At 59.3% G+C, this 115,343-nt stretch carries 86 protein-coding genes and 18 tRNA genes (1 of these 104 running past the window's edge); 56 read left to right on the plus strand and 48 right to left on the minus strand.

Features of this window, described 5'->3' with window-relative positions:
* Positions 1–218: 218 nt before the first annotated feature.
* Positions 219–3,881: a PVC-type heme-binding CxxCH protein gene (locus DES53_RS29295; RefSeq protein WP_170157518.1), complete on the minus strand. Its 3,663-nt coding sequence runs from the start codon at positions 3,879–3,881 to the stop codon at positions 219–221.
* Between the two features lie 111 nt (positions 3,882–3,992).
* On the opposite strand from DES53_RS29295, the gene DES53_RS29300 reads away from it, so the two are divergent.
* Positions 3,993–4,487 carry a hypothetical protein gene (locus DES53_RS29300; RefSeq protein ID WP_147263703.1) on the plus strand — a complete coding sequence of 165 codons (495 nt, stop codon included), beginning with the start codon at positions 3,993–3,995 and terminating at the stop codon, positions 4,485–4,487.
* A 125-nt stretch (positions 4,488–4,612) separates the two neighbouring features.
* Here DES53_RS29300 and DES53_RS29305 read toward each other — a convergent pair whose 3' ends face one another.
* The 5 genes from DES53_RS29305 to DES53_RS29325 all read right to left on the minus strand — a co-directional run bounded on the left by DES53_RS29305 (position 4,613) and on the right by DES53_RS29325 (position 11,050).
* Positions 4,613–5,485, minus strand: a complete 873-nt coding sequence (locus DES53_RS29305) for a UDP-2,3-diacylglucosamine diphosphatase (RefSeq protein ID WP_113961912.1) — start codon at positions 5,483–5,485, stop codon at positions 4,613–4,615.
* Between the two features lie 42 nt (positions 5,486–5,527).
* Positions 5,528–6,661, minus strand: coding sequence for a glycosyltransferase family 4 protein (locus tag DES53_RS29310; protein WP_170157519.1), 1,134 nt, complete (start codon positions 6,659–6,661; stop codon positions 5,528–5,530).
* Positions 6,662–6,783: 122 nt separating this feature from the next.
* Positions 6,784–7,539, minus strand: a complete 756-nt coding sequence (locus DES53_RS29315) for a phosphodiester glycosidase family protein (RefSeq protein WP_113961914.1) — start codon at positions 7,537–7,539, stop codon at positions 6,784–6,786.
* Positions 7,540–7,632: 93 nt separating this feature from the next.
* The gene (locus DES53_RS29320; RefSeq protein ID WP_113961915.1) at positions 7,633–8,805 is read right to left on the minus strand and encodes a DUF4126 domain-containing protein; all 1,173 of its coding nucleotides are present in this window, start codon (positions 8,803–8,805) and stop codon (positions 7,633–7,635) included.
* 88 nt (positions 8,806–8,893) lie between these two features.
* Positions 8,894–11,050 (minus strand): transglycosylase domain-containing protein, encoded by a 2,157-nt coding sequence (locus tag DES53_RS29325; protein ID WP_113961916.1) that lies wholly within the window; start codon positions 11,048–11,050, stop codon positions 8,894–8,896.
* 135 nt (positions 11,051–11,185) lie between these two features.
* Between DES53_RS29325 and nadC the strand changes: the two genes are divergently transcribed.
* Positions 11,186–12,043: a carboxylating nicotinate-nucleotide diphosphorylase gene (gene nadC / locus DES53_RS29330; protein ID WP_113961917.1), complete on the plus strand. Its 858-nt coding sequence runs from the start codon at positions 11,186–11,188 to the stop codon at positions 12,041–12,043.
* An 84-nt stretch (positions 12,044–12,127) separates the two neighbouring features.
* Here the strand turns inward: nadC and DES53_RS29335 are convergent, their stop codons facing one another.
* Positions 12,128–17,305, minus strand: a complete 5,178-nt coding sequence (locus DES53_RS29335) for an autotransporter domain-containing protein (RefSeq protein WP_170157520.1) — start codon at positions 17,303–17,305, stop codon at positions 12,128–12,130.
* Between the two features lie 194 nt (positions 17,306–17,499).
* Here DES53_RS29335 and DES53_RS29340 point away from each other — a divergent pair, with 194 nt between their 5' ends.
* From DES53_RS29340 to DES53_RS29350, 3 genes are read left to right on the plus strand one after another with little or no spacing between them, the layout of a single operon-like run.
* Positions 17,500–18,447 (plus strand): LytTR family transcriptional regulator DNA-binding domain-containing protein, encoded by a 948-nt coding sequence (locus DES53_RS29340; protein ID WP_113961919.1) that lies wholly within the window; start codon positions 17,500–17,502, stop codon positions 18,445–18,447.
* A gap of 56 nt (positions 18,448–18,503) precedes the next feature.
* On the plus strand, positions 18,504–19,154 hold the full coding sequence (locus DES53_RS29345) for an ABC transporter ATP-binding protein (protein WP_113961920.1): 651 nt from the start codon (positions 18,504–18,506) through the stop codon (positions 19,152–19,154).
* Positions 19,151–20,341: an ABC transporter permease gene (locus DES53_RS29350; RefSeq protein ID WP_170157521.1), complete on the plus strand. Its 1,191-nt coding sequence runs from the start codon at positions 19,151–19,153 to the stop codon at positions 20,339–20,341. Before DES53_RS29345 ends, DES53_RS29350 begins: the two co-directional genes overlap by 4 nt.
* A 17-nt stretch (positions 20,342–20,358) precedes the next feature.
* Here the strand turns inward: DES53_RS29350 and DES53_RS29355 are convergent, their stop codons facing one another.
* The gene (locus tag DES53_RS29355) at positions 20,359–21,237 is read right to left on the minus strand and encodes a hypothetical protein (RefSeq protein ID WP_113961922.1); all 879 of its coding nucleotides are present in this window, start codon (positions 21,235–21,237) and stop codon (positions 20,359–20,361) included.
* Between the two features lie 239 nt (positions 21,238–21,476).
* On the opposite strand from DES53_RS29355, the gene DES53_RS29360 reads away from it, so the two are divergent.
* Positions 21,477–23,000 (plus strand): cellulose synthase family protein, encoded by a 1,524-nt coding sequence (locus DES53_RS29360; protein WP_113961923.1) that lies wholly within the window; start codon positions 21,477–21,479, stop codon positions 22,998–23,000.
* Positions 23,001–23,169: 169 nt separating this feature from the next.
* Positions 23,170–24,138 (plus strand): L,D-transpeptidase, encoded by a 969-nt coding sequence (locus DES53_RS29365; RefSeq protein WP_113961924.1) that lies wholly within the window; start codon positions 23,170–23,172, stop codon positions 24,136–24,138.
* A gap of 47 nt (positions 24,139–24,185) precedes the next feature.
* Here DES53_RS29365 and DES53_RS29370 read toward each other — a convergent pair whose 3' ends face one another.
* The 5 genes from DES53_RS29370 to DES53_RS29390 all read right to left on the minus strand — a co-directional run bounded on the left by DES53_RS29370 (position 24,186) and on the right by DES53_RS29390 (position 32,041).
* A complete protein-coding gene (locus DES53_RS29370; protein ID WP_147263704.1) occupies positions 24,186–26,957 on the minus strand; it encodes a tetratricopeptide repeat protein in 2,772 nt (923 codons plus the stop codon).
* 11 nt (positions 26,958–26,968) lie between these two features.
* Positions 26,969–29,413 carry a hypothetical protein gene (locus DES53_RS29375; RefSeq protein ID WP_147263705.1) on the minus strand — a complete coding sequence of 815 codons (2,445 nt, stop codon included), beginning with the start codon at positions 29,411–29,413 and terminating at the stop codon, positions 26,969–26,971.
* A gap of 80 nt (positions 29,414–29,493) precedes the next feature.
* Positions 29,494–30,216, minus strand: a complete 723-nt coding sequence (locus tag DES53_RS29380; protein ID WP_147263706.1) for a hypothetical protein — start codon at positions 30,214–30,216, stop codon at positions 29,494–29,496.
* 1 nt (position 30,217) lies between these two features.
* Positions 30,218–31,345, minus strand: a complete 1,128-nt coding sequence (locus tag DES53_RS29385; RefSeq protein ID WP_113961928.1) for an AAA family ATPase — start codon at positions 31,343–31,345, stop codon at positions 30,218–30,220.
* 45 nt (positions 31,346–31,390) lie between these two features.
* Positions 31,391–32,041: a hypothetical protein gene (locus DES53_RS29390; protein WP_113961929.1), complete on the minus strand. Its 651-nt coding sequence runs from the start codon at positions 32,039–32,041 to the stop codon at positions 31,391–31,393.
* Between DES53_RS29390 and DES53_RS32645 the strand changes: the two genes are divergently transcribed.
* On the plus strand, positions 32,040–32,642 hold the full coding sequence (locus tag DES53_RS32645; RefSeq protein ID WP_147263707.1) for a hypothetical protein: 603 nt from the start codon (positions 32,040–32,042) through the stop codon (positions 32,640–32,642). The genes DES53_RS29390 and DES53_RS32645 overlap by 2 nt on opposite strands.
* A 114-nt stretch (positions 32,643–32,756) precedes the next feature.
* On the opposite strand, the gene DES53_RS33635 is transcribed toward DES53_RS32645, so the two are convergent.
* Positions 32,757–32,996, minus strand: coding sequence for a hypothetical protein (locus tag DES53_RS33635; RefSeq protein WP_211325733.1), 240 nt, complete (start codon positions 32,994–32,996; stop codon positions 32,757–32,759).
* 224 nt (positions 32,997–33,220) lie between these two features.
* On the opposite strand from DES53_RS33635, the gene DES53_RS29405 reads away from it, so the two are divergent.
* Positions 33,221–33,697 (plus strand): hypothetical protein, encoded by a 477-nt coding sequence (locus tag DES53_RS29405; RefSeq protein ID WP_113961932.1) that lies wholly within the window; start codon positions 33,221–33,223, stop codon positions 33,695–33,697.
* Between the two features lie 239 nt (positions 33,698–33,936).
* Here DES53_RS29405 and DES53_RS29410 read toward each other — a convergent pair whose 3' ends face one another.
* Positions 33,937–34,164, minus strand: coding sequence for a hypothetical protein (locus DES53_RS29410; protein ID WP_211325734.1), 228 nt, complete (start codon positions 34,162–34,164; stop codon positions 33,937–33,939).
* A gap of 74 nt (positions 34,165–34,238) precedes the next feature.
* Between DES53_RS29410 and DES53_RS29415 the strand changes: the two genes are divergently transcribed.
* The 27 genes from DES53_RS29415 to DES53_RS29535 all read left to right on the plus strand — a co-directional run bounded on the left by DES53_RS29415 (position 34,239) and on the right by DES53_RS29535 (position 52,310).
* A complete protein-coding gene (locus DES53_RS29415) occupies positions 34,239–34,709 on the plus strand; it encodes a Dps family protein (protein ID WP_113961999.1) in 471 nt (156 codons plus the stop codon).
* A 236-nt stretch (positions 34,710–34,945) separates the two neighbouring features.
* Complete coding sequence (locus tag DES53_RS29420) at positions 34,946–36,322, plus strand: DUF1501 domain-containing protein (RefSeq protein ID WP_113961934.1); 1,377 nt, start codon at positions 34,946–34,948, stop codon at positions 36,320–36,322.
* A 9-nt stretch (positions 36,323–36,331) separates the two neighbouring features.
* Complete coding sequence (locus tag DES53_RS29425; RefSeq protein WP_113961935.1) at positions 36,332–36,589, plus strand: hypothetical protein; 258 nt, start codon at positions 36,332–36,334, stop codon at positions 36,587–36,589.
* 57 nt (positions 36,590–36,646) lie between these two features.
* Positions 36,647–38,869, plus strand: coding sequence for a DUF1553 domain-containing protein (locus DES53_RS29430; protein ID WP_245958288.1), 2,223 nt, complete (start codon positions 36,647–36,649; stop codon positions 38,867–38,869).
* Between the two features lie 78 nt (positions 38,870–38,947).
* Entirely contained in the window at positions 38,948–42,655 is a 3,708-nt protein-coding gene (locus DES53_RS29435) for a c-type cytochrome domain-containing protein (protein WP_245958289.1), read from the plus strand.
* Positions 42,656–43,578: 923 nt separating this feature from the next.
* A tRNA-Gly gene (locus DES53_RS29440) sits at positions 43,579–43,652 on the plus strand.
* Positions 43,653–43,743: 91 nt separating this feature from the next.
* Positions 43,744–43,953, plus strand: a complete 210-nt coding sequence (locus DES53_RS33320; RefSeq protein WP_170157522.1) for a hypothetical protein — start codon at positions 43,744–43,746, stop codon at positions 43,951–43,953.
* A gap of 341 nt (positions 43,954–44,294) precedes the next feature.
* Positions 44,295–44,370, plus strand: a tRNA-Ile gene (locus DES53_RS29450).
* Positions 44,371–44,393: 23 nt separating this feature from the next.
* Positions 44,394–44,468 (plus strand) — tRNA-Ala (locus tag DES53_RS33325).
* Between the two features lie 214 nt (positions 44,469–44,682).
* A tRNA-Asp gene (locus DES53_RS29455) sits at positions 44,683–44,759 on the plus strand.
* A gap of 107 nt (positions 44,760–44,866) precedes the next feature.
* A tRNA-Arg gene (locus DES53_RS33330) sits at positions 44,867–44,939 on the plus strand.
* Between the two features lie 399 nt (positions 44,940–45,338).
* Positions 45,339–45,412, plus strand: a tRNA-Ile gene (locus DES53_RS29460).
* An 11-nt stretch (positions 45,413–45,423) separates the two neighbouring features.
* A tRNA-Phe gene (locus DES53_RS29465) sits at positions 45,424–45,499 on the plus strand.
* A gap of 14 nt (positions 45,500–45,513) precedes the next feature.
* Positions 45,514–45,587 (plus strand) — tRNA-Gly (locus DES53_RS29470).
* Positions 45,588–46,115: 528 nt separating this feature from the next.
* A tRNA-His gene (locus DES53_RS33335) sits at positions 46,116–46,190 on the plus strand.
* Between the two features lie 412 nt (positions 46,191–46,602).
* Positions 46,603–46,675: transfer RNA gene (locus DES53_RS29480), tRNA-Gln, on the plus strand.
* 25 nt (positions 46,676–46,700) lie between these two features.
* Positions 46,701–46,775: transfer RNA gene (locus tag DES53_RS29485), tRNA-Val, on the plus strand.
* Between the two features lie 29 nt (positions 46,776–46,804).
* Positions 46,805–46,880: transfer RNA gene (locus DES53_RS29490), tRNA-Arg, on the plus strand.
* A 69-nt stretch (positions 46,881–46,949) separates the two neighbouring features.
* Positions 46,950–47,025, plus strand: a tRNA-Leu gene (locus DES53_RS29495).
* A gap of 15 nt (positions 47,026–47,040) precedes the next feature.
* Positions 47,041–47,113 (plus strand) — tRNA-Leu (locus DES53_RS29500).
* A 15-nt stretch (positions 47,114–47,128) separates the two neighbouring features.
* Positions 47,129–47,204 (plus strand) — tRNA-Leu (locus tag DES53_RS29505).
* A gap of 25 nt (positions 47,205–47,229) precedes the next feature.
* Positions 47,230–47,324: transfer RNA gene (locus DES53_RS33340), tRNA-Ser, on the plus strand.
* Positions 47,325–47,533: 209 nt separating this feature from the next.
* Positions 47,534–47,609, plus strand: a tRNA-Leu gene (locus tag DES53_RS29510).
* Between the two features lie 23 nt (positions 47,610–47,632).
* Positions 47,633–47,707 (plus strand) — tRNA-Lys (locus tag DES53_RS33345).
* A gap of 1,009 nt (positions 47,708–48,716) precedes the next feature.
* On the plus strand, positions 48,717–50,213 hold the full coding sequence (locus DES53_RS29525; protein WP_170157523.1) for a TROVE domain-containing protein: 1,497 nt from the start codon (positions 48,717–48,719) through the stop codon (positions 50,211–50,213).
* Positions 50,214–50,557: 344 nt separating this feature from the next.
* The gene (locus tag DES53_RS29530; protein ID WP_113961938.1) at positions 50,558–51,355 is read left to right on the plus strand and encodes a slipin family protein; all 798 of its coding nucleotides are present in this window, start codon (positions 50,558–50,560) and stop codon (positions 51,353–51,355) included.
* 172 nt (positions 51,356–51,527) lie between these two features.
* Positions 51,528–52,310: a nucleotidyltransferase domain-containing protein gene (locus DES53_RS29535; protein ID WP_113961939.1), complete on the plus strand. Its 783-nt coding sequence runs from the start codon at positions 51,528–51,530 to the stop codon at positions 52,308–52,310.
* Between the two features lie 290 nt (positions 52,311–52,600).
* Here the strand turns inward: DES53_RS29535 and DES53_RS29540 are convergent, their stop codons facing one another.
* On the minus strand, positions 52,601–53,641 hold the full coding sequence (locus tag DES53_RS29540; protein WP_113961940.1) for an aldo/keto reductase: 1,041 nt from the start codon (positions 53,639–53,641) through the stop codon (positions 52,601–52,603).
* 300 nt (positions 53,642–53,941) lie between these two features.
* Here DES53_RS29540 and DES53_RS29545 point away from each other — a divergent pair, with 300 nt between their 5' ends.
* Together DES53_RS29545 and DES53_RS29550 are read left to right on the plus strand one after the other, a co-directional pair.
* Entirely contained in the window at positions 53,942–55,363 is a 1,422-nt protein-coding gene (locus tag DES53_RS29545; RefSeq protein ID WP_113961941.1) for an RtcB family protein, read from the plus strand.
* 229 nt (positions 55,364–55,592) lie between these two features.
* Positions 55,593–56,168: an HNH endonuclease gene (locus DES53_RS29550; protein WP_113961942.1), complete on the plus strand. Its 576-nt coding sequence runs from the start codon at positions 55,593–55,595 to the stop codon at positions 56,166–56,168.
* Positions 56,169–56,360: 192 nt separating this feature from the next.
* Here DES53_RS29550 and DES53_RS29555 read toward each other — a convergent pair whose 3' ends face one another.
* Positions 56,361–56,957, minus strand: a complete 597-nt coding sequence (locus DES53_RS29555) for a hypothetical protein (RefSeq protein WP_113961943.1) — start codon at positions 56,955–56,957, stop codon at positions 56,361–56,363.
* Positions 56,958–56,984: 27 nt separating this feature from the next.
* Positions 56,985–57,800: a hypothetical protein gene (locus tag DES53_RS29560; RefSeq protein ID WP_113961944.1), complete on the minus strand. Its 816-nt coding sequence runs from the start codon at positions 57,798–57,800 to the stop codon at positions 56,985–56,987.
* Between the two features lie 155 nt (positions 57,801–57,955).
* Here DES53_RS29560 and DES53_RS29565 point away from each other — a divergent pair, with 155 nt between their 5' ends.
* Together DES53_RS29565 and DES53_RS29570 are read left to right on the plus strand one after the other, a co-directional pair.
* Complete coding sequence (locus DES53_RS29565; RefSeq protein ID WP_113961945.1) at positions 57,956–62,317, plus strand: protein kinase domain-containing protein; 4,362 nt, start codon at positions 57,956–57,958, stop codon at positions 62,315–62,317.
* 53 nt (positions 62,318–62,370) lie between these two features.
* A complete protein-coding gene (locus DES53_RS29570) occupies positions 62,371–63,570 on the plus strand; it encodes an FIST signal transduction protein (RefSeq protein WP_113961946.1) in 1,200 nt (399 codons plus the stop codon).
* A gap of 16 nt (positions 63,571–63,586) precedes the next feature.
* On the opposite strand, the gene DES53_RS29575 is transcribed toward DES53_RS29570, so the two are convergent.
* Positions 63,587–64,036: a universal stress protein gene (locus DES53_RS29575; protein WP_113961947.1), complete on the minus strand. Its 450-nt coding sequence runs from the start codon at positions 64,034–64,036 to the stop codon at positions 63,587–63,589.
* Positions 64,037–64,084: 48 nt separating this feature from the next.
* Positions 64,085–65,158, minus strand: a complete 1,074-nt coding sequence (locus tag DES53_RS29580) for a hypothetical protein (protein ID WP_113961948.1) — start codon at positions 65,156–65,158, stop codon at positions 64,085–64,087.
* A gap of 181 nt (positions 65,159–65,339) precedes the next feature.
* On the opposite strand from DES53_RS29580, the gene DES53_RS29585 reads away from it, so the two are divergent.
* Positions 65,340–65,918, plus strand: coding sequence for a SixA phosphatase family protein (locus DES53_RS29585; protein WP_170157524.1), 579 nt, complete (start codon positions 65,340–65,342; stop codon positions 65,916–65,918).
* Positions 65,919–65,982: 64 nt separating this feature from the next.
* Here the strand turns inward: DES53_RS29585 and DES53_RS29590 are convergent, their stop codons facing one another.
* The 15 genes from DES53_RS29590 to DES53_RS29660 all read right to left on the minus strand — a co-directional run bounded on the left by DES53_RS29590 (position 65,983) and on the right by DES53_RS29660 (position 87,214).
* The gene (locus DES53_RS29590) at positions 65,983–67,284 is read right to left on the minus strand and encodes a nucleotide sugar dehydrogenase (RefSeq protein WP_113961950.1); all 1,302 of its coding nucleotides are present in this window, start codon (positions 67,282–67,284) and stop codon (positions 65,983–65,985) included.
* A 94-nt stretch (positions 67,285–67,378) separates the two neighbouring features.
* Positions 67,379–69,334, minus strand: a complete 1,956-nt coding sequence (locus tag DES53_RS29595; RefSeq protein ID WP_113961951.1) for a heparinase II/III domain-containing protein — start codon at positions 69,332–69,334, stop codon at positions 67,379–67,381.
* 13 nt (positions 69,335–69,347) lie between these two features.
* The gene (locus DES53_RS29600) at positions 69,348–71,528 is read right to left on the minus strand and encodes a bi-domain-containing oxidoreductase (RefSeq protein WP_113961952.1); all 2,181 of its coding nucleotides are present in this window, start codon (positions 71,526–71,528) and stop codon (positions 69,348–69,350) included.
* Positions 71,529–71,563: 35 nt separating this feature from the next.
* Positions 71,564–73,477: an asparagine synthase (glutamine-hydrolyzing) gene (gene asnB, locus DES53_RS29605; protein ID WP_113961953.1), complete on the minus strand. Its 1,914-nt coding sequence runs from the start codon at positions 73,475–73,477 to the stop codon at positions 71,564–71,566.
* Between the two features lie 46 nt (positions 73,478–73,523).
* A complete protein-coding gene (locus DES53_RS29610; protein WP_113961954.1) occupies positions 73,524–74,669 on the minus strand; it encodes a glycosyltransferase family 4 protein in 1,146 nt (381 codons plus the stop codon).
* Entirely contained in the window at positions 74,666–75,838 is a 1,173-nt protein-coding gene (locus DES53_RS29615) for a glycosyltransferase family 4 protein (protein WP_170157525.1), read from the minus strand. The genes DES53_RS29610 and DES53_RS29615 overlap by 4 nt, the downstream gene beginning before the upstream one ends.
* A 23-nt stretch (positions 75,839–75,861) precedes the next feature.
* A complete protein-coding gene (locus tag DES53_RS29620; RefSeq protein WP_113961956.1) occupies positions 75,862–77,103 on the minus strand; it encodes a glycosyltransferase family 4 protein in 1,242 nt (413 codons plus the stop codon).
* Complete coding sequence (locus DES53_RS29625; RefSeq protein WP_113961957.1) at positions 77,100–77,795, minus strand: class I SAM-dependent methyltransferase; 696 nt, start codon at positions 77,793–77,795, stop codon at positions 77,100–77,102. Before DES53_RS29625 ends, DES53_RS29620 begins: the two co-directional genes overlap by 4 nt.
* Before the next feature lie 46 nt (positions 77,796–77,841).
* The gene (locus tag DES53_RS29630; protein WP_147263710.1) at positions 77,842–79,392 is read right to left on the minus strand and encodes a hypothetical protein; all 1,551 of its coding nucleotides are present in this window, start codon (positions 79,390–79,392) and stop codon (positions 77,842–77,844) included.
* Positions 79,393–79,412: 20 nt separating this feature from the next.
* A complete protein-coding gene (locus tag DES53_RS29635) occupies positions 79,413–80,759 on the minus strand; it encodes a flippase (protein ID WP_113961959.1) in 1,347 nt (448 codons plus the stop codon).
* A 75-nt stretch (positions 80,760–80,834) separates the two neighbouring features.
* A complete protein-coding gene (locus DES53_RS29640; protein ID WP_113961960.1) occupies positions 80,835–81,410 on the minus strand; it encodes a D-sedoheptulose 7-phosphate isomerase in 576 nt (191 codons plus the stop codon).
* A gap of 7 nt (positions 81,411–81,417) precedes the next feature.
* Entirely contained in the window at positions 81,418–82,404 is a 987-nt protein-coding gene (rfaE1, locus tag DES53_RS29645; protein ID WP_147263711.1) for a D-glycero-beta-D-manno-heptose-7-phosphate kinase, read from the minus strand.
* 36 nt (positions 82,405–82,440) lie between these two features.
* The gene (locus tag DES53_RS29650; RefSeq protein ID WP_113961962.1) at positions 82,441–83,517 is read right to left on the minus strand and encodes a 3-deoxy-7-phosphoheptulonate synthase; all 1,077 of its coding nucleotides are present in this window, start codon (positions 83,515–83,517) and stop codon (positions 82,441–82,443) included.
* 408 nt (positions 83,518–83,925) lie between these two features.
* Positions 83,926–84,468, minus strand: coding sequence for a transcription termination/antitermination protein NusG (gene nusG / locus DES53_RS29655; protein WP_113961963.1), 543 nt, complete (start codon positions 84,466–84,468; stop codon positions 83,926–83,928).
* A 79-nt stretch (positions 84,469–84,547) separates the two neighbouring features.
* A complete protein-coding gene (locus tag DES53_RS29660; RefSeq protein WP_170157526.1) occupies positions 84,548–87,214 on the minus strand; it encodes a hypothetical protein in 2,667 nt (888 codons plus the stop codon).
* Positions 87,215–87,319: 105 nt separating this feature from the next.
* Here DES53_RS29660 and DES53_RS29665 point away from each other — a divergent pair, with 105 nt between their 5' ends.
* The 15 genes from DES53_RS29665 (at position 87,320) to DES53_RS29735 (ending at position 101,690) form a co-directional block, all read left to right on the plus strand.
* Positions 87,320–88,342: an MBL fold metallo-hydrolase gene (locus DES53_RS29665; RefSeq protein WP_113961965.1), complete on the plus strand. Its 1,023-nt coding sequence runs from the start codon at positions 87,320–87,322 to the stop codon at positions 88,340–88,342.
* 15 nt (positions 88,343–88,357) lie between these two features.
* On the plus strand, positions 88,358–88,837 hold the full coding sequence (locus DES53_RS29670; RefSeq protein WP_113961966.1) for a hypothetical protein: 480 nt from the start codon (positions 88,358–88,360) through the stop codon (positions 88,835–88,837).
* A 325-nt stretch (positions 88,838–89,162) separates the two neighbouring features.
* On the plus strand, positions 89,163–89,564 hold the full coding sequence (locus DES53_RS29675) for a type II secretion system protein (RefSeq protein WP_147263712.1): 402 nt from the start codon (positions 89,163–89,165) through the stop codon (positions 89,562–89,564).
* Positions 89,565–89,617: 53 nt separating this feature from the next.
* Positions 89,618–91,495, plus strand: a complete 1,878-nt coding sequence (locus DES53_RS29680; RefSeq protein WP_113961968.1) for a hypothetical protein — start codon at positions 89,618–89,620, stop codon at positions 91,493–91,495.
* Between the two features lie 6 nt (positions 91,496–91,501).
* Positions 91,502–92,065, plus strand: a complete 564-nt coding sequence (locus tag DES53_RS29685) for a hypothetical protein (protein WP_113961969.1) — start codon at positions 91,502–91,504, stop codon at positions 92,063–92,065.
* Positions 92,062–92,673, plus strand: coding sequence for a hypothetical protein (locus tag DES53_RS29690; protein ID WP_170157527.1), 612 nt, complete (start codon positions 92,062–92,064; stop codon positions 92,671–92,673). Before DES53_RS29685 ends, DES53_RS29690 begins: the two co-directional genes overlap by 4 nt.
* Entirely contained in the window at positions 92,670–94,739 is a 2,070-nt protein-coding gene (locus DES53_RS29695; RefSeq protein ID WP_113961971.1) for a secretin N-terminal domain-containing protein, read from the plus strand. The genes DES53_RS29690 and DES53_RS29695 overlap by 4 nt, the downstream gene beginning before the upstream one ends.
* 14 nt (positions 94,740–94,753) lie before the next feature.
* Positions 94,754–95,371, plus strand: a complete 618-nt coding sequence (locus tag DES53_RS29700; RefSeq protein ID WP_113961972.1) for a hypothetical protein — start codon at positions 94,754–94,756, stop codon at positions 95,369–95,371.
* On the plus strand, positions 95,368–97,059 hold the full coding sequence (locus tag DES53_RS29705) for a GspE/PulE family protein (RefSeq protein WP_113961973.1): 1,692 nt from the start codon (positions 95,368–95,370) through the stop codon (positions 97,057–97,059). The genes DES53_RS29700 and DES53_RS29705 overlap by 4 nt, the downstream gene beginning before the upstream one ends.
* A 5-nt stretch (positions 97,060–97,064) precedes the next feature.
* Entirely contained in the window at positions 97,065–98,279 is a 1,215-nt protein-coding gene (locus DES53_RS29710) for a type II secretion system F family protein (protein WP_113961974.1), read from the plus strand.
* Positions 98,280–98,360: 81 nt separating this feature from the next.
* The gene (locus DES53_RS29715) at positions 98,361–98,819 is read left to right on the plus strand and encodes a hypothetical protein (protein WP_211325735.1); all 459 of its coding nucleotides are present in this window, start codon (positions 98,361–98,363) and stop codon (positions 98,817–98,819) included.
* On the plus strand, positions 98,816–99,232 hold the full coding sequence (locus DES53_RS29720) for a type II secretion system protein (RefSeq protein WP_113961976.1): 417 nt from the start codon (positions 98,816–98,818) through the stop codon (positions 99,230–99,232). The genes DES53_RS29715 and DES53_RS29720 overlap by 4 nt, the downstream gene beginning before the upstream one ends.
* Before the next feature lie 24 nt (positions 99,233–99,256).
* Complete coding sequence (locus tag DES53_RS29725) at positions 99,257–99,943, plus strand: ATP-binding cassette domain-containing protein (protein ID WP_113961977.1); 687 nt, start codon at positions 99,257–99,259, stop codon at positions 99,941–99,943.
* 251 nt (positions 99,944–100,194) lie between these two features.
* Complete coding sequence (locus tag DES53_RS29730) at positions 100,195–100,719, plus strand: ABC transporter permease (RefSeq protein WP_170157528.1); 525 nt, start codon at positions 100,195–100,197, stop codon at positions 100,717–100,719.
* Positions 100,695–101,690 carry a hypothetical protein gene (locus DES53_RS29735; RefSeq protein ID WP_113961979.1) on the plus strand — a complete coding sequence of 332 codons (996 nt, stop codon included), beginning with the start codon at positions 100,695–100,697 and terminating at the stop codon, positions 101,688–101,690. The genes DES53_RS29730 and DES53_RS29735 overlap by 25 nt, the downstream gene beginning before the upstream one ends.
* On the opposite strand, the gene DES53_RS29740 is transcribed toward DES53_RS29735, so the two are convergent.
* From DES53_RS29740 to nuoL, 13 genes are all read right to left on the minus strand, one after another.
* Positions 101,677–102,840: a type IV pilus twitching motility protein PilT gene (locus DES53_RS29740; RefSeq protein ID WP_113961980.1), complete on the minus strand. Its 1,164-nt coding sequence runs from the start codon at positions 102,838–102,840 to the stop codon at positions 101,677–101,679. The two genes, DES53_RS29735 and DES53_RS29740, sit on opposite strands and share 14 nt — an antisense overlap.
* A gap of 55 nt (positions 102,841–102,895) precedes the next feature.
* On the minus strand, positions 102,896–104,830 hold the full coding sequence (locus tag DES53_RS29745; protein WP_147263713.1) for a hypothetical protein: 1,935 nt from the start codon (positions 104,828–104,830) through the stop codon (positions 102,896–102,898).
* Entirely contained in the window at positions 104,827–105,360 is a 534-nt protein-coding gene (locus DES53_RS29750; RefSeq protein ID WP_113961982.1) for a hypothetical protein, read from the minus strand. The genes DES53_RS29745 and DES53_RS29750 overlap by 4 nt, the downstream gene beginning before the upstream one ends.
* Positions 105,361–105,365: 5 nt before the next feature.
* A complete protein-coding gene (locus DES53_RS29755) occupies positions 105,366–105,827 on the minus strand; it encodes a hypothetical protein (protein WP_113961983.1) in 462 nt (153 codons plus the stop codon).
* Positions 105,828–105,855: 28 nt separating this feature from the next.
* On the minus strand, positions 105,856–106,941 hold the full coding sequence (locus DES53_RS29760; protein WP_113961984.1) for a hypothetical protein: 1,086 nt from the start codon (positions 106,939–106,941) through the stop codon (positions 105,856–105,858).
* Between the two features lie 17 nt (positions 106,942–106,958).
* On the minus strand, positions 106,959–107,561 hold the full coding sequence (locus DES53_RS29765; RefSeq protein ID WP_147263714.1) for a hypothetical protein: 603 nt from the start codon (positions 107,559–107,561) through the stop codon (positions 106,959–106,961).
* Positions 107,562–107,868: 307 nt separating this feature from the next.
* A complete protein-coding gene (locus DES53_RS29770) occupies positions 107,869–108,366 on the minus strand; it encodes a hypothetical protein (protein ID WP_147263715.1) in 498 nt (165 codons plus the stop codon).
* 48 nt (positions 108,367–108,414) lie between these two features.
* Positions 108,415–109,467: an SAM-dependent methyltransferase gene (locus DES53_RS29775; protein WP_170157530.1), complete on the minus strand. Its 1,053-nt coding sequence runs from the start codon at positions 109,465–109,467 to the stop codon at positions 108,415–108,417.
* Positions 109,468–109,572: 105 nt separating this feature from the next.
* Entirely contained in the window at positions 109,573–110,376 is an 804-nt protein-coding gene (locus tag DES53_RS29780) for a hypothetical protein (protein ID WP_245958290.1), read from the minus strand.
* Between the two features lie 283 nt (positions 110,377–110,659).
* Complete coding sequence (gene trpE / locus DES53_RS29785) at positions 110,660–112,171, minus strand: anthranilate synthase component I (RefSeq protein WP_113961989.1); 1,512 nt, start codon at positions 112,169–112,171, stop codon at positions 110,660–110,662.
* A gap of 76 nt (positions 112,172–112,247) precedes the next feature.
* Positions 112,248–113,759 (minus strand): NADH-quinone oxidoreductase subunit N, encoded by a 1,512-nt coding sequence (locus DES53_RS29790; RefSeq protein WP_113961990.1) that lies wholly within the window; start codon positions 113,757–113,759, stop codon positions 112,248–112,250.
* Between the two features lie 5 nt (positions 113,760–113,764).
* Complete coding sequence (locus DES53_RS29795; protein ID WP_245958291.1) at positions 113,765–115,258, minus strand: complex I subunit 4 family protein; 1,494 nt, start codon at positions 115,256–115,258, stop codon at positions 113,765–113,767.
* 18 nt (positions 115,259–115,276) lie between these two features.
* On the minus strand, positions 115,277–115,343 hold the end of the coding sequence (nuoL, locus tag DES53_RS29800) for an NADH-quinone oxidoreductase subunit L (RefSeq protein WP_113961991.1). Its footprint extends 1,799 nt past the window's final position; only the last 67 of its 1,866 coding nucleotides appear in the window; the start codon falls outside the window, past its right edge; its stop codon occupies positions 115,277–115,279.

The raw sequence follows: 115,343 nt of genomic DNA on the forward strand, positions 1-115,343 counted from the left end.
CCCTCACCGCAGTCATGCGACAACTCCTCACGGTGCTCAACGCCCTCTTGAAAAATCCTGACTTCCGCCTTGCGTGAAACACCGTTGCTCCAAATTCGTGGCCTCGACATCTACTGCCAACGGGAAATAGCGAAGTCATGCGAGGCGTCAGGCCAGAAGGCCCAACGTCCGCTGTCAGGGCAGAAGCCCTAACCTCCTTGAACTACTGGGCTCCGCTCCTATTTCTTCAGTTCCTCCAAGGTCCACAACGCAGTGCGGTCCTTGTGCTTGCCACGTACCGCTTCCACTTCAGCCGTAGACACAGCGGAAGCACCTTTGCCATGCTCCTTGCGGATGTAAGTTAGCACCTCAGCAATCTGCTGATCATTCAAGCCACTTGGCGGCATGGGGATGGGCGTGGCACGGCCGTACTCCTGGCCTGCCACAGTGATGGGTCCCATAAGGCCGTGCATGATCATCTTGATGAGCGCATCCTTGTCACCAGTCACCCACTCGCTGTTGCGCAGGGGAGGGTAGATACCTTGCAGGCCATTGCCATCAGGCTGGTGGCAGTTCAGGCAGAGGGCATCGTAGATGAGCTTGCCGGGATGCTCCTGCACAGGGGCGGCATCGGCGATCTTGTGGACGAAGGCTACATGCGTGGCGTTGCCACCGAAGTCGAGCTTCTTCTCTGCAAGTGGCTTGGCCCACTGGGGCTTCAGTGCACGCACACATTGCGCGAGCGAGTAGTCGATGAAACGGTCCCTCGGAGAATCCAGCGCAAGGGCTGCGACCTCCACCGCCTCGGGCTTCTCCACATAACTGAGCGCAACGATGGCCTCCAGACGCACACGGGGATTCTCATCACGAATGCACTTGGTCAGCAGGCCCAGCGGATCCGGAAGGCGATCCGCCCACGCGCCCGCCACACGGGCGCCATAGGCACGCACACGGGCATCTTTTGCCTCGAGAAGCTTGTCCAGCAGCTTGGGGTGCACGGATTCATGGGCCTCATACACACCGATGACTTCCAGCAGCAGGTGCTCGTAACCCTTGTCAGCAGCGTTCAACGTTTCTACGAAGGCATCCGTTGCTTTCACGACTTCCTCGGTGAACATGTCAAAGAGCAGACGCTTCGCCTGGTAGCGCGTCCAGCGTTCCGGTGAGCGCAGTTGTGCCAGTAGTTCCGGCGCTTTCATCGCGGCGAGATTCGGTTGCTTCACCGGCTCACGCCCCTTGTAGGTGATGCGCCAAATGCGCCCGCGCGTACGGTCGCGGCGGGGATCCGCATAGCTGGCCTGATAGTGGCCGATGATGGGATTGTACCAGTCCGCCACATAGATGGCGCCATCCGGACCCACGCTCACGTCCACTGGGCGGAAAGCGGTGGAGGTGGACTTCAGGAGCTTGGGAAGCTGTTCAGTGACGAAACCTGCGCCGTCATCGATAAACTTGTGAAACTCAATCACATTGCCGAAGTAGCCTCCGATCACCGCATGCCCCTGCACGTCATCCGGCAGTGCCTTCGTGCCAATGATGTCGAGCGCTGTCGTCTTGGGGTTCGTTTTGAAGAGCGATCCAATGCCGTGGTACTGATCCGGGTCCTGCACGCGGATGGTGCCCGGCGTGGTGTAATAACCATCCGGACGGTCGCCGGACTTGTGGAAGATTTGATTGTAGTCATCGAAGGCCACACCCCAGCAGTTGTGGCCCGCCTTGCCGCCATTGAAGAAGCCATCCATGCGCATGGTGCGCGGGTTCAGCCTCCACACGCCAGCCTTGTCCAGACGGGAAAGCCCCCAAGGTGTTTCCACCCTAGAGAAGGCATGCAGGCCCTGCGTGAACCACAAGCTGCCATCGGGTCCGCGTGTGATGGAGTTCACGAGCTGGTGGGTGTCCCCCACCCCGAAGCCGGAGTAGATCACCGTACGCTGATCAGCCTTGCCATCGCCATCCGTGTCCTTGAGATGCACGAGCTCATCGAAGTCGCATACGTATACACCACCAGCACCGGGTTCCACGCCCTGCACCATGGTGAGGCCTTCTGCGAAGCGCGTAGTCTTGTCGACCTTGCCGTCGTGGTTCGTGTCTTCACAGATCAGGATGAAGTCTCCCGGCTTCGAACCCGCAAGAATGTGAGGATAGGTCGGTGAGCAGGCCACATAGAGGCGGCCTTTCTCATCCCAGGACATCTGCGTGGGCTTCACGAGGTCATCTTTCTCCGAAGCAAAGAGTGAGGTCTCATAACCCTCCATCATCGTGAAGGTGGCCTTTTCCGCCTCGGGCGTGAACTCGGGACTATCCGGCATGGCTGTATAGCCGGGGCTCTTCGGGATGACTTCTGTCGGTGCCTCGCCACGTGCAAGCGAGTGAATCCGCGCATCCAATGCAGCGATGAGCGGCTTGTGATGCTCGAAGCTCTCTCGCAGTGAGGGCACATCTCCGCCGGATTTGCCGAACAACTGGGCCACGCGATCGCCGTACACAAAGGACCAATTCGCCGGGCGCCAGCAATCGAAGAAGAGGCGGTTCTTTTCAATGATGGCCGTGCGCAATTCCTCGTTGTCCGTGGCGGGTTTGGCGCCAGCACCGAGTTCCTTGGCGATCAAAGAGGCCACCACGCGGAGGCCTTCTGGATTGAGGTGAAGACCGTTGTCCGTGAGCCGCGGCTCCGTGGCAGGACGCTCGCTGAGTGGAGTGAAGAGATCCACATACACCGCGCCGCGCTGCTTCGCGATGGCCTTCACCGCATCGGCATAGGCCTTCACGTCTGCATTGAGCTTCGTGAGATCCGGCGCGTGGGAGGCGAGCGGTTTCTCAAAAGGCATCGGAGACACCAGCACGAGCCGGTGCGTGCGCGCCGCGAACTCATCCAGCAGCTTATGGTAAGCCGCGGTGAAGGCAGGTACCTTCACCGCACCGTCAAATGCCTCCACCTGGCCGAACTGCGCCATCACCGTGGTGGCGCCGGCGGACTCCATCTGCGAGGTCCAAGAACCGAAATTCAGGTCGCGCCACTGCTCATAGACCGTATCCCCCTCCCAAGCCATGGAGCGAAACCGGGGCTTCTTTTCGGCGAACGCAGACGTCAGCCAGCCCTCCAGGTTCCCGGTCTTCTGCTCGCGTACAAAGTTCGTCTGGCCCGTGAGCACCAGCACCTCGTCGTCCTTGAGTTCGAACTTCCCATCCTTGAAAGCTTCCGGCGCGGTGCCCGCCATCGCGGGATCGCCGAAGCGCTGCATGATCACGGACTGCTCAGGCACCACATCGCCTGCGAGTTCTTCAATCGTGATATTCCGGTAGGAGATGACTGCCTTGCACTTGCCGTGAATCTGCAGGGCGATGAGACCTTCCTTCTCGATGCTGCCATCCGGCTCGGAGTAGTCGATGGTCTGGCGGCCATTGACGATCAGGATGATGCGAGGACCTTCGGCGCGGATTTCGTATTTGTTCCACTCACCTGGCTTCTCGAACTCCGCAATCTTGTCCTTGTCTCCGGAGGCCAGCATCTTCTTGCGGCGGGATTCGTCGTAGAGGAAGCCGGTGTATCCCGCGCCGATGTCGGCCTGGTAACCGCTCATTTCATTCGGCGGACTGGGAATGCGTTTACTGCGGAACTGCACCCCGCCATTCACAAAGCCCTCCGTACCGACCAGCTTGTACTCAAACCTTAGGCGGAAGTTCTTGTAGGTTTTTTTCGTCGCAAGAAATTCATTCTGCGGATTGCCCTCCATGGAGCCTCCCACAATGACGCCGTCCTCCACTCGCCAGACCTTGGTGTCACCTTCCCACCCTTCCAGCGTTTGGCCGTCGAAGAGTGGCACGGGTGCCGCGTGAAGATCCATCGCGCCACCAAGCAGAAGCAAGGCGCTGGTGAAAGAGGTGAGCAAAGTACGTCTCATGGGAAAATAGGGTGGGTGGAAACGGTCCGTCACAAGGTCTTTTTGCCGGGGCAGGAACACATTTCCAAGGTCTTGCACCCGGAGGCGCAGGCGTAGTACAGTGTGAAGCCCGTGACCTCAACCTCCACCCCCACTCCCCGCCAGCTCTATCGCGCTCTCGATCGTGGTGAAATCACGAAGGAGGAATTCCGTGCCTCCATGCGCGAACATGCCCTTTCCCTGATCGAGGAAATGGAGGAAGTGCACCAGAATCCCGTGGCAGCCTGGATTGAAACGCTGCGGAATCGACAGGCCGCAGCACGCCTGGCACGCGCCCATGGCGAGCATGTGGTGAGGGAGGCGTTCACTGCCTTGTCAGAAGTGCCGGACTTCCCGCTGGCCCACTGGCTCTGGAATGCGGATCACGCGCACCTGCCGCTGTATTGTTTTTTGCGGACCCGGAAGGAGCCGATTTTCCGCGTGCTGAAGCTGGTGTCCCAACCGTGGCTGTTGATGCTGAGCGTGGAATACGGCAGCGCGGAGAAGGGTCAGGCCACGAAGGAAAAGTTCACGTTCAAGCGCGAGCGCTTTGGCCGGCTCACGGTCACCAAGCGGGAGGCGGCGTAGAAGTGTAGAAGGCTTCTCCAGCAGCCTTTCATACCTGACGCGAGTATCACCCTGAAAGGCTTCTGGAGAAGCCTTCTACTTTCAAACCGACCGGAAACCAACGCTCTCGGGACTTCCAAACTCCGCTATACCGTTGCTGCTTCGGCGCTGGCAGGCACAGGCGCCGGCTGAAGCTCGTCATCCGTCTCGTCGGGCTCGGCCGAGGGAGCGTTGAGCATGATGCCCTTGGGCTCTCGGTTGGAACGGCGGCACCACTCCTCGTAGGTGATCACTTCAAAGGTGCGGTCCAGGTGCTCCACAATCGCGGTCATGGATTCCACCCAATCGCCGGAGTTGATGTAGTGCACATCGCCCACCTTCTTGTCCGCAGGAGTGTGGATGTGGCCGCAGATGATTCCCTTGCAGCCCTTGCTTTTCGCCAGCTCCTGAAGCTGCTCTTCAAACTTGCCAACGAAGCTCACCGCGCCTTTTACCTTGGCCTTCACCCATTTGGCAAAGGAGAAGGGTTCCTTGCCGCGCCAGTGACGCCACGCGTTGTAGGCACGGTTCAGCTTGAGCAGGCTGTTGTAACCCACTGAGCCGAGCTGGGCCATCCACTTGTGATTCGTGGTGACGTGATCAAAGCCATCGCCATGCACCACGAGGTAGTTGCCATGTGGGGACTCGTGGATGTGCTCCTGCACAATTTGCAGGTTGTCGAACACAATGGGCAGGAAGCGCTCCAGCACGTCATCGTGATTTCCGCGGGTGTAGATCACCTCGATGTTCTCCTTTTCCATCTTGCGCAGCACCGTGCGCACGAAGTGGGTGTGCGGCTTCGTCCACTTGCCGCCACGCTGCAGTGCCCACGCGTCGATGATATCTCCGTTCATCACGAGCTTTTCGCAGATGGAATTGCGCAGGAAGTGGCTGGCCTGGGCCGCCTTGCACTCGGGGACACCGAGATGCACATCGGAGATGAAGATGGTCTTGAACCGGAGTTTGCGTTTGCGGGACATGGCGGTGTGGGGAGTCGGAGGTTGGGAGAGGGATGCCGGGGACTAGGAAGCGAATGCAAAAGCCGTGCCTGCCAGTTCCTGTTCGAACTGCTCGACAATGGCGTTCCATGAAAGCTTCTCCGCTGTGCGGGCTGCGGCGTTGCGCAGCTCCACATCCTGCCAGTGCGCCAGCGCGGCGTCCGTAGCGGCAAGGAATGCGGGCTCATCACCGAAAGTGGCCACGTGGCCATTCTCTCCATGCCGCACATGCTGATTCGCAGCGGCATAATCAAAACTCACGGTGCTCAGACCGCTGGCCAGCGCCTCGGTGAGCACATTGCCAAACGTCTCTGTCAGGCTTGGAAAAACAAATACATCCGCGCTGGCGTAGTGACTGGCGAGATCTTCACCTGTGCGTGCGCCGGCAAAGATGAACTCGGGATGCTCCTCCTTCAGACTGGCTGCCTTCGGTCCATCTCCTACGAAGACGCACCTTGCGCCGGAATGCTGGTCCCGGACGCACTGGAAGGCCCTCACCACAAGCGGCAGATTCTTCTCCGCAGCGATGCGTCCCACAAAGATCGCCACCGGTGTGCTGCCGTCCGCGCCCCACGAGCGGCGCAGGGCTTCATCCCGGCGATCCGGATTAAAGAGATCCGTATCCACGCCCCGTCCCAGCACGCCCACATTCTCGATTCCCAACTCACGGAGCTGGGTGGCGGTGCTTTCGCTGGGAGTCAGCGTGCGCGCCGTGCAATTGTGCACCCACTTCAAGTAGCCCGTCGCAGCACTCTTCAGAATCGGGACGCTGTAGTCCTGCGAATAGGTGTGGAAGTTCGTATGGAACCCGGAAACCACACGAACGTTGTGCAGCTTGGCCGCGCGGATGGCATTGCACCCCATGATGGTTTCCACGGCCACATACATGGCATCCGGCTGCAGGGACTCGATGTGGCGGGTGAAGTAGTTTCTCGACGCAAAGCCCACTCGCACACCGTCATACCCTGGCAGCGGCATGGCTCCCACCGCCTGCACCTGCACTCCAAACTTCTTGTTTTCATCCCTCGCGCCTTCGCTTGTCGTGATGACATGGACTTCATGCCCGCGTTTGGCGAGGCCGCGCGACAAGGTTTGCAAGGTGCGCGCCACGCCGTTGATGTCAGGCGGGAAGGTGTCAGATACGAGCAGGAACTTCATCAGTCTGGCCCTCCCATCATACTTTCCCGATGCGCACCTGAACATATGCAGGTGGTGACGTTATCGTCACCTCGCAAGATATAGGCACAAAGCAACCCCGGCAACGCCATATCTTGCGATTGTCACCTGGGCACTACGAACATCGCCGCAAACGTGTTCGGAGTCAATTTGGCATCTTTGTCAGGGTCCACCAGCATGTCAGAAATGTCTCCATCGAGAAACAATGCGTCCTGACATCCAAGGTGCAGGAAGAACTGGCAGAGTTGATGAAACGTGACGCGTCCCTTGATGCGATCGTCGCGGTCACTCATGACGAAAATGACCTGACCGGTGGATGCATGCACACCCACCGCATTGCGCAGGCGCTTGTTTGGTGAGTTCACGTTGAAGGCTGGGTGCAACACACCCTTGCGCATCAGCATGGGACCGCTTTGCGTGGCAAGGCGCGGCTTCAATCCGCTGCGACTGTATTCCGCCGCTTCCAGGACGCCTGCACCCTTCACATCATCCACATAAAAAACGCCGTTGGGTTTGAGGAAAAAATTACCCTCTCCGGGGTTGAGATTGAGCGGCACGAGTTCCTTCCCCGCGCAGACAGTCAGGCCACAGGGTTTTGGACCGTTTTCATAAATGCCGCCGTTGGTGGCAAAGGCGATGCGTTTGCCCTCCTCGGCAAGTTCTTTGCGCAGCCCCTCGAAATCCCGCAATGGTTTTCCGTCTTTTCCGAGCCATCGGAGTTCCAAGCTGCCGAGCTGAGCCCTCTCGATACGATGCACATGATAGAGGGCTCCCTGAAACTCAAGCTTCTCAGAGGCTTTTAATGTGGCCGCGGCAGTAGAGACAAAGCCGAGAAGGGTGAGGAGCCAGCGTGGAAGCATAGTGAATAGGAGAAGCAAAAGTCGATCGAACTCTCAAGTTCGAAACGCCACGTGAAGAGAGAAAAATGCGTCGCATGTCGCGATCCCGACAACTCACGTCGCTGGAATCTCAATCACACCTCCACGCCGTTCCTGCTCTTCCTTGGGGCGAGCATCTTCTTTCTCGACATCTTTCTGTTCTTCCATCTCCACTGGTTCCTTCGTCGCAGCTACAACATCAATCACGGCCTCCGAAGCCACCGGCTCCACCTTGTGACGTGTGAGCATTTCATTCAGCCGCGCCAGCACCGCCTCCACGAGTTCGCGCTGCCCGCGATGAAAACGAAACACGCCGCGCATGGCAGAACCTTCAATCACGAGATTCTCACTGAGGAACCGGGATTCGACACGCACTGAGGCATCCGTGAGTGGCAGTGGGAAAAGGCGATCCCTCAGCCCCTTCGTCGCGGCGAACCAGGCTGCATCGGGGTTCGAGCTGAGCACCAGCACGCCATCGAGATTGGTCATGAGTCCTTTCACCCCTTTGCAGCGCGCCGTCAGGCAGCGCACGGCGACCTGGACCTTGCCTTCCTCGACGCTGCCATGAATGCGCAGCAGATCCCGCAGGGGATTGTTCATCACCTGCCTGAGTTCCACCGCATCTTCACCGGTGAGGGCTCTCGCCGGCAGCTTCACTTTCTGCCACATGAGCCACATCGTGGTCTTGGAGGAGCGCCACAGCCTTGGCAGCAGCAGCCACAACGCGACCAGAATCACCGTGAATACCGCAAGCGCCACCGCAGGATGCATCAGCGTGAGAGCTACACCGCCGGCGACACCCGCATCTTCAGCCACACTGAGGGTGATATTGCTCACCGGTTCGGGAGAATGGTTCACCGCCAGCCGTGTGCCAGCCTTCGCGGTGTGGGTGGTAAGCGCTGCACCTCCGGCCACCAGGGCAGCTGCCACCTGCACATACACCGGCATGTCCCCCACGGCCTGCAGGCTCAGCAGCACCCCACCCACCGGCCGGATGAAGGTGTGTACACTGTCCCACATCGAGTCGACCCATGGAATCTTATCTGCCAGGAACTCCATGGCAAAAAGCAGGCCGGCAACGATGAGCACCACAGGATGGCCCAGGACTTCCAGCGCCTGATGCTGCTGCGCGAGGTGCAGCCAGTCAAAGCGCACCGCCAGGCCCGTGAGGAATACTGTGAGGTACAAGTTCACCCCGGCCAGCGTCGCCAGCCCGAGCGCCACGCCAAGTTGGTCAAGAATGTGCATGGGAGAGGAAATGAAATGCCAAGCATTCTGACGGCTGGCGGGCCGCCACGTTCAGAACGATTTCACGCCCAGGCAGCGACTCGTGTGCCTAGCGGAATAATCCATTAAACACCCTCTTGAAAAAGCCCGGCTTGCTGTCCCCCTGACGGCGCTCGACGACTACGCGCCCGCCGTGGGCGTCGCAGTAGCCGGGAGGAACCATCTCGGCGGGCAGATCATCGGCATAGGCGTGTCCGGCAGCAGCACAGCCATCTGTGGCGAGCAGTCCGGTGAGACGGCAGAGGTTCACTCTCGCCAGCACAGGCTCGGCCTTCTGCACCTCCTGCTTGTAGCCACTGGCCACGGCAACGTTCATGCTGTCCGCCCAGATGGGCAGCGCGAGTTTTCCGCCGTAGCCACCAGGGGCGATGGTGTCCGGCTGATCCAGTCCCACCCATACGCCGCAGGTGACTTCACTCGTGAAGCCGACGAACCACGCGTCCTTGTAGTCATTCGTGGTGCCAGTCTTGCCCCCGGCCTTTTCCTTGAAGCCGTACTCTTTCCGCGCTGGAGCGCCGGTGCCTTCATTCATCACCTTTTCCATGAGCCGCTCCGTCACGAGAGCCGCGCCCGGAGGCATGCCTTCGCTCTCCAACACGGGAGTGGAGTAGACGATTTCTCCCGCGGCATCCGTGATGCTGGAGATGAGGAAGGGACGGCGGCGGATGCCGTTGTTGGGGAAGACGCTCGTGGCACTCGTGAGCGACTTCAGGCTGGTACCCATGTTGCCGATGTAGATCTGTGGGGTGCGAACCTCCGGCTCGCCCAAGCCCGTATCACGCAGGGTCATCAGCACACTGTCGAGCCCTGCAAAATTCCCCACGCGCACGGTCATGGCATTGCGGCTGCGGACGAGCCCCACGGACGCGGGTTGGAATCCGAGGAATTTCCCATCCGCATTTCCCGGGCTCCAGTAGCCATCACCATCCTTGAGTTCTCCCTCGCGCATCGGTGCATCCTCCACCAGCGACCCGGGCAACAGGCCGTGCATGAAGGCCGTGGCATAGATGAAGGGTTTGATAGTGGAGCCGATGGGACGATTCCCCTGCAACGCGCGATTGAACCGGCTCTGCGGGTAGCTGCGACCACCCACGACCGCGAGAATGCCGCCCGTGCGGTTGTTCAACATGAGTACTCCACCCTGCAGATAGGGTGTATTGCTCGGCTCGCTTACACCATCCCAGGCGGCATCAAACTGCGCTTTTGTAGGATGCTTGTAACCCTTCTGCTTCTCTACTTCCGTGAGACGCTTTTCCAGGGACTGTTCCGCCGCCTTTTGCAGATCCAGATCCAACGTCGTGTGGACAATCAGACCGCCGTCTTCGATTTCTGACTCCTCCAGGATGAGCTCCAGATCACGGCGCACCGCCTCCATCGCATAGTTGTCCTGATTGCTGATGAGCGGCTGTGCCACCACGGCAATCTCCTCCTTCTTCGCAGCATCAGCCTCCTCCTGTGTGAGCATCTTTTTCACCACCATGCGTCCCAGCACGTCGTCGCGCTCGACGAGCGCTCCCTTCCAATTGCGGAAGGGCGAGAAACGGTTCGGACTGCGGATGATGCCCGCGAGCATAGCACCCTCCCCTGCCGTGAGCTGGGAGGCGCTCTTCCCAAAGTAGGCCTTCGAGGCGCGTTCGATGCCGTAGAGCCCGCTACCGAAGAAAATGCGGTTCACATACAGCTCGAGGATGTCGTCCTTCGTCTTTTCCGCCTCGATGCGGCGCGCCAGCATCACTTCCACCAGCTTGCGATGCAGGGTCTTTTCATTGAGCCCATCGAAGCTGTTGCGCGCGAGCTGCATGGTGATGGTGCTCGCGCCCTGCACCGTCTTCTTGTCCTTGAAATTCCGTACTGCGGCACGTGCCACCCCCACATAGTCCACTCCACCATGGTCATAGAAGCGGGCGTCTTCACGGGCCAGGAGGGCATCGATGAAATGCTTCGAGACCTGGGAAATCGGCACCACCACGCGGTTCTCGCCATGGAGCTTCCCAATTTCGCGCCCCTTCGTGTCCAGCACCACGGACCGCTCCTTCATCTCTCCCAGCTTGGTCAGATCATACTGCTTCGCCAGATTTCCATAAATGATGATCCCCACGGCCAGCCCTGCCAGACCCATGAAAAACAGGATCAGCAGCAGCGTGGTCAGGATGCGCAACCCGCGGCGACGGGGGCGTGGAGCAGATGGGAGAGGCAGATCGGACATGGATGGGTGCGGCAGATGCGGAGGGATCTTGTCAGAGCCTCATTTGGTGTGACAGAATGGAAATCATGAGAATGCCGCGCGAATTCATGATGAAATCGCGGTGAAACCGCCAAACGTGCGCATTTTCACCCCACCATGTCAGACACGCAACTCCCGCTCTCCGTTGTCACCCTGATTCAGCTCGCCCTCATGGAGGACGTGGGCCCCGGGGACGTGACCTCCAGGTACTTCGTGCCAGAGGATGCGACTTCCAGCGCCCGCATCTTTGCCAAGGAGGATGGCGTGACCGCTGGCATCGAGGTCGCCGCAGAGGTCTTCCGCCAGGTGGATGGACTCCTTTCCGTAAGGGTCGCAAAAGACGACTCCGAACCCTTCGGCAAGGGCGACACGCTGCTCCAGATTGCCGGCCCCACCCGGAGCATCCTCACGGCAGAGCGCACAGCCCTGAATTTCCTCCAGCGGCTCTGCGGGGTCGCCACCCAAACCCGGCGCTACGTGGAGACGGTGAAGCCGCATGCCACCAAGATCCTGGACACCCGGAAAACAACCCCCGGCTGGCGCTGGCTGGAGAAGCACGCCGTTGCCTGCGGCGGTGGCACCAATCACCGCATGGGCCTCTACGATATGGCCATGGTGAAGGACAACCACCTCCTGGCCGATGATGCCCAGGCAGACCTGCAAGCGGCCATTGACGCCGTAAAAAAAGACCATCCCAACATGCGGGTGGAACTGGAGGCGGACACCCTGGATCAGGTGAAACGTTTCCTCGAACTGCGCGGACTGGACGTCATCCTGCTGGACAACATGAGCACCGCAACCATGCGCGAAGCCGTGGAAATGGTGAAGGGCAAGGTGGAGCTGGAAGCCAGCGGCGGCGTGACCTTGGAGCGTATCGCGGAAATCGCCGCAACCGGAGTGGACTACATTTCCTCCGGCGCACTGACTCACTCGGTGCGTTCCGTGGACCTCTCATTGGAACTCAGTGGGGCGTAGGTGCGGGCACAAACAGAGGCCGGGGACATTCCCCGGCCTCTGTTTGTTCTTTCTTGTGAAGACGACGCAACTCGCGTCGTCGCTTCAGAACTTCAGCGTCGCGCTGATGCTCACGGTGTGGTTCTCCTCGTCGTGGCGACCGAGGTCCACGTTGTAGTAGATGTTGCCGTAGAATCGCGCCCCAATCTGAAACCCAATCCCAGCGCCGATGTAGATGCTGTCTTCATCAGGACCGGAAGTCTCATGGGTGAAGTCGGGGCCAAACCCGCTGTCCAGCGCCGAGGAAATCTCATCGCCATCCAGGAACTCGTGCTGCCAGAATGCACGCACTTCAGGGATGATGGCAAAACGCTCATTCACCTGCAGCGTGTAAGCAATACGTCCACCAAGATAGCTCCGCAGGCTCTCCATCTCCGCCTCATGGATGTGCAGGTTCAGCACTCCCGCGCCGGTTTCGTTGAACTCATCCAGCGACACCTTGTTGTACTGTAGGGTAAGTTGCGGGCCAAAGGTCCAGTTGCCCACCTTGTGGTCATAGCCAGCACCGAGACTGGTGAAGAACTCATCCCCATCCGGCTCACTGCTGGCCACACGGTTCAGGGTGGCCCACTGGATGGGACGCTCCATGTCGAAGCCCGTCTGACCACCACCAATGGCGGCATTGGCGTAGAATCCGTCGTAGTCCACCGTGGCGTAAGCGCCGAAGCGGACGCTTTCCACATCGATGTCACCTGCGAAATCGTAGTCGCCCCAACCCTCCTGATAACTGGCGAAGAGACCAACCGCGAGGTGCTCCGTGACCAGGTAGTCCGCGCCGACCAGGATGGTGCCTGACTCGAAATCCTCCCCAGGGACCAGACTCAGGCCGCCGCTGGAGAAAAGGCCGCTGCCCTGGACCCACGCACTCCAGCGCGCATCATCCGGCGCGGGAGCGATCTGTGGAGCCACGGCCTTGGCGCCCTTGCCTGACACGACCGGCACAGGTGTGGCAGGAACGTTGGCGATGCGATTGGCCAGCCTGCGGGCGCTGAGCTGCTGGTGCAGCATCTGGGTATGGCTCTGGGAGAGCTCTGTGGCAGTGCTCAGAGCCCCCTCAATGTAGGCAGGTCCAATGGCGGCAAAAGCCTGCGCGTACTGCTCTTCCTTGAGAAGGTCGAGTGCGAGGGTGACTCCACCGATATCGCCCGTCTCAATACCGATCCACTCATCAAGAGCAACCGCGAGGTTGTGCTCATTGCCGGTCCTGGCCACCAGGGTGTAGCTCGTGGGAGCCACAAGGAGCACGCCGACGCCGCCCTCATTGAGAAAGCGTCCACGGAAGCGATCCGGGTTTGGCATGTCGATGTCACTGAACTTGCCGGTGATGCGCCGCGCCACGAGGAAGGGAATCTGGTCGCCGTATTTGGGATGATAGCCGAGCGAGCGCACTTCGAGAGTGCCGGCGAGCTTCGCTGTGCCGCTGACGGCTAATACATCATGATGGGATGTATTGGCCACTTCGATCTCGAGTGTGCCGCTGGAGCGCTGCGTGTAGTTGCCGTGGATGGTGAGCGTGCCGATGGAGTTGCCCGGAGCGACAGTGCCGCTGTTGAAGACATTGCCGATGATGAGACCGGTGCCCTGAAGGATGCCGCCATGCGATACACCCACATGAGGTGACTGCAGGGTGCCATTCACCGCGAGGCTGCCGGACTGGATGAAGGTAGCAGCAGCGCTGGCGCTGGAGCGCAGATCAAGAAGGCCTCCGCCAGTTTTGAAGAACGACCCGTCGATGACCATAGGGGCAGCGATGGTGGCGCGGCCTGTGTTCACCTGGAGGGTCGCATCTCCCAAGGAGTAGAGCTTGTAACCGGAAGGCGACTCGATGCGATACCCGCTGACTTCAAAGACCAGCTTTTCAAAGGGAATGTCACTGCCCAGCATGACCGTGCCGGGTTGCGCGGTGAAAACGGTGCTTTCCCCAGCCCAAGGTCCGTTGATGAGTCCTTGCGCATTGGTCCAGTTGGTGGCTCCTGCCATCCAGACGCCACCACCGCCATCAATGCGACCGTTGCCCTGAAGATTGGAACCATCCCAGTACTGGACGTCGGTGAGTTGGAAGAGGAGGTTGACCTGGCCCGCAGTGGAAAGGTCTACGAAAAGGGCACCGGGATTGACCCCAGCAGGCAGGGTGTTGACGACGAGACCGTTGTTCGTGAGTGTGCCGCCGTAGTTGATGAGCCGGTAGGTACCGTGGTCAAAGCCGCCGGCATCGGTGATGTTGAGCAGGCCATCGAGCGTAAGGTTTCCTGTGACCTCCAAGAGATCATTGATGCCGCTGCCGACCACGTCGGGCATTCCGAGGTCGAACTCCAGCACGGTGTCAGGCCGCATCACCAGGCTTCCGATGGTGAGTGTGCCAATTCCATGGTAGCCCGGCGCCAGGGTGGCTGCGCTGTTGAAGGTCACGTTTCCGGAGATGAATCCCGTGCCTGCCAGAGTGCCGGCCTTGACCTGGAGATTCCCGGTGCCAGTGGCGCTTCCCGTGGAGTTGTTGGCGAAGAGGACGCCGGCATTGAGAGTCGTGTCACCGGTGTGCGTGTTCGCCCCGGTGAGCACCAGTGTACCCTGGCCATTTTTCTCCAAGCCACCTACACCCGTGAATGTGGCACTGATGATGACCTCGACATCGGTGTCTACAAGAACCTCCGAATTCACATTGGCGAGTGTGATCGTGCTGCTGTTGGAAGAACTGATCTCATAACCATCCGTGGCGAACTGCAGCCCCAGAACGGTGACATTCTCGGTCAGGTCCACCACGCCGGCCGTGCCTTTGAACACGGCGGTGAGGTTCTGCCAGTTTGTATTCCAGTTCCCGGATGCACTGGTCCAGTTCGTCTGGCTGGTGTTCCAGGTACCCGCGCCACCATCCACGGCATCGTTCTTCGAAGTATTCCCGCCATCCCAGAACTGCAGTCCATCAAAGTCCACGTTCAGCAGCACGGCATTGGTGGTCGTGGTGGTGTCCACGGTGAAGTTGTATCCCGCAGGACGCAGCGTGCCGAGGGTGAGGCCTGAGCCGCTCAAAGCGCCGGAATAAGAAATCAGGGTGTAGGTCCCTGCCTCAAGCCCCCCCGCGTCAGTGATATTCAGCTTTCCATCAAGCACAAGCGCACCGCCGACCACGAGGAGGTCGCTGTCCACACCGGCAGTGCCTGATGGAGAACCCAGTTCGAAATGCAGGATAGAAGCGCTGCTCAAGCTAAGACCACCACCGATGGTGAGCTTGCCCGGACTGGAGCCGGGGGCGAGGATGCCATCCGTGACCGTGACGCTTCCGCCAACGGTCCCTGAGCCGCCGAGAGTGCCACCGGTTTTCACCGCGAAGTCACCTGCGCCGAGAGTGACCTCCACCAGCAAGGCACCGCCACTCACGGTGGTCCCGCCGGTGTGGCTGAGGACTTCATCGAGCGTCCAGGTTCCGCCGACGACCGTGAGTGCTCCTGAGAGCGATGTAGTACCTGTCACAGCAGCAGAGTAGTCCTGAGTGTCCGTGCTGGTGCCGGTGAGTACCAGGCTGGCTCCAAGGCTGGTACCCATATTCAGGTTGCCATTGAGAGTGCTGCCAGTGTGCAGGGTGACCGTGTTGGCTTCGCTGGCCAGCTGGATGTTGCCGTTGATGATGCCGCCATCCTCGTTCTCCACGGAGACGGCTCCGGTGTCAGAGTAGATTGCGAATCCGTCAGCGCTGCCATTTCCACCGCTGAGGCCTCCGCTGACTGTTCCACTGTTCACCAGTGAGGCGTTGTTCCCTAAAATCACGGCAGAAGCATGGTAGACAAAAGGGAACTGCTGATTCAACCCCACGCCACCAAGACCGCCACTGATGGTGCCAGTGTTGGTCAGGGTTCCTCCACCGCTGAGCATGACGCCGATGCCCCCGGGACCATCTTGTACACCACCGTCTTCCAAACCGCCTGTGCCGCCGGAGATTGTCCCCGCATTCGCTACCGTACCGCCTCCGGTGAAGCTGACGCCCCTGCCACCAGCACCTCCATAAAACAGACCAGGCCCCCCTTGGCCACCCATGATGATGCCGCTGTTGTACAGAGACGCGGCGCCCCCGGACACGACGCCGTAAGCGCCTTCGTTGCCACTGCCTCCACTGTTACTGCCGATCCCGCCAGTGACAGTTGCATTGATCGCCACGTTGAAGGCCGTGTTCGCGCTCAAGGTGACGACGGGCCGTCCGGACCAATACGACTCAACCACCAGTGCAGCCGGGTTGGTGCCATTGCCCAAGGTGAGAGTTCCCTGCTCCACGGTAGTGCCACCCAGGAAAGTACTCACTGCGGTAAGGGTGAGTGTGCCGGTGCCCTGTTTCACCAGGAATCCGAGTTGTCCGGGGGCATCCTGGAGCACTGAGCGGATGGTGACATTGAAACCATTCGTATCAATGTAGGCGCCGCCGTTGGCAATCTGCACATTCCCAGTATCGAAGCCGTTGATGAAACTGGTATTATTGGCTGAGGCTCGAAGGATACCACCATTGAATGTCATCTTCGCACCACTGGGATTAAATCCCGTGGAGATAGACTTGGTCAGCAACACCCCGCGACTGGTCGCATCTCCGCGGAGAACAATAGTGCCCGAGCCGTCAGTCATGTGGGCCATCACAATGCCATTCTGGGCCTCCACCACCCCCTTGCCGGAAATGTCCAGCGTCCCCGTGCCGGAATATCCCAAAGTGAGAGTGTCGCTGATGGTCCACTTGCCTCCACTAACCTCCACGGTACCCTTGGAACCGAAGCCAGAACCGATGCGGGAGTCGGCGCTGATGACCTCTCCCGTTCCCGAGAGGAGCAACTTGCCCGTTCCGCCAGCACCCACGTCGAGCGAGGTACTCGTCCACTTGCCTCCGCTGATCTCGACCGTGCCGTTGCCAGTGCCCTCGCTGCCGACAAAAGCATATTCGGAGATGACCTCGCCTGCGCCGGAAATTTTCAGTGTCCCCTTCCCGTTCTCGCCTATGCCAAGGAAGATGCTCTCCCATCTACCGGCACCGAGGACTTCGACCGTCCCTATGTTGGCGGCAATATAGCCGAGATAGACATTGTTGGACAGCGCTCCAGAACTGGCAATCTGCGCCGTGCCTCCATTGTTGATGTAGACGTTCGACGAGGCGCCCGGCACAACCGAGGTATTCCAGTTGCTGCCCGTGAACCAATTGCCCGTGCCCGCAGTCCACACTTGGGCCGACAACGGGCCTGTGACGGATAGCAAGGCCAGAGAAGTGCAGAACGCGGAGAAGAGAGCACGGCAAGCACAACGAGAGACGCGCAATGCGCGTTGGAATGCATTCATTAGGGAGGAATGTTTGGGGGGATGACGGCCCTCCTTCTGAACGTTTTTTCACGACGCGAAAGCGGAATTCGACAATCGGCAATAGCGTTCGATAATCGACAACTTCTCCCCCCATGAAGAGCCTGTCCCCCAACGGTTCGCCGAAATATTCGCCCGAAATTGCAAGCAAACGCGCGGCCAAACCAAAAAGCGAGTCCTCCACCGAGGAACACTCTGTCTGGAAGCTGCTGGCAATGGCCGCAACCGCCGCAAATCCGATAACAGCGCTGAACAGCTCACTCGCCATCCTGGGACCGCTCTATCGCGCGGACCGCGCCTGGCTCGGTCGCTACAATGAAGGGTTGACGCATTTCTGGGGTGTCAGCGACTGGGTGGCACCGGGCGTGATATCTCATGTTCACGAGATGCAGGGCGTCTCCGTGGATGTGATCGTGGATGCGCACCGAAAGTTTTTACGGCGAGAAAGAGTGGAGATTCCTGATGTGGAACGGCTGCCACGCCAGAGCCGCAGCCTGCAGGCAGAACTGCGGCGTGAAGGCGTCCGCTCCACTCTCTCCGCTGGGCTGGTGAGGGATGGGACACTGATTGGCTTCTTCGGTTTTGATCATGTGCGGGAACTGGCCGCCTGGACCGCTGCAGACCTGGATCGGATCTCTGCTCTGGGGGACTTCCTCGCGGCGCTGCTGCACCGGAGCCTGAGCGAAGCACCTCCCGCGGACCTGCCGTCGACAACACCTGGCTCCATCTTTGTCACCGAGCGGAATGGCCTGCGTGCGCTCTCCATCGAAGAGGTGTTTTTCATCAAGGCGGATGGCGACTACAGCCATGTGCAATTGGGAAACGGGCAAAGCTACTACGAGCGGCGCAGCCTGCGGACGTGGATCGCACAACTGCCTCGCGAACGTTTCCTGCGGGTGCATCAGAGCTACCTGGTGAATGGCAATCGCATCGCACAACTGGAGCGCGGCGCCAATTGGACACTGACCCTGCAAGAAGTGCCGGAGCCCATTCCGGTGGGTCGCGCGTACCGTCACGCCGTGCGGTTGCATCTCGGATTTTGAGCGGGAACTCTGCCGAGTTGCTTGCCGCGCGGGCGGGATGATGTTTCATCCCTGACATGCTCCACGCGCGCGATCTGAAGTTTGCCTACGCCTCCGGTGGGTTCCGCCTGCGTGTGCCGGAGCTTCGGGTGGCAGAAGGCGAGACCGTGGCGCTGAGTGGACCCAGTGGCACGGGCAAGACCACGCTGCTGAAACTGCTCGCGGGCATCCTTCCCATCCAGGAGGGAGCACTGACCTTGCAATCGCAGGACGTGACAAAGGCCATACCCTCGGCACGGCGTGCGTTGCGCCGCCAGCAGATGGGGCTCGTGTTCCAGGACTTTGCCCTGCTCGACTATCTCACGGTGCGCGACAACGTGCTGCTGCCCCTGCGTCTCGCGGGCGAACTTACTCCTGCGCATGAAGAGCGGGCACACGAGCTGATTGAGCGCCTCGACTTGAAGTCGCACTGGATGCATCTCGCGGGAGAGCTTTCGCAAGGCGAACGCCAGCGGGTGGCCGTGGCTCGCGCTTTGGTGCACGAGCCTCGTCTGGTCCTGGCGGATGAACCCACCTCAGCCCTGGATCCAAGACGTAGCGCCGTGGTGATGGATCTCCTGATATACCATGTGAAGACGAAGCAGGCCGCGCTCATCATGGTGTCCCACGATGCCGCACTCATGGCTACGCTGGATCGCACCGTGAACGTGGAGGCATGGACATCATGAGTGCAGCCGGAAGTCTCCACCTCGCCTGGCGGTACATCGCGCACCACCGGGTGCGCACCCTGCTGTTGGCGCTCGCGCTGGGACTCACGCTGGCTCTGCCACTCGCGGTCCGCACGCTGCTGCGCATCGCCCAGCAGGAATGGCGCGCCCGGGCTCAGGCCACGCCGCTGGTGCTGGGCGCGAAGGGCAGCGCACTCGAACTCACCCTGAATGCGCTGTACTTTCGCAGGCAGGGCGTAGATACGATTCCAGCGAAAAGCACCCGCCTGGTCCGCGATACCAGCCTCGGCCAGGCCATCCCGCTGCATGTGCGTTTTCATTCGCAGGAGTCACCCATCGTGGGAACCTCACTGGACTATTTTGGTTTCCGTGGGCTGCAGCTCGCGGAGGGGCACACCTTGGGTCGCCTGGGTGATTGTGTGGTCGGCGCAGAAGTCGCGCGGAAGCGGAATCTGAAGCCGGGCAGTTATGTGATGTCTTCTCCGGAACAGGTTTTCGATCTGGCGGGTGTGTATCCGCTGAACATGCGTGTCACCGGCATCCTCGCGGAGAATCACACCGCGGATGACCAGGCCATCTTTGTAGATGTGAAGACCGCGTGGCTCATCGAAGGCATCGCACACGGCCATGAGGATCTGGTGAAAACCGCGGACGCCACGCAGATTCAGGAAAAGCAGGAGGGCAATGTCGTTGGCAGCAAGGCCGTGCGCATGTACGCCGAGGTCACCGATGCGAACATTGGCGGATTTCACTTCCACGGTGACTCCGACACCTATTCCATCAGCGGTGTGCTGGTGGTGCCAAAGGATGCCAAGTCGCAAGCGCTGCTGTTGGGCAAGTTCCAGAATGGTGGTGAGCAGCAAACGCTTCAACTCGTGCAGCCACCTCAAGAGATGGATGCTTTGCTCGCGACGCTGGTGCAAGCAGAGCGATTCGCCCTCTTGCTGCTTCTGTTGCTGGGAGTTGCCGTGGTGCTCATCGTCATCCTGGTCTTCGCCTTGTCCTTCCGCTTGCGACGTCGTGAATTCGCAACCTTGGAAGACATCGGCATCAGCCGCAGCACCATTGCGCTGGTAAAGACATGCGAGATCCTGCTCGTGAGTGCCGCATCACTTGCCATCGTGGCCATCACCCTGTGGCTTGTGCAGCACTATGGTGCAGTGATGGTGCGAGCGGGTGTGCAGTGAGCACTACCAGGAGTTGATTACTTCTTCGGCAATTCCTGCTGCACCACCCCTGCGAGCAAGTGGGCTTTTTCCTTCAGGTCCTTCACCTCATCCAGCGTGAAGGCCTTGCCTTCCGGCACGTCGAGAATCGGGATCATGGCTTCCAGGCCGTCATGCAAGGTCTGTATGGCAGGCTGGGCCTGGATGTCCGGATGCAATGACTCCAGGCTGTTGAGGAAATACTCCACCACATCGGACCGCCCAAGCGCACGGCTCTTGTCTTCGGAATAGTTCGCGGCCACGGCTTCGGTGGCGATTTCAAAGGCACGGAGCCAGCCGCCCAATGCGATCAGGTGGGCCACATCCGAATCACGAAGCTGCACCATCTCGCCTTCCACGTCCGCCTGGGTGGAAGCCAGCTCGGCGCGGAGCTTGTCCCAGTCGCCTTTGAGGCTGTTTTCCAGCAGGCTCTGGCTGTGCTTGTTGATGCGCAGGCCGGCACCGAGGGCCTTGGCATATTTCAGAATGGCCCGGCCTACGTTCTCCATCTCCTCGATCTTCTCGCACTGCACGACCAGGAACCCATCACCAATCAGGGTGCCAAGTCCGAGGGCCAGCAGGACACGATCACTGGGGGCCTTTTCCGAGATGGGGCGCTTCAATTGATCATAGGGAAGCGTGCCCAAAGCATCGAGCGAGTCGAATACCTTCCGGATGCTTGGCGTGGTGAAATCATTGACGCCAAACTCCTCACGCACGTGCTCATCCCCCACCAGCCCCTCCGGGACCTTGGGTTTGTCCTCTTTGGACTTGGCGGACTTGCCGGTCTTTTCCTGGGCACCGGCGGTGACACCGAGGGAGAGAACAAGGACCGGGAGCAGGAGCGCGCGGAGAATTGCGGAGGACGAAAAGCGCATGAGCGGAAACTGGCGGAAGGGAAAACCGTTCGGAAATGTTAAACGCGTTCCAGGGGAAATTCCAGCAACGAATGGCCTGAGCCGCGCATACGACCGGGTGGCATTGAAGGGGTGAAATCTTGCATACTTCCTGCTTTTCCCCTTGCCTCAGAGGGATTTGTTGCACCTGAAATGCCGCTTGACGGTGCATTGGGCGTGTCCATGCTACCTCCCACCTTTTTCCTGCCTTCTAAAATAATATGTCTGATTGGAATGTGACGCTCTGGCTCGCCTGCTACGCGGCGGTCTTTGCCGGTCTGAGCGTGTTCGGCGCCCACCGCCTGCGCATTCTCTGGTTGTACGCCCGCCATCGGAAGGAAGAGCCAAAACCCCTGAAAAAATTTGAAGAGCTGCCACTCGTCACGGTGCAGCTCCCGCTCTTCAATGAGATGCACGTGGTCGAGCGCCTGCTGGGTGCCGTCTCCCGGCTCGATTACCCGAAGGACAAGCTTCAGATACAGATCCTTGATGACTCCACGGATGAGACCGTGACCGTGTGTGAGGAAGCCGCAGAGCAGCTTCGCAAACAGGGCTTCGACGTCGAGTACCGCCACCGCACGGACCGCACAGGGTTCAAGGCCGGTGCTCTCGAAGCCGCCTCGCCGACCGCCAAGGGAGACTACCTTTTGATTTTCGACGCGGACTTCGTCCCCCAACCGGAACTGGTAAAAGAGCTCATCCATCACTTCACGGATCCTAAGGTGGGCATGGTACAGGCGCGCTGGGGTCACCTGAACGAAAAGGAAAGCCTCCTCACCCGTCTACAGGCCATGATGCTGGATGGCCACCTCGTGCTGGAACAAGCCGGACGCAGCCGCAGCGGACACTTCTTCAATTTCAACGGTACTGCCGGCATGTGGCGCAAGCAGTGCATCGCGGATGCTGGTGGCTGGGAACACGACACCCTGACTGAGGACATGGACCTCAGCTACCGCGCCCAGATGAAGGGCTGGCGCTTCGTGTACCTGAAGGATGTGGTCGTTCCCGCGGAACTGCCCCCGGACATGGATGGCTTCAAGAGCCAGCAGCATCGCTGGACGAAGGGCTCCATCCAAGTGTGCAAAAAGATGTTCAAGAAGGTGTGGACCAGCGAGGAGCCTCTTGGCATCAAGATCGAAGCCACCGCCCACCTCGGCGCGAACTTCGCCTACCTGCTCATGTTCGGCGTGCTCGTCCTGGTGTATCCCGCAAATTTCGTCTTCCAGACCACGTGGATGAAGACGGTCTTGCTGGACATCCCGGTGTTCCTCTTCGCAAGCCTTTCCGTCATCGTGTTCTACCTGACCGCCCAGGGCGCCCAGCGTCCTTGGGGCTGGGTCCGTGCACTCCCCTACCTCCCTCTGCTGCTGGCCTTGGGCATCGGCATGAGCATCAACAACGGCAAGGCCGTCCTGGAGGCTCTGTTCAATCGTGAGTCGGAGTTCGTCCGCACACCAAAGTACGGCGAGCAGACCGCCCCCAAGCGCCGACGCAGCAAGTACAAGGCGGCCCGTTCCATCACCTTCTGGCTGGAGGTCGCCCTGGCGCTTTACTTCTCCTGGCTGGTGTTCGCGGCCCTCAGCAAAGGTCAGTGGCTCAGCGTCCCCTTCCTGGCCATGTTCCAGTTTGGTTTCCTGTACGTCGTGCTTGGCAGCGTGAGCAAGTGGGTGAGCTTTCCCTCCTGGACGCTCCCCCCGACGCCGCCCGAGGAACCGACCTCGGACTCGGATCCGGCCATTGCATGATGCAATTTTGAGAAAAAGTTGCCTTTCCGGGCTGGAAAAATCCAACGGAAGGGCACCTTTTATGTCTCCTACCCGCCCAACGGCATGAAATCCGCTAGGAAGTGGGTTATATTTTTTGCGTCATGCCGATCTGACAGTTGCAGGAATGCTTAAGATTTGTTAATTTATAATGTCCAGCCACGATTCCACCGTGAACCGCGCCGCCTCGCACATCCATCGTCTGGTGACTGCCCTGAAATGTGGCGCGCTGGCTGGCTCAGCAGCCCTCCTCAGCCACTGCGCTGGCAGCCCGAGCCCGGCCAAGCATGCGGACGTTGTGGTGAGCGTGAAGGACCAGAAGCTGGCCGTGTACAACAAGGACGGCAAGGTGACCAAGACGTATCCGGTCTCCACTTCCAAGTTTGGGGTCAATGACAAGCCCGGAAAGTATGGCACACCGTTGGGCGCCCATGAAGTGGTGGCCAAGATTGGCCATGGAGCGCCTCCCGGAGCCGTCTTCAAGAGCCGCCACTGGACGGGTGAAGTGCTCAAGCCCAACGCTCCCGGTCGCGACCCCATTGTTTCCCGCATCCTCTGGCTGCGTGGCCTGGAAAAGCAGAACCAGAACGCCTACGCCCGCTGCATCTACATCCACGGCACCGCCGAGGAAGTGAACATCGGCAAGCCCGTCAGTTACGGCTGTGTCCGCATGAAGTCGAACGACGTGATCGATCTGTTCGGCCGCCTGCCGATTGGTTCCCGGGTGACGGTGGTAACGACTGGCCTGCCCAAGCATGTGCCCACCCTGCCCACCGCTGTGCCGGTTTCGACCCCTGCCGGCGAACGCCCCCCAATTTTGCTGACCCCGCCCAAGCAGGTTGAGGAAGAAGGACCACTGCTCGCGGAAAATACGAAGACGCCCGGCTCGGCCTCCACCGAACATGCGTCCCCCACCCGCGCACCCGCTCCCACGAAGCGCCGCACCACCACAGTGTCCACCGATTCTCCGACGGCCACGGCTGAAGCAACGCCCCCGAAGCGTCACGTGCAGCATTTCAAGTCGGACGAGAAGGTGTTGTACTCGGCACCTGCGGCGTCTGTGGACGGTCCCGGAGTGATTTTGCGCTCCAAGCGCAGCGCTTCGCAGAATCTGAATTGAGCCCGGCGCAGTCCGGGGCTTTGAGAAGATCCTTTGCTGCCTGTCGGCTACCGGTAGATGCGCACCATGCCCCCTGCGTCCAGCACGGCCATGGAGTCCACGGACCAGGGCGCATAGTCCACGATGAGCCCGAGCGGATCGATGCTCCCAATTTCCTTGAGGTCCGCCACCCCGGCGAGGATCTTCGCTCCCCGCTCGCTGCCGACGAGAATCCGGCCATCCCCGAAAAAGGCGCCGAAATTCTGGTTCCCCCCGCGACTGCCCAGCGTGATCTCTTCCACCACTCTCGGCGTGATCAGCTTCACTTCGGCAGACGTTGAGACCAGCACTCCCGGCGTGTGTGTATGTGGCGAAGCCACAAGCCTGTGAATTGGCGCCTGCAGATCCATCTCCGCAACGATCTTCCCTTGCGCCACATACACCATCGCGCTGCCAGCCGAGATCCAGATATGCTCCCCATGGGTCACCATGTGCACGCCTTCCGGCATCTCGCCCTGGGATATCCCCAAGGCATAGGTCCGCCGGAGTTTCCCCTCCAGAGTGGAATGTGAGAGATCAATCGTACCCTGCTCCCGCGCATGGAGAATCCACACCCCATCGGGTGTGGGACACATCGCGATCACTGCCGGAGGCATCCATCCGAGCCTCGAAATCAATGGTTCAGGGCTTGTAGGAGGGTGACGAAAATCTTCCAATCGGGCACAGCCGTAAAACGTTCCCTGCTCACCCCGGGAAAATGGCAACCAGGCGGTGGAACCCCGGAGAAGATGCGCTTGCAGGTGAGAAGTCGAGTGCCGGCTTGTGCACGGAGTGAGCTTCCCCACAGTAGTATCGCGCGTCCCCAGCATCCAAAATTCCTGGACAGACCTGCGATGCGCCCCCCGAACCAGCCAGGAATCCCCCGAAGTATGGAAGCGATGCCACTCGACATCCTCGTCCTTCGGCAGGGACCATTGCTGCACCTTGGTGAGGGAGACTGGAGCCTTTGTGGAGCTCTGCGGTTTGATGACCGCACGCGGCTCGTGGAAGCGCGATTCGGCGTACCGAATGGCATCGCGGCGGAGCAGGAGATCTGAGGCCTCCATCTTCTGCAGGACCTCGGCGAACGCATGCGCATCACCTGGAGCGCACGACCTCAATGCGTAACCGATGGCGGTGATATTCACGCTGCTGAGCCGCTCACGCACGCGCGGGTCTGTCTGCTTCTCGCGAATGATGTGCAGCGCACGAGCCATTTCCAGGGGCGGATGAATGTGGTTCCGGGTTTCATCGAGCCGCATCGCAAGCGCCAGGGCGTCATCATGCGCACCGAGACGATGCAGATACTCAAAGTGCGTCTCCAGACACGCCCGAGCCTGAGCGGAGCCAGGCCATCCGCTGGCCAACACAGCGAGGGCGAGCCCCGGCTGGTTCAGCTTTTCATAGAGGATGCGGGCATCATGAAGACGATCGCTGCTGCCCGACAGAGCCCGGCGAAAAGCTTCCACAGCATCGTGCTCGCGTCCGAGTAATCGCAGAAGATCGCCGCACTTCTCATGGCGCTCAAGGTCGGCGTACAGCAACACCGCCTCCGCCAGCAGTCCGCCGTCCTCCAGGCATTTGGCGGCGAGATGTTTGTTCTGCAGTTTCTCCTCGTAGATCTTCGCGGCCTCCTGAAATCGTTTCCCGCGTACCAAAGCGCCGGCAGCAGCATGCCAGTCCCCCAGCAGATGGGCGAAGATGTAGGCCGCGCGATCAAAATTGCCCACCGCCAGTTCGCGATTGGCAAGGTCGAGGTATTTCTGTCGCAGCTTCCACTGCGTGTCCGCGGAGACATTCCAGAAGTCCGCCGCCCCCCCGCCACCGCGCATGCCAAAACCAAAGGTGGGATTGCGCTCGGACAACCTTCCTGATGGTGGAGCGATGCCACGCCCTCTTTCACCTCCACCAAGGGGAAGTGCATAGCGCAACCCCTTATCCGGGTCACTCTCCAGCATGTTGAGCAACCTCTGGACCGCGCCCTCACGTTGACGCTGGAGTTTGGCGAGTTGCTCCGCAGACCAGCTCTGAAGCTTGTTCCAGAGAGGCGAACGCTGTTTGCCTTCATGGCCTGTCTTGCCGCCTGATCCAGAGGAGGAGTCGGCGTTCTTGCCATCACCTCCAGCGTCGCTGCCCCCTCCCAGCTTGGAGATGCCGGACATGATCCAACTCCCGAAGGTGCCAATGGCATTACCCAACGTGTCCTTGACCCACGCGCCCTTGCCCGAGTCACGTTGCAAGTCCTTGGGATCCGAAGAGCCGATGTCTTCCGAGGCTTCGCCAAAGAGTCCGCTCACATCCTCCGACAGTGCAAGCGTGATATGAAGAAGCTCGGGCAGAGGAGTCCTTCCATGCACGGCATGCATCCACGAGGTCGAACGCGGCAGCGGAGGAACGACGAGAACTTCAGGCTGGATGGCATCCGACTCCTCGAATGCGATGAGCCCAATCGAAGGATGAAAAAAATAATAGTCGTACTGCAACAACCTCCGCGCCTCCTCAGGAGCCAGCTGGGGATCCAACTGCATCGGGAGCGGTACAGCCACGCAGCCATGCTCCACCGCAGCGGGTTGCACACGTGGACCAAACTGCGCCGGCGCGCTGCTGACTGTGGCGGGCATCAACAGCAAGCCACCGGGCTCCAGGTCTTCCGAGGATCCCGGGACGATGAAGAACTTCATGCCGGCATGCCGCGCCATCTCCTCCAGCCAGGCCGCGATGTCGCTACCCGGCAGGAAGCCGGCACGCGGCACCCGTGGTGCCGTGGCAGGGATCATTCGGAGTGGAAGGGAGACTGGCATGACGCAGATGGTCAGGAAGAGGGGTGCAAGGGTTCTCCAGTTTGTCGGGAGGCAGCGACCGAAGATGCCGACTGCGAATGCAAACGGGCCGGCAACGCCCGCAGCAACAGCCGGCTGAGCGACGTCAAAGCCGCGAGCGATCCGGATGCTCCATCACCAAACCTCTCAAGCGTGCCCGATGACCAGGCGGTCGTGGTTCCTTTCAACACCATCACACTCAGCTCCACTCCGGATTTCCCATCGACCACATGCAGGAACCCGCGCGGATCGTACACAATGCGGCGTCCATCCTCGAACTCCGCCTGAGCCAGGGTGAAGCCACGCCACTGTGACACCTTGAATCGCTCCAAGGGACGAAGCTCCACATCTGGATTGCTGGTTCCACGCCAGCACGGCGAACGATCCGGAGTAACATCCAGTCGATAAACACCACCACTCTGCTTCCGAAAATACAGCCCGCCTTCTTTTCCGAAGCCTGCCTCGCACAAGGTGGTGTGACGGGAACCTGTGCTATGTCCCTGAAGTTTGCTGGACGCGAGCTTCTCGGGAAGAGGCACGGGGCGTGGATCTTCACGAAAATCAACACCATCGAACCAGTGCTGTCGAGGGTAGGGACCGCGATAGGACTGGAGCAGAAAGCCCGTCGTTGTCGAAAACGCATCACAACCGTGGGTATGATACACCACCAGCGCATCTGATTGCAGGGAGGCACCGGCAATCAGGTGGGGGGAAAAGTTCCCGGTGCACATGTAGGAAGCTTTTCGTCCATGGACGTCACATACGAGCAGATCACAGGTTGAGAACCTCCCAAACGCGAGTGCCACCGTGCCAGGTTCAGCACCGTCCACTATCATGGCACGTTCCGCGTGGGCCTCTGGCGCATAGGGACACAGCACACGCCCCGCTGGCCCATATGCCTGGACATACCAGTAACAGACGCACCTTTCTGGGGTTATCCCTATGTGTCCCGCCTGCGGCAGCTCAAACACAGGGAGACCGCTGGAGAACACGGGATACAAAAGAGGCCACGGAAGATGACTGTAGAAGGCTGGCAGCCGGGCATCTTCATCGATCAGATCCCGGGAGGGACGTCGCTCCGACGCCCCTTGCAACAGCGCATCCAAATCGACCAGGACCTGGGCAAGCGTACGCGCTCCCGCAACCGTATGGCGGGCCATCATGAGCTGACCTCGCCTGTCCACCTGGATGGAATGTAGCAAACACGAGGCGGCAAGCTGTTGCCACGCATGCTCACGCACAAGCCGCGCCATGGCGTCCGGATGAGACACGAGAAATACCTCCTCGCCCGGCGCGAAGACCGCATTCTCCTGCTGCACAAAGTCCGTCAACGCCTCCGCCGGATAGGGAGTGGGCTCCAGTCGAGTGAGCTGAGTACGCACGTCCTCGATAGTACGCAGAGGTGCGGGCACGAACGCATCCCTCACCAAAGTGTAGACCTCAACCCCTTGCTCTTCCTGAGGTCCAGCTCTCCCCTTCAGATGTTGCAACGCCAGCGCCGTGCCCAGGGCAAAGAGTCTTGGTTTGCCCCACAGGTGAATCCCGGTATCCAGCAGGATCTTCCGCTTTGGGGGCGGATCACCGGGCGGGGATTCACGTCGTGTGTAGAGAGCCTCTCCCTGAGCCAGACGCGTGGCGAAGGTCAGTTCGTCCCACGCAAGCTCCGTAAGCAGCAGGCGATCGGGCTCACCACGATTGGTAATGTCTGATACCCCACCCACCGGAAGATCATCCTGCTGCCAGACCGGCTTTGGCACGTGGAGGATGGCGGAGAGACGCCGTGCCACGCCTGCCACTTGTGCCAGTTGTCCGCCTTCCTCTTCGAGCGCCAGGAGCAGGTCATCCGGCACTTCAATTGGGGGCGGGTCCTGGGCCTTCTCCTCCAGCGGCAACGGCATCTGGTCGTTGAGACTGGCATCGAGACCTGTGCGGAGGCGATTCTCCAACTGGCCGGGAGGAAGTCGATCAAATGCCTTCGCCAGCGCACTCAAATCGCGCAGCAAACGTGCCTGACCATTGATGTCCGGTGCTCGCTGCATGAACGGCTCAAGGCTGGGAGTCGACTTGAATTCATCCAGAATATCCCGGGAGAGATCGGCAGGCAGGCGGTTGAACGCACCCTCAAAAATCGTGCGCACCAGCAACCGTTTCGCGGCGCCATTCTTCAAGTCATTGGGGAGCTTGCTGATGGCATCCAGCCCACGCGCGGCATGCATCCAGAGGCTGGCCAAGGTGGCAGGCAGAGGCTCTCCGGACTTCCACACATCGCATGCATGCTGGAGTTCGGTATGGATGACCACACCGTCCCACACGGTCTGCGCGGCAGCGTTCACCAGCACCACAGCACCGAGCGGGGGCAATCCCTCCGGAGCGAGAGCCTCCAGCAGATCCACCATCGTGTCCCGCGAGCCGAGGAAATTCCCGAGAACGCTCCCCATGGCCGAACGAAACTCCCCATGCCACGTCCAAAAATGCCCGGGCGGCGCGCAGAAGTAACCCAATGTCGCTTTGCCGTGCATCAAAAGGCGTCGCTGGATTGTGTGGAGTAGCGTAGCGCGGACCGGGAGGCCTCGACAAAAGCCTCATCCGTGAGCACTTCCACGGACGCATCCTCATAGACGAGTGCGAGCGCGGTTGACGAGAGCTTCAACGAAACGGCCACGAGCGCCGGGGTAATGCCTCGCGGCAACTCCCAACCTGCAGGCATCGCCACACCATTCTCAATATACCATAATACACCAGGGAGTGACGGCAGCACCGCGCCACGCACACAGGCGCGGCCATCATCGGACTTCGCGAATTGCAATGACTTCAGCCGGACGGCAGGTGCTGAGAGAACCCAATCACGGAACCGTGGAAAGGACAGGGTGAGCAACGCCGGCTCGCGGAATTCCCGGGACGGCACCAGCGCCCAAGGCAGCGGCGCCACGGATTGCGCGGGCAAGGCGGACGCGGGCGGACGCACCTTGAGAAAATCCGACAACGCGAGCCAATGCGCTTCGGGCATGCGTCGAACCGGCACGCGCTCTCCCTCCCGCGTCAGGCGACCGTTCGTATCCGCGGTGAAACGCTCCAGCGCGGGAACCAGCTTCCAGTTTCCGTGATGCGCACCGCCCCGGACCCAGAGGTACCCCTCCGCTTCGCACACCTCAAAACCCGGCAATGTGCGCCACCGGCCCAGCCAGGCGGCGTCATTCGCGGAGAGCATCGCAACCAGGATCCTGTCGTACACGGGGCTCATCTCATGCACCTGCCTTCCTCCAGAGCGCCTCTACCTTCTCCTGAAGGGAATTCCGCGCCTCCGCCTGTTGCACCCATGGCACGCGCGCAGCCAGTGCCGCGAGCTGATCTTTTGCCACGCCAGGAACTGCCGCCTCCCAACCGGCATCAAGGGCATCCAGGTCTCTCGCAAGCGCCTGGGGATCCGGAGCAGCGGCGCCGTAGGCCTGCGGATGGTCCGTAGCGGAGGGCTCGGCCTTCGCCAGCGTCTCCTGCACGATGGAGGAAAGCAGTTCCCGCTGTTCCTCTCGATCCCAGATGCAACGCATGACCCAGAGGTCTGAAACTTGGGCTGCCATGCGCCCGCACATGAGGGCGCTCGCGGCGATGACCCGCTGCAGTTTCACCGCACGGCGATCAGAAACATCGATACCACCCGCACGCAGTCGTGCCACGAGGGCAAGGTAAGCCGGCCTCACCGGCTGGAGATCCACCAGCGGCAGGGCTTCCTGAAGCGCGCGGATGTCATTGGCGCCCAGACCACAGGACGGCACGACTCCACGGCGGCTCTTTTCGATTTCCCAGCCTGCTTCAATCACGGCGCCCAGCGCTTCACCGGGGACATAACCGCAGTGCACACGCAGCAGGAAACGATCAAAGAGCGCACGCAGAGCTTCCTCCTCGGGCAGGTGGTTGCTGGCACCCACGACCATGAGGGCGGGAAGTTTGCGCGTCTCGCGGCCACGGCGGAACACACGTTCATTCAACACCAGCAGCAGGCTGTTGAGGATGGCGCTGTTGGCGTTGAGGATCTCATCAAGGAACACGAAGTCGGCCTCAGGAAGCATGCCATCGGTATTCGTGACGAGGTCGCCCTCGCGAAGCCGGCGGATGTCGAAGGGGCCAAACAACTCACTCGGCTCGGTGAAGCGCGTCAGGAGGTAGTCATACGAGCGAGCCTCCAAGCGGCGAGCGACTTCATGAACGAGCGCACTCTTGGCCGTACCGGGAGGACCGTGCAGGAAGAGATTCTCGCCACCGACGAGGGCGACGCCCATGACATCGATGACTTCGTCTTTGCCCACGAAGAGGCTCTTGAGGGGACGCAGAAGATGCTCGGAAAGTCGGTTCGCAACGGCGGTGGGTTCCATGAGATGAGGAGAGGGGCGAAATACAAAACATGGGCTGGGCTGCGGTCAGGCAGTGGCGGCAAGGGCCAGTCGAGGGGCCAGAGTGGAATGCGAACCCAGCGCGTCACGCACCGCAGCTTTCACTTCCGGATCCGTCAATCGCGATGCGTCCTGGCGCTCGATGACCCGATCGATGTAGAGCTGCCAGAGCCCTTGGTGACCTTTCAAGATGGTGAGGTCGACCGGCAGCGGCAGTTCGCCCATGCCAACTGAGGACAAGGGGAAACGCATTCCAAACGCGGGCATGCCGACCAAGAGGGGGTCCTCGGAGCTGAGGGACTTCGCCCACTGCTGAAGGGCCGGAAGGTGCCGCAACACAACGTCTGCAGAAAGCATCTCTGCTGCATTGGCCGGAGCGGTCGGGGTGAGGGAGAAGATGGCTTCCACCTCGTCTGCTGACAGGGCGCGATCCACGAGAGCATGGCAGAGGCGGTAAAGGCAACGCAACGCCTCAAGCGCCATCCCCGGCTGGAATTCCGGAGCCGCCGAGTCATCGATCCATTCATCGATGGCCACCTGATAGGCTTCGTGCAGAAGCATCACGGCCTGAGGATCATCTGGAGTCAGGTCGACCTTTCGCCTGACCACCACCTTCCCGGTGGAAAACAATCCGGAGGCAAACTCAGCAAGCGGGGAGGCTGTACCGGGGGGCACCATGAATAAAACGCTGGAAACTAACGTGGCCCAGAACAATGGCAAATTCCGCGCAACGACATGTTCACCTGTGATACTGCGTAAGGGACCTGGGTCGGCTGCTCAGTGGTTCGGTGGTTGTGTGTGGCAGGAAAAAAACTCAAAACCGGCCAAACGAACTATCGTTTTCTGGGGTGGCACCATGGGACTTTGGAAAAAGGTTCAGGCTATTACTCATAGCGATGGTGACTATACACCTAAATGGATGAAGCAAAGCGAAATCAGACGATCCAGGTCTGGCCTGACCGGCCATGCCAGGCGCGACGTTTACGAGCTTGCCGGTGCCGGCGCATGCAATGAGCCTCAATTCTGCTTTGGCCGGAGGACCAAATGCCTTCCAACAAACGCAGTTACGAGCATCAAAACCATGCCGACCCAAAACAGATCGAGCAGGCCAAATGTGATTAAGAAGAACATGCCGACAATCACGACAATGAATGAATTGCGGCGGGTTCCCGCAGCGTGGCTGAAGAAGTCCAGACTCATCGCCGAAAAAAAGTTAGTCTCGCATCCAATCTCAAGGTCAGAGCATCCAGGGAGCAACTGCATCTTGGGTTCACCATGAACGACCCGAAGCTATCGTAAGCCGGAGCGTTGACAACCCTGTACGACGAGATTGAGAAAACGAATTCATTCCCATCCACCATGGTGAACACAGGCTGGAATTTTCCGCGCACAATCAAGGGAATCGAAAGAGCCACCACCAGTCGAAATAGGACTTTAAGGGTACCTGTAACACCGAAGTCTTCATGAGACTGAAATATGGCTGACCATACCTCACAAGCCAGACGGGCGCAGGAGGATAGACAGGGTCGGGATGAGGCCCTGGGAGTCTCTCCGCCGCAAGTGCCGCAATCGGCGGGAAGCTCAGCACATACAGCACGGGAACTGCCAGGATGGCCACTGTGAGCGTTCTCATGGCAGACATGCCCGATGGCGCTTTCATGGAAGCCAGCCTACACAAGGGGGGCTCGCTTGTCACTACAGTGCGGATCACCTTGGTCTCCGCGGGGCTTTCGATCACGTTTGGACTGCCTCCAAAACCGCAGCTCCGGGCTATGCCGGCGACAAAAATCCGATTGACTTGGATGGAAAATGAAAGAATTGCTACTGAGACCGAGTTTCAGTAGCGTATCCCAAGCGATGACTCTGACCACCACCCAGTCTTCCTCCGGCCTTGCCAGCACGCAGCATCCTCATTTCGTGGGTCTTGCGCAGCTCAGGTCGCTGCTGGCGCATGAGGATGTGGCATCGGACTCAGCCAAGAGCGATGCGGTGCTCGACATGATCGCAGTGTTGCTCCGCCAGGGGAATGCCAGGAACGCCGTGGAGGCGTTCTGCCGTCTGAAGAAGATCTGCGGTTCTGTGTGTTACATGGCCCAATTCCGCCTGCGCAACTGGCTGGAAAAGCAGGTCATGGTGCGCACGGGCGATGCGGGCTGGCAGCCGCTGGAGCTGGGTTTTGGAGATTTCCGCCGTCTGGTGCAGGGCTACCGTCACAAGGAATGGGAATGGCAGGAGGCCGCCGGCTCTTGGGAGGATATTGAGGTAATCTTTGCGTGGAGCGGAGTGCCTGAGGTTCTTGACCCCAGCGAGGCAGAAGAAGCTGTCGTGGCCTGAGACTCGTCATTGGAGAGACCATCCTCCTCTGCCCGGAAGACTCCGGACAACAAAGAGTCACGAGAGCTACGTCGCCGTCCCAGCAGAGATGCAGATGGGCCACAGTTCAGCGTGTAAAAGTACGGGACTACCATATCCTTGCCCGCTGTTGCATCATACACTCTCACATCATGATATCGCGACACGGTATCATGCAGCGGATGAGTGAAGCAGCCTTTCTCTGAAACTGAAACGGCGTCTCAATCTCCGGTTTCCACATGCTGATGCTCGTCGTGCTCGCGTGAAGGATCACGTGGCAAGGCCATCGGCTTGCAGAGGTGCTTATCCTTGTGCGCTGCACGAGCGCACTTGCGGCACACGTAGCGGGGATCGCGTACGATCTCGGCCAGCTCTTCGAGATCATCGACGATCTCGCTCTTCTTCCATTCGCAGAGTGTTCTGGCCATACCAAGGGAATCGTACCACATGGAATACGGGAGAAAAAGAACTTGCGATGCAGACCTCCATGGCGAGGTTCAATCACGATACAAAGGAGGAACTTATGGCTACCAAAACCATCTCACAAGGAGTGGCCGCCGATCCAGTTGTGACGGCCTTGAACAAATTGCTCGCCGATAGCTACAGCTTGATGGCGGATACCCACCTCGCCCACTGGAATGTGGAAGGTTCGGACTTCTTCCAACTGCACACGGCTTTCCAGTCGCAGTATGAGGAACTCTTCGAAGCGGTCGACGAGATTGCCGAGCGCATCCGTGCCCTTGGCAGCTACGCGGAAGGCGGACTGGGACGTCTCGCCAAACTTTCTGACGTGGCACCGCTGCCCGGAGGTCGCCTGCCTGCGAAGGATTTCGTGGCGCACCTGATTGAAGGTCATGAGAAGGCTGCCGCTTCCTGCAAAGGGGTGGAGAACGCCGCTCAAGAGGCCGACGATCTGGAAACCCAAGACCTGGCCATCAAGCGCCGCCAGACCCACCAGAAGACGCTCTGGATGCTGAACAGCTTCCTGAAGTAGTCCTCAGGTCAGAGGCGACATCAGAAACCGATTTAAGAAGCCGTTCCGGACAAAGTCTGGAGCGGTTTCTTTTTGCCTGCGTATGGAGGCCAAAAAGGCAGCAGGATAGTCCATGCCCAACGGCACTTTTTCGATTCAGAAGGGGGAAGCGATCCCGTATAATTGCGGTCTGAAAAGACAAATCCGTCTTCCCGGTGGCTTCGCCGGGTCAGTTCACCCACTCCGCTCCGCTCCCCATGTTCAAGTTCTCTGGCAAGGGATCCATCACCACCTGCGATGGTGTATCACGTCGTGACTTCCTCCAAGCGGGCACGCTCGGCGCGCTGGGTCTGACGCTCCCGCACTTCAACGCGCTGCGGGCCATGGGCGCCGTGGACAAGAAGAAGGACGACAAGGCGTGCATCATGATCTTCAACCTTGGAGCGCCCAGTCAGATGGATACCTGGGACCCCAAGCCGGATGCTCCGCGCGAGGTGCGTGGTCCTTTCAAGGCCATCTCCACCAATGTACCCGGGATTCAACTTACAGAGATCTTCCCCCACATGGCGAAGATTGCGGACAAGTTCTCCCTGGTGCGCAGTGTGTACCACACGGCTGCCGCGGTGCATGACACGGGACACCAGATGATGCAGACGGGCCGCCTTTTCTCCGGTGGCATCAATACGCCGCACGTGGGCTGTGCCCTGGAGTTCCTGAAGGGGCGCAAGAATGAAATGCCCGCGCATGTGATCCTGCCGGAGCCGATGGGACCCACGGGTGGCAACATGCCGCACGGGCAGGACGCGGGCTTCCTCGGTAAGACGTACGATCCTTTTGTGCTGAATGCGGACCCTTCCGCAAAGGATTTCAAAGTACCGGATCTGCTGCCTCCGAGTGAGATCAGTGAGGTGCGGCTGGATCGCCGCCGCAGTCTGCGCCAGCTCGTGGATGATTCCGTGAAGAACTTCGAGGCCAGCGAAGCGGCGAAGTTGATGGACACCAACTTTAGCGATGCCTATCGACTGATGACCAGCAGCACGGCGCGCGAGGCCTTTGACCTGACGCAGGAGAAGCCAGCGGTGCGTGAGCGTTATGGCATGAACCGCTTTGGCCAGTGCTGCCTGCTGGCGCGTCGTCTCGTGGAGCGCGGGGTGCGCTTCGTGACGGTGAACAGCTTCATCACCGTCTTTAATGAAATCACCTGGGACATCCACGGCAGCAAGCCCTTTACCAGCATCGAAGGGATGCGCGACCTCGTGGCGCCCATGTACGATCAAGGCTACAGCGCGCTCATTGAGGACCTGCATCAGCGTGGCATGCTGGATGGCACCCTGGTTTGCAATCTTGCTGAATTCGGCCGTACGCCGAAGGTGAATCCTGCGGGAGGCCGGGACCACTGGCCTGGAGTGTGGACCATCGGCTTCGCCGGTGGTGGCGTGAAGGGCGGCCGTGTGGTGGGCAAGAGCGACGAGATCGGCGCCTATCCCGCCGAGCGCGCCGTAACTCCCTCCCATGTGGTAGCGACCATCTATGAGGCCATGGGCATTGATCTGGAAACAGAACTGCCCGGTCCGCAGAATCGTCCCTTCCCCGTGGTGGATCGCGGTTTCGATCCCATCAAGGAGCTTTTCTAGCCAACCGTCGTGACATCGCTCCTGATCAGTTGCGTGGGCTTTCATCTGCTCCCTGAAACGGGGGCAGATGTGGCAGCGGCTTCACTATCATCAGCGATCGAATCCATTCTCACGCACTGCCACGCCTCGATCCAACTTGGTGCCTGGAACCCGCCGGCTGAAGGCTCTCTCAAGTTGCCCAATTTCCTGCTGATTCCCGTCTTCCTCCTGATGGCTGTCCTCACCATCTGCCTGATGGTGATGCGGGAGCGCGACCGCAAGAAGTAATCGGTACGTCCTGCCGTCAAAAAAACTGCCCGGCCACTTCACCTCAGCGGGCTTCTCATGAATCTCCGAATGCGTCCTGTATTCTCCGTCTCAATCCAGCTTTTAGGCTGCCTTGGCCTGATAGCTTCCTCGGCCTCTGCTGCGGACATTTCCTTCCGCAATCAGGTGCAGCCCCTCCTCGCACGCTATGGATGCTCCAGCGGAGCATGCCATGGTGCTGCTGCGGGGCAAGGCGGCTTCCGCCTGTCCCTGCGGGGGTATGATGACATGGGCGACTACCTCAGCATCACACGCTCTGCTCAAGGTCGTCGCATCACTCTGGAAGATCCTTCTCGCAGTCTACTGCTGATGAAGGCGACAAAAGCCGTGCCACACAAGGGTGGTGAGAAGATCAAGGCCGACTGGCCGGAGTATCAGATCCTCGCGGAGTGGATCGCTCAAGGAGCGCCCGGACCGCTAGAGAACGATGCGCGCATTCAGCGCATCGAAGTTTCGCCCGCGCACGTGACACTGAAAGCGGGGCAGACACAGCCGCTCAAGGTGACGGCCTTCTTCAACAACGGGAAGAGCGAAGACGTCACGCGCTGGGCCAAATACACCGCGGGGAATACATCGGTGGCCACCGTGGATGATGACGGCAAGGTGAAGGTGGTGGGCCGTGGTGAAGGTACCGTGACGGCGTGGTATCTGAGTCAGCTCGCGATTGCGACCATCACGGTGCCGTATGAACACGATGTGCTGGCAAAGGCATTTGAAGCCTTCAAGCCGCGCAACGTGATCGATGAGCGCGTGAAGGAGAAGCTGGTGGAGCTGAATATTCCACCATCGGAGCGGTGCACAGATGCGGAATTCATCCGCCGCGCCTTTCTGGATGTCCTCGGCATATTGCCCACGCCCGAAGAAACGCGAACCTTCCTCGCCGATGCGAAGGCAGACAAGCGGGATCGCCTGATCGAGCAGTTGCTACAGCGTCCAGAGTTTGTGGACTTCTGGAGCTACAAGTGGAGCGACCTCCTGCTGGTGAACAGCGACAAGCTGCCCGTGCAGCCGATGTGGAGCTACTACCAGTGGATCCGCCGCAACGTGGAACTGAACACGCCGTGGGATGTGATGGTGCGTGATCTGCTCACGTCCACCGGCAGCACACTGGAGAACGGCGCGGGCAACTTCTTCACGTTGCACGATGAGCCCACGCGGTTGGCGGAGACCGTTTCCACGGCGTTCCTCGGCATGTCCATTGCGTGTGCGAAGTGCCACAACCACCCGATGGAGAAGTGGACCAACGACCAGTACTTCGCCTTCGCCAATCTTTTCTCCCGCGTGCGCGCGAAGAACGGCGGTGTGACGGATGAGCGCGTGATCTTCGCCGCGACGGAAGGCGACATTGTACAACCTCTCACCGGCCGTGCGCAGACTCCCACCCCCCTGGATGCCAAGCCAGTGAGCATCACCTCCACGAAGGATCGGCGCGTCCCGTTGGCTGATTGGCTGACTGCGCCGGAGAATCCGTGGTTCTCGCGCGCCATCACGAATCGCGTATGGAAAAATTTCTTCTCCACTGCGCTGGTCGAGTCCGTAGATGACCTCCGCATGACCAATCCCGCCAGCAACGAAAAGCTGTTGAGCGATGCCGCGGCACACCTGGCAAAGAGCAAGTTCGACCTGAAGGCACTCATGCGTCTGATTTTGCAAAGTGAAACCTACCAGCGCAGCAGTGTCGCGCTTCCTGAGAACAAGGACGACACACGCTTCTACTCCCGCTACTACCCCCGCCGACTGATGGCGGAGGTGATGCTGGACTCGGTGAGTCAGGTGACGGCGGTGCCCACAAAGTTCAACATGGACAAGCGCAATGCCAACAAGGGCATCGGTGCTGGATACCCCATGGGCTATCGGGCCCTGCAGCTTCCTGATTCGAATACGGTGAGCTATTTCCTGAACAGCTTCGGCCGTCCGGATCGCGTGCAGACCTGTGACTGTGAGCGCACCAACGAACCGAGCATGGCCCAGGCCCTGCACATCGCGAATGGTGACACGATGAACCAGAAGCTGAAGGAGAAGGACAATCGTGTGGCCGCCTTGCTGGCCTCTGGCAAACCGGATGCGGAGATTCTGGAGCAAGCGTATCTGCTGTGTCTCAGCCGCGAACCTACGGAGAAGGAGCGCGCAGGAGTGTTGAAGGTGCTCGCCGAAGTCAAATCACCGGAGGATCGCCGGCTCGCCCTGGAAGACGTGTTCTGGGGGCTGATGAGCTCGCGGGAGTTTTTGTTCAATCACTAAGGAGCACCGGCGTCCAGCCAGGACGCCGATCGTTTCTCTGCCCATTTCATTTCGCCAAATCAGACACCGGGGTTTCTCATGATGCACCTCATCAAACATCGCGCCACAGCGCCACTTGCGTTGCTCACGGCATGCGCCAGCACCGCCCACATCCACGCTGCATCAGTGCCGCCCGTAGACTTCGACGCCAAGATCGCGCCTCTCTTCCAGGAGCATTGTGTGGACTGCCATGCGGCGGATGATCCTGATGGCGAGTTCGCACTGGACACTTTCACGGCGCTGATGAAGGGCGGCAAAGGTGGCAAGGCCATTGTGCCGGGGAATGCGCAGGAGTCGCTGCTGGTGAAATTCCTCGAAGGTCGCAGTGGTGTGGAGGGCAAGAACCAATTCATGCCGCCTGGGAAGAAGGAACATTTGAAGCCGGAAGAGATCGCCATCATCCGGCAATGGATTGATGGGGGCGCCCTTCCTCCTGCTGCGCCAGCGAAGCCTGCGGACGTGCTTTCCAAGTTGCCCAAGATCGCTGCCAAGCCGGGACTGAAGAATGCGATCCAGACGCTGGCCTATTCGCCGAAGTCGAAGACGCTGGCGGCTGGGATGTTTGGAACGGTACATCTGCTGAACCCGCAAACACGCGAAGTGGCGCGCAAGCTGGATGGTGTGGCGGGCAAGGTGAATGCGCTGGTGTTCTCTGCGGACGGCACGCAACTCTTCGCCGCAGCAGGTGATGCCGGCATCAATGGTGTGGCTTATCAGTGGAAAGTATCAGACGGATCCCTGGTGCGGAAGTTCGAGGGGCACACGGATGCGATCTATGGCTTGGCCCTCTCTCCCGATGGGCAGACGCTGGTGACGGGCAGCTATGACCAGAAGATCAAGTTGTGGGACCTCTCCAGTGGTGCGGAAACGGCCACTCTCACCGGACACAATGGCGCGGTGTTCGGCCTGAGCTACCGTCCGGATGGCAAGGTGCTGGCAAGCGTGAGTGCGGACCGTACGGTGAAGCTCTGGGAGATGCCCTCCGGCAAGCGACTTGATACTTTCTCGCAGCCTCTCAAGGAACAGACGGTGGTGAGTTTCTCTCCCGATGGCAAGACGGTGGTGGCCGGTGGCGTGGACAATCGCATCCGCTTGTGGAATGTGAGCGCGCGAGCTCTCGAAGGCACCAACAAGCTGCAACAGACCCGCTATGCGCACGAAAGCGGCCTGCTGAGCCTGACCTTCGCTGCTGATGGGAAAACCATCTTCACCTCCGCGGCAGACCGCGGTGTGAAGATCTGGAACGCGGCGGACCTGAAGGAGCTGCACCTGCTGGAGAAGCAGCCTGACTGGTCTCCGGGCCTCGCGGTGCTCGAAACAGGCAAGCTGGTGGTGGGAAGACTCGATGGTACTCTCGCACTCTATGATGCCGTCACAGGTGAGCCTGAAGCCAAGCCCGCTCCCAAACAGGTGGCCAAGGCCAAGGCCGCACCGAAAGCGATGGCTCCAGCGAAGCCTGAACTCGTACGCATGGAGCCGCGCGGGGTGCAGAGTGGCGCCACCACGCGCATCAAGATTACAGGCAAGGGACTGAAGGAACTCAAAGCAGTGAAGCTGGCTCATGGCGACATGAAGGCAGCCATCGTCTCCGTGAATCCCGCAGGCACCATGGCGGAAGTGGACATCACCACAGGCAAGGCCGTGCCGCGCACGCAGGTGAATGTTTCCCTCGTCACTCCCGGAGGAGAGTCCGCACCCATGAAGCTGGTGGTGGACTACCTGCCACAGACGATGGTGACCAAGTCCGCGGAGCCGCTGATGCTGCAGCAGCTTCCCACGAATGTATGGGGCACGCTGACGGACATTGGCCAGGTGGATGGCATGCGCTTCACAGCGAAGCGTGGCCAGACCATGGTGCTGGACATGGCGGCGCGTCGTATCGAATCGAAAGCGACCTCACCACGCGTGGAAGTTGTGAATGCGCAAGGCAAGCTGCTGGCCGCAAACAATGGTCTCGATAGCGGCAGCGATCCTTTCGTGGCCTTCACGGTGCCCGCGGATGGTGAATACACGGTGCACGTGAGGCAGATCACTCTCGATGGTTCCGCAGACCACTTCTACCGCCTTTCCATCGGAGAACTGCCATACGTGACTGGATGGTGGCCCCTGAGCGTGCCTGCCGGTACGAAGGGCAAAATCCACCTTGTGGGACACAACATCCCTGCGGATACCACGATTGAGGCGGATGCCACTGATACCAAGGGTATGGACACCATCAGCCTGCCGCTGGACTCGGAAAACTACCGCAGCCGCGTGAGCATGACTGTAGCAGTAAGCAAGATGTCAGAGCAGATCGAGGCCGAGCCGAATGACACGCTCGAGAAAGCCCAGCCAATCACAGGCAATATGTCCGTCAACGGACGCCTGATGAGTGCCGCAGGCCCGGATGAGGCGGATGCGGATCACTACCGCATTGAGGCGGAGAAAGGGCAGGAGTTCATCATTGAGACACGCGCGAGCATGCTCGGCTCACCCGCGGATACCAAGGTGGAAGTACTGAATGCCAAAGGTGATGCGGTGCCGATGATGACGCTGCAGGCAACGAAGGACTCCTGGATCACGCTACGCAGTGAGGATGCCAATGATCCTGCGGTGCGCCTGGGTCAATTCTCCGAGCTGGATCTCAATGACTACATGTACTTCAACGGTGAAGTGCTGAAGGTCTTCCGCCTCGCGCGAGGTCCTGACGCGGATACGATCTACTATGCCGCAGGCGGGAAGCGCCGTGCCTACTTCAACACCAGCCCTGCTGCACACGGACTCGATGACTACTGCTACGCAGTACAACCCTACAAACCCGGTGCCAAGCTGGTGCCCAATGGGCTGCCCGTCTTCGAACTGTACTATGCCAATGATGATGACGGAGAGCGTGAGCTGGGACGCGATTCGCGCCTGCGCTTTGTGGCTCCTGAGAAGGGCGTCTACTTCCTGCGGGTGAGTGATACACGGAGCTGGAGTGGTGACCGCTTTGCCTACCGTCTCATCGTACGCCCCGTGGTACACAGCTACGCTGCCAAACTGCGTGGCCCGGCCATGATGAATGTGCCCTCCGGCACCGGAGTACAGTTCGCCGTAACCGCGAATAGAAAAGATGGTTGGGATGGTGATGTGCGTGTGGACATCAGCGGCGTGCCCGCCGGCTTCTACGTTTCGAATCCTCTCATCATTGAAGCGGGGCACCTGGAGGCAGGTGGCTCCGTGTTTGCCTACCCCACTACAGCCATGGGTGAACATGACTTCTCCAAGGTAAAGGTGACGGCAACTGCCATGGTCGATGGCAAGGAGGTGAAGGAGGACCTTGGAGCCTTCCCCAAAGTCTCAGTTACCGCGGCACCCAAGCGCGCCCTGTTCATGGAACCCGACCTTGCGGGCAATCCTGCGGGGGATGGAAAGAATGCACCAGCGAAACCCTATGAGGTCACCATCAACCCGGGCAGCACGGTTTCCGTCTGGCTGCGCGTGGATCGTCGTGGGGACGATGCGCTGCTGGGACTCGACGTGGAGAACCTGCCGCATGGGGTCATCGTGGACAACATTGGCCTCAACGGCGTGCAGATTCGTGCGGGAGAGAACGTGCGTGAAATCACCCTGGCCTGTGCGAAGTGGGTGCCAGAGCACGATCGCCTGTGCCACATGCTGGTGGGCAATGCGCGCAACGATGCCGTGAAGACGGACGGCTCGCAAACGAGCCTGCCTGTACTGCTCAAGATTCGCAAGCCTGCACCGGTGGCCGCGAATGCGCCTTAAGGTCAGGAAATGCGCCTCATGATATACCACATCATGCTGTATCATAGTCTTTTGACGCTTTGACTGTCCCACCTCGCCCCCGGCCAAAGGAGAGCTTAGTTATACATAGTTCTCCGACCGGAATTGCAGGTGTCGAAAAAAGATTAAAATAACTATTGCCGCTCTAAGATCGTGGTGGTAGGCTCGTTATACCTTCACAAGAACACGCCATGAACTTCCATTGGACACAACCCGCAGCATTGCGCCAGACGAAACGGTCGTGCGAAGCAGGGATACTGCGTCCGGTACGGAGCATCGGCTTTGGAATGCCCTATACCGAGGGTAGCGATCTTAACCAGGAGGCACGCAGGTAGTTTACTATCGGATTGAACCGTACGTAGACCCTGCTCGCCGAAGGCCAGCAGGGTTTTTTGTGTTCCGAATTTCTCAGTATCAGCGAGTTACGCAACCAATACCAAGGAGGTCTCCTCCCCATCTAGTCCACATCCCCAATTTCCCCGGGTGAAAAAAAGCCCCGCCATCAGCTGCAACTGACGGCGGAGCGGAATCGGTCACCCACTCCCTCCAGTCCCTTTGCGAAAGACAGAAGTTGGCCGGTAACCGTATGTACGGTCGCCGTAGCAGCCACCTTTGTCAAACCGCCGGAGTCCTCTGAACGGACTTTCCGGATCGGAGGAGCCATGACCTGATTCCCGTTATGCGGACCTTATCGATTTCAGAATTACAGCTTCAAAGGCTTATGCATACGCACTTGTATAAGGTGTGTGCGCGACAGGAGGTGTGCCTCAAACACCGAAAGATCCGCCGTGAAAACGACCTGCGGGTGTGAGCTCTCCGAGCTGGCAGCGGTGTTTGTTCTTTTTAGTCGTGAGCGGCGCGGGACACTGCCTGAGGGCAGAATTCCCTGCGCCGCTCCTTTTTCTGCGGCCATCGTCCAAGAGCAGGACGCCTGAACGCCATTCAGGGGATGCCGGTGCAATTCCGGCTGGCCGCTCCAATTTTCAGATTGCCCTTCAAAGGCAGGAGTAATTTTGCTCTAAATTGCAATTTCCCGCCACCACACTTCAATCGACTGACGATATGAAGGTGTGAAACTCCCACCACTGTTCCCAGTATTGCGGCTCGTGCTCATCGTCGGCGTCTGCTTTTCGCTCTCGTCCTGCTTCACGCCTTGGGGACATAACCCCTTGCACCACAAGCACTGGAAGCATCTTGACGGTCATCCGGGCAATCACCATCACGGATATAAGATGAAGCCCAAGGACAAGGCCAAGTATCGAGGGTTCTACATTCCCTGAGTTTCGCGGGCCGTTCAAAGCCATCCGCCGTTCAAGAGGCTCCCAAGGAGTTGCTTCTCTCAACGGCATCTAATTTTGCGGTGACGAGCAAGGCGCATCTGAGGCGTCAGGGCATTCCACGCCTTTCGTTCGACCACTAGTTTCATACGGCGGGCGCCAGCTTGCGCAACGGAGTCTCCAAAACTCTGTGTGACCGGGGCAGCACCGGGACGCTGTGCCACTTCATTGATGATTTATGAAGTGTGATTTTTGATTTCGGTCCGATGCGGGCATGCAAAGCCGCATTGTGGAGACAGACCTCCAATCAAAAATCATCAATCGTAAATCATAAATTTCCCAACTGCGGAATCGCCAAGGGGTAAGGCAGCGGCCTCATAAGCCGCTTACGCGCGGGTTCGAGTCCCGCTTCCGCTACCATTTTCTCATTCACCCATTTTCATGGGCTGCTCGATCATCCAGAAGGTCACCCGCCTCGCACGTGGGAGAGCAGGGTGCAAGTCCCTGGCGGTCCACCAATTTCAAACAACTTCAACGGCGGGAAGGTTCAGAACCGCGGAAGTCTCATAAGCTTCCTCATCGTGGTGCGACTCCACGTCCCGCAACCAATTTTACTTCACGCGTCGGTAGATCGCTAAAGACACGAGGTGGTCCGTAAAACCACCGCCTTTCACGGACGACCAGGGGCAGTACCTGGACGGCGCACCAATTTCTTCAACACCCATTTCATACGGCCTGTTAGCTCAGCCACGAAGAGCAACCGCCTGTCGAGCGGAAGGTCGCGGGAGCAAAGCCCGCACAGGCCGCCAATTTCATCGCGTGCGAGGGAGCCAACGAACCCGCCCCGCTTGGAACGGGGAGACGCCCAGGGTAGCACTGGGGTACGCGACCATTTTTCCATCCCCGCTCTCATCACGCTCCCGTGGTCGAAGAGATGAGGCATCCGTCTTCTAAACGGATCCATGCAGGTGCAAGTCCTGCCGGGAGCACTTTCCATTTTCAGTTGCCCGCTGATGTCAAAGTAGCAATGGCCGCCTGTTAAGCGGCATGTCGTGGTGCGAGTCCACGGCGGGCAGCCAATTTCCAACCACCATTTTTTGGAGCACGTCCGGCCACACGAGGACGCGGTCTTGAAAACCGCTGTTCCACTTCGTGGAATTCGGGGTGCGAGTCCCTGGTGCTCCGCCAATTTCGTGATCCTCATCATGCCCGCATGGTGCAACAGTAGCACATCCGACTTTCTATCGGAAAACCCCGGGGCAGCACCGGGTGCGGGTGCCACTTTCAAAGGCCATCCTTCCTTCACGCCTGATAGCTCAAAAGGAGAGCAGCCGGCTCACATCCGGAAGACAGCGGAGCGTTACCGTTTCGGGCGACCATTTTTCATTCCCTCTGTAGCTCAATAGCAGAGCACCCGCCCGATAAGCGGAAGACCGCGGCGCGATACCGTGCGGAGGGACCACTTTCCTTTCACGCTGAATGGCAGAGTCAGTCAATGCGGCCGACTGAAGATCGGCAGATTCAGGTGCAATTCCTGGTTCAGCGACCATTTCGTTTATCCACGCGCCATTGGTGTAGTAGCAGCAAACCTGTCTTCCAAACAGGAGGTGCCGGGGCAGTACCGGCATGGCGCTCCAAATTTCATTCCTAAAGCTCCTGAGGTGTAACGAGACTGCATACGGTTCTGCGAAGACCGAGGCTCGAGGTGCAAGTCCTCGCGGGAGCACCAATTTCAAACATCAATTCCTCCGTGGCAGAGCTAGCAATGCACCGCTCTCGTAAAGCGACTCATGCCGGGGCAGCACCGGCCGGAGGATCCATTTCGCCAGGTAAGATAGTAGCCCTGTAGCTCAACTAGTGGAGCGCCCGACTCTGACTCGGGAGGTTGATGGTGCGAATCCATCCGGGGCCGCCAGTTTTTTCATCCTATTCGAGGAGACCAAAGCGGACGAGCGTGCCGCCGCCGGTTGGAAACCGGATGAATCCGTACTCACGGGTGGTGGAGCATGTCCACTGGTCTCCGCCATTTTCGCCTTCACTCCATCGATGGGCCGCAAGCATTGCCAGCGATGCAGCGGGCTTTTAATCCGCAGAACACGGGGCAGCACCGTGGCGGCCCACCATCAACTGCACATTTCGAGTGAATGTCTCACTCATCTCCAATGGAGACCATGGTGTAATAGTACGCATCGGGCACTGTGAATGCTCAGGTACGGGTGCAATCCCCGTTGGTCTCCCCAAATTTCGTATCGTTCATCGCGCGAAAGGTAAAGTAGCCGAGCCACCGGACTGCAAATCCGGCTTACCCAGTGCAAGTCTGGGTCGCGCGTCCATTTCGTTTCCACACGGGCCAGAGGAAGAGAGTAATCCGCAAGTCTGGGGGACTTGAGACAGCCGGAGCGTTACCGGCTGGCCCGACCATTTCTTCACTTGTTCATGGGGTCATCGTTCAAACAGCAGTACAGCGTCTCGGCATGGCGCGGATCGGGGTGCGAGTCCCCGTGACTCCACTTTACTTTTCATTCTATTACATTTTTCTCGGGCACGAGGAAGACAGCAATCCGCGCCGTTCGGATCGGCGAGACACCCGGAGTATCCCCGGGGTGCCCGACCATTTTGATTCATTCTATGTCATCCTACACATGCTCGAACAGCCCTGTAGCTCAACTCGCAGAGCGCCCGGCTTTGGCCCGGGAGGTTGATGGTGCAAATCCATCCAGGGTTTTCGCATGTGTGATGCATCAAAGCACGCGTCAATAGCTCAATAGGAGAGCGCCGTCCTGACACGACGGAGGCCGGCGGGGCAGAACCGTCTTGGCGCACCATTTCCATTCCATTTCTTCATATCACCAAGGCTCCTGAAGCTCAATGTATCGAGCGCCGCGCTTCGAACGCGGAGGTTGCAGGCGAAAATCCTGTCAGGAGTACCAGCTTCTGAGTCGATAGTTGAGGGTTGATAGTTGATAGCCTGAAGATCTCTCAGAGACTTGACCCTTTTCCCCGGCGTAGTCCAACAGCAGAGACAATCCGCTCAGAACGGATGCAGTGCGGGTGCAACTCCTGCCGCCGGGACCATTTCGCAGAACACGTGCTCCCATAGCCCAACAGCAGAGGCAGCCGGCTTAAACCCGGAACAGTGCCGGTGCGAGTCCGGCTGGGAGTATCTTTTCATCATCACGCCCGCGTAGCCCAATAGCAGAGGCAGCGAGCTCAAACCTCGCAAAGTGCGGGTGCGACTCCCGCCGCGGGCACCATTGTTTTCCGTTTCAGCCTTTTCATGGAAGAGAGGCGACTAGCCAGGTCGTCGCGTCTGTTTGCTAAACAGGTGTTCCCTTCACGGGGAACTGCGGGGGCAGCACCCGCCTCTTCCGCCATTTTAAGTTCAGTTTGTGTTTGTCGTTCTTTCGCCTCTGGATTCCTGCAGGGGCTTCGCAATCGGATACTTATGCTCCGGCACCATCACCAACTATCCAGCATGATCTGGAAACTGTGGGTCACGGGATGGCAGATCGAAAGCTCATGCTCCCTTTGCGGGCCCCCTGCAGGAATCAGGACAAGTGATCCTTTCCATTCAATTTCTCATGGTCGCGTAGCCCAATAGCAGAGGCACGGCGTCGAGAGCGCCGCGAGTGCTGGTGCAAGTCCAGTCGCGACTACCATTTTCTTAAATTCAACCATTCATGGGCTTGAAGCTTTGGCAGCGAAGCAACCGCCTCTTAAGCGGAAGAGCAGGGTGCATGTCCCTGCGAGCCCACCAATTTTCCGGCAGCGAGGTATCGGGATACTTCGGTTCTTACAGGTTCGACTCCTGTCATTTCCGCCATGCGGGGATGATGCCCGTGCCACTTTTCTCCGGAATCCATTTTTGCGGCAGTGAGATCAGAGTTCCTTCGTAGCTGAGCTGGTACAGCAAACGCTGTTAGCGTTTGGCGCGGGTTCAAATCCCGCCGAGCGCGGAGTCATCCGCGTTCAAGCACTCAGGTCGGTGTCCTCCGCAATCATCTCTTTCAATAGCAAGGCTTCTGGAGAAGCCTTCTGCGTTCAAATTTCGAGGTAGTGAAATTGGAGATCCTTCGTTTTGGGAACGACAGGTCGCTGGTTCGAGTCCAGCCGATGGCTTATTCGATGCCATCGTAGCTCAGGGGTTAGAGCGGTATCGGTGCTCCGATTGGTTTTCTCCTCGATTCCCATTTTGTATCTTTGTATCGCAAGGCTTCCGACGAGGCCTGCTACGTTCCCTTTCGGGGCAGTGAGACTGGAGCTACTTCGCTCATAACGAACAGGTCGCCGGTTCGATTCCGGCCGGCAGTACTTTTCAGTGCTGCTGTAGCTCAGTGGCAGAGCAGTTGGTGGCATCGTGAGATTCACGCCGTCATCGTTCCTCCGGTCATTGTTCTCCCCGTTCCCTTTCAATTTAAACCGGGGCTGTGAGCGTCTGCCATAGGCGGCGCACTGCCCCAACCCTTTGGGGTAGTGAGGTTGGAGTTACTTCGTCTATCAAACGCAACCCGGCTCCGACCACTGTTTCTCCCCAATCCATTCAAACCCCTTTCGCGGCAGTGAAGACGGGATTTCTTCGCGTCATCCACATTCACACCGGTTTGCCATTCCCATGAGCAGGGTGCCGGCAACGGCAGCAGGTTCGAGTCCTGCGATGCGGTGTGAGAGCCTGTCTGCTTTCTCCGCGAATTTTTTCCTTTCCCATGTCGGTGCCAGATGCGCCGTCATGCCACGCAGCAACCAAGATACTGCGGGGCAGTGAGACCATGCGCCCTCTCCTGGAAGCTGAGGCCGGTCATCGTGCTCCCCGCTTTTCCCAAAAAGACAACACCATGAAGTTCAATATTCTCAAGACCAGCCGTGCGCGTGGCAACACTCTCAACAAGGCTGGCGGCGAAGCCTACGTCGAAACGGCGAAGCTCGAACTCGCCTCCCTGCTCATGACGAGCATGCTGGGTGACCAGTACTACCGCACGGCGGATGCCGCGACGAAGCGCATCAAGGAACTCGTCGCGCAGACGGGTGACAAGAAGTTCGTGGCGAAGGCCGCGCTTTACGCCCGCAAGGAAGCGGGTATGCGCTCCGTCTCCCACCTGGTGGCGAGTGAACTCGCCCACATGGTGAAGGGCGAACCGTGGACGGCGAAGTTCTACGACCGTGTCGTGCATCGTCCGGATGACGCACTGGAAACGCTGGCGTGTTACGTCGGTACGTATGGCCGCCCGATCCCGAACGCCCTGAAGAAGGGTCTCGGCAAGGCACTGGCTCGTTTCGACGAATACCAGATCGCGAAGTACCGCAAGACGAACGCGGAGATCTCCCTCGTGGACCTGGTGAACCTCGTTCACCCGCCGCACACGGAAGCCCTGCGCAAGCTGGTGAACGGCACGCTCGCCCCCGCGGAAACGTGGGAAACGAAGCTGACGCAGGCCGGCGCCAATGCGGAAACGGATGCCGAACTGGCGGACCTGAAGAAGGACGCCTGGACGGAGCTCATCCGCTCGCGCAAGCTGGGCTACTTCGCGCTGCTGCGTAACCTGCGCAACATCGTGGCCACGGCGCCCGATGCGATCGAGGACGCGATCGCGATGCTCACGGATGCGCGCCTCATCAAGAAGTCCCTCGTCATGCCATTCCGTTTCACGACGGCGCTCGAAGCGCTGCAGTCCTCCGGTCTTCCGGCTGCCAGCCGCGTGCTCGCCGCGCTCAGTGATGCGGTGGATGCGTCTCTCGCCAATGTCCCTCGCTACGAAGGCAAGACCCTCGTGGCTCTGGATGGCTCCGGCTCCATGATGGGCAAGCCGAGCAAGATCGGTGCGCTCTTCACGGCGACGCTCGCCAAGGCGAATGATGCGGACGTGATGCTCTTCAGCGATGACGCGAAGTACGTGTCCATCAACAAGCGTGATACCACCCTGACGGTGGCCAACTGGCTGGAACGCCAGTGCGCCTCCGCCGGCACGAACTTCCACGCGATTTTCAACCGCGCGGTGAGTTCCTACGACCGCATCATCATCCTCTCTGACATGCAGGGCTGGATCGGCCATGACACGCCGGTCGCCAGCTTCGACGCTTGGAAGGCGAAGTATGGTGCGTCTCCCAAGGTCTTCTCCTTTGACCTCCAGGGCTACGGCACGCTGCAGTTTCCGCAGCGCGATGTGTACTGCCTCGCGGGCTTTTCGGACAAGACGTTCGACACGCTCCAGCGCCTCGAATCTGATCAGGCAGCGTTCCTGAAGCAGATTGAGGTGATTGAGCTGTAGTCCAACTCACATTCACTGGTGCCCGTAGCGGGAACTACAGGCACCGGTTTTCATTTCAGGCTGCAGCAGGATCTTACTGCCGCCATTCAACCTTTCCCGAGATGTCTTGAGCAGCCAACCGGCGTTGCCGGTCATGGTTCTGCGAATCCGGCTCTCTGGAACTACTGGCCTAGAACCAGAACGGTAACCTGGGTTCGACTCCCAACAACAACTCACGCCAGCGGCCTACACTCTGCGTGTGAGCCCCGACATGGCCCTGTGCGGCTGGCTACTTGCCACGTCGCCCGCTGTGTCGCGGCGGCCGCTGCCGTGATCATTTTCTTCAATCAACATTCAAAACTCCCATGAATTTCGAACACCAACTCATCATCCTAGCAGCGTGCCTTGTTGCGGCACGTGTGCTGTGGGTGCGCTACCGCTACGAATACTTGATCACGGAAGGTTGCGAAGGGCTGCTGTACCATGAAGGTCGCCTGGTGAATACGCTGCGTGCGGGTCGCCCTGTGCGCTGGGGCCGCAACTTCCGCGTCGATGTGATCGGCGTGCGCAAGACGCTGCTTCAGGTCGCCGGTCAGGAAGTGCTGACGGCGGACAATGTGAGCGTGAAGCTCAGCGCCGTGCTGACGATCCAGATTGTCGATGCCGCGAAGAGCGTGCTCGTGGCGGATAGCTACCTCACGCATCTCTACAACTCGACCCAGGCCGCCATGCGCGTGGCGGTGGGAGGCATCACTGCGGAAGCGCTGCTGGAGCAGCGTGCTGCCATCAGCGCTCAGCTTCGTACTGCCGTGCAGCCCGTGACGGAATCCGTCGGTGTGCAATTGCATGCAGTAGAAGTCCGTGATGTGATGCTGCCCGGTGACCTTCGCAAGGCTTTCAGCGAAACGCTCAAGGCCAGGCAAGAAAGCCAAGCCGCCTTGGAACGCGCCCGTGGCGAGTCTGCGGCGCTGCGTCATTTGGCGAATACCGCCCGCCTGATGGAAAGCCATCCAGGGCTCACCACACTACGCTTCCTGCAAACGCTCGAAGCAAAGGGCACGGGGCAGACTTACATGATGAATGATCTGTCTGCGCTGCTGCCAGTGCTGCGAGGACGCGGCGGAGTGAATGCCGACAACAGTGATGCTGTGAACGAGGGGTGAAGCATCCCGACAGTTGCCGTCCTCTTCTGAGCGAATCTCAGGGGACTTACACGGCAGCAAGCTGCCTCGGGAAAGCTGGAGCAAGCTCCAGCACTCCAAATGATGCTGCGCATCAATGCAGCTATCGATCAGAGCCAATCACTTTCTCCCAACCCTACACCGATAGAACCCCATGTTTGACTCCCATGTATTCCAACGCGTCCGCAAGACGCTTTCCAACCTCGAAACGGAACGCGGTCTGCGCGTGCTCTATGCCTGCGAAAGCGGCAGTCGTGCGTGGGGTTTTGCCTCGCGTGACAGCGACTACGATGTGCGCTTCCTCTATGTGCACAGCCGTGACTGGTATCTCTCCCTGGATCAGGGTCGGGATGTCGTGGAGCTTCCTCTTTCCGATGAACTCGATGTCAGCGGGTGGGAACTGCGCAAGGCGCTCAAGCTTCTGCGCAAGAGTAACCCACCGCTGCTGGAGTGGCTGAAGTCCCCGGTGGTGTATCATCGGGATCCGATGTTCGCCACGGAGTTCAGCACGCTGGCGGAGGAGTTTTACTCACCGCGGCGTTGCTTCGCGCACTACCTGCACATGGCCTTTGGCAACTGGCGTCACTACCTGGAAGGTCGTGAGCGTGTGAGCCTGAAGAAGTACCTGTACGTCTTCAGGCCGCTGTTGGCCTGCCGATGGCTGGAGCGTAAGCTTGGGCAGGTGCCGATGCTCTTCTCCGAGCTGGTGGAAGCCACACTGGAGGAGGCTGAGGTACGTCAGGCGCTGGATGCGCTGGTGCAGCGCAAGCAAGCCGGTGACGAGCTGGACGAGGCAGCGCCCGATGAGGTGCTGTCGCGCTTCGTTCGCGAGGAACTGACTCGCCTGGATGCGCTCAAGGAGCCACAAGATTCCGCGGGTGATGTGGAAGAGTTGAATAGATTCTTCCGCAGGTATGCGCTCGCGGGTATGTCGTGAGTATGTACACTGTCGGTGGTGCTCGGTGAGCAGCGCCGACAGGGATTGCGAGGCGCTCCTTCGCCCCTTCAGGGCGATAGTTTCTTTTGTGCTAACCCAGGGTGTCGGTCGCTTAGGCTCCCTAACCCTGGGCTGGGCTCCTGCTGTCTTTCAGACAGCGGGTTTCGTGGATGAATGATCCTGTTTGATTATGCCTTTTCGGATATCACCAATAGGGGGCATTTAATGCGCAGCGAGCTTCGGAGAAACTCGGCCACTATTCGGAGGCACCGTCTTGGGCAATTGCCGTGTCAGGCGGTCGCTGTCGGGAAGGGATTGCGCTCGTTGAAGAAAGCTTGATGCCAGTAGGGATAGGTGAGCTGCACGGCGCTGGCGGCATCGAGTTTGGCGACTTGCTCTTTGGTGAGATTCCAGCCTACGGCACCGAGATTCTGGCGGAGCTGTTCTTCGTTGCGGGCACCGATGATCACCGAGGAAACGGTTGGGCGCTGCAGCAGCCAGTTCAGCGCGATTTGTGGAACGCTCTTGCCGGTCTCCTTCGCGACTTCGTCCAAGGCATCGACCACTTTGTAGAGATATTCTTCATCGACCTGGGGTCCCATATCGAGCGCGATCTTTTCGTTGCTGCGACTGTTCGCCGGCTTCGGCTGGCCACGGCGGATTTTGCCGGTGAGTCTTCCCCACCCCAGAGGGCTCCACACCACGGCGCCCACTTTTTGATCGAGCCCCAGCGGCATCAATTCCCATTCGTATTCGCGCCCCACCAGAGAGTAGTAGGCCTGATGCGCCACATAGCGCGTGAGTCCGTGCCTCTCTGAGACAGACAGCCCCTTCATGAGATGCCAGCCGGAGAAGTTCGAGCAGCCGATGTAGCGAATTTTTCCTGCCTTAATCAACTCATCCAAGGTTCCGAGCACTTCCTCCGCAGGCGTCAGTGCGTCGTAGGCGTGGAGTTGGAAGAGGTCGATGTAATCTGTACCGAGTCGCTTGAGCGAGCCTTCGATGGCACGCGTGAGGTGGTGACGGGAAGAGCCCACATCATTTGGGCCTTCGCCGCTGCGGAAGGTCGCCTTGGTGGAGATCAGCACTTTGTCGCGACGACCTTTGATGGCACCGCCCAGGATTTCTTCCGATGCGCCATCGGAATAGATGTCCGCCGTGTCAAACATGGTGAGGCCGGCATCGAGACAGATGTCAACCAGCTTAGTGGCTTCTGCCACGTCCGTGGAACCCCACGTTTTGAAGAACTCATTGGTACCACCGAAGGTACCGGTACCAAAGGTGAGAGCGGGGACCTTGAATCCTGAACCGCCGAGAAGTCTGTATTCCATGTGATGATTGATGAAGGGTGGAGTTGGGGTTGCCGACTAGGGTACGCTTTCAGCAGGCGCGAGGTTGAGTTAAAAATTTGAGACGTCACCACGTCATGAATCAGGGGAAGCCCTCCAGAGATTTTGAAACTGCGAAATACAATGACCGCGAAGGGACTCGCGGACTACGTTCATAAACGACTAAAAAGAACAAACACCGCAGCCGGAGGTCTATTCACATCCCGGGATCTTTGTCATCATGGAGCATTCCTCACCCTTCTCTTTCTCTTTTCGCTTATCCCTTTTCACTCTCATTTTTTCATGAATACCCAAGACCTCATCCGCATCGGCGTGCCTGCCGGTGAACCTCTCCAACTCGCCCGTGAGTTCGTCCGCAACTACATGGCGCAGGGCGGTGTGGGTGCGCAGCTTGAAGGAGAAGTCACGAAGATCGTGGCGGAACCTGCTGCGTACTTCGCGGATGATCTCCGCGCTCCTTTCGCCCAGGCGCTCAGCCGTCCTGCCTTCGTCCCGCGCGCGGAACCCGCGCCGTGGCGTCAGTGGGGAGCTGACCTCGATGCGAACGCGGTGCAGCAGATGGCCAACGCGTGTGCTCTGCCGGTGGCAGTGGCCGGCGCGCTCATGCCAGATGCGCACCTCGGCTACGGCCTGCCTATCGGTGGCGTGCTCGCCACGGAGAATGCGGTGATTCCGTACGCCGTGGGTGTGGACATCGCGTGCCGTATGAAGCTCACCGTGTACGACCTCAAGGCGAACAGCATCCCGGGACAGAAGGACCGTCTTGCCAACCTGCTGGAGAGCGAAACGCGCTTCGGCATGGGCGCCGAGTTCAAGCAACCTCGCAACCACGAGGTGATGGACGAGGACTGGAGCATCACGGGCCTGACGAACCGGCTCAAGGACAAGGCATGGGCGCAGCTCGGAACGAGCGGAAGCGGAAACCACTTTGTCGAGTTCGGCGCGTTCACCGTGACGGATGACCAGGCGCAGGAGTTGCAGGCTGCTGGAAACGGCGGACTGCGCGCGGGCGAATACCTCGCGCTGCTCTCCCACAGCGGGTCCCGTGGTACGGGCGCCCAGGTGTGTGAACTGTACAGCAAGCGCGCCATGGCCCGCCATGACGATCTGCCGAAGGAACTCAAGCATCTCGCGTGGCTCACGCTCGATGAGGAAGACGGCCAGGAATACTGGGCCGCCATGAACCTCATGGGGCGCTACGCTGCCGCGAACCATGCGGTGATCCACAAGCACATTGCGAAGAAGCTGGGCGCGGATGTGATCCTCGACATCGAGAACCATCACAACTTCGCCTGGAAGGAACGTCATGTCGTGAACGGCGTGGAACGCGAGGTGATCGTGCACCGCAAGGGCGCGACGCCGGCCGGTTCCGGTGTGCTCGGCATCATCCCTGGCTCCATGGCCACCGCAGGATTCGTCGTGCGTGGCAAGGGTCAGCCTGAGTCCCTGCACAGCGCGTCCCATGGTGCAGGCCGTGTGATGAGCCGCAGCAAGGCTTTGCAGTCCTTCACGTGGAGTGCCGTCAAGAAGCAGCTCGCCGCCGCCGGTGTCGAGCTCCTCTCCGCCGGTCTCGATGAGAACCCCGGTGTCTACAAGGACATCCATACCGTGATGGCCGCCCAGACGGATCTGGTCGATGTGCTCGGCAAGTTCGAGCCTCGCCTGGTGAAGATGGCGCCCGCGGGTGAGAAGGCGGAGGACTGAGGCGGTGAACAGTGAGCAGTAGGTCCGTGTTCAGTAAACAGTAAGTAGTAGTTGGTAAGTAGTGAGTAATGGGGTGCGGCAAAAAGCTCGTCGGAAATCTCATGCGGAACTTCTTCCCAGTCACCAGCACTGCTTACTGCTTACTGCTTACTGCTTACTGCTTACTGAACACTGACCTACTGGATACTAGATACTATTTCCCATCCACTCATCATACACCATCTGTGCCATGCACCTCCATCTTCCAACTGTGCTCGTGCTGAATCGAAACTGGCAGGCCATTCACGTGAAGACGCCGGCCGAGGCGTTCTGTATGATGTCCACGGGTGCTGCCACCGGTCTTGATGTGCAGGATGATGCCTCCATCGTTCCTGTGACGTGGGACCAGTGGCAGAAGCTGCCGGTGCGTGAGCATGATCAGTCTGCACGCACCACCAGCGGACCGCTGCGCATCCCCACCGTGATCGTCTCTGCGAACTATGCCAGAATGCCCCTGCGGCATCCGCGCTTCAGTGCGCGTGGCATCTGGAAGCGAGACGGTGGTCTGTGCCAGTACACGGGACGCAAGCTCGCCCCGGGAGAAGGCAACATCGACCACGTCGTCCCGCGGTCACGCGGGGGCAAGTCCACGTGGGAAAACTGCGTGCTGGCCCATCGTGAAGTAAACTCCCGCAAGGGAAGCAAGCTTCCCCAGGAAGCGGGTCTGCGCCTGCGTCAGACGCCTGTGACACCACGGGCGATTCCGGCCAGCATGGCGATTCGAAACCTGCACGGTGTGCGCGACTGGGAACACTTCCTTGGGTGATGGCTTGGGAAGGGTTGAGAGATGAGAGCCTGAGGAGAAGTCCTCGGGCTCTCTTGCTTGTGCGAGTTGCAGCGAGCTCGGAGGATGTGGGGTGGCGCGATAGCGCAATGGTATGGTGACCTTCACAACGCCGGCCGGAGGCCAGCGGTCCCAGGGCTAAGTGCGTCCTGATTACACTATAAGGACACTCACCTAGAACGTCCCACTACCCACGTATCGTGCCGTGGTACTGCCCCATTGTGCCACCTGGCCTTTCGCGGGCGGCGAGGCAATGTCATACACCTGATTACCCACGAAGCGCTGGGACTGGATGTTCCAGAGCATCACGGTACCATCACCTTGGAGACGATTGTCGGGTGTGGTATCGACGGCAATAACGGTGGTGCCGACATTGGCCTGCATGGCTGCCGCGGCCACCTGCACTTCGCTGGCTTCTGACTTTGTCGGGCTGCTATCAATGACCACCGTGCCGCGAGCGTCAGGATTGCCGCCGCGGTCGAAGGTCTTCGGCTTTACCTTTGTGCCTTCACGGTGTGCGATGGTCTTCACTGCCGTGCGGGCCCGTTGCTCAGCCACGCGGGTCTGCTGCGGAGTGGCGGGATAGGTGGCGAGCACCATCACCTTCACCACTTCCGGCAGACCGCTGAATTGCACTCCCGTACCGGGGCGGCGCATCCGGTCACCTAGTTGCGCCTCCGCACGACGGATGGCATCCATGCTGCAACCCGCCAGAAACACCGGACCTCCGGCAAGGCCGGCCATCTTCAGGAGTGTTTCACGGCGGGTCATGGCGAGGGATGCTTTCCGGGTTCGAGATTAGAAGCTGAGCTGCGTGCCGATGCCGAAGAAGAAGCTCGGCTCATCCACAAATCCGAGTCCGGGCTCGGTAAACGCAGCGCTGATATTGATGCCACCCAGGCGCCATTGCACGCCGAAGGCGTACGGTGTTTCATCGCTCAGATCTTCGTCCTTGGTGGAGACTTCACCTACAAGGTAGAAGCGCAGGGGAAGCTCCACTTCGAGGCCGAAGTATCCCACCGGACTGTCGCTGGGATCTTCACCGGGCTTTTCGATCCAGGTCTGGCGCAGACCGGCGTGGAACCCCACGGAGCGGAGAAAACCATCATCGGAGATTTCGCAACGCTTGAAGAGAGCGAGGAAGGCGTTGTAGTTCTCCTCATCACCAAGGAAGGCGTAACCACCGACGCTCAGCTCAGGCATGGGTCCCTCATCCTTCAGGAGGCGCACACGCACCATCGGGCCGCCGGAGAAGAGATCACCTCCACCGTCGATGTCCTTCGCGCCGAAGAGACCGCCCACTTCGAGCCAATCCGTGACACCGTAGGAAAGCAGCGCACCGTGGGCCATTACCGGGTCGGAGTCATTGTTCGGCAGGAAGAAGCAGTACTGCGCGGTGAAGGCACCCGCCGGCATGGTGCCGGAGGTGGGGTTGATGAAGAGACCGGTAGGCCCCTGGATGGTCAGCAGACCACGTCCACCGACGTAGTCCTCGAGGGGCAGCGGGGGCGCTGGCGGGTTCTTGGAGGAGAGGGTCACCTCACCCGCCTGCGCGGGAATGGAAAGCGCGGCTGCTGCCAGCGCACTGAGAGTCAGGAGAAACGTCGATCTCATGGTTGATGTGGGCTGTTGGTCGATGCAGCCCCAGCGTACATACCGCAACCGCACCCCGACAAGCAAAAAAGCTTTCAGACGCACGGGTCTGAGCCTCGTCCTGAAGGTGTGCGACGAAGTAGACAAAGACGGAACCACTACTAGATTCCCCTTCTGTGGATGAACGAGCGACAGGCCAGCCAATCCGGTTTGAGCATTACCGTGTTGCCACGGATGAGCAAGGCCGCCCCCTGAAACTGGGCGAAGGCGCCATGGGGGTCACGTACCTGGCGGAGGATACGAACCTCAAGGTACGAGTCGCGCTCAAGGTCATCCGCCCCCAGCTTCTGGGGGATGCGGAAGTGGGCCAGCGCTTTCAGCGTGAGGCACAAGCAGCGGCCCGGCTGAGGCATCCGAACGTCGCCGGCGTGTACCACCTCGGCATGGTGGACAATACCTTCTTCTACGCAATGGAGTTCGTGGAGGGGGACACGGTAAAGGATCGTGTACAGCGGGGTGGCCCGATGCCGATCAAGGAGGCCCTGGAAGTCACGCTGCAGGTTTGCGAGGCACTCGGCGCTGCGGAGAAGCACAAGATGGTGCACCGTGATATCAAACCAGCGAATATCATGCTGGAGCCGGTGGAAGATGACATCCTCCGGGTGAAGCTCATCGATTTCGGCCTCGCAAAGCCGCTCCATGCGGAGGCGCAGAACTCCATGGCGCTGCAGACGCAGGCAGGCATCTTCCTTGGCACTCCTGTCTTCGCCAGTCCGGAGCAGGTGCAGGACGTGCCTCCAGACAGCCGCTCGGATTTCTATGCACTGGGACTGACCCTGTGGTTCATGCTGGAAGGTCGCACCCCCTTCGAAGGTTCGCTGCACAAGGTGCTCTTTGATCAGGTGCACACGGCTCCACCCCTGGGCCGACTCCTGTGGGTGCCTGCAGAGGTCCGCGATCTGCTGGGCAAGATGCTGGAGAAGGAACCCGCAAACCGCCCCCAGACCGCGAAGGAACTACGGCAAAAGATCCATGACTGCCTGCGGGCTCTGGCCACCTCCGGCACCAGCTACACCGAGTGGCAGCAACGCTTCCAAGTAGAGGGCAAACCGTACGCGAAGCCCTGGGGCATGATCTACGAGGGGCAGGATACGCTGAGCGGCGCGGTTCGCCTTCACCTGCTGCGTCACGATCGCTTCAGTGATCCCAAGGCGCTCCAGGGTGTGATCGGAGATGCGCGTCGTGCCATCGACATCCATCATCCAAATATCCTGCGTCACCTCACCGTCTTTCCCACCAGTGGGGGCCAGGGCGCTGGATGGATGGTGGTGACGGAACATCCGGGAAACCAGACCCTGCTGGATCATCTGCGGAAGGTGAAGCAGATGCCCCTGGCCGAAACGATCGCCATCGTGGAGCGACTGGCTTCCGCGATCGATACCTGCCTTGCCAGTGATCTTATCACTGCGGATCTGGATCCCGCAGGTATCTTCCTGAAGCAGGTGCCGCGCACGGAGATTCACCCGCTCACGCAGACAGCGACCGCGACTTCCACATCGACCTCCATCACGTCTCCCACGACGGAGACGTTCGAGGTGGTGCCCAAGTTGAGCCCCATCAACTATGCCATTCTCACCACGCTGCGTCCTGCGGATGAGACGGCCATCGGTTTGACGCAGGGCCCCTTCCGCACAGAAGCGACCACACCGCAGGAGCTGGTGCAGCGGCTCGCGCTGCTCGCTTACCAGTGCCTGGGTGGTGCTGTGCCCAGTACGTGGTCACGTGTGCCTCGATTCATCCCGCTGGCTAACCTGACCCAGCGGCAGAATGACACCCTGCGCACCGCACTTGTCGATACCGCATGGACTCGTGCTGCGGACTTCGTGGAAGCATTCCAGCAGACAAAGGCCACCCCTCGCCGCACGGATGATACATCACGCATCACCACCTCGTCTGAAGCGACGGTGATGCTGACATCATGGCGCATGCTGGCGGACCTGGCGGCAGGCGACTCGAGCGAATTCTCCACGGAGCACGCGAATGAGTTTACTGGAAAGATCGAGAAACAAGAGGCGCCTGTCGATGCTGCGCCTGACACTCCAGAAGAATCCAAGTCGTCTGCGCCGGAAGCGGCATCACAAGTACCCGCACCGGCGGAGACTTCGGGCGAGCCTTCAGAAGGCGCCACCGCGACGCCTGAGGCAAGTGTCACTCCAGAGTCCGCTTCGGTGCTGGACTCGACGCTCGGCAGGGAGCAAACGCAAACGTGGAGCCGTGTCGAAGGTTCCACGGAGAGTACAGCAGTGGAGCCACCGGCTGCCACCCAGTCCACCGTAGCAGAGGCTCAGGGAGCCGCAACCGCCAGGACTGCCACGCAAACACTCTCGCCAAACGAAACTGAGACCATCATCCTCCCTTCGCGGACTGCTCAGCTTCCGGTGACATCCGCTCCGCCCGAGATCCGTGAAGAGCCCACCGTCGCGAAGGAAATCGCATCAGACAGCGAAGCAGGTGACTCTGGTGCGACTTTCTCAGCGCCGGAGATCTCCGAGTCGGCCATTCACACGGAGAGCAGCGTAGAGGCGCGCGCGGATGCGGCCACTGCAAGTGCACCAGTCGCTGAGGAGCCTTCGGTGAATACAACGGAGGAGCTCGAAGCGGAAGCTGCGCCCGCAACTTCGACCTCAAGCATTCTCGATGTTCCTGCGGAAGACGATGCCCAATCGTCTCCGCTGACCTCCGGCGTCAGCGACCGAGATGCGGGTATCTCTTCGAGTATTTCCGCACCAGAGACTGATGCCCGCAGGGATACCAGCACTGCCGCATCATTCACCGGGAGCGAAAGTCCGCCTCCGGCCCCACCAGCCATTGTTCCCCTCACGCCACGTCCTACCACAGCGACCTCTGCTGTTCCTCTGCCTCCACCGGCGCGTCCCCAACACCTCACGAGCTCGCCCTCTTCCAAGGCGCTTCAAGCGGGCACAAGCAGGCCTTCCTCTCTCCCAGGTTGGTTGCTGCCAGGCGTGGCAGCGCTTGTGGTGGTCATCCTCATCGCAAGCATCGCTGTGTGGATGAACGATGACACGGATGAGCCCGAAGTTCCTGACAGCCCCCCAGTGGTGGTGAATCCTCCGCCACCTCCCCCACCCGTGGGTCCCACCCTCACGGAACTCCTCACCACGGCAGGCGACGCGGTCACTGCCGGGAACCTGGCGGCGCTCGATGAGGCGCTTGGCAAGATTCGTGAAAAGTATCCAAACCAGACGTGGGAATCAGATGCTGCGGCGAACGCGTTTCGTGACAAGGTGTTTCGCGCCTACCACGCAGGGAAGCTGGGCGATGGCACCGAGGCCGCGCGCAAGTATCACGACGTACTCATCGGAGCCACACTCGCCAAGGAGTCCGACATTCCCCTGCTGAAGCAGATTTGCACGGATCTCTCCAGTACGGAAGACGCCGGGCGCGCGGAGCCCTTTGAAATGGCGCTGTTGAATTCGCTTGCGGCAGATCCGTCTCGCAACGAGCAACGCATTGAGGAAGCTCTCTCCCTGGTCAAAAAGCGTCCGAACAGCACTGTCGCGGAGCTGGCCCGCGGAATTCTTTCGAAGGAGCTGGAGGAAAGCGTGGACTACCTTGAGCAGGTGCCTCGTGATCCGTCCCAAGTCGAGTATCTGAAGAATGCCCTCACCGTACTCATGCCACGCATGCAGGAGATCGCCGAGGCTGGCGTGGCGGAGGCCTACTACATCCTCGGTGACAAAGCTCACAAGGAGGACAAACCGACCCTTGCTGAGCGGAATTTCGAACTGGCAGCAGACCTGGGCCATGCCCCATCCATGCGCCGCTACGGAAACGCTCGCACGAATACGGTGGGCGACCGCCCCGCAGATATGAATGAGGCCGCCTACTACCTGAGGCTCGCCAGTGCCCAAAATGACCTCCGTGCCAAAGTCTTTTTGGCAGACATCTATCTTCCCGCGGAACCTACAGAATCTCTTCCTTGGAGGGGCCCTGAGGCAGAGAAGCTACTGATCGAGGCCATCAAGGGAGGAGTTCCGGAGGCTGACTACCTCTATGGAGCCATGCTCATGGACTTCAAACCGGACGACGCCAAACAGCCTTTTGCACAGGAACTCAAAGGCAAGGAGAGATGGGACAAGGTGGTGGAGCATCTGCAGAAAGCCGAGGCGGGAAAGGTCTCACGCGCCTACCCTGCACTGGCTGCGGCACTGCTGTGGCATCCGTACAAAAAGGACATCGCAGGAGCCAAGCAGACCCTCGAAAAGGGAGTGCAGCTGGACCCGCCCAACCCCTTCTGCATGCTCCTCCTTTCAGATCTCATCAGCGGGCACCCCGCCAACAACGGTGTGAGGCCTTTCACCGCGGACCAAATTGCTGCCGCTGGTATCTATGCTGAGCCAGCACGCTCTGGGCAGCTTCGAAACAAAGCCATCGAGCTCCTGATCATCGCTGCCAAGAAAAATCAGGCCGATGCCGTCCAGTGGTGCGAGAAGAATGGTGTGCCCTACAAAAATTGAGGAACACGGGGGACGCCCCTTGAAACCTCCTCCCATCGGTGGTACGCGATCTTATGAGTCAGCAAACGGAAGGCTCCCCCAACCTGCCGGGCGGTGCGTACTCCGAGCTCGTCATCGGGCCCTACGATGAGGGCCGTGTGCAGGCTGCGGCGAAACGCGCCCAGGAGCACCTGCACGGAAAGGCAGGCATCGCTTTTATCTTTGTCTCGTGCGACTACGAGCCGCACGTGCATGATCTCACCGAGCTTGTCCAGATCCACGCCCGCTGCCCCCAGGTGGTGGGCTGCTCCGCCGGGGGGCTCATCGGCACCGGACAGGAAGATGAAAATGAAAGCGGCTTCTCGCTGCTCGTCCTGCAGGTACCGCAGGAGGAGGTGGCCGTTTTTGAGCTCCCGCCCGAATCCACGAGCCCGGAGTGGGAACAGGCCAGGCGCTTCAATCGCGAAGAGGCGAACGGCTGGATCCTGCTGGGCAATCCCGTGATGGTAGGCGAGGACTGGATGACCAAGTGGAACGAAGCCATGGGTGGCACGCCGACCTATGGAGGCCTCGTGAGTGGAAGTTTCCGAGGTGAGGAGCTCTTTATTTTTACGGACAAGGAACTCAGCGCCGCGGCTGCAATCGCCGTGGGCATCCGTGGTGACTTGCATTTTGGCGGTTTGGTCAGCCAGGGCTGCCGGCCAATCGGCGAGCCCTTGACCATCACCAAGGCGGATCACAATCTCATTCACCAACTGGCCTCGGTGAACGCGTATGAGCAGCTCCAGGCCGCCTTCCACAGCCTGCCGGATGATCAACGTGAGAAGGCCCAGGGAAACATCCTCGTGGGTCTCGCGATGACGGAGTACGTGGATGAATTTCACACAGGCGACTTCCTCGTGCGCTCCATTTTGGGCGGCGATCCGAGTCAGGGCATCCTCGCCGTGGGCGCGATGCCACGAGTGGGCCAGACGATGCAGTTCCAGCTGCGCGATCGCGATGCCGCGGACAATGAGCTTCGTGAGATGCTTCTGCAGAAACGTCATGATCTGGGCACCCTCCCCTTTGCAGCGCTGCTCTTCTCCTGTGCCGGCAGGGGGAGTCATCTCTTTGGCACCCCCAGCCACGATGCGGGACTGGTGCGCGAGGTGTTTGGCAATGCACCGCTCGCAGGCTTCTTCTGCAACGGAGAAATCGGCAGCGTCGGGCAACGGGCCTACCTGCACGGCTTCACTGCCAGCGCGGTGCTCTTTGTGCGGCGCGAGGATGCCTGATGCAGCTCCACGCAGGTCAACCCTTGGGCATCATGGTGTAGGGCACCACCAGCACCGGGCAGGTCGTCTTGCGCAGCACAGCATCTGTCACGCTGCCCACCAGCAGGTGGTAGAGCGCTCCGTGACCGTGCGAGCCCATCACGATGAGTCCTGCATGGATCCGCTTTGCCTCACGCAGGATCACATCGGCCGTCGAGCCCTCAAAATGCAGGTAGCCGACAGCCAGCCCTCGCGCGGCGAGATCGGAACGGATCTTCTCCAGCTTCTCATGGTCCTCCCGGAAATCCCGCTCCACCGCCTCTTGTACCACGACGGGACCCGCCTCGAATCCGACGAATGCCGGGTCAGGTAGTGCTACGTGCAGCAGGGTGATTTCATCACCTCTCGCCTCGGCCAGTGAGGCCGCTGTCTCAACCACCTGCGGAGAAATGTCCGAAGAATCCACGGGGACAAGGATCGTGCTCATAGGAATGGATCCGGTTGTTCAAGGATCTCTGACCACTTGGGCTGTGGTTCATTCGAGAAAAGGCACGCCTTCGAGCAGCAAAGAAGCGATCTTGGGCAAATGTTCAGGGGCCAGCACCACCGCCAGCACCGGCACGGCAATGGCCACATCTGCCAGCACGTGGCAGAGTTCAGGGGACATGCGCTTCGCCAGGTGGTGCACCACACCCAGGAGGATGGTGCTGAAAAGCACCGCCGCGCAGAAGAGAACCAGTGGCAGCGGCATCTTGCGGCTCAGCGTCCAGCACACAAATCCCGCCAGTGAGATCAACAGCATGGGATACAGGCGCGCAATGTGCGGCCACGTCTGTGTGATGCCATCAGGATCCGGTTGTGTATCCGCCGCTCGTTCATAGCAGGACACGGCAATGCAATTGAGGGAGCACAGCAGAGCCAGCATGAGCACCTCTGGAGAGAACGGATGGGCGAGCTGATCCCCGGTGAAAAAATTCACACTCAGCGAGCATCCGATGGCAAAGAGGTATCCGCAGACGACCTCCTTGGGCAGGAAACGAAACGAATCCCCCGCACGCCGACCCACGGCAAGAGCCAGCAGGGCCACCAGCACAGTACCATACAGAATCTTGAAAGGCACAGGCACGGGAAGTGCCCACAGGACCACACCGCCCACCATGCAGGCCATGATATTCCCCACCGTGTAAATCAACCGGTGTCCACGCGCAGCGAAATGCAACAGATAGAGTGCGACGATGAAACCAAGCGCCTGGCCGCGCCAGAAGATGCCCTCGGGAATCTCTGCAAGGGCGAGCCAGAGCAATGCAATGCCGCCAGCCGGTACCACGAAGAAGATAAACAAACTGCGGTGCCTGCGGTAAAATGCATGGCGCGCGGAGAGTCGCGCATCCTTCTTCACCGAAAAGCCGTCCAGCACACGGTCCACGACATAGATCAGCCACACTGTCAGGAAGAGCGCGGCGTACACCGAAGGCAACAGCGAAACCTTGTGCGCGCGTGCCAGCGCCGCCTGACAAAGAATGGCCACCAGCGGCGCATCAAGGCTCAACACATTCGGCCACAGCCACCACGGGATGTGGGACTGGCTGGTTGACGTACTGGAGGCCACTGACACAGCCCATATCTTCAAGGAATGCCCCCGGAATGTCCACCCGATTTGACCTTTGCTTTGCGCTCACATCATGGCATTGTTTATGCCACGGTTTGAAAAGTCACCTGCGCCATGTGGCCGGGCCTTTTCCCCTGTCAGCCTGGCTGATTGTTTGACTGCTTCCCTTTCTCCCGAACGAATGAAATACCTCACCGTCATCCGGCATGCCAAATCTGACTGGAACACCGGAGTGAGCGATCACGAAAGGCCGTTGAATGAACGGGGGCTTAGGAATGCACCGATCGTGGCCAGATTTCTTGGCAGGACGTATCTGGGCATGAATGAAACGGTGGCTCTGCTGCCCCGGCCGGATCGCCTCGTCACCAGCACCGCCATGCGTGCAAAGACGACGGCCCGCATCATGCAGGAGGAACTGGGCTACAATCCCGGCGTTGTTGTCGAGGAGCCGCGCATCTATCTCGCCGAAGCCAGGGCGTTGCTCGCGGTCGTGCGTGAGTTCGATGATGCCTGGAGCCACGTGATGCTCTTTGGTCACAATGACGGCCTGAGTGACTTTGTCCGCAAGCTCCTCCAGCGCGACCACCTTGGGAAAAGCATGCCCACCTGCGCCGCGGCGTTGCTGGAGATCCCGTGGCCCTCATGGGCTGCGGTGGATTGGGACGAAGCCCGCCTCGTGGGCTACGTGACTCCCAAGCTCATCGAGAAGCGCTTCCCCGAGAGCGAAGAGCCCAAGGGCGCCGAAGACCATTCGCAGTAAATCGGCATAGAAAAAGCAGGTGGGGCCGCCACCTGCTTTTCATGGATTCGTTGCGCTGGATTCTCTACCAGCAGATGCCCTCGTAGTTCCAGTCGAGGGTCTTCAGATCCCGCCAGCCGTTCACGTCGATGACACACTGGTCCTTCCGCACGGAGGCCCTGAGTTGCTCAGGCTTCGCCACCTTCTGGGCGGCCACGATGATATCGCATTTTGCAATCACCTCCTCCGGAGTATCGCGCAGAAGCTGGGCTAGATGCGGCATGCGTCGTGAGATTTCAGCCTCGTTTGCCCCCACCAGGCGCGACGGATTGAGGTTCGCATCGTAGATGTGCAACTCATAGCCTCGGCCCAGCAGGGTTTCCGCCACGGAGACCATGGGACTGCCGCGCAGGTCATCCGTGTCCTTCTTGAAAGACAGTCCGAGGATACCCACTTTGCGGCTCGGTTTGGCAGTGATCATTTTCAAAAGCCAGTCGAGGTGTGCCTGGTTTGAGTTCAGCACGTTGTCCAGTACCGGCAGACTCACCCCCTCCATGCGTGCGAACGAGCCCAGCGCGCTCACATCCTTGGGCAGGCAGGAGCCACCGAAGGGATTGCCAGGCTTCATGTAGTAGCGCGAGATGTTGAGCTTCTCATCTCGACAGAGGACATCCATCACCTGGGAACCATCCACGCCCACGTGGCGGGCGATGCGGCCAATCTCATTGGCAAAGCCCACCTTCAACGCGTGGAAGTAATTGCAGGAGTATTTGATCATCTCTGCGCCTTCCCATGCAAGGATCTCGGCGTTTTCCCCAAGCAGTTCCAAGGGTTCGCGACCGGCGACGTTGCTGCCGTCATGGGTCCCGACAACGCAGAGCGAAGGCTCACGAAAATCCTTCACTGCTGTCCCTTCACGAAGGAACTCAGGACAGTAGTAGATAGCGACCAGCCCCGCCTGCATCAACTCCGCGAAGAAGTCCTGCACCATCGAGCGCGTGCTGCCGGGAAGCATCGTGCTGCGAAAAATCAGCACATGAGAGCTGCCCTTCGCGCGGATGCCGTCCGCGATCTGCTGCGATACCTTGCGCACAAAGTCGAGGTTCAATCGACCGGACTCCAGAGAAGGCGTGCCCACGCAGATGATCGATACATCCGAGGAACGCACGGCCTCCATCGCGTCGGTGGTGGCCCGCAGGCGGCCGGAGTCTTTGGCGGAACGCATCAGGTCATCAAGCTGCGGCTCCACGATGGGCGAGAGGCCATCGTTAAAGGCCTGCACCTTGGGCTGCTGCACGTCCGCGCCGATGATGGAATGCCCCCGCTCTGCCAGACAAGCGGCGGTGACGGCACCCACATAACCCAAACCGAAGATGGATACATTCATGGTCGAAAAAGAGAGCTCAGCCTAAACCCAAGGATTGGTATTCACGCAACTGCGGAGAAAGAAATGGAGGCAAGTTTTGCAAAAGAGTGCCCGGTCACGCATCAGCACGCGCAAAGACCGTCTCCAGACTTCCCGTGCAGCGCACCTCCAGCACCACGCAGTCCTCCACACGCCCATAGCTCCTGGAGGCGCGCGCGCGCTTCAGTTCGATTTGCAACGACTCACCTCGTACCTGCATGCGCCAGGTATGTGCGCCACGGCGAAGCCCCACCTCGCCCATGCTGGAGGTCATCGGCATCGTCTTCACGGCTACGTAGCACTCTGGTGTGAAATACCAACGCACCCGAAATCCGCCGCCTCCCTGCTCCTCGTCGTGCACATGGATTTCCGAGTGCCCTCCCCCATCGCCGAGGCGCACCGTGCGAGTGAACCTGTGGCCTTCGTGATCGAGACTGGCTTTCATCGCGTCGCTTTGCGCCTTCTCTTTCACCAGCCCGGGACGCGCATGATGCTGGGTCAGCAAAAATGCTCCCATGCGCCGGGGGGTCTTGAAGCTATCGACCGGCTGGGGGCCATTGTGAGCTTCCCACGCCGCGAGCTCAGCACGCAATTCCCTTGCACCAAAGTATCCGCCGGTACCAGGATCAATGACCAGCGCCTGCTCACCATCCCAGAGGGAGAGATGAAGCGCATCGCCATGCCCGTGTGCCGCCATCTTGCCAAAGCCCAGCGGTGATGCATCGAGGCGCACCTTCCAGCCATCGAGCTGGCCCACCGCCATGCCGGCGTCCTTTGCAAACCACCAGCCGGCTTCAGAAGGGTGGTTGGCTGTCACCCTCAGAGAGCCCGCATTGCCCAGCCAGTGATTCAGAGCCACTCCGTCGCCACTGCTTTCATCAGAAAGCCACGCCCGCCACTCGCCCGCTGCATGCGCCCGATGGGATGGCAGGGGAACAATCTGTGCATCATCTGAGTCACCGTAGTCCCACGGCTCTCCACCGGGGTGCTCCATGCGAGAGAAAAACTCTGCCGCCAGCGACAGTCGCTCCATGACTGGTCCATCATTTACCTTCATTGCGCGGCTCGCATGCAGAGCCATCTCAAAGGCAAACAGATGGTAGTGCAACGCTTGCTCATGATTGCCGCCATCGTTCCCAAACTGCGCCATCACACAGTGGGCAATTTCTTTCCACAGTTCCACAGCGCTGCCGACAAAGCACTCCATCTCTGGCCAGCGCGTCACGGCCAGCAGCAGCCCGGTGAGTTCCCCAAGGCGATGATTGTTCGCCGACGATCCGAAGGAAGCATAGCGCTTCACCCACCAGGTGTGCGTGGGAATGATGGCATCCACCAGCCGGCGCTGTGCCGCCATGATTTGCGCATCTTTCCGGGCAGGCGCGTCGGCGCCATCCCGCACCAGGGCATCGAACCAGCAGAAGTTCATCAAGCGCAGCCCCCCCTCGAGAGCGCTGGTCCAGTTGATCCCGCGCCCCATGGGATTCTTTTCCACCCAATCCAGGAGCCACGACTGCGCCATACCGATGGCGGTCAGGTCTCCGTTTTCGCGTCCGTGCATGGCCAGGCGGACCATTTCTGCCCACCGGTTGATTTCCCAGATGGTGCGCGCATCGGCACCCGGTGGCAGGGATCGGTGATTCAGGTGACGCTCCTGGCACGGCACCTCCACACCACCCGCGTGATCCTTGTGCCAGATGGGAGGGAGGGCCACTTGAATCTCGCGCCATCCATAGAGCGACCAGGTTCCTGCGAGAAGTTTCTTTGCATCACGGGCCAGCTGGTCCTTGAGCATGGAGGGCGCGCTACCCACCGGCGGCAACCATGGAGCGGGAAGCGGCTCGGCACTCACACGAGCACCGTCCAGCGCACCAGCATCACGAGCTTCCGTACGCGCGCGAAGTTTCTCACGGACCCTGCCAACAACCTCCACCGGATCCATGACCATCAAACGGTGATAGTACCACTGCAGCGAAGCCATGCGGTTGTTCTTCAACGGAACAGCAGAGGTGCTCTTGTTGTTCATCGTCACCATGAGGCCGCTTTGTTTACAAGGTCACCTGACGGTTCTCCCGAATGCTCTCCAGCACCGCAAATGTGAGCATCATGCTCTGATGGATCTCTGCATACGGCATGGGATGTTCACTTTCCCCTTTCAGAAAAGCAGACCACGCGGCCATCTCCTCGGCGTGACCTTTGCTGGTGTACTTCTTCTCCGTCCCCTTGCGCTTCTGATACAGGCTGAGCTTTTGGAAGTTCTCGCACTCTGCCACCAGTCCACTAGCGAAGACTCGGAAACTCTCCTTCGGGAATGCAAAATCCCCCTCTGCCGTGTACACCAGCTGGAATGACGAGCCATCGCTGAACTCCACCTGTGCGGTCACGGAGTCCGGGAAGGCGTTCCTGCCACGTGCGGGCCATACGGTTTGCGCAGTCACCTTCTGCGGTTTCGCGGAAAGCACATGACACGCAAAGTCCAGGAAGTGGCACGCTTCGCCGAGTACACGACCGCCGCTCTCCTCGAGATTCGCGTACCAGTGGTCCGGAGCCAGCGGCCCGGCAAAGACATGATAGGTCAGCGTCTTGGGACCAGGGATGGCCCGCAACACGCGCATGAGTTCCACCGTGGCAGGAGCAAAGCGTCTGTTGAATCCCACCATCACGCTGCCAGTTCCATGGCCATTGCTTTGATGCACCTCATGAGAAATGTTTTCCAGCTCCTCCACTGTGAGGCAGAGGGGCTTCTCCACAAACACATGCTTACCCGCCTTCAAGCCATCCAGCACCAGCGGTGCGTGCAGATGGTGGCGCGTGCCAATCATCACAGCGGAGCCGCCTTCGCGACTGAAGACCCTCGCCGAATCGGTCTCGGCATCCTGGAAACCGAACTTCTCGCGCACATGGCGGGCGCTCAATCCGGTGCCATTCACAATCGTCCCGAAAGACACCTGCCCCTTCACATGGGGAAGCAGCATCGTGCGCGCAAAATTCCCTGCACCAATCACATCAAGCACCATGCCGTTGCCACTCTGAAGCTTGATGGGTGATGTGCCGTTTACGCAGGCCTGTTTGGCAGGAGATTGGACTGCCGCAGGCACTGCTACTTGCTTGCCATCATATCCCAGCACCACGCCGATATCAGCATTCCCCTGCTGCATCAGATCGTTGTACACGGACACCGCATCGCTGAACTGGGCACGGCGCGTAGTTACTGGATTCAGATTGAGACCTCCTGACTTCATCAAGTGCAAGCAGGATTCGAAGTTCCTGTTCTCCGTCCAGCGCACATAGCCAACCGGATAGTCCCGACCACCCCACTCGTACTGTGGATCATAACGTCCCGGCCCATAGCTGCGGGAGTAGCGCACCTGAATGTCTTTCATGTACGCCGTCTTCCACTCGAGCTGCGCATCATAGATGCCCACAATCACCAGCGTACCGCGATCCCGCAGGCAGGCGATGGCCTGGTCTGCAGGCGCGGAGGTCTTGCCCCCCACGCAAAGGAGCACCGCATCCACACCAAGGCCATCTGTCCATTCGCGCACGGCGTCTTCCACCTTGGTGGCGCCTGGATTCACCACACGTTCCGCGCCCATTTGCTGCGCCACCGCGAGGCGCTGCGCAACATAGTCCACGCCCATGACACGCACACCAGATGCAGCCAGCAAACTCGTGGCAAGTTGACCCACCAGCCCTTGTCCCATCACCAGCACGCGCTCTCCCAGTCCCGCTTGTGCTTGTCGCACGGCCTGCATCGAGATGGATGCAAGTGTGGTATACGCCGCCTGCCAGTCCTCGACGCCGTCGGGGATGGGAGATGCCAGCAGATCCGGCACGGCAATCATTTCTGCGTGGAAGGCGCATTCCGCACCGCCACATGCCACTCGATCTCCCACTTGGAAGCGCGTGTTCGCAGTATCCACGGCCACCACTTCTCCAGCGGCGCTGTAACCGAGAGGTGAAGGTGACTCGAGACGGTTCTTCACTTTCTGCAGCGCAGCCTTCCAACCCAGCGTGCGAGCCGTATCGAGGACCTTCTTCACCTGATCTGGACGCGCCTTGGCCTTTTGCAGCAGGGACATGCGCGCCTGCTCCACCTTCATCTTTTCGGTGCCGGGACTGATCACCGAACAGGTCGTCCTGACAAGGATGCCTCCGGGCGGAGGTACCGGCACCGGCACCTCCTGCAGCTCAAGTCTACCGTCCTGATATTGGGCAAGCTGTTTCATGAAATGTTATAAAATAGTCATCGCTCAGACCGCAGCTAGGCCAGTGAGATGGGGCCATCCGGTGTCCTATCGAGAAAGGTGCGGTGCCAGATCTCCCAGGTGAGCAGTGTCCAGAGCCACATGCTGTGATCCTCACGACCCGCACGATCCTCTTCCACCCATCGGCGCACCGTCTTCGCATCCATGAGGCCGCGTGATTTCACCTGCGACTCGCTGAGCAATTCGTCCACCAGCGGGCTCAAGGGACCGCGCATCCAGGAACGCAGCGGGCTGTTGAACGAGGCCTTGGGACGATGCACCACATCACGCGGCAGGTGCTTCTCACCGATGACTTTGAGCAGGTGCTTTTGGATGCCTCCCTTGATCCGCAGATGCGGAGCTGCCTGGAACATCGCCGCGGCCACATCCTTGTCCACCAGCGGCGGACGTGTCTCAATGCTCGCCGCCATCGAGGCCTTGTCACTGTAGGTGAGATTGTGCTCGGGCAGGAATACGCGCGTGTCATTCAGGCACATGCGCGTTAGGTAGGACGAGCCATTTCCTTCCATCAAAGCGTGCTGCTTCTCCCAGAAGTTCGTCTGGCGATAATCTGCTCCATTGAAGAGTTCGGCGAACTTTCTCGCGTTCAGCGAAAGGTCCGATGCCAGGTAACGCTCGGCAGCGGGCAGGGTGGCATACCCCAGGAAGCGCTTCGCCATGCGCACGGTCGCAAACCCACGACTGGAGCTCGCCACCGGAAGCTGCGAGACCACGCCATTCACGGCCCCCTGCAACCATGATGGGCACCACCGGCCAAACTTCTCGGCGTGCAGGCAGGCGAGATGTTTCTTGTATCCGCCGAAAATCTCGTCCCCACCCACGCCATTGAGCAGAACTATGATGCCCATGTCGCGGGCTTGTTTCGAAATCAGATAGGTATTGATCGCTGCGGGGTCGGAGAGCGGCTCATCCATATGCCACACCATGAGCGGCAGCAGCTTCACAATATCCGGCTGTATCTCCAGCTCATGCAGACGGAAGCCGAACTCCTTCGCCACGCGGCGCGCGTAGATCACATCCTCCGAGGTCTGCTCAAACTTCTGGTCTTGCGAGGCAAAACGGATTGTGAAGGCATCAATGGTGGCGCTCGTGTGCTTACGCATGAGCGCGCAAATCAGCGAGGAATCCAATCCCCCACTCAGGAAGGCGCCAATGGGCCTGTCTGAGATCATCTGCATCTCCACGGCACGCTCCACCAGATCGCCAATCTTCTCCAGCGCCTCCTCTTCATCAGTCAGCGTTTCGGAGGGTGTGATGCTCCAGTAGGAGTACTGCGCCAGCTTACCTCGCTCCCACACCATGATGTGCGCCGGTGGCAGCTTGCGGATATTGCGAAAACCCGTTTCCGGCGAAATCAGGAAGCGCGTCGGGTTGCGCATCGCGTCGTCATCACGTTGCGCCCGAACAAGCGGCACCTGCAGCAGGGCCTTCACCTCTGACGCGAACACCAGGCCACCACTCACTTCCGCGTAGTACAGGGGCTTGATGCCAAGATGATCGCGCGCCATCACGAGACGTCCCGTCGTGGTGTCGAGCCACGCAAAGGCAAACATCCCATTGAGCCGCTCCACACACTTCTCGCCCCACTGAATCAAAGCGTGCAGCAGCACTTCCGTGTCGCTGCTGGATCGGAACACACACCCTTTTGCCTCAAGCTCGGCACGCAGTTCGCGGTAGTTGTAGATCTCGCCGTTAAAGACAATCCAGTGCCTGCCGTCGTCACTGCGCATGGGTTGCGCGCCCGCGGAGGAGAGATCAATGATGGAAAGGCGATTGTGCGCGAGTCCGCAATGGTGCTGCTCAAACCACACCTGGTCATGCGCATCCGGCCCGCGATGCCGCATGATGGCGGACATCCTTTCCAGGATCTCTGCGTCACCGCAGCCAATCATTCCCGCAATCGAACACATGTGATGAACTTTTGTATATTGGCGGCAATCCCGCACCGCCCATGAATCACGCAGCTCTGCCAGCCACCATGCTGTACACTTTGCGCACGGTCTGATAGTGACGCTCCCAGGTCATGGCACGCGCCCGTTCACGACCCTTCGCACACATCTCAGCGTGCAAAGAGCCATCCTTCAGCAGGGACATGATCAAACGCGCAGCCTCGGCGGAATCGCCTTCATTGTAGAAGAGCGCAGCATCGCCCGCCGCTTCCGGATTTGCAGTGCTCCGGTTCGTCACCACTGCCGCGCCGGCGGCCATGGCTTCAGGGATGGTGAAAGTCAATCCTTCCAGCGTGGAGGGAAACAGGAACACATGCGCGCTCTGATAAGCCGCGATGAGGTCATCTCCGTATGTGGGTCCCAACTCCACAAACCCTTCAGGTCCCACCACCTCTTCAATCCGCGCCTTCAGTTCTGCTGGCAACCGCTCGCCCGCACGGACAAACACACAACGACGCTCACGAAACTCATCGCGGAAGTGCTCAAAGATGCCGGGGAGTGAACCAAGGTTCTTTCGAGAGATGGCCGAGCCCACACTAAAGAGGATCTTCGGCAGTGCGCGCACCCGTTGTGCCACCTCATTGTCTTGCGGCACCTGCTTCTGGAACCTTGCGAAATCCATGCCCGGCACAGCCACCGTCACACGCGAGGGGTCGATGCCAAGAATCTCATGCAGACGGTCCTTCGTCTCCTGAGAAATCGAAATGAGATGATCCGCTTCGCGCAAATGCATCACGGTACGACGGAAGCGCTCAATTTGCACCGGAGTCAAACCGTCCGCGAGTTGCAGAGGGACCAGGTCAAACACGGTGGCCACCACGCTGCGGCACCCCTTCTTGAGGTGAGGAATCAAGTGGGCATAGCTGTGATCCAGCACATGGGCCACCTCCGCCTTTTCCTGACCTGCGCGCCACGGGTAGATGAAATGCTTGTGCATCGCCCGCTGAATGCGCCCCGCAGCGGCACTGCGAGCGGGTGGTCCGCCCAGCCATGGAGGTGCCGCAGCCTTCATCCGGTCCCCACTGCCACCAGCGTGATGCCATCCTGACTCGCAGCGGGCCAGCTCTGCCCAGTAACGATCCATCGAAGCCCAACCCTCCGCAGGCAATGCGGGATACCAGGCAACGCGTGCTTCTGTGCCACGAGCACTCATCCTCGAATCATTTCGTGTTTCAGTTCCAGCTCTGCCTCGGCGTTCACACCGATGGGCAATACCCTGTTCATCCAGCGCCAGAGTTCGGCTCCACGCACATGAGCGCTGAAGGACTCACCCGTGGCTCGTGCCGCCACCCGCATGGGAGCGCGGATTTCCTCGCGCATGAGTTTCATGAGCAGTGCAGCCGTACCGATGGCATCATCGGGATCAAAAGTGAATCCATTCACTCCATCCACCACGAGCGCTTCGGCCGCACCGGCGTGCTTGCTGATGAGAAGTGGCAGCCCCAGGCAGGCAGCTTCATGCACCACGGCTGCATAGGTATCCTGACGTGTAGGCAACACAAAGACATCCGCCGAACCCACCGCATTTCGAATGGCCTGTCCCGTGAGAAAGCCTGTAAGCTCGCAGTGATGCCCCAGACCATGTTGATCAATCGTCTGCCGCAGCCAGGATTCATCACCACCGCCAACAAAGCGCAACTTGAAATTGCCTACCCCACCCGCCTTTAACTGGGCCGCCGCGGTGAGAAGAAGGTCAAGCCCCTTGCGCTTGATGAGTTGTCCCAGATACGCAAACACCACTGGCTCATTGCTTGCACGCTCGCGTTCCATCGGTGTGTACAAGCGGCTGTCCACCGCGTGATAGGCCGGGAACGTGGGTCCGTGTCCGCCGCTCAGGGATTCGTGCGCTGCGGGGCAGCAGGCCACGACACCGTCCACCAGTTTGCTCCAGAATCCATGCCACCAGCGTGTGCGTGCGTGGAAATAGTGCGCATTGCGTTTGCCCACTTCGGTCGAAACGATGACGGGAATCCGGCGGTATTTCGCATAGATGAGTCCCTGCAGGGTGAAGGGCGAGAACTCATGAATCAGCACTGCGCGCACATCCTGCTCCTTCAGCATGCGCCAGGCCTCTCGTGAGGGAAGATAAGTGTCATACTTCCCTTTTTTTCCCTCGAGCGCCGCGTCTGAGGTATCCATGCGCCGCCGCGTGCTTGCAGCCATGCAAATGTCGATGTTCTCACCACGCGGCGTCACCGCTTCCTCAGGATGCTCTCCCTTTTCACTGGTGGGCCACAGCAGCATGGTACGCCACGGGTTGGGCTGCGCCTTGGCCAGCGCCTCATAAAGAGGCTTGAAGAAGGTGCCCCGTGCTTTCGTCACGATGGCCAATGTCGGTGGTCTGCTCACAAGTGTGGGGACGCAGTTTCTTCCTTGGACCCGGCGTGGAGTGCACCGCGCAGATTCGGACTGCTCAACCGCGCCCTGGAACCATCCGGCAGTGCCAGTGCCAGCTCCGCCGCGAATCGCTCCGCATACGCCGCACCATCGAGCGCATGCTTGAGGTGCACCCCACGCTCCGGCTGCCATGCACCGGTCACGTATTCCTCCAGGACATCAGCAATGCGGACCGCATCAAACTCGACCCTTCTTCCATTCACACCGTCTTCCAGGATCATCTCACTGCCATGATGTGGCGTGAGGAAGAGGGGCAGCCCACAGGCTGCTGCTTCCACCTCCACGAGGGCAAAGGCTTCTGAATAGGACGGGAACAAAAATCCATCCGCAGACGAGAGGTATTTCTCCACGTCGGGCACCATTCCGGTGAAGGTGACAAAAGCATCCCAATCCGGATGCCTCGACTGGAGCTGCTGCTTCAGGGCCTGCAGGCGTTGGGCACTGCCTCCAAGCACCAGCAGGCGCGCGCTCGCTCCTTGCCCGCCTCTTTCACGAAGCTTGGCTACCGCATCCACGGCGAGGAAGAATCCCTTGCGTCGATAATGCCCCGCGCTCACAAACACGAACACATGATCCTGCGTGGAGATGCCGAGTTGGTTTCTCAGGGCCTCACGATGCAACCCCCGGAGTGCAGGGTGAAAGCGTTTCGCATCGTAGCTGTTCGGAAGCACCTGCACGTTGAGCTTCGGATTTACCTTCCGTACGTCCCCCGCCACCGCTTCAGAGACACAGAGCACACGCTTGGCTGTCGTACTGTGCAGGAATCGTTTCGCGAGCCAGAGGCTTCCAAGATTCGTCACGCGCTCAAACACGTCACGCATCGAGCGCATGCCCAGCGTGCGTTGGCGCCGTTCCCAATCGAAGGGCGAAAAGTGCACGTGGCACACCTCACAGGAAGGGAGATACCACGCTACACTGTAGACCACATCGGGCCGTGCATGCCTCTGCACTCGAAATTTCCACCACGCGCGCAAGCGCACCCAGAAGGAGAAAGCATAGCTGTCCAGCGTGTGCACCTTCCCCACCTGCGGCAGTTTTTCGATTCGGTCCACCTTCACCTCCTCATCTGCGTGCCAGCACCACACCTCGATCTCCCAGCCCTGCGCCTTGAGCGCAGGCAGAGCGGCCACGATGCCCTTCATGGAGGGACTCGTGCGGCTCAAGTTGGGATCGACGATGAGCAGCTTCATGCCTTCTTCTGGAAGAGCATCAGAATGCCGAAGGGATCGCAGGACTTCCGTTCATCCAGCGAACACGTGGTCTCTTGGTCCACCCAAGCCACGGGAAGGAAGACGCCACGAGCCGGCAGCTTCCACGCCTGCTTCATGCGATCCGTGGTATTCCTCGTCAGGAAGTAGTCGGTGCGCAGCGGTTTCAGGCCTAGCGGCTCAAAGAGTGCCAGCAGATCCGCATCGGTATATCCCTTGCGCACATGGTCATCATTGGGAAAGGGCTCCGGAGGATGCGGCACGGTGATGAGTGCATGGCCACCTGGCTTGAGGATGCGCACCAGTTCCCGGGCCACACCTTCGTGATCGGCAATGTGCTCAATCACCTGGGTACTCATCACCATATCCACGCTGGCATCAGCCAGTGGAATCTCGAGCAAAGAAGCCTGCATGGTCTGCACTTCCGGGCGCCAGCCCAGGTTGGCTTGCAACTCACGGTAGTTGTTGTCGTCGTACTCAAGGCCAATCACCTTTTCGCAAAGTCCCTCATCCAGCACGCGACGCGCGAATTCGCCGGAACCGCAACCTCCATCGAAAAGGGTTCCTACTTTGCCGATCTGCTGGAAGGCCTCACGCAAGCGGGGCCACTCCACACGATAGCGGATGGTATTCGAGGTGTAGAGCACCCGGCGAAGGATGGATCGTACGGACATAATGGCTTGTGGTTGATTGAAAGGGAATGACTCAAGTGCCCATTGCTCATCCCCATCGTGTGGAGGGACGCAGGGGGTGACGCTCGGCAGAGTAGGGTCTCAGTACCATGGGTCTCACGGAAGGTTCGGGCACCTCTTCTTCGTCAGATTCCTCAGCTTCCTGAGTGAGTGTGTTCCTCCGGATGGTGCCCGCTGCGAGGCCCAAATAGGTGACCACCACCAGATTGATAGGCACCGTGTGAAGGTTGTTCCCCCCCATCAGCATGAGGGCGCCAGCTACCGCCAGCAGAGCAAGCACAAACACCGCCGCATCTCGATCCATCGAGTCTCGAATGCCCAGGACGGTGCGATGCGCAAATCGCGCTGTGAGGAAGAGCGCTGCTCCTACGGCAGCCAGCCCCATGACACCGAAATTGATCAGGATCTTATTGATGGAGTCATGGCTGTAGGATTCATCGTCGAACTCCTTGCCGCCGCCCGTTGCACTGCTCCAGCGTGTACCAATGAGACTGTAGCTGCTCGCCCGCTTCAAGCGTGTCCACCCCTTCAGGCGGTCCGCAAAGGTTGCAACGCGGACCACTCGATTGGTCCAGCCGCCGGATCCTTCAATGGCCGAGTTCATAGCCCCCAGATTCTTGAGCGCAACATCCGACAGCATCACAGCTGCAATCGCCATGGTCACACATGAGGTGTAGAAAAACACCGTACCCGCACGTGTCCGAAACAGAATGTAGGTGCCTGCCACCAGGAAAGGGACCAACAACAGCGTGCGCTGCATCGAGACGTACAGACCCACGCCATAGATGACGGTGCACAGCAGGAAACCCATCCGTGCCCTCGCATACCGCATCGCATGCCAGACACCAAAACAGAAGAGATACATGATGACCCCGAAGGCCGAGGAGGTGGAAGCAAATCCATAGGGCCGCGGGACGTCCGGCGTCTGAAACATCTGCGAGTACAGCACGGGCGAGAGTTCCGTGGCTGCATAGGTCCACTCCAGCTCGGTGAAGTCGAAGTAGTATTGCCGAATCGCCCAGAGCACCCACGGCACACCCAGCCAGTAATGCAGGCGGCAGAGCTTCAGCGCGTCTTCACGATCCACATAGTAGAGACAAATTACCGCCGCGAGGCCCAGATAGAGACCGCTGTTTACGGCATACTGGATGCGGTTCGCCATCGCCTCGCCACCACCACTGGCGAAAAGGAAGCCGGTCAGCAGCACCGTCGCCACGCTGATGGCCACGGTCGTGCGATCTGGTTTCACCCGGTTGTAAATCATCTGAAGCGCCGCGCCACCCAGCGTGGCGCCGAGCATGGCCACCGATACCGCGAGCACTTCCTTCACCGTGTCCAGGCTTACGGTGCCGTAGTATACAGCGAGCTTCTTGTAGAAGTCCCCATAAAACCCCATGATGCTGAGAAGCACGAGGCCAACCCTCGGCGAGAGGAAGCACATCAGCAGCAGCGGTACTGCAGCATACTTGATGAGTCCTGCCAACCCACCCGTGGGATTGCTGAGTACTTTCACCAGCATGAGCATCCCCATCACGAGGGCGCCCACGACCATGAGCAGCTTGGTGTTACGCGACATCATAAGCCCATCCTTGGTTCAGCTTATTTCCCCTGCATGGGGAGTTCTCTCACATTTGGCACGGGATACACCAGTGCCTGCACGAGCGTCTTTCCAATCACACGCGTCCTGCCGAAGATGAGTGGAGCGACCACGCATGACATGGTGACGCCACACACACTGGCCCACGCAGCGCCCTGGGCGCCGAACCTGGGAATCAGCATCAGGTTCAATCCAAAGTTGGTGGCGAAACCCAGCAACAGGAACATCGGCTGCCACTTCAGCAAATTCTCCAACGTCAGGAAGCACGAGCCTGCGCCGCCGAGATAGCAAGGCACGAGCAGCAGCGCGTGTACTGCCAGCACGGAAATGCTCGCCGCGTACTCCGGGCCATACACAACACCCACGGCAATGCTGCTGCCAAGAGAGAGTCCAGCAGCGCACAACCAGCCCAGGGCTCCACTGAGCTTCGCGTAGGCCAGGCGTGCCCTCGTGTAGCGCTCGGGATCATTCTTGCGCAGCATCACCAGCACAGGGAGCAGGGGAACTGATAGCAAAGTATTCAGGAAGAAGAGGCTTTCCGTGAACATGATGGCCGCACTGAAATAGCCTGCAGTCGCTTCGCCGTGATACGCGCGGAGCATGAGCACATCCATGCGGGACATCAGCGCCATGAGCGCAGCATTGATCATGAGCGGGAGCGAATCACGCAGCACCTCCCAGCCAGCACGCCAGTCCACTTTCCAGCTCTTCAGCGACTCACCACACTTGAAGTAGAGGATGACGTACCACGTCACGATGATGAGCAATCCCACGGCCTCGGCTGCCGCCACCCACACCACACCAGCACCGATTCCGGCGAAGACAAACTGCCACAACCGTGAACCCAGCGAACCTGCAGTATTGGGAATCACCATGTACTGCAACTTTTGCCGGGACTGGAACCAACCGGAGATTACCGTCGGAAAACTAAAGAGCAGCTTTAGGCCGAAGACCAGCGTGGCAAACTTCACCACGTCCGCTCCAACATCCGCCGTCCAGAGGAAAGCCGCGAGCGCCAGCCAGCTCAGGAGACCGGTAACCGCAAGCAATGCCACCGTGCCGCCCATGATGCCCGACTCCTGTTCGGGACGCTCCAGCAATCGTTTGGTGAAGACACCCATGTCCACGCCCATGCCCACCACGCCGAAGTACATCACCATCGCCTGCGCGGTAGCCAGCACACCGACTTGCTCGGGTCCCAGCTTGCGTGCCACCCAGCCGGTCGTGACGACGCCAATGATGATCACGAAGACCTTCTGAAAGGTCATCCAGCCCATGTTTTTCAGGACCAGCCAGTTTCTGCGGGGACGCGGAAGGTCCGCCTCCGCGATGACATTTCCTTCACTCATGAAGACGATGCTTCATTTCGTTTGGCAGGCCGACAGGCTTCGTCGGCGAAAATGATTCTCTCAGTCCTCCGCGTCTCAGGACGCAAAGGCCTTCTCCACCCAGTCACAAAGGATGTGACCCACGAGGAGATGGCATTCTTGTGCGCGCGCCGTGACAGGTGATGGCGCACGGAAACAAAGGTCCGCAACCTCGGCGCAACGGCCTCCACCCTCAGCAGTGAAAGCAACAGCGAGGCAGCCCTGCTTCTTTGCTTCGACCAGACCATTCACCACATTGGCGCTGTTGCCGGAGGTACTGATGCCAATGACCACATCTCCTTTGCAGCCCAGTGCCTCCACCTGCCGTGCGTAAATGCTGTCGAACCCAAAGTCATTGCCTCCCGCAGTGAGGATGCTGGTGTCCGTGGTGAGCGCGATGCCAGCCAGTGCCCTGCGATTCACGCGATATCGCACCACGAGTTCCGCTGCCAGATGCTGGGCATCCGCGGCACTGCCTCCATTGCCGAAGAACAACACCTTCCCACCGGCCTTCAAGCACTCCACCATGCGGCCGGCCAGGTCCTCGATGAATGGCACGAATCCCGAGAGACGCTGCACCGCAGCGTGGTGCTCCGTGAGATGGGTTTCGATCAATGAGGCAGCGTTGCTCATACGAGGATCACTCTTCGAATGCGGCCAGGAGTTCGGCAGGCGTCACACAGGCGGTGCCCAGCTTGCCCACCACAATGCCACTGGCATGATTTGCGACATCCGCAGCGGCCTCAGGGCTCATGCCCGAAGCAAGCGCCAGCGTCAGCACAGCAATGGCCGTATCCCCCGCGCCACTCACATCATAGACTTCGCGTGCACGCGTGGGAATGTGGTGTGGCTCGCTGCCTCGCTGGAAAAGCATCATGCCTTGCTCGCCGAGAGTCACCAGCACCATGTCCGTGCTCCAGCGCTCCAGCAAGGTGCTGCCCACGCGCTGCAATTCTTCATTCTGCTCCGGCGGCACCGGCAAATGGCTGTCCTCAATGCCCGCTGCGGCGAATGCCTCCAGGCGATTCGGCTTCACGAGATGCACACCACTCCAGGGAAGCGGATTGCGCGGCGACGGATCCACGGTCACCAGCAGATTCTTTTCTCTGGCCACACGGGTCACCACTTCCATCAGGGGCGCGGTGACGAAGCCCTTGCCATAATCCTCCAGAATGATGGCATCCAGCTTGTCTGCCAGAGCGCGGAGTTTCTCCTCCACCTCGCTCAGCTCTTCATCCGTCAGCTTCACGAGCTTCTCACGATCAACGCGAACAATCTGTTGCTGCCTCGCCACCACGCGTGATTTGGAGATCGTCCGGATGGTGTCACTCACCAGCATGGGTTCGGCACTTACCCCTTCTTCCTGCAGCAGTTGCTTGAGTTGCTGGCCCTGGATGTCCTGGCCAATCCTGCCCATCAGGAATACCGACTTCGTGAAGGCCGCGATGTTGCAGGCCACATTCGCCGCACCACCGGGGTTAAAGGATTCCTCGGACACCTCCACCACCGGCACCGGAGCTTCAGGAGAGATGCGTCTGACGTTCCCCCGCACAAAATGATCCAGCATCACATCTCCAACCACGAGGATGCGGCGTGAGGAGAAGGTTTCGAGGTCGGCAGGCTTCACGCGGGAGTGTTTGCGGCGAGAGGATGGTTGGATCAACTACGCGCTGGCAAATTTTGCGCGACGCGCGCGCACTGCTGCAGCCAGCTCATCGAATACGCCCAACGTCGTTTCCCAGGAAACACAGGCGTCTGTGATGCTTTGGCCGTACTTGAGTTCCTGGCCTGGCTTCACGCTCTGCTGTCCTTCGCACAGATGGCTTTCGATCATCACGCCGGTAATGCCGGTGCTTCCATTCACAAGCTGGCCCGCCACGTCACTGGCCACGAGGGGCTGGCGGCGATAGTCCTTGAGGCTGTTGCCGTGGCTGCAATCCACCATGAGGTGCGGGGGCAGACCGCGGGAGCGCAGTTGCTCCACCGCGTTTGCGACGCTGGCCGCATCGTAGTTTGGGGAAGCCTTGCCACCACGCAAAATCACATGGCACGCATCATTGCCACGAGTTTGCACAATGGCTGCCGTGCCATGTTTCGTCACGGAAAGGAATACATGTGCGCCTGCCGCAGCGGCGATGGCATCGAGGGCGATCTGGATATTGCCATCCGTGCCGTTCTTGAATCCCACCGGCATGGAGAGGCCGCTCGCCAGCTGGCGGTGCACCTGACTCTCCGTTGTGCGGGCGCCAATCGCGCCCCAAGACACCACGTCCGCAATGTACTGCGGCGTGATCACATCCAGAAACTCCGTCCCCGCCGGCACTCCCATAGCTGCGATTTGCACCAGCAGACGGCGTGCTTCACGCAGACCCGTATTGATGTCGAAACTCTCATCGAGATTCGGATCATTGATGAAACCCTTCCACCCCACGGTGGTCCGCGGCTTCTCAAAATAGACGCGCATCACAAGTTCAAGATCGGCGGAGTACTTGCCGCGCGCTTCCTTCAGCAGGCCCGCGTATTCCAGGGCGGACTTCGAGTCGTGAATGGAGCAAGGCCCCACCACCACCAGCAGCCGATCGTCACGCCCCATCATGATGTCTTGATTGATCTGACGGGAGCGCGTCACAAAGTCTTCACCAGCGGCGTCCAGCGCCAGTTGCTTCATGAAAACAGAGGGAGGCACGAGGTCGCTGATGTCCTCGATGCGCAGATCGTCCGTGCGGTGTTTTTCGCTCATGTCAGGTTCCGCCCCGATGCGGGGAGCCTGCAAAATCGCCGGGAGCCCATGCCGTGCAAGTGATTCGTCATGCAGCGGGAAATTCGCTGCTTTTCTCCGCTCAAGCTGCCGCCACCGGTCGTCTGGTGTGTTCCCAAGACCGTCGCGGCATCGCGTCGTACTGAGCTCAGATGCCAGACACATGCGTGCAGACGGCGGGGCTCGATGTCCTTCGGCGCCATCCGCCACAGGGACCGATTCTTTTCGCAATTTTGCGAAGGGAGTATCGATGTATGGAAACGGGGCCGAATTATAGTAATTTTACTCTCAGAAGTGCGCTTGGAAAGTCGATTTACCACAAATTTAAAACTTTCCTTAGCCTCGCGTTGCAATCAGAGGCGCAGCTATCTAAGCCATTTTTTAGAGCAATTACTTGTCTGTGAACGAATCACGCGGACTTCGACTGCTCAGGAGCTTGGAAGAGGGTACTTCCACCAAGCTCTGCCGACCAAGGAACTCGAGTAGGATTTTCACCCGGTTCTCTCCACTGGTCATACTTTCTACAATACCCTTGAGGCCTCTCATGGGCCCCTCTGCCACCTCCACCGTGTCGCCCACATTCACGCCGTGGCTGACCTCACGCACTTCCATGCCCTGCATTTCAGCACGCAGCTCCTCCAGGGTTTGCTCCGGTATCGGTACCGGTGTTCCGCCAAAACCCACCACCCCAATGACATGATTGGCGTGTTTTACCGCGCGATACCGCGAAGCAAGATCAAATCTGGCGAAGAAATAACTCGGGAAGAGCGCCTCCGTGAACCACACCTTCCCCCGCGGTGTGCTGCGCTGAAATCGAATGCGGGGGCAAAATGTCTCCACTTCCCCAAAAGCAGCAAGCCCCGCCGCCGCCAGATGCTCGGTCTTCGGCTTCGTGTGGACGCAGTACCACTGGGGGTTGGGTGATTCAGACATGGTGAGTCAAAACAGCGCCTGAAGGCGCCCGCTGCGCAAGTCGAAAAGTGCAGCGAAAGAGACATCGACATCGCGGAGGTTATTTTCTCATGGGCACCGCCGGCCGGCTGGGACGCGTCTCACGAGGCGGTGGCTCATCCTGAATCAGCGGGGCCTCGCCGGAGCGGCGGAATTCATCCCGCGCCTTGCTTCCACTGAAGTACTTGGGCCGCCAGTCTGGCGAGCCCACGCTCCCCTCGCCCACATACTCAAGGATCTCACTCACGGGAAAGAGCACCAATCCCGGCAGACCACGGGCCTTTGCCTTGGCTTCGAACTGGATTCGGTCCTCCAGGAAGTCCACCTTGCCATTCACCACCAGGCGGAAGACGCCCGTGAGCGCTTCAAAATCTGCCGTGGTCGCAAAGCCATCTGCCACCGTGAAGCTGCAGTCTGCTTCCTTGGCAATGTTGTATCCCTTGATAGGCCGGGGCAGCACCGCGCCAAGCAAAGGCGTGAGCGGTCCAAGGATGGGCACGGCGTAGAGATTGCCATTGAGAATGACGAGAGCGCCTTTCCCTTGCAACGTCCGCCAGTCCCCCAGGCGCCCCGAGAACTGGAGATGCCCGGTGAGGTCCCCCTCTGACGTCTCCCTTGGCGAATACACACGAGCAAACTTGTTCAAGCTGATCGCGTCCACGCGCAACTCGCCCGAGTACGGTTGCGGCTCACGATTGTCATCCAGCTTTCCACGGAGCTTGTAGCGCCCGTCCAGAAGATCGGACTGGGTGTCAAATTCCACCTGGCCGCTCTTGCAGATCACGGAGGCGCGGAGGTTCTCGAAAGGGAGCGGTTTGCCGAAGACCTCATACGGAAAACTGTTCGCACGGAATTCCACCGTGTAGTCATTCACTTCAGGTCGCAGATCCGCCGTGCCCTTGCAGGCCATGCCTTCTCCATACAGTCCGCCAGAGACATCGTACGTGAGCACAGGGCCGGTGAACTTCAAATCTCCCACCGGCCTGCTGATGACGTAGTCCTCCCCAAAGAGTGGATAGTGCGCCGTGCCATCACTCCGGAATCTCACGTGCAGGTCCGTTCCTTCCTTGATCCCGATGATGCCATCCAGTTCCACATGAGGATGTTTGTCGAAGCGGTATTTCGCAATATTCTCCGCAGTCTTGGTGGCGAAGCAGGAGGTCAATGCCACGGGATCCACCGTGCTCGTCACACCGGTAAGCGTGACCGTGCGTTTGATATCGTTGCACGCCACGTGCTTGGCCACCGCGCGCCCCTCCGGTCTCTCGATGGTGAGATCATGGTACTCGTGGTGCGGCCCCTGGAACTTGACGTTTGCCGTCACTCGCTGGAAATCGACGCCTCGATACCGGAACCGGTGCACTTCTGCGCGCCCCTTGTTCTGGCACCGATCAATTCTTGGCTCCGGCCCCTCGCCCTCCACTTCGAACCAGATGGCAGATTCTGGTCCAAAAGAGAAGCGTTGCAGAATCTCCTTCGTTTGCGGCAGCCTCAGGAAGGGCAGGAATACATTGGGATCCATCTGCAGCAGCGCACGGTAGCGAAAGCTCTCATCCTTTTTCCAGAGAGCCTGCAGCCCCAGCGTTCCGGATTCATGACGCAGCAGCACGTCTCTGAGGTAGCAGCCCTTGGGTGAGATCCCATAGTCCACTTCCAGGCCATCCAGGACCACACCGCGACTGGAGAAACGGCGCGCACGAATATTGCCCACACAGTCCAGCGGCACGAAGGCGCCCTCCGGCACGGCTGCGCCCAGCAGGAGGCTGCCCTCCGCCGTGAGTTCCACCGGTTCATAAAAGACAATTTCGCGGAACTCATCCATCTCCGTGATCGCAAGGGCGAGCCCGGGAAGATCCGCAGAGGAACGCACGCGAAAATCCACCTTGTCCCCACCGAGACTCCAGGTGGCTCCGGCTTCGAGTTCACCGAGGTGATCCTTGATGCGCAGCCGGGTGAGATCCACCTGCTCGCCTGCGTAGCTCGCGACCGCTTCGATTTGATCGCAGACATAATCGCCGTGACGCAGATTCTGGGCCGTGAGACGCATCGTGGCGTTCAATTCCTCAGGCTTTTCGAGGTCGCCATTCACCTCCACCTCCAGCCGCGGCACATGCGCGGATTCGAAATGTTTCAGCATGCGCGCTGCCTCGACGATGAGGTCCCGCCGCGCCTTGATGGCCGCCATGCGCTTGCGTTTGCGGTCCTCCGCACTCTTTTCATCCTCCAGTTCCTTGTCCGACGGCGGACGAAGCAGCGAGCCACTCACATGCACACGCAGGCCAAAGAGCGTGCCTTCCGCCCTGCGGATCTCCATGCGATCCCCAATGAGATAGAGGCGCGCATCCAGGGCTTTGATGGTGAGTTTTTCCGAGTTGGGATCCTCAGGATCCAGCGGGAAGGACAGATCCGCATCCCGGAGATCCAGCCCTTCCAGGAAGAGCTCGTCCTTCATCATCTTGCTGTAGTCCAGGTCCAGGTGCAGACGGTCCACGTCCGCCAGCAGCACCTTGTACTTCTTGTCCTGATACACCCTGATACCACGCGCCACCAGCCCCTCCAGCGGATCGAGCGTCAGCTTGTCCAGCGTGAGATAGACACCCCGGCTTTCAAACTGCTGCATCACGAAGCTGCGCCACTTTCTGGAAAAGCCGTCACTGCGCACATATGCCGCAGCGCTGCCGACGGAGATCAGCAGGGCCAGCATGACAAGACGACGGAACCAACGCATGAAAGGCCAGCATAGCCGCGCTTTGCCCGCCTGAAAAGCGGGTGTAGGCCGCTTTTCTCGCGTCATTTCCATTTTCCCCCGGCGGATTTCCTCTTAGTATCGGCCATGCTCTCTCTCACGGTTCTTGGCAGCGGCAGTTCTGGAAACTGCGCCGTCATCCGCACGGATAGAACCCGCCTGCTCATCGACGCCGGCCTGAGCGGTCGCCAAATCATGCTCCGCCTGGAGGCTGTGGGGATGAAACTGGAGGATCTGGATGGCGTGCTCCTCACGCATGAGCATTGCGACCACACCGCCGGCCTGGAAATTCTCTGCAGGAAGCATCAAGTTCCCCTGTTTGCCACCCCGCTGACTCAGGAGGCGCTTCAGCAGGGCACGTTCCGCAAGGCTTCGCCACGGTGGAAACTCATGCAAACAGGGGCTCCGTTCGACTTCCAGGACCTACGCATTGAGTGTTTCCCTGTACCTCATGATGCTGCCGACCCCGTGGGCTTTGTCATCACGGATGAGGAGTCACGTCTCGGAGTGCTGAGCGACGTGGGTTTCGTCACGAACTTGATCCGTGATCGCCTTCGCGGTGCTCACACTCTCTTCGTCGAGGCGAACTACGACGGCCCGCTTCTCGAGGCCGACACAAAGCGCCCGTGGGCCACAAAGCAACGCATCAGCGGTCGCCACGGTCATCTCTCGAACGAGCAAACGGCCGAACTGCTGCAGGCTCTGGCGCACGAAGACCTGCACCACGTGGTACTCGGCCACTTGAGCGACGACTGCAATTGCCCTGACATTGCGCTCAAGAAAATGACTGCCGTGCTACGCAGTGCGGGAGCCATGGATACCAACGTGGTCTGCGCGAAGCGCAGCGTTCCCTTGCCTTGGATGGAAGTAGCACGCCGCCGCGTCATGCATTCACTTCCCGCTGCCGTAGCTCCCACTGCTCCTGTGAGTGCGACACCTGAAGTCGAGCCGTTCCCTTCAGAAGTGAATGTGGTGGCCGAGGTGGAGGACACCTACCGGGCCTTCTCCACATCGGTTCCCAATGCTCCAACAGCACCACAGCGAAGGAAGCAGCTTTCTCATCGACGAGAAGAACAGCCTGATTTTTGGCTAGATACTGGTGTGGCTTGAAGGTTTGATGCGCTCATGCAGCGCCTCCTTCGCATTCTCATTCCCGTTCTTCTCGTTCTCACGCTCCTCTGGTTCCTGTGGCCCTACCTCCAATCGGAGAAACGACAGGTGGAGAATATGCATCGAAAGCTCATTTCTCTGGCTGCGGCTCGAAATTGGACCGGCGCCTCCGAGCTGATGACCTCAGATTATGAAGATGAATGGGGCCATAATCGCGAAGACGCTCTCGGATTGGCCTCGGAGCTGTTTCAGGGCTTCCTGTACCTCAACATCGAATGGGAAACCACAGAAGTCACTGTGAACCAAGGCATTGCCAAGGTGCGTGGCTACGCGAAAATGAACGGCAGCGGTGGCGGATTCAGCTCTGAAATCATCAGCAAGGTCAATTCGCTTGAAAAACCCTGGGTTTTTACGTGGCGAAAAGAAAGCTGGAAGCCCAATTCATGGAAATTGGTGTCCGCAAAAAACGAGGAATTGGCGAATATTCGGTTCTAAAACCATCGTTTTCAACGCTTCCATAGGAGAAAAGAGCGTTTTATTTCAATTATAGACTCGCCAAAAAGCCGGGGATTTTTTAAAAAAGCTTCGAATTTCCTGAACTTTTAGTTAGGCGCATTTCTCTACGTCGCCCTCCAATTTTTTCCGGATTTTCATACTGAAAATGAGGACTTTATACATCCACATGCGGCTAAGCATTCAGTACTGCAAGGATATTGTAATCACTAAATTATTCACCAAATAAATTCATATTTATTAAGTATAAATTGATTTATTATAATTTCCATACCAAGGTTGGAACGTGCTCTACCAACTCAAGTATATGAAATACAATCCTATCCTTCGTTCCAAGCGTCTCAACGCAGCTGGCTTCACCCTCATCGAAATCAGCTTGGTCATCGCCCTCCTTCTGGGTCTCCTCGCCGTGGTGTTCCTCGGCCTTGGTTCCTACCGGAATGGCGCCAACCAAGCCCAGTGCCGTATGGTGCTTGCCTCCGTTCAAAAGGCGGTGCGCTCCTACGCCAACATGCAGAACCTGCTCCCTGGCGCGGTCGTGGATGCGGCTAACCTGGGCAACGGCGTCATCATGACGACCACTCCCGTCTGCCCCACCGGCACGGCCTACACCTTTACGGGTACGGTACCTGCCGTCGGCGTCTCCTACGGCACCTGCGGAGTCACGCTCCCCGTGTCCCACGCACTGACCAACATTCAGGACTGGTAAGCAACGTCGCGATTTCGTTCTGCTCATTGCAACCCACTTCCACCTGAACTGCCGTGTCTACCATCACTGATCCGTATGATTTGAAGCCTGGCGAAGTTTATCGTCAGGCACGGACGGTGGCGTCCAAGACCAGCCGGGGAACGGATGGAAACTGGTATCGTGAGCCAGGGGATATCGCGTGCCAATGGCATATCTGGTTCGACGGCGGTCGTGAAGTGTGCTCCGCCACCTTCTCCCGCTCGGACAATTGCTGGCGGCAGGGTCCACCCCTGCCGCTGGCCGGTCTCACCACTGGTGAAGACGTCTTCTCGCTTCTCGGGGATCTTCTTTCCCCTACGTATTTTGGTCACAAGCCCAAAGCTCTTGGGGTCATCCTTCACGTTGCCGACGAGTTTTCGCTAACCGAAGTGTCAACCGCGAGCGATGGTGTCAGCGATGGTGGTGACGATTTCAATCTGCTGAGGTACAACCTCATCGATTCCCCCAAGGATTTCCTCGCCGACCGTGATGTCTCTACAGACACGGTTTCCTGGCGCTTGCTCCCTTTTTGGGGTGCCCCCACTGGTCAGCCCCGCAGCATCGCGGTGGCCATGCCGCGCTCCCGTGAAACTTTCTTGAGCAGACTGGTCGAGGGTGGCGAAGACTGGCGCATCCCCATCCGGGTTTCTGTGGCCAGCGCCCCCATGGAGGCCCTGGCGGCCTTGGCTCTCCTCAAGCCCGAAATACGCGGCGGCGGCCTGGTCGCCTTCCCCTATTTGAAATATACTGCCGTATTCGCACTCAATGCAGACGGCGATTTGCGCTCCGCACGCAGCCTTGCCCACCGTGGCGGCAATCCCATCCCTTCCAGTTTTGGGGACATCTTGTGGAACATGGCAGTCAGCGCCGAGCTTATTGCCAATGACGGAGCCGGACAGTTGCTGCCAAACCTGATCATTGCTTCTCCCAATAAGGGCACTCTGGCGGAGGCCACGCGGGAATTGGAGGTCTATTCCCTGAAGCGCCAGCGCATCGTCGCCCAGGTGCTGGACCTCAGCACCCATCCCACCACGGCAAGCCTCCCCGGTAATCGGCCCGAGTTTCTCCCCTACGATTCGGGAGCCTCGTCACAGGTCGGTTCCGCAGGTCCTCTTTCCAGGTCCGAAACGTTCCGCTCCTTGTGGGACGGATGGGCCACGCAGAATTTCTTCAACACGGCGAAGATCGACAACCTGTATCCGACGTTGGGCGACCTTCGCCTTCTTCGGTTCTCGTCCTGGTTTGTCGCACTCCTGGGGCTTACACTCCTGGCTCTGGGTGGATACGGCGTTTACGGCCTGTTCACTGCCATGCGGCACCCCTCTTGGGAGCTCACGGAGGCGCAGGTGCAAACGACCAAGACGCAGCATGAGAAACTCTTCGCTGAGCAGAAGCAGATTGATATCACTGAGAGCCTCATGAAGCCCCGTTCACTGGGCTGGACCAACTTGGAATTGTTGCTGCAGATGTTCCCGGAAGATTCGGGAGTACGCCTTGATGGATTCGAGTACGCGGTGAAGCCCCTCCAAAGTATCGGTGCCAAGAAACCTACAGGGCCTGCGGCTCCGGGAGGAATCCAAACCGTGGGGATGACACGCGAGTGGAGCTTCAAAGGTTTGGCCAAGGCGAAGACGCTCGACATTCTCAACGACCTCAACAGCCAGCGTGGATTGAACGCCTTTTTCGACCAGGTCGCCAAAGCCACAAATGATGCCAGCCTCGTCCCGGATCCTACCCGGCAAGTTCGTCTCACTCTCACTCAAAACCAGAATCCCAGATTCAACGTCACGGCCTCCGCGGGCGAAGCAGCCAAGGACCCTGCCCTGACCTACCCCTACTCCTTTGAGGCAGTCATCTCCCAGACCATCACCGAAAGGGATCCGCTCGCACTGCCAACCGGGAAGCCGTTTTGACCTATCATGAGTGTCTACACTAAACCCATTCTCCGATTCGGACTTTTTGTGCCGGCGGCGTTCAACGCCATGCTCCTCGCGGGCGTGGTCGCGGGGGTAAACAAACTTTCCACGGTCCGCGCAGAAAGAGAGGCCCGTTACGACGAGCAGACCAAGCGTCTGGCTGCCATGCAGCAACTCGAGTCGAAGATTGCTCCGCGACGCAAGGCGTTCGACGACCAGAAGAGGATTCTAACCTCCGACCCGGGACAAATCATGACCAGGGGTCTGGATGCCTCTCTTCCCAAATACACCGAGCTGGAACTGGTGAGAACAAGCCTCACTTTTCCCCAGGATCGCGGGCAACTCGGCCGCCAGCTCGAGTGCGACCTCAGCAAAGTCAAATGTACGTTCCAAGGCGGAATTGGGCCCATGCAGGAAACCCTTCTTCAGATTGAATCCGTGATGCCCAACGCGTTCCTGGAAGAAATCAAGCTCTCGCGCAAGAGTGACCTCCAGCAAAAGAAGCCGGATCACCTCGAAATCGAAACCACCTACACGTGCTGGAAGGCCGGGGAGGGTACACTGTGAAAACCTGGCCTTTTTACATTCTTGCCTTGGCGTCGATTGCCACTGTCAGCAACGCTGCTCCACCCGCTGCTCGCAACGCCCAACCTGGCCAGCCAAAGAAGCCGGCATTCGTTGGGGGAGAAGCCAACTGGCTCCCCAAGGTGAAGTCCCTTCCGACCGCCCAGGATATTGAAGCCACGGCGCAAAAACTGAGTTCACGCGTTCGCACCTTGGATCCGTTCAGTGTCTCCACCTTCCCCCGCGAAGAAGACGTGGCGGTGGTGGATGAAAACGAAAACCGTCCCACGGTCCGCCTCACGCTCAACCAGGCGCTGCAAACGCTGAAGCTCAACGGCGTCAATCTGGTCAACAAGGAGTTCCTTATCGGTGGACGCAATGTGTTTGAGGGGGACGTCATTGAACTCTCCTACAAGAACGAAATCTTCCAGGCTCTCTGCGTCGAAGTGAATGCGACCGAGATCGTCTTTCGGGACCTGCAACGGGGTGATGTCGGAATCATGCCACATAACATGATTCCCACGCTTCAACTCGAACCCATGCGCAAAGTGGCTTCCTCCCTGGAGTCGCGCTGGGCTCCCATGGAACCGGCAACACCTCCCAAGAAATGAACCTTCCTCTCAACATCTCCCTGAACCTGCTGGTCTGCTCCCTGGCCAGCTCAGTCCTCCACGGCCAGGCAGATATGCCTCTGCCGATGCCCAAGCACGATCCCCTGGTCGCCCTCACGCAGACGGACAAGACGTTGGCACTCGCTGAGACCACCTTGGTGCAGAACGTGAGCCCTGCTGCAGGGCCGGGAGCGAAGGCGGGGACCGATTCCGTCACTCCCCTGACCCCTCCGGCGCCACCCAGCTCCGCGGTATCCACGGACGCTCCGACGCCGATGCTGGCTGCAGCGACTCCAGGCTTGGAGAGCCCCTCTGCCACCCCCCTCCCTACGCTCCCCTCTGAAGGTTACTGGGTGGATGGCGCCCCCATCAACGACGTGCTTCAGTACCTGTGCCGCAAAGCCGGCTACCAGTACTTCTTCAACAACGAGCTGAACGGCCCGGAGTACATTGTCACAGGCCATCTTCAGCTTGATGATCCCGAGCGCCAGATCGAGGACCTCGCGGTCGCCTTCGGACTCGCCGTCTACCGTCAGGCCAAGACGCTCTATGTCATGAATGACCTGCAGCTCTCCAAGCTGCCGCTCGAAATCATGAGCTACCAGCTCAAATACCTGCGCGGCTCAAGCCCGAGCCGCGTGTCCGCCCAATCGTCTGCGCAGGCCAGCGGTGGCGAAGGTGGCGGCGGCATGTCCTCGGGCATGGCTGACTTTGAAAAGCTCAAGCTCATCATCCGCCCCCTTCTCACGAAGTCCGTGGGGCAGATTGAATTCGAGGAGAAAACCAACACGCTTCTGGTGACTGACAACAGCGTCAAGATCAAGCGCATCAAGGACCTTCTGGAAAAGATTGACCGTCCGAAGCAGCAGATCGCCGTCAATGTGCGCGTGCTTCGCGTCATCAACACCAAGGGCAAGAAGGTGGGCGTCGACTGGTCCACCACCCTTGGCGAAGGCCTCACCGTCTCTGCCAGCCAGAGCTTGAACGCCATGTTCAATCTGCCGGACACCAGCACCCTGACCAAGGCCAGCTCCACCTTGAAGGACTTTTCGAACAGTTTCAACAATCAGTCCACCACGACCGGAGGACCTGAAGGGACTTCCACCAGCTTCATCAACACTACCGCAGCAACCGGCAGCACTTCCAGCTCGAGCAGCAGTGACCATAGCAGCGTCTATGATGACGGTCCGGGCCTCGTCTTCGAGCCCCTGCAAGTCAACGCCATCATCCGCGCTCTTGAGGAGAACGGCATTGTCAGCCAGGAGTCCTGCCCGACCATCATCACTGAGGACAATGAGCAGGGTCTCATCTCCATCGTAGACCGCTTCCCAATCGTCACCTCCACCATCACGGAAACGACTGCGGGGCAGAACATCACCGAGGAACTCCGCTACAAGATTGACGAAGACGATCCCGACGCCATGGAAGAGCCGGAGAAGAGCCGCGAAATCGGCGTGACTCTCTCGGTCACTCCCACGCTGCTTCCAGATGGCACGGTGCGCATGAAGCTTCGTCCGCGTGTGGCCAAGATTGTGGAATTCATCAATGGCCAGACGGGCAACATCTATCCCCGTGTCAGTGAGTCGACCGCAGAAGCCATCAGTCGCATCCCAAGCGGCCAGTCGCTCATCCTGGGTGGATTCTATGACTACAGTGACTCCAAAAATGGCAACAATGTTCCCTTCCTGGGCAAGGTCCCCGGTCTGGGTTGGTTGTTCAAGTCCAAGGACAACAGCGTGGAAAAGGTGAGCCTTATCTTCGTCATCACACCGAGCGTGTATGATGCCTCCAGCCCGAACGCCATCCGTGGCATGAACCAGGAAATGCGCACGTACTCAAACTTCGAGGCGGCCCGCTTGGATGGAATGAGCGAGCGCTTCCTGCCCCCGCTGCCGGTGAGCTCGCCGCCCGCCGCCTACCAGACCCGTGAGACAGTGCGCACGCAGACGGTTTCCAAGCCCTCCGGCGCCCTGCCTGCGGAAGGCCCGCAAGCCGAACAGCCTAAGAAGAAGAACTGGTTCGGCCGCATATTCAGCAAAAATTCAAACGCAGGTACTACGCCCTAAGCCGACAATCTCCCATGTTCGCGCCCAAGGTCACAGATACAATCACTGGCATTTCATTCCTGCCGCCGGAACCGTCGTCAGGGTTGATGGCGGCGATCAATGTGCTGGAATCCATCGCAGCATGTTCAGTGAATCATCTGCAGCAGGGCGGCTACATGGCTGACACTGAAATCCACGGCCTGCTGCAGAGTTATCATGTGCATCTCACCAGCGGCGGCTCCTTGCCTGCTTGCCGTGACTTCCTGGCCTTCACAGCCCTGCATCAGGCCAGGAAGCACGCGGTGACGCCCGAAGGCGAAGTCTCCCGCATGCAGCGCGTGCTGCGCCAGCGCCTGCATGATGAAGTGCACTACTGGAGTGTGGGCATGATGCCGGGCCGCCCCAATTCGCTCTACGAATCCTGTCCCTCGCTTCGCGTAGCCTGTTCTCTTCTGGGCTGCCCCGCGGTTCTCTCCGGCGATGACAGCATCGTGCATGTTGCCTCGCTGAATCCCGTCTCCGCTCTTGTCGCCTCAGCGTGGATCCGCCACGAGATCACCCACGCCGGCAAGCAGGATCCTCCTTTTGTTTTCCCCTTCATCGTGGACCTCGCCACCTGGGAGTCTCTCCAGCAGCGCCACTTCTCCGCATGAACCTGAATCTCGGCATCGAATTCAATGAGACCATCCAGGCGCTCGTCCTGGAGGAACTCCGCAAAGTGTCCCCCTCGGACATGACGCTTTCGGACGAGGCATTGATTCGCAAATCCTCCAAGGCCCGCATCCTCGGTGCCGTGGGCAAAGCCTCCGGTCTTGCTGCCTTCCCACATGTGAAGGAGCTCGTGGATTCGGAGCTCGTGAGCTACTGCGATCCGGCAGCACTCTCTCGCGGACTCTTCGTCCCGCTTCGCCGGAGCGCGGAGCAGATCCTGCTCGCAGTCGCCAACCCCTGGGACTACCGCGCGGACGACTACTGCTCCGTGCGTTTCCCGGACGAGGAGATCCTCAAGGTAGTCACTCTGCCGGCGGAAATCTCCAGCGTCATTGAAGGCTCCTCTTCCTCGGCCGGCCCCAGCCGTGCTGATCTTGAGGCCTTGGAAGTCGACGAGTTCTCTCTGGACGTTCCTGACTTCGATGTCACACGCCAGTACGATGAACCAATCGCGCAGCTCGTCGCCAGCATGGTTTCGGATGCCATCAAGCAGCACGCTTCTGACATCCACATCAAAACGGAGAAGACCAGCATTGCCTATTCCTTCCGCGTCGATGGCGACATCGGCCCGAAGATTGATATGCCGGTCAAGCTGAAGGATCGTATCGATGCCTTTCTGCTGAATCTCATGCGTCTTCCTCCAGAAGATCGCAGTAAGCGCCCAGGGATCTCGGGTCGCTTCACCGCAAGTTATTACGGTCGCTCCGTTGGTGTACGTTATGAGCGCCACCGCACCTACCGCGGTTATCACGTCACCATGCGTCTCCTGGACAAGACGCACTTGGAAGCCCGCCTCGGCATGGGTACGCTGGCCTTCGACGAGGGCACGCTTTTCGAGCTGGAAAAGGCGATGGCCGTCCCTTCCGGAATCATCGTGATGTCCGGCCCCACGGGTTCTGGTAAATCCACGACGCTCAACGCCATGCTGCGTGAGCTCAATCGTCCGGAGGATAACATCCTCACGCTGGAAAACCCGGTGGAAGACGAAATCCCCGGCGTCACGCACTGCGACTTGCGAGATTCCTCGGAGTTCAAGCCGATGATCACGAGCTTCATGCGCTCTGACCCGGATATCATCCTCATGGGTGAAGTGCGCGACCGCGAGTCTGCCGAACTCGCCATCGAAGCAGCCATCACTGGTCACAAGGTGCTGACCACGATTCACACCCCGCGTGCTTCGCAAATCATCGAACGATTTGAGCAGTTGGGCATGGAGCGCTGGAAGATCGCCCAGACCCTCAAAGCCGCCTGCGCCCAGCGTCTTGTGAAACTGCTCTGCCCCTCCTGCCGCATCAAGATGGACGGAGTGCCGGAGAAAGACCGCCGTCTTTTCCACATGGAAGACTTCTGGGCGACCCAGCCTGTCTTCGAGCACAGCAAGGAAGGCTGCCAGGAGTGCAAGGGCAGGGGCTATTCAGGACGAACCGCGATCCTGGAGATCCTGCCCATCAGTCCCAAGGTGGGTGACAAGCTCGCCAAGGGCGAGATCACTCCGTATGAGCTCGAGCACGAGATCCGGAGGGAATACGGCCTCCCTTCTCTCCGCGATAACGGCTTCAAGCTCCTCCAGGCAGGGCGCACCGACCTGGCGGCGCTGCGCAAGGTTCTGGACCTCACTTACGACTGCTGATTCTCATGAACGTCTTTCAAGTAACTCTGCGCAACATCAAGCGCCCGGAAGTGGCGAAGATTATTGATGTCGAAGCACACAACCGCGAACAGGCTGCGATGCTTTCGGAGCGTGCCGGGTTCCGGGTGGCCCTGGTCAAGCCCATCCCGATGGGGGATCGCAAGCTCAAGGGAAAGAAGAACATCTCGCGCAAGGAACTTGTGAAGATGTTCCGCGCTCTGGCCTCGATGCTCAGAGCGAACATCAGCACGGCAGATGCGCTGATGTACTACGCCCAAGGCCTGCCCGATGCCTTGCTTCAGGGCTCGCTGATGAGCATCCGCAACAGGCTGGAGGCTGGTATGCCTGTGCATATCGCCTTTGCCAAGGAGCGCAAATTCGACACCACCATCATCACCATGATTGAGGCCGGTGCGGACGCCGGCAAACTCCACGAGGCCTTCACATCGATGGCTCGCAAGATTAAGGTGGAAATGGCCTTCTCGAGCAAGCTGCGCAACGCGCTCCTCGTCCCCTGTTTGGTCATCTTGTTCCAGATTGGTCTCTTCATCTGGTCGCAGATCAGCGTTGTTGCCCAGGTGGAGGACACCCTGAAAAGCATCAAACAGGAGCCGGACGCCCTTTCCAAGGTCATCTTCTCCTTCAGCCATGTCGTGAGAGCCACATGGCCCTTCTTCATCATCGCCCTGACCGCGTTCATCGTGGGGCTGTTCCGCTCTCCCAATCTTCGCCAGACGCTGCTGAACTTCGGGATGGAAAAGTGGCGCCTGCTCAAGAAGCTTGTGATGGGGCTGCGTCAGACCGCCTACATCGGCACGCTTCAAATGCTCTACGCCAATGGAATCAACCTTGCCCGTGCGTCCATGCTGGCTGCCAAGGTGGTGCAGGGCACACCCACGTACGCTCCGCTGGTCGAGGCCAGCCAGATTTATGAGGGCTCTGGCCTTCCCTTTGCGGAAGCTCTCAAAAAGAGACCCATCCTCGACCCACAAGTGATGCACATGATCAGCATCGGCGAGCGCTCAGCCTCCCTTCCGGAGCAGCTGGAGATGCTCCGCGACATCTATGAGGAAGACACCGCCCAGGTGATGAGTGACTTCACCCAAATCATCAACGTGATCACCTTGATGTGCGCCATGTTCCTCATTGGCCTTGTATTCGCAGGCGCGATGCTCCCCATCATGCTCATGGGACCGAAGATGATGCAGTCGGGCATGTAACAAATCCCTCACCATTCCAACAACATGCGCTTGCGTCCCAGGTTTCCCCTTGCCGTACTTCTGTGCAGCCTCTTCTTTGCCGTGGCGCTGCCCCTCCCATTCCTCGGCGCACAGACAACAGCGGCGCCTGCCGCCAAGCCAAAGGTGAAGATGGTGCCTCGTGCCCTGCCCGGCATGGGTCCTCGCACCCAGTCGGGCCCGACGTCCGAAGACATCCAGGATGCAGAGTCCAATGCTCGCAGCAAAGTCCCCCTTTTCCGCCCGGCAGCTGTAAGGCCCACAGGCAATTCTCAGGTACAGGTGCCCAGCGCTTCAGCATCCGTCAATCAAGACCCTGACCGGGCTCGCATCGTGCTCATTCGCCGCAAGGGAACCTTCCCCATCCCGCAATCTTCGGCCTCTGAAGCACCGGTGTTGGTGAATGACTCCACCTCCCGCCCTGTTTCCGCAGAGCCAGTGCCAGCGGCGCTTCCTCCCGGCAAAATTCGGGTCATTCCCAAGGAGTCAATCAAACTTGGCACCCCTGCCTCCCACCCATGAAGATACCCTCCCGTCTCCCACGTGTCTGGACGCGCGCGCATGGTTTCACCCTCATCGAAATCAGCCTGGTGATTGGTCTCATGCTGGCACTCATCACTATTGGTGGGTTCAGCTACTCCATGGTGCAGGATTGGAACAAGGGGAAAACTGCCTCCCTTGCTCTGCAGGCAGTCTACTCCGCTCAGCGCAGCTACCTTGCGGATCGTCCCACGGCCAACATCGCCACCGTACCACCTGCGGATCTGGTGCCCTATCTGCCAACCGGCTGGACGGCCATCCCGACCATGTCCGGATTGAAAGGGGAAAGCTTGGTGTTGGACACCAAGGTGATGCCACCCGCGTTTAAGGCCGGATCGTCAAATTACGATCCTTCCCAAACTCAAAAAGATGGTCTATGGGATATTGGCAGCTAGGCCGTCCCGTTTTATTCCATTTTCATGGCATCAGATCCCGCCCCCAGCATCGACATTGAGCCCGGCACGCGATTTGGCTATCAAAGCGGCCCCATCTGGAAGAAAAAGTCCAAGGTACTGGTGGAGGCTGGCGAAAAAGTCCGGGTAGGACCAGGCCTCCACCTCTTTGTGGCGCCCAATGGCGCCGGCAAGACGACCCTCATCCGATCCCTCGCGGGCCTTCTCCAACCGATCTCCGGCTGCCTTTCGGTGAACGGAACCGTGCACTATTTCGCGGATGAATTGCGGATGGATCCTGAGCTCAAGCCCAAGGCTCTCTTCCGCTCCGTGCTGGGCTCCGAGGCTCGAGAACACGCCATGAAGCTTGCCGACACGCTGAAACTCAGCGTCACCACCCCGATAAGCAAGCTCTCCAGAGGCAACCGTCAGAAGACCATTCTCATCCTCGCTGAATCCCAGCTCCAGCAGGTAAAGCGCAGCGTCCTTCTCATGGATGAGCCCCTGTCCGGACTGGACGCCGAAACGCGGGAGCAGGTGGTTGACCTGTGGGCGAAGTCGAGCACTCAAGTGGTTCGTCTCGTCATCATGCATGAGCTTGAAAGCGTCCACCACGCGGACAGTCTTTTCACCATTCATTCCGGCGCTCTCCGCCATACCTCTACCAAGTCCGGCTCCTCCTGGATGGACACCTACCATTCCCTGCAAAAATGACATCAAACCGCACCTGGCCGCTCTTCAGGCTCAGCACTACGGGAATTCTTGTTCGTGGAAGCTGCTGGCTACTTCTGTTACTTGGAGTCCTTTTTGCATGGCTCGCTCCCCTGCTGACTCCATGGGAGGAAAAACCGGTAATCCTGCAGCCCGCGCGCGCCCAGGCAGCCTGGTCATTCGCCTGGCTCGCGCTTTTCACGTGGCTCCCTTTCCAGGCAGCCGCCTTGGGTCACCGCATTCGAAAGCAAGGCATGCTCGAGCATCTCCAAGCCGCTGGCCAGCATCGTTACAACCTCTGCCTGCAGCTCAATGCCAGCATCTTCGTTTGGGTGGCCGCCGTGGCAATTCTGGCGATGATCGTCTGCCTCGGCTTTTGCATGCCCAAATCCGAAGCCGACGCGAGGGATTGGTCCGTGCTCGTTCTTCAGTACTCCACGCTCTACCTTCTTGCGGCCATTCCCCTGGTTGTCCTCGCTGTAACCCTGGGCACGCGCACGCATGAAATCATTGCTTTCATGGTCCCAGTCGCGTTGTTGTTTTTGGGATTGTTTGGCGGCATCTGGCTGGGGCCTTTCCTCGCACAAGATGACAGCTTGATAGGCACACTCCTCTGGGTGGTGATGCCCCACTATCATCTTGCAGATCTCACGCCGCGTCTGGTGTTCAAGATGGGGCCGTTGCCCACGGCCGACTTTTTCAGAACCGCTGGCGTGCTGGCCCTCGAGGGTGCGGTTTTCACCTTGCTCGGCCTATGCGCTTTCCGAACACGCTCCTGATCGGTCTTGCCGCCCTTGTGCTCTGGGGTGCCTCTCGCGTAGCGGCTCCTCCGACGCCGAAAACGCTGGAGGAGGTTCCTACGCTCGCCATTCCAGGCAGCGGCTTCGGAAGCTTGGCCGCACGCACCATGCGTCTCTCGCTCTATGCTTACTGGCACAGTGGTGAGGCCTATCAGGCGCCGCCCGCCACACCAACGCCCCCCCAGGCTCCGGCCGCAAACACCCCACCGCCACCACCACCACCGACACCGGGCGTTTTTTCCCGCCGTCGCCTTGGAGCTACGGCTCCTGCAGATCCCGCGGCGCAGCCCGCTCCCGCGGCGCAGCCCCCTCCCGATACTGCCCATGCCTCCGCCGCTCCAGAGCCGGCGTCTGACCTCAGCGCGAATGACCCACCGCTCGTCCGCGCCGCAAGCTGGCTCAGGAGCCTGGAAAAACGGCGAACCCAGAGGAAAGATCGAGCCCCCTTTTCGCCAGGCCACGCCCACTACCTCAACGCGGCGACCGGCTGGCGCCTGCGTCTCGCGTATAATCTGGATCCCGGCGATCCTGTTCTGTACGAAATCCTGCATCACCACATTCTCACCACATCACAAGACGTCGCCCAGGCACGCATGCGCTCGCAACTTGTGACTGAACAGGCGCTGGCACACGCTCACTCCAGCCAGGCGGGGATGTCAGATGCCCTCACCGGGCTCGGGGCAGCAATCAATGCTTTCAACGAAACGGTTCTCGCTGCGCAGCCAGGAAAACCCGAGCACGCCCAAATCCTGGCAAACTGGGAGGACATCACGCTATGCCAACGGAGCTTTCGCGAACGTCGGGCTGCTGCTGAGCAGGAGGGATGGTGGATGAACATTCCCATCCACCGTCGTGCAGAAATTGATGACTACGCCAAGTTCTTGGATCGACTCACCGGGCACCTTCAGGTGTATCTTGAAAGGAGCGGCATCGAGGTCAGCCACCGATAAGGTTGGTGCTGAACACTTGCTCGGAGATCATTCCTTCGCGGTACAACTGCATCATGGAGCTGTCCCAACGCAGGTTGCCCTTGTAGCGCAACGCGTCCGCCAGTGATGTGGCGTTGCCGTCATAAGCACGAATACCCGCACCGACGGTGTCACTGGTATTCTGCAGGTACTCGGTGACCAGAACGCGTCCCTGGAATCCTGTCAGCAGACCTTGGGAAAGGACAAATGTGAGCGTTTCACCAAGTCGATTCAACACACCGGGTTGCTGGTCCTTCGGGAAGAACTCCAGAATACGGTCAATGGTCTTCACGGCACCGCGAGTGTGCAGGGTCGAAAGCACAAAGTGACCTGTCTGGGCCGCTTCGATGCAGGTTTCCATCGTCTCCCGGTCTCGAATTTCCCCCAGCAGAATGATGTTGGGCGTCTTACGCAGCACTTCCTTGAGACCGGTTTGGTAAGAGAGCGTGTGCTTGCCGACTTCCTGCTGTGTCACCAGCGCCGGCGCCGGAATCATGAGGCCAGGATTATTGGGGTCCGCCATATCACGGTCGTAGCGGTATTCGATCGGGTCTTCAACCGTGACGATGTGCTTCTGGAAATGTCTCCGCACCCAGTCCAACAACGCAGCGAGGGTGGTGGATTTGCCGGAGCCAGTGGGACCGGTGATCAGACCCAAACCGAAGCGGCGCTGCACCAGCTCGCGCAAACTGTCGGAAATCATCGGCTCGATGCCAAGTGTCTCGAGCTGTGAAATCTTCCCACGCAGCCAGCGAGTGGTAAGCCCAAGGCCGGTTTCGCTGAGGTGCATCTGCACACGCATACGGACTGGCGCGCCCAACGCACCATTGTCGCAACTGAAGTCGATGACGCGCTTCGTGCGGATCTTTTCCCACATCTTCTCCACCGAACCGTGGCCGTCCGAATCTGACCAGAGTTCAACATTCTGATTCAGGAACAGGGCCTCTGCGATCTGCGAGACCGTTTCCGCCGGCATGATGCCGAACGATTCCGCAATCTCGATGCCTCTATTCGTATGCACATAGATCAGACTGTTCGTACGGATCTGCACGTCCGAGATCTCACGATCCGGATACGTGGCAGCGATCATGCCCAGAAAGTTATGTACAGGAGAGGAAGGGGCGGCGCTCATTCAGGGAATATAGCAGTAGGCACAATGGATTGGAACATCCTGATGACCCGAATCCTCAGTTCGCAATCTCTTCGATCGTCACCAACCAGTTCAACTGGGAAATGGGCGGAAGTTCCGCAGGGCTTTGCAACGGGGTCAGTTCCGCCTGGATTTGCCCTGTATGCACGATATCGTCCCCCCCGGACTTCAAATCCAGTGGTCGCCAGGCGGCCGTGCCACCTGACTGGAGGGAACCCATCTGACCCTTATGATCGAAGGGCCGGTTGAAGGCGGTGGTGCCAACCCGCAGCTCCGCCGCGAAGATCGACATGGGCGGATAGAATTCCGTCATGGAAGATGTGCTTGGATCCGAGGGAACGGGTATCTGCATGTCATTGAGATCGTCTCCAATATAAACACGGAAGGGGCCCACGATGGAGAGTCCTCTGGTGAAAGTGCGGAGATCTCTTCCCCTGCGGATGATGATACTCATATCATTGACACCGGGAGGTGATGACACAGGCAGCGTAGTCAGGGGATCGAATGTGGGGTCGACGGCGAAACGGACACTGTTGTTGGTCACCACCGTGTCCCCGCCCTTGCTGACCAACCATGCATTCAGCCGGCTGGGGTGGAAGGTGAGGCAGGAACGACCGGTATGGGAAAGTTCCGTCTGAAACGGAATGTCATCGCCGCCAGGCTGCGCAGCGTCCGGCCAGTTGACGTCTCTTTCCAGAACCACGGTCTGTTTTGTGCCCGCTGACGTCAGAAATTTCACACGGATGGCCCTCGGGGTCTGGTCTACGAGGCCCACCATTTTGATGGCTTCGACTTCCACCTTGCAATCAATGGCGCCCCCCTTGTATTGATCCCATTTCGTCGTCGTTCCTGCCGGCTTGTTCAGGAAGGCTGTACCGCTGGGAATCGGATAGAAGACCACGCGTCCCGAATTGGCTGAGAGTGCAATGGGCAGAATACTCGACTTCGCCGCCGCCTGCATCTGCTCACGCACACCCAAGGCATCGAAGTCTTGGGTAATGGTCGTGTTGTTCAGAGTGAGCGGTCCATCGATTTCAATGGACTGGCGGCCTGCCAACCGGTCCGCGCCATGAGCTCCATTCATTTTCAGGCTGTCCGCATAGACGCCACCCGTGATTGAGACATTCGCACCCCATGCACTGCCGTCATTATGCTTCCCAATTTCGGCAAAAGTCGCTGCTTCAATCGGAAGCTGGGAGGGAATTTCATACAAGGAAAGCACGTAGGTTTTGGTGAGTCCCGGGCCTGCGCCATACTTCACCTGGAAAGCCCACCAGTTTCGCTTGGCAACGAAGGGCTGCCCCGGTTCTGCATATCCAAATCTGATATTCGGATAGGGTATCTGGTTGTACTTGGGATAGTTCACCACATTGGCACCCAGGCCAGCTTGATTGATGTAGATCTTTTCACCACTCACGATGGGGCGGGTGACATCTGCCGTCTCCAATCCCGCCGGCGGTCTCAAAAAGGGAGGCATCTTCCCTGCAAGGGCACCTGTGAAATCGCTCTCATATACCGTGGTGCCCGGCGTGACCTGGCCGACATTGCCTTTGAGATCGGTGATCCAGCTTCGCACAGTAGCTACACTGTCCTCACCAACATCCGCCGTCCGGACTCCGCTCATGCCAATGGCATTTTGGGCGTCTTGCGTGAGCGATGTCGCAGCCGCGGCCCGCCCAATCGCATCGGTGAAGATAGCGTTCCAGTCATAGGTGTTTGACGCTGCATAGTCGTTTTTCAAGCACGCGACGACTTTCGAAGGGAAGGTGGCCACCAAGGCCCTCATGAGCGCTTCTTCACGCTGATGGTAGTCGATCTTAAGCTGACTCTTCGCCGCCTGATCTCGCTTGATGATGGTGCCCTTGTAGACCATCGCCAGGCTCATAAGCAGGAACAGGCCAAAAAACGTCACCATCGGCAGCGCGGCGAAGCCACGGCGACTTTGTCTTGCACGGGATGTGGGTCTCTTCATCGGCTTCCTCCGTAGTAAGTGATCTCCTCTTGATTTGGGCCGGTCAGTTGCACACCCAGCACGCCTGAACTGCAATCGAAGCTGGCTGCGGTCAACCCATCGCAAATGGTCCACGACTGCGTCACGCCATTGGGCGAACTGTAGCAACGCAGCGCCCGTTTCCCGGTTGCAGCCACCGTGTCCACGGTGATCCAGATTTCGGTAGTATTGCCACTCGCCGAGTCGTAGAAAAGTCGCACCGCCTGGCCTCCAGACAAGATGGGCGCCGCTCCTCCGATCGCCGAGTCTCTGTTGGCATAGACGAAGTAGTGATCAGCGGCCCCAAAGATGCGCCCCACCAGGTTGCCAATTTGGGGTGCTTCCGTCGTAAGGAAGGATTGCTTTTGGAGCCACCCGGTGAAAATGACGTGCTGTTGAAGCATGGCGAACATCACCATGCTCAGCGCCAGCGTCACGCTGATCCCCAGTGATGTCTCCAGCAAGGTGAAACCCCCACGGCGTGAGGACTTCTTCCAATGGGTCGAACGCATAACTTTCATTGGGAGCGCAGAGTAGAACTGGATTTGACGTACTGGCGATCACCGACCTGGTACTTGATCACCGAGTGCAATCTCCACATGGTGAGATTGACCTCGGGTTGTGACGTATCAGCCTGGTTCTCCCGGAAGCGAATCAAGCTCCCATTCACCGCCTGACCACCCATCGTCCTTCCGAGTTGTATCGTCACGGGAGCCGGCACTACCTCAGGCCACGGAGAGTTCGTCGCCGAGATCTGTGCAAAGGGAACGCGATTTGCCAGCGCAGTCTCGCGGGTCATGATCGAGTCTGTCAGGGTCTGCATCGTGGTCCAGTCGTTGCCGCCAATGGCGAGCATCGAGGCTTTCATCATGAGCAGTGACAACACGGTGGCAGCCCCCAAGGCAATGGAGGCCTCGACCAACACCGAACCGTGCCGGCTCAGGCGGCGGCGCTTGTGAAGGAGTGCGCGCAGGTTCATAGATGCAACATCAGGGAGTGGTGCTGGCCTATTCAGCCGTGCTCAGTTTTCCGCGGGAGGAAATCACGGCGTCCACTTCAAACGAAACCACCGCCAGGCGTTCCGGAGCGCGTCCAAAGAAGGGCGTCTCCGTGATGATTTCGATGGTGTAGATGCCGTCTTTCGGGGTGTAGGTGGAAAGATTCGACACACCCAAGGCGAGGGTCATCGGCACGGTAATGGGCTCGGCCCCGCTGGAGGGGTTGTAGTGGCTGCCCATCTTGTGCTCAGTCGTGGCCACTATCGTTCCCACAGTACCGAGAGCCGCAGGGCCAGGGTAGATTTGGGCGTAGGTGCGGGAGTCCGGATAGGCATCATTGTAATGGAAGATGACCAGCGGAATTTTATCGATGAAGACCTGATTCGAAGTGATACCCTCCACGGAAGCGCTGGCAACGGGCCAGACTTCGATTTTCGGTTGGGCAATGATGGTGTCCGGAATGCCGTCCGCAGCATACCGCACCATGGTGAACTTCATCTCGCCGCAGGCCTTGGTGGCCTGGGTTTCAGTGAGTTCATGGAAGAGAGATGACATATTGATCGTGCCATTCCCCACATTCTCACCCTGATGAATGACATACTCCGTTTTGTTGAGACCGGAATAAGTGGTCTTGTCGTAGTTGGTGCCGTGAGTGGTGAAGTACACGAACTTCTCCGCCTGATTCGAGCTTCCGGGAACAAGCCCTGACACCTCAATCCTCATGGAGTACGGACGGTCCGCCCGGGTGCGTTTCACATAGCGCCCACTGGCCACATCGCCACGTACGTAGGGGTCCTCGGTATCGATCGCAAAGGCGGCTGCTGGCGAATAGGCGCGAATAAGCTTTGTATCCAGCAGGTACACTTTCGTATCCCAAGCCGTACCCCGCGCATAGAGCTGAAAGGTGTTGCCCGCTTGCGAAATGGCCAGTGTCGGCACGAATGGCCCCCCGAGATTTGACGGCAGGGTGATGTCGTACATTTGGCCAGTGGTGACATCCGTTTCACGCACCCATGCTTGGGGCGATGACTGGGCTGCCAGTTCGACGCTTGACGCGACCAACAGCAGCAAAATGTTAAGCCTGAGGGAGTTCATGGTTTCTGAGGTGATGATTATTCCTTGGCGCCAGCGGATTTGTTGGTCTTGTCAGGTACAGCTTCCAATATGGTAATTGGCCCCCCCTTGAACACGGCGACCAGGACACGCGAGTCGTTGGCAAGTTGCTCCACGGTCGCTTTTGGCATCTCCGCCTCTCCTCTGGCCACCGCCATGGACACTTCCCAGCTTCCAACCCATTTCTTGTTCTTCTCAAGGAAGGAGGGCCAGAACAGAAAAGCACCCTCCGGCTTTTCAAGAATGTGTCCCCGGAGATTCGCCGGCAGACTCAACACCGCGCCGAGCGGTACCACCGTGTGATTCTCTCCATCAAAGAGAATGATGGAGTTTTTATAGAGCGAGGGGGTCAGGTCGACCTTGACCGTAGGAGCCGCCTCGAAGGAGTTCTTATAATCCGCCAAGCGTTTCCCTTTCTGCATCTCCCGCTGGACAGCGGCCTCTGTAGGAGCTTCACGAGCCGGGGGTGCTTGCGTTCTAGCTTGACCCGCAGGAGATTGCGAAAGGATGGATGTTGCTCCGAAAACGAAGCTTGCAGCCACCAGCAAGGTGGTTTGCCCTAACCCAATCCGCGATGTGGCGTGAGAGAGAATGGAGTACACAGAGTACTTTTAGCACTCATTATTTGTATATTCCATAATTACTGTTAATTTAAATATTTCACTTAGTCTTCGCCAGTAATTCACGCGCTAAACGCAGTTCATCTGAACTGTGGGTGCTCGTGCATTTTGCAGCGATTGCAGATCTGGCTCATCCCGAGCCCATTCTTGCACTTCGGGAACCCGCTCCAAGCTTGACAGCCATACTACAAGCGAGACGCGCGCCCAACCGCCCACAAAAAAGTGCGAGGTTCCTTCACCTCGCACCATTCGTTCACTGCCAATTGTTAGCGTCCTGTTTGGAAACGACTTAGCCAAGCTTGAGCTCCGGGCGCTTTTCGAGAGCCTCAGCGATGGAAGGCCATCCGTCCGGGCGTTGCTGCTGGAACATGTGCAGATACAAACAGACCTGTTCTCCGGAATTCTCCTTCAGCATGGCATCGATGCCAGCATCGACTTTCTTGGCCTCAAGGGTCTCCGGGAGATCGTCCACCTGCCCCTTGCCATCGTGCTTGACCTCAGCGGCATCCAAAAAGGCGGTGAGCATCGGGACCTTCGCCTTCAGCAACCAGAGCTGGAGCAATTGCTCAGTCACGCCGTCATAGGCCTTCTGCTTCATGTGCGCGAGGAGCCAGTCGATGCGCTCGCTCTTCGACTTGCTGTCAAAGTACTGGGGCCGCAGCTTCCGGCTCGCACCCACCTGATAGAGGGCCGTGCGAAATGCATCCTTGGTATCTGTCTGAATGTAGCCGAGGATCTCCTGCTGCAGCGCAGGACTGAGGGAAGCGATGAGCTGATGGGCTTTCATGCGGGGCGGAGTGCCTAACATCGCCGCCACTCAGGTGCAAATATTAAGTCATGATGCAGGCACACCTGCGGGCGAAGGATGCTGCACCAGTGTTTTGAATGCGCCCCCTGCACCTTCAGGATCCAGCACATACCCATCTGCAGCACTGCTACGCCCCCGCTCGGAGGCGTTACCGACATACCGGCGGATGAAGTCTGTCTGCGTCTCAAGCGCTTCCGTGGACCAACCCAGCTTCTCCCCCCAAAGCTGCAGGTCGGTGAAATTCACATCAGCCGTGATGTCCTGCTTCCCCATGCGCTGGCACACTTCCGCGCCACTGAGCCGCTGCTGGGCAAAGTACGCACGAAGAGTGCCCCCGGGCTGGCGGTGGTACACCGCGGGGAAGACATCGCCATAGTCGATGGTTAACATGGCTCCGCGGTCCCACAACAATCTCCAGCTCTCGAGCCACTCCTGGTAGGACCAGTGCACCTCAATCCGTTGCCCCTGGCGTGGGCCACCCCGGGGCCACCCTGCTCGTGACAAGGCCGATGCCTGGAGTTCAGCGCTGGCAGTCCCATCCGCCAGTTCGCCGGCCACGGGAGCTCCCAATTCCTCCTGCCAGTCCCCCTCTCCTCGCCGCATCCAGATTTCGCGCCACGCGACCGATGGCTCGTCCCACTGCAGCAGGGTCGCGGGAAATGCGTCCACGAGCTCGTTGTGAAACACAAAGGCCCTCCCCTCCGCGGCCTCCATGGCAGCGCTCATGGAGTCATGCCACGTGGCCGCGCGCGGGCCCAGTTTCACCCGCTGCTGTTCCCGCAGGACCGGGGACGTTTCCACCATGTGCCAGCGCAACCGCAGGCGCGTCCACCAGCCCAGGGATCGGCGCACGACATGGGACAGGACTCCACTTCCACCTCCGACCTCAATCACCGCATGCACGCCCGGCTGCGCTCGCAGCTGGGCTTTCAACCATCCCGCCACAGCCTCTGCCAGGAGAGTGCCTGCTGTTGCCGAGGTGGAGAAATCACCCCGCCTGCCGACCGTGCGCACATGCGTGGTATAATACCCTGTATCAGGGTCAAACAACGCCTGCCGCATCCATTCGCGGAATGGCATGGTCGTTTCCCCGGAATCCTGCATACACTACCAAAGCCCGCGAAGCGTCGCAGGCAAGGTTCAAGAACCAATCTGCACGATACTCGTGCCGGCGGACACTTTCGGTTAGCGAAGCTGCATGGGCTTGGATCCGTTCTGGCGGAACCATTCATCACGCTGGCGGCGCAGTTCTTCAAGGCGGGCGGCCACGAGGTCCTTGTCCTTGCCGGCCTGCTGCACAAAGTGATTGTTCGTGCCGTACATTTTCCAGGGACCGTCCGGCACTTCATGCACATCCACAAAGCGCCAGTCCACCTTGTGATTGGTGCTGAAGCCAAGATAGTCACGAACCGCGGGGGACACATCGAGTCCAGCTCCACCATTCTTGTAATTGGCCGGCTTCGCATCACCGAAGACGTAGTCCGCGTCATCAGTCAGGAAGGGACCACAGTCACTCCACTGTGCATAGCAGATGCGATCCTGGTAGCGGATGGCAATCCAGCGATCACGGCACACGGACTTGCCATGGCGCTCAAAGGTCTGTTTGAACCATGGGATCATGCGAGCCGCGTCGGGCTTCGTGGTCCTGTAGTCAAGGCAGTCGTTGTAGGGCAGCGCCACGTAGAACGGATTTTGCTTGGGCACGAAAGCGGCCGGGCGGTAGTCGGGAGCGCGCTTGTTGGGATCCGGATCGTCATAGCCACCAAAATTCGCCGTCCAAGCCGTGTCCCAAGAACTCTTGGTATTGGGCGTGGGATTGTTTTGCGTGGGAAGCTCGCCCACCCAGAATACCGTGGTCATGACATCCGTCTTCCACGGGTAGCGCGTGTAGGTGGCGCGAGGAAGTGTGGGAGCAAAGACGCGGGGAAGCGTCGACGAGGTGACCGAGGGCGCCGGAGTCGCAGGCTGCTGGCGGGAGGTCGAAAGCATTCCCATGGACGCTGTTTCACGGGAAATACCCACAGCCACAGGGGAAAGCGTTTGCGCAAATAGGCTGCCTCCAGCCATCAGAGACAGGACTGCAAGATGGCGGCAAAGAGTTGTCTTGCGAATCATGAGCAGATTTGGGGGCGCGCGCAGATGTGAAGAAAATTTACCACAAGCCGATCGCGCGTGGCAATCCGTCAGGCACTACTTTTTCAGAAATTTTCCAGAAAGTCGATTGGCGATAATTTATGAAATTATTCAGCAAGCCAAAGCAAATGCGTTTTTCTCAGCTTCCGAGTTCCTTGGCGCGCTGCAAAGCACGCAACAATCCGCGCGCCTTGTTCACGGTCTCATTGAATTCATAAGTCGGATCCGAATCCGCCACCACACCCGCGCCTGCCTGCACATACGCGTGCCCACCTTTCAGCACGCACGTGCGCAATGCGATGCAACTGTCGAGCGAACCATCGAACCCGAAGTAACCCACGGCGCCCGCATAAGCGCAGCGCTTGTTTTTCTCCAGCTCATTGATAATCTCCATGGCGCGCACCTTGGGTGAACCGCTCACCGTGCCGGCAGGGAAAGTGGCACGCATCACATCATAGGAGTTCCTATCAGGAGCCAGGGTGCCCTCGACGTTGGAGACAATGTGCATGACGTGCGAGTAGCGCTCGATGATCATCAATTCGTTCACACGCACGCTGCCGTGATTGGAGACACGGCCCACATCATTGCGCGCGAGATCCACGAGCATGATGTGTTCAGCACGTTCCTTGGGATCCTCCAGGAGTTCCTTTGCCAGCGCATCATCTTCCGCCGGCGTCTTCCCTCTCCACCGTGTGCCTGCGATGGGGCGAATTTCGATTTTTCCATCGAGACACTTTACATGCACTTCCGGCGAACTGCCCACCAGGGCAAAATCATCCGGGAAGTCCAGGCAGAACATGTACGGGGAAGGATTCACGTGCCGCAGCGCGCGGTACAGATCAATCGGAGTGCCCGTGTAGTCCGTTTCGAACCGCTGCGATGGCACAAACTGGAAGATGTCCCCCGCCTTGATGTATTCCTTTCCGGCGGTCACCATGGCCTCGTATTCCGCCTGGGTCGTATTGCCATGGATCTCAAGAGCTCCATTCGCCGCCTCAGGCGCAAACGCCTGCAACGCCTTCACCTGAATGGGCGCCTCAAGCTTGGCGATGATCTGCTGGATGCGTTTTCCAGCCCACTCGTATGCCACCTCAAGCGATGCATGATCCGGCACAAAGACATTCGCCACAATGGTGAGCTTGCGGTGCTTGTGGTCAAAGATGACCACCGTGTCCGCAATCATGAACACCATGTCCGGTACACCCAGCGAATCAGGAGGTGCAGCAGGCAGGGTGGGCTCAAAGAACCGCACCATGTCGTAGGACAAGTACCCCACGGCGCCACCATGAAACACGGGAAGCGGAGCCGGTGAGACCGGCTTGAAGGCGGCCATGATGTTCTCCAACTCCTTCATCGGATCCCCGGGAGCGGTGTAGTGGCGCTTTTTGCCCTGCTCCTCGATTTCAATTTCGCGACCGCGCGCCGTGAAGATGAGCCGCGGCTCGCTGCCCAGCAACGAGTAGCGGCCGGAATGCTGGGTCAGCTCTGCGGATTCCAGCAGGAACCCGTGCCTGCCATCATGGATCTGCCGGAAGGCAGAGAGCGGTGTCTCGTAGTCCGCAGCCAGCTCCACCCACACCGGCACAAGGTTGCCTTGTGTTGCACGGGAGGAGAAGGTCTTGAAGTCGGGCTGCAGGAAACGTTGGAACATGGGAGCGCGGAGTCTAGCGCATCCCGGCAAATTTGCACAAGAGAAGGGTAATCTCTCCTTCCCTGCTGCCCACTGACTAGTGCTTCTCCACCGCGGTGGCCACGTGGGCCTTGGCAGCGCCCTTGTCCCCAAGGGCCTTGCGGACGGAGTCCGGATAGACACCCATCACCACAATGCTGGCGGTGAAGAGTACCAGGAGCACCACAGAAGGCAGTCCAAGCTTGAGCTTCACCGGAGCGGCCTCGCCCTCCGTTTTGGAATATAGCGAAAGGATGACTCGGAAATAGTAATAGAAGCCCACCGCGGCGCCAATGACCGCAATGGCGAGATAGGGATAGAGCCCATCCAGCACCGTGGCGAAAATGACGAGGAACTTGCCCATGAATCCGGCGGTGAGTGGCAGGCCCGCCAGGGAAGCCAGCGCAAGGGTCACCGCCATTCCCAGCTTTGGATTGCTTAGCGCCAGACCACGCAGGCTGGCGATTTCTTCCCCGAGACCCTGGGCCCGCGCCACGCTCAGAAGGAGGAAGCAGATGAAGGTCATGGGAAGGTAGGTCGCCAGGTAGAAGGCGGCGATCTGTCCGGGAGTAAGTCCCGTGCCACCCGCAGGTGAACAACCCAGCACAATCAGAAGGTAACCGGCATGCGCGATGCTGGAGTAGGCAAGCAGGCGCTTGAAGTTCGTCTGCGCGATCGCCGCCAGGTTGCCGAGCAGGATGGTCGCACCACCCAACACGAGCAACACGTGCGAGATCGGCTGGGCTATGGCAGAACCTTCAGCGAGGAAAGTCTCCACCACACGGGTGAGCACTATGAATCCCGCCGCCTTGGAGCCCACCGAGAGAAATGCCGTCACCGGAGTGGGCGCACCTTGATAGACATCCGGCACCCAGATGTGGAAGGGCACGGCACCCACCTTGAATCCGAGCCCAGCAATCACCAGAGCGGCGGCGAACAGCAACGGAGCAGTGCTGCCCTCCCAATGCTTGAGAGATTTGGCGATGTCTTCGAGCGTCAAAGCGCCGGTCATGCCATACAACCAGGCAAGGCCGTAAATGAGAAGACCCGTGCTGAGAGCGCCCAGGATGAGGTATTTCACCCCGGCCTCCAGCGAAGCCGCGCTGCGTCGCATGTAGGCCACCAGCACGTAGAAGCTTACGGTCACAAGCTCCAGCGCGACGAAGATGGTGATCAGGTCCTTGGCCGAAGCCATGACCATCATGCCCACACAAACAAAGACGGGCAGGCTGAAGAATTCGCCAAGGCCCGCTTCCTTGTGCTTCTCGGGGTAGGTGGCCACGTACTGGTTCACCACCGGGGCGTATTCCAGCGAGAGCACAATCGTGGCAATGGTTGCCACCAAGGCGAGACCCTTATAGAAGAGCGCCAGTGCATCGACCGCGTAGAACTCCTCCATGCCCGGGGCCTGGCCGCTCGCCCCACCAAACACGAGGATGAGCAGCGCCAGGGTGAGACCTCCAATGGCTCCATAGGCAAGCGTCTTGCGCGGCACACGGGTGAACGACTCCACCAGCAGCAGCACAAGGCCGAGCACACCAAGAGCAAGTTCCAGAGAGAGCGGAGACATCAGAGTTATTTCGCAGCAAAGAGAGTCCCAAGCGAGGCATCGATCACCTGCAGGAGCGACGCCGGATAGACGCCAACAATGAGCAGAGCCGCGACCAGCAGAATCATTGGCACACGCAAGCCGTAGCCCGGATCACTGACATAGAGTCCCGAAGCCGCCTGACCGAAGAAGAGTTTCCGATAGGCCCGCAGCATGTACACGGCACTGATCACCACGCCCCAGAGGGAAAGAATGGTGGCCACCTGCAGAAACGTGAAGCCCTCGGAAGGACGGAAGTTCACAAACGTGGAGAAGAAGATCATCACCTCGCCCGAGAAATTTGCCAGACCAGGCAGGCCAATGGAGGCGAAGGCAGCAATGCCGAATACCAGGCTGAGGAACGGAGCGTTCTTCGCCAGGCCACCGAGCTTGGAGAATTCAAGCGTCCCGAGCTGGTTGCGGAGTCGGCCGCAGATCATGAAAAGCAGCGCCACGGAGATGCCATGGCCGAACATGAGGAGCACAGCGCCATTCGTGCCGATGGCATTGCCAGCAGCGATGCCGAGGAAGATGTAGCCCATGTGCATCACGCTCGAGTTCGCGAGCATGGTGTCCAGGCGTGTCTGGTAGAGCGTGACAAAGCCGATGACGAGGATGTTCCCCAGCAGCATGTAGAGCAGTGCATCCTGCACCCACGGAGTCTTCGCCGCGTCCGGGAGCAGCGGCAGCGCAATGCGGATGAGACCGTACAGGCCGAACTTCTTCAGCACACCCGAGTGCAGCATGGCGACCGGAGTGGGAGCCGCAGCGTAGGCAGGAGCCGCCCAGCTATGGAAGGGAAACAGGCTCACCAGCGTGCCGAAACCCACCAGCAGTACAAAGAAATTGGCGGGCGCATATTGAGCATAGGGCGCATCTGCCTTCAGCGGGTGCTGCATGAGGGTCAGCAGATCAAAGGTCAACTCTCCGCCAGGAGGACGGCAGTACCACACCACACCCAAAAGACCAGCCAGCAGCACGAGACTGCCCACACCGAGATAGATCGTGATGCGCCACGCAGCCTGGCGCTTCTCGCCATGACCATACAGGGCGATCATCAGGAAGGTCGGAATCAGCGCCAGCTCGTGGAACGCATACAGGAAGAAAACGTCCGTGCAGAGGAAGGCACCCAGTGCGCCGCAGGAGATGAGCAGCGAGGCTCCGTAATGCAGGCGCTCCTTGCTCGTGGTGGCCCATACCGCCGCAAGTGTCACCAGCACCGTGAGCAGGGCAAGCGTGAGGCTCACACCATCTGCACCGACGGCAAACGCAATCTTCGGCGAGGAAAGCACCTCATGCGAATTCTTGTACGCCATGAAGCCCTCAACGGACTTGTCACCGCGGTACTGGACGAACAATCCCGCCACCAGCAACAGATTCACCACCGAAGCACCCAGTGCCGTCGCGCGACCAGGCGCACCCAGCCAGATGGCAATGGCGGCCAGCAGCGGAAGCAGGATGATGATTTCGAGAGGACTCACGGGTCAGAAGTGGGATGCTTAATTCTTGGATGAGGCGTACACCGCCAGATACACCGCGATGACGATGCCAAGACCGAGAACAAAG

It is taken from the genome of Roseimicrobium gellanilyticum (genome assembly GCF_003315205.1).
Classification (GTDB): Bacteria; Verrucomicrobiota; Verrucomicrobiia; order Verrucomicrobiales; family Verrucomicrobiaceae; genus Roseimicrobium; species Roseimicrobium gellanilyticum.

Excerpts from the sequence above, each read along its gene's own strand:
- asnB (WP_113961953.1), bottom strand. The coding sequence starts at position 73,477 with ATGTGTTCGATTGCGGGAATGATTGGCTGCGGTGACGCAGAGATCCTG.
- DES53_RS29700 (WP_113961972.1), top strand. The coding sequence starts at position 94,754 with ATGTTCGCGCCCAAGGTCACAGATACAATCACTGGCATTTCATTCCTG.
- DES53_RS29535 (WP_113961939.1), top strand. The coding sequence starts at position 51,528 with ATGTTTGACTCCCATGTATTCCAACGCGTCCGCAAGACGCTTTCCAAC.
- DES53_RS29595 (WP_113961951.1), bottom strand. The coding sequence starts at position 69,334 with ATGGTGACGATGAACAACAAGAGCACCTCTGCTGTTCCGTTGAAGAAC.
- DES53_RS29665 (WP_113961965.1), top strand. The coding sequence starts at position 87,320 with ATGCTCTCTCTCACGGTTCTTGGCAGCGGCAGTTCTGGAAACTGCGCC.
- DES53_RS29545 (WP_113961941.1), top strand. The coding sequence starts at position 53,942 with ATGAATACCCAAGACCTCATCCGCATCGGCGTGCCTGCCGGTGAACCT.
- DES53_RS29550 (WP_113961942.1), top strand. The coding sequence starts at position 55,593 with ATGCACCTCCATCTTCCAACTGTGCTCGTGCTGAATCGAAACTGGCAG.
- DES53_RS29730 (WP_170157528.1), top strand. The coding sequence starts at position 100,195 with ATGCTCGAGCATCTCCAAGCCGCTGGCCAGCATCGTTACAACCTCTGC.
- DES53_RS29325 (WP_113961916.1), bottom strand. The coding sequence starts at position 11,050 with ATGTCCGATCTGCCTCTCCCATCTGCTCCACGCCCCCGTCGCCGCGGG.
- DES53_RS29430 (WP_245958288.1), top strand. The coding sequence starts at position 36,647 with ATGAATCTCCGAATGCGTCCTGTATTCTCCGTCTCAATCCAGCTTTTA.
- DES53_RS29340 (WP_113961919.1), top strand. The coding sequence starts at position 17,500 with ATGAAGAGCCTGTCCCCCAACGGTTCGCCGAAATATTCGCCCGAAATT.
- DES53_RS29590 (WP_113961950.1), bottom strand. The coding sequence starts at position 67,284 with ATGAATGTATCCATCTTCGGTTTGGGTTATGTGGGTGCCGTCACCGCC.
- DES53_RS29625 (WP_113961957.1), bottom strand. The coding sequence starts at position 77,795 with ATGTCCGTACGATCCATCCTTCGCCGGGTGCTCTACACCTCGAATACC.
- DES53_RS29540 (WP_113961940.1), bottom strand. The coding sequence starts at position 53,641 with ATGGAATACAGACTTCTCGGCGGTTCAGGATTCAAGGTCCCCGCTCTC.
- DES53_RS29660 (WP_170157526.1), bottom strand. The coding sequence starts at position 87,214 with ATGCGTTGGTTCCGTCGTCTTGTCATGCTGGCCCTGCTGATCTCCGTC.
- DES53_RS29575 (WP_113961947.1), bottom strand. The coding sequence starts at position 64,036 with ATGAGCACGATCCTTGTCCCCGTGGATTCTTCGGACATTTCTCCGCAG.
- DES53_RS29525 (WP_170157523.1), top strand. The coding sequence starts at position 48,717 with ATGCGCCCTCTCCTGGAAGCTGAGGCCGGTCATCGTGCTCCCCGCTTT.
- DES53_RS29720 (WP_113961976.1), top strand. The coding sequence starts at position 98,816 with ATGAAGATACCCTCCCGTCTCCCACGTGTCTGGACGCGCGCGCATGGT.
- DES53_RS29755 (WP_113961983.1), bottom strand. The coding sequence starts at position 105,827 with ATGAACCTGCGCGCACTCCTTCACAAGCGCCGCCGCCTGAGCCGGCAC.
- DES53_RS29650 (WP_113961962.1), bottom strand. The coding sequence starts at position 83,517 with ATGAGCGAAAAACACCGCACGGACGATCTGCGCATCGAGGACATCAGC.
- DES53_RS29695 (WP_113961971.1), top strand. The coding sequence starts at position 92,670 with ATGAACCTTCCTCTCAACATCTCCCTGAACCTGCTGGTCTGCTCCCTG.
- DES53_RS29685 (WP_113961969.1), top strand. The coding sequence starts at position 91,502 with ATGAGTGTCTACACTAAACCCATTCTCCGATTCGGACTTTTTGTGCCG.
- DES53_RS29310 (WP_170157519.1), bottom strand. The coding sequence starts at position 6,661 with ATGAAGTTCCTGCTCGTATCTGACACCTTCCCGCCTGACATCAACGGC.
- DES53_RS29315 (WP_113961914.1), bottom strand. The coding sequence starts at position 7,539 with ATGCTTCCACGCTGGCTCCTCACCCTTCTCGGCTTTGTCTCTACTGCC.
- DES53_RS29585 (WP_170157524.1), top strand. The coding sequence starts at position 65,340 with ATGAAATACCTCACCGTCATCCGGCATGCCAAATCTGACTGGAACACC.
- DES53_RS29370 (WP_147263704.1), bottom strand. The coding sequence starts at position 26,957 with ATGCCAGTCTCCCTTCCACTCCGAATGATCCCTGCCACGGCACCACGG.
- DES53_RS29675 (WP_147263712.1), top strand. The coding sequence starts at position 89,163 with ATGAAATACAATCCTATCCTTCGTTCCAAGCGTCTCAACGCAGCTGGC.
- trpE (WP_113961989.1), bottom strand. The coding sequence starts at position 112,171 with ATGTTCCAACGTTTCCTGCAGCCCGACTTCAAGACCTTCTCCTCCCGT.
- DES53_RS29670 (WP_113961966.1), top strand. The coding sequence starts at position 88,358 with ATGCAGCGCCTCCTTCGCATTCTCATTCCCGTTCTTCTCGTTCTCACG.
- DES53_RS29725 (WP_113961977.1), top strand. The coding sequence starts at position 99,257 with ATGGCATCAGATCCCGCCCCCAGCATCGACATTGAGCCCGGCACGCGA.
- DES53_RS29355 (WP_113961922.1), bottom strand. The coding sequence starts at position 21,237 with ATGCGCTTTTCGTCCTCCGCAATTCTCCGCGCGCTCCTGCTCCCGGTC.
- DES53_RS29365 (WP_113961924.1), top strand. The coding sequence starts at position 23,170 with ATGTCCAGCCACGATTCCACCGTGAACCGCGCCGCCTCGCACATCCAT.
- DES53_RS29780 (WP_245958290.1), bottom strand. The coding sequence starts at position 110,376 with ATGCTTTCGACCTCCCGCCAGCAGCCTGCGACTCCGGCGCCCTCGGTC.
- DES53_RS29350 (WP_170157521.1), top strand. The coding sequence starts at position 19,151 with ATGAGTGCAGCCGGAAGTCTCCACCTCGCCTGGCGGTACATCGCGCAC.
- DES53_RS29435 (WP_245958289.1), top strand. The coding sequence starts at position 38,948 with ATGATGCACCTCATCAAACATCGCGCCACAGCGCCACTTGCGTTGCTC.
- DES53_RS29295 (WP_170157518.1), bottom strand. The coding sequence starts at position 3,881 with ATGAGACGTACTTTGCTCACCTCTTTCACCAGCGCCTTGCTTCTGCTT.
- DES53_RS32645 (WP_147263707.1), top strand. The coding sequence starts at position 32,040 with ATGAATAAAACGCTGGAAACTAACGTGGCCCAGAACAATGGCAAATTC.
- DES53_RS29775 (WP_170157530.1), bottom strand. The coding sequence starts at position 109,467 with ATGCCATTCCGCGAATGGATGCGGCAGGCGTTGTTTGACCCTGATACA.
- DES53_RS29415 (WP_113961999.1), top strand. The coding sequence starts at position 34,239 with ATGGCTACCAAAACCATCTCACAAGGAGTGGCCGCCGATCCAGTTGTG.
- DES53_RS29770 (WP_147263715.1), bottom strand. The coding sequence starts at position 108,366 with ATGAAAGCCCATCAGCTCATCGCTTCCCTCAGTCCTGCGCTGCAGCAG.
- DES53_RS29320 (WP_113961915.1), bottom strand. The coding sequence starts at position 8,805 with ATGCACATTCTTGACCAACTTGGCGTGGCGCTCGGGCTGGCGACGCTG.
- DES53_RS29735 (WP_113961979.1), top strand. The coding sequence starts at position 100,695 with ATGCGCTTTCCGAACACGCTCCTGATCGGTCTTGCCGCCCTTGTGCTC.
- DES53_RS29560 (WP_113961944.1), bottom strand. The coding sequence starts at position 57,800 with ATGAGATCGACGTTTCTCCTGACTCTCAGTGCGCTGGCAGCAGCCGCG.
- DES53_RS29420 (WP_113961934.1), top strand. The coding sequence starts at position 34,946 with ATGTTCAAGTTCTCTGGCAAGGGATCCATCACCACCTGCGATGGTGTA.
- DES53_RS29405 (WP_113961932.1), top strand. The coding sequence starts at position 33,221 with ATGACTCTGACCACCACCCAGTCTTCCTCCGGCCTTGCCAGCACGCAG.
- DES53_RS29635 (WP_113961959.1), bottom strand. The coding sequence starts at position 80,759 with ATGAGTGAAGGAAATGTCATCGCGGAGGCGGACCTTCCGCGTCCCCGC.
- DES53_RS29745 (WP_147263713.1), bottom strand. The coding sequence starts at position 104,830 with ATGAAGAGACCCACATCCCGTGCAAGACAAAGTCGCCGTGGCTTCGCC.
- DES53_RS29620 (WP_113961956.1), bottom strand. The coding sequence starts at position 77,103 with ATGAAGCTGCTCATCGTCGATCCCAACTTGAGCCGCACGAGTCCCTCC.
- DES53_RS29555 (WP_113961943.1), bottom strand. The coding sequence starts at position 56,957 with ATGACCCGCCGTGAAACACTCCTGAAGATGGCCGGCCTTGCCGGAGGT.
- DES53_RS29640 (WP_113961960.1), bottom strand. The coding sequence starts at position 81,410 with ATGAGCAACGCTGCCTCATTGATCGAAACCCATCTCACGGAGCACCAC.
- DES53_RS29380 (WP_147263706.1), bottom strand. The coding sequence starts at position 30,216 with ATGAGCCCCGTGTACGACAGGATCCTGGTTGCGATGCTCTCCGCGAAT.
- DES53_RS29740 (WP_113961980.1), bottom strand. The coding sequence starts at position 102,840 with ATGAGCGCCGCCCCTTCCTCTCCTGTACATAACTTTCTGGGCATGATC.
- DES53_RS29600 (WP_113961952.1), bottom strand. The coding sequence starts at position 71,528 with ATGAAACAGCTTGCCCAATATCAGGACGGTAGACTTGAGCTGCAGGAG.
- DES53_RS29530 (WP_113961938.1), top strand. The coding sequence starts at position 50,558 with ATGAATTTCGAACACCAACTCATCATCCTAGCAGCGTGCCTTGTTGCG.
- nadC (WP_113961917.1), top strand. The coding sequence starts at position 11,186 with ATGTCAGACACGCAACTCCCGCTCTCCGTTGTCACCCTGATTCAGCTC.
- DES53_RS29750 (WP_113961982.1), bottom strand. The coding sequence starts at position 105,360 with ATGCGTTCGACCCATTGGAAGAAGTCCTCACGCCGTGGGGGTTTCACC.
- DES53_RS29345 (WP_113961920.1), top strand. The coding sequence starts at position 18,504 with ATGCTCCACGCGCGCGATCTGAAGTTTGCCTACGCCTCCGGTGGGTTC.
- DES53_RS29385 (WP_113961928.1), bottom strand. The coding sequence starts at position 31,345 with ATGGAACCCACCGCCGTTGCGAACCGACTTTCCGAGCATCTTCTGCGT.
- DES53_RS29305 (WP_113961912.1), bottom strand. The coding sequence starts at position 5,485 with ATGTCCCGCAAACGCAAACTCCGGTTCAAGACCATCTTCATCTCCGAT.
- DES53_RS29710 (WP_113961974.1), top strand. The coding sequence starts at position 97,065 with ATGAACGTCTTTCAAGTAACTCTGCGCAACATCAAGCGCCCGGAAGTG.
- DES53_RS29390 (WP_113961929.1), bottom strand. The coding sequence starts at position 32,041 with ATGGTGCCCCCCGGTACAGCCTCCCCGCTTGCTGAGTTTGCCTCCGGA.
- DES53_RS29705 (WP_113961973.1), top strand. The coding sequence starts at position 95,368 with ATGAACCTGAATCTCGGCATCGAATTCAATGAGACCATCCAGGCGCTC.
- DES53_RS29570 (WP_113961946.1), top strand. The coding sequence starts at position 62,371 with ATGAGTCAGCAAACGGAAGGCTCCCCCAACCTGCCGGGCGGTGCGTAC.
- DES53_RS29790 (WP_113961990.1), bottom strand. The coding sequence starts at position 113,759 with ATGTCTCCGCTCTCTCTGGAACTTGCTCTTGGTGTGCTCGGCCTTGTG.
- DES53_RS29375 (WP_147263705.1), bottom strand. The coding sequence starts at position 29,413 with ATGGGGAGCGTTCTCGGGAATTTCCTCGGCTCGCGGGACACGATGGTG.
- DES53_RS29760 (WP_113961984.1), bottom strand. The coding sequence starts at position 106,941 with ATGAACTCCCTCAGGCTTAACATTTTGCTGCTGTTGGTCGCGTCAAGC.
- DES53_RS29610 (WP_113961954.1), bottom strand. The coding sequence starts at position 74,669 with ATGAGTGCTCGTGGCACAGAAGCACGCGTTGCCTGGTATCCCGCATTG.
- DES53_RS29630 (WP_147263710.1), bottom strand. The coding sequence starts at position 79,392 with ATGATGTCGCGTAACACCAAGCTGCTCATGGTCGTGGGCGCCCTCGTG.
- DES53_RS33635 (WP_211325733.1), bottom strand. The coding sequence starts at position 32,996 with ATGAGAACGCTCACAGTGGCCATCCTGGCAGTTCCCGTGCTGTATGTG.
- DES53_RS29410 (WP_211325734.1), bottom strand. The coding sequence starts at position 34,164 with ATGTGGTACGATTCCCTTGGTATGGCCAGAACACTCTGCGAATGGAAG.
- nusG (WP_113961963.1), bottom strand. The coding sequence starts at position 84,468 with ATGTCTGAATCACCCAACCCCCAGTGGTACTGCGTCCACACGAAGCCG.
- DES53_RS29360 (WP_113961923.1), top strand. The coding sequence starts at position 21,477 with ATGTCTGATTGGAATGTGACGCTCTGGCTCGCCTGCTACGCGGCGGTC.